Here is a 115003-nt window from a genome sequence, read left to right as displayed (position 1 = left end):
AATAAACAAAGGTCAAACGACCATTGATCATGCCGTAGCCAGTCACCACACCATCACCAGGCACAGATTCATTGGCCATACCAAAGTCTGTACAACGGTGTTCAACGAACATGTCCCATTCTTCAAAAGAACCTTCGTCCAATAACAACTCAATGCGCTCACGGGCCGTTAACTTGCCTTTACCGTGCTGTGCATTGATGCGCTTTTGACCGCCACCGAGGCGAGCCTGTTCGCGCTTTGCTTCAAGTTGTTTGATGATGTCGTGCATAAAATGCTCTCCCTTGTTTCTAAATCTTTATTTCATTAAATCTAATAATCTTCTGGCAGCCACTGATGCTGCCATAGTTCCCTGATTCACTGCTTCACTTAATTCTGGCAATAGTTTTTGTACTTGCGCATTGGCTTTGAAGTTTTGTCTTAAACCTGCTTCGATGCGTTCCCACATCCATGCTTGCGCTTGTTGTTTTCTTCTCAAAGCCAAATGACCATGCTTGGTCTGAATATCTTTGAAGGTATTGACCATGTCCCAAAATTCAGTAATGCCTTCAGACTTCAAAGCACTCATGCGCATCACCTTTGGATGCCAAAGAGTCTCATCATGGTGAGCATGTTCAGGATTGCCGTGCATGCTGAATAATCGCAATGAGCTCATGATTTGAACTTGCGCTCTGGTAGCAGCGTCTGGGTCTAAATCAACTTTGTTGATGACCACCAAATCAGCCAACTCCATCACGCCTTTTTTGATGGCTTGAAGATCATCGCCCGCATTCGGTAGTTGCAAGAGAACAAACATGTCTGTCATGTTGGCAACAGCTGTTTCGCTTTGACCAACACCAACTGTTTCAACAATCACGACATCATGGCCAGCTGCTTCAGCAACTAACATGGCTTCACGTGTTTTTTCCGCTACACCACCAAGATTGCCTGATGATGGTGTGGGTCTGATAAATGCTTTTTCATTGACTGATAAAAATTCCATGCGGGTTTTATCACCCAAGATAGAACCACCAGAAACCGTGGACGATGGGTCAATCGCTAAAACAGCCACGCGATGACCTTTGCTGATCAGATACAGACCAAGCGCTTCAATGAAAGTAGATTTACCAACACCCGGAACACCAGAAATACCTAATCTAAAAGAATGACCGCTCTTTGGCAGAATGGCATTGAGCAAATCATCAGCTCTTAAACGATGATCGGGTCTGGTTGACTCCAACAAGGTGATGGCTTTAGCCATGGCTCGGCGTTGTGCCGATCCAGGTTTGGCATCAGCACCACAGATGGCATCAACGAGTATTTGATCTTCTGTTTGCACGCTGGTCTTTTTAGCTGTTTATTCGCTGATCAATGATTGGCTTATTTTTGAGCCAAACGAATTTGCTCTAAAACATCCTTGGCCGATGCTGGAATCGGTGTACCAGGGCCGTAGATGCCCTTAACACCGGATTCGTACAAGAACTCATAGTCTTGACGTGGGATCACACCGCCCACAAAGACGATGATGTCATCAGCACCCTGCTTTTTCAGTTCCTGAATGATGGCTGGTACCAAAGTTTTATGTCCTGCTGCCAAAGTAGAAATGCCCACCGCATGCACATCGTTCTCGATGGCTTGGCGCGCACACTCTTCTGGCGTTTGGAACAAAGGTCCCATATCAACGTCAAAGCCCAAATCTGCAAAAGCTGTGGCCACCACTTTGGCACCACGGTCATGACCGTCTTGACCTAATTTGGCAATCATCACTCGTGGGTGACGACCCTGATCTTTGGCAAATTCAGCGATTTCTGTTTTTAATTTTTCCCAGCCTTCTGCTGAGTCATAAGCAGCTGCATACACACCAGTCACCTTTTGAGTATCGGCGCGATGGCGCCCGTAAACTTTTTCCAATGCATCAGAAACTTCACCCACGGTTGCGCGCAAACGAATGGCATCGATTGCAAGAGCCAATAAGTTGCCTGTGTTGTTTTCTGCTGCGGCTGTCAGCGCATCCAAGGCTGCCTGAACTTTTTTACTGTCACGCTTTGCTCTAACGTCTTTTAAACGAGCAATTTGTGAATCACGAACCTTGTTGTTGTCGATATCCAAAATATCAATTGGATCTTCTTTGCCCAACTTGTATTTGTTAACACCAACAATCACATCTTTGCCAGAATCGATACAAGCTTGCTTTTCAGCAGCAGCTGCTTCAATTTTGAGTTTGGCCCAACCACTTTCAACCGCTTTGGTCATGCCACCCATGCCTTCAACTTCTTGAATGATGTCCCACGCCTTATCTGCCATGTCTTGCGTGAGCTTTTCCATCATGTAAGAACCAGCCCAAGGATCAATCACATTGGTGATGTGAGTTTCTTCTTGAATGATCAACTGGGTATTGCGGGCAATGCGAGATGAGAATTCTGTTGGCAAAGCAATCGCTTCATCAAATGAATTGGTGTGCAATGACTGTGTGCCGCCGAATACGGCTGCCATCGCTTCAATCGTGGTTCTGACCACGTTGTTATATGGATCTTGCTCTGTGAGTGACCAGCCGGATGTTTGGCAGTGTGTTCTTAGCATCAATGACTTAGGATTCTTTGGATTGAACTCCTTCATCACGCGCCACCACAACAAACGAGCCGCTCTTAATTTCGCTACTTCTAAATAGAAGTTCATGCCGATGGCAAAGAAAAAAGATAGACGACCAGCAAAGCCATCCACATCCAAGCCTTTGCTCAAGGCAGTTTTTACGTACTCTTTACCATCAGCGATCGTGAAAGCCAATTCCAATGCTTGGTTCGCACCCGCCTCTTGAATGTGATATCCAGAAATAGAGATCGAATTGAACTTCGGCATCTTTTGAGAGGTGTACTCAATGATGTCGCCAATGATGCGCATTGATGGCTCTGGTGGGTAGATGTACGTATTACGCACCATGAACTCTTTCAAAATATCATTTTGAATAGTTCCTGATAACTGATCCTGGCTCACGCCTTGTTCTTCTGCAGCGACCACATAGCCAGCCAAAATTGGCAATACGGCACCGTTCATGGTCATCGATACAGATACTTTGTCCAATGGAATCTCATTGAACAAAATCTTCATGTCTTCAACTGAATCAATCGCTACACCCGCTTTACCCACATCACCCGTCACACGAGGATGGTCAGAGTCGTAGCCACGATGAGTTGCTAAGTCAAAAGCAACTGAAACACCTTGACCACCTGCGGCCAAAGCTTTGCGATAAAACGCGTTGGATTCTTCTGCGGTCGAGAAACCGGCGTATTGACGAATCGTCCAAGGGCGAACGGAGTACATCGTTGCCTGAGGGCCACGAACAAATGGCTCAAATCCAGGCAAGGTATTAGCGAACGGTAAACCTTCGGTGTCGGCTGCTGTGTAAAGCGCCTTTAATTTGATGTCATCGGGAGTATCCCAACCTAAAGCATCCACATTGCCGTTGGGGGCAGATTTGGCTGCTGATTTTTCCCAAGCTTCAAGACTAGGGTTAGAAAACTCGGGCCATGGGCTCTTTGTGGTTTTACTCATTATTTCTCCACCGATACATTTAACAGATTAATGATATTGAACCTCTTGGGCTTGACATATACCTGACAAAAGTGATTAAATGAATTCATAATTATGAATGCAAAAATATCATTAGCACCAAGGCCATTGTACGAGGAAGTCGCCGAAAGGTTAAGAAATAGTATCTTCTCGCACGAATACGCCCCGGGAGCCTGGATCGACGAACAAGCGATTGCCGCTGAATACGGCATCAGTCGCACCCCCATGCGCGAAGCCATCAAGGTTTTGGCGGCCGAAGGCTTAATCACCATGAAAATGCGCCGTGGCGCCTATGTGACTGAAGTCAGCAAGTCTGACTTGAACCAAATTTTCACTGTTCTTGCCCTTCTTGAAGGTCAAGCCTGTCGCGAAGCAGCCACCAAAGCCACCGAAAAACAGCTGGAAGCCTTGGATTCCATCCACTTGAAGCTAGAAAGAGCTGCTGCAGACCGAGATTTGGATGAGTTTTTCGCCATCAATCAGTCTTTTCACGAAAAAATCCAAGAAATCTCCAGCAATCCTTGGATGAAGCGCACGATCGATGACCTCAAGAAGGTTCTTAAACTGCAACGCCGAGATTCTTTGAGTAAACGTGGCAGGATGGAAAGCTCCCTGTTAGAGCATCGCAAGATACTCTCCGCCCTATTGGCCAGAGATCCTGATTTATCCGAAAAGTTGATGAAAGAGCATTTTTTACAAGGTCAGTTGGCGGCCAAGTGATGTTGCTTCTGTTGGTGAACTTTACTTAGTTAGTTTTAACCATAAAAAAAGCCGCTTTGAAGCGGCTTTTTTGTTTTAGCTAATTTGCTCAGCTAATTGATTACTTCTTAACCACCAAGTTACCAGGCAAGCTAGCGATGTAAGCAGCCATGTCTTTTAGATCTCTGTCTGAAAACTGGGCTACTTGACCAGCCATGATCGCATTGCTACGGCCAATGTTTGGGTTGTTAGTGACTTTGTAGGCTTTCAAAGCGTAATAAAGATAATCAGCATGCTGACCAGCCAACTTAGGATACTCAGCCACCACTGGCTTGTTCATGCCTTCACCGTGACAAGCTGCACAGTTACCTTTGACCAATAGCTCTTGACCTTTTTTAAGATCAGCAGCTTGAGCAGATACTGCAGTCATTGCGATAGAGGCCGTTGCGATAGCAATCAAAATACGTTTCATGTCGACTTCTCCCGCTTATTTCAATTTATTGATGGTTGTTGCTGATGTCTGAGCAGCGTAGTAAACCGCTAGGTCAGCCATATCTTGATCTGTTAATGAACCAGCGATACCACGCATGGTTGGGTGCTTACGCTCACCTTTTTTGTATGCTTGCAAAGCAGCAACGATGTATTCAGGGTTCTGTCCACCAATCATAGGTACGGTGTAAATCTCAGGGAAACTTGAGCGGTAGCCAGGAATCGCATGGCAACCAATACACATCGCCACTTTAGATTCAGCAGCTTTAATATCGCCCTTAACACCTTGGGCATTCACAGTACCAGCCAAAGTCATGGCGGCAACGGCAACAGTTAGTAGTTTTTTCATAGTGACCAAATATTGAGTTAGATCAAAAATTTCTTCGATGCGAGTATAGCGGATGAGAGGGAAAAATGGGTTCAGAAATTGGAATTTTTAGAGTTTTTTCCCAACAAATCGTGCTTGAGAGCTCAAAATTCTTCAAATCAACTACAAACTTCATGAAATATTAGTTTTGCTAAGTCATGGTCTTGGCATCGCAATACAATGACGCATTATTTAGGAGAACCTTGATGTCGACAATCGCACAACGCTTAAAAGAACTTCAAATTGAACTGCCAACTGCTGGCGCTCCAGCTGCTGCTTATGTGATGTCAGCACAAACTGGTAACACCCTATTCCTCTCTGGTCACATTGCTAAAAAAGATGGCAAACCATTGGTTGGTAAATTAGGTTTGACCATGAACACTGAAGAAGGCAAATTGGCAGCGCGCAGTATTGCGATTGATTTGATGGCGACCATGCAAGCTCATCTTGGTAATTTGGATCGAGTGAAGCGCATCGTAAAAGTGATGAGCTTGGTTAATTCAACAGAAACATACACAGAGCATCATTTGGTAACGAATGGTTGTTCTGAATTATTGTTTGAAGTTTTTGGTGAAGCTGGCAAACATGCACGCAGCGCCTTTGGTGTGGCACAAATTCCTTTGGGCGCTTGCGTTGAAATCGAATTGATTGCTGAAGTTGAGTAAACCTGATCACTTAATTTTTTACTTCACAAAGTAACCAGCCATCCAAATGTAAGCCGGTATTCCCACGATGATGTTCAAGGGGAACGTGATGCCCAATGAAGTGCCCATGTACAACGCGGGATTCACTTCGGGCATCGCGTGACGCAAGACCGCTGGCACAGCAATGTATGAAGCACTCGCTGCGAGAATCATCAACAAGACTGTATCGCCCAAAGCCACGCCAAACATCAAACACAAAGCCAAGGCTGCCATTGCATGTACTGGTGGAGCTATGAAGCCATACAAAAAAGTGATGGGCGGCTTCCCTTTCAGCTCGCCAATACTTCTGGCAGCAACCAAGCCCATGTCGAGCAAGAAGAATGCCAACAATCCTTTGAACAAGTCGATTGAGAATGGCGCCATGACTTTGAGTCCAGCCTCACCAGAAATGATGCCAACCATCAATGATCCTAAAAGTAATAGCTGGCCACCATCCGTGAATGATTCATGAAGGATTTTTCCAATGGGTGTGTGCCCTGTTTTATCGCCAGAGCGCTGCAATCGAATTCTGTTGGCGAGCACAATCGCAATGATGATCGCCGGTGACTCCATCAAGGCCATCGCAGCAGCCATGTGCCCACCGTAAGTAATGCCATTTTGATCGAGGACTTGAGTGGCGGTGATGAAGGTCACCGCACTCACAGAACCATAAGCAGCTGCGATTGCGGCGGCGTCTAATTTATCTAATTTTTGCTTGAGTAAGTTGTAGCCGACCAATGGGACAAGAATCGCAAGACCGATTGCCAAGCCAAGACTGATTGCAATCTCTGGAGTGAAGCCAGATTGATTCAGGGCAAAGCCGCCCTTCAATCCCAATGCCATGAGCAAGTAAAGGGACAAGAAACGAGATATTTGCTGAGGAATCTCTAAATTGGAACGCACCAAGCCAGCGAAGATGCCAAAGATGAAAAATAGAATGGATGGATCAAGTAGATTGGTCATGATTGTTTCCTTTAGCCGCCATGATAAAAACGGTCATACATAAAGTAAAATCGTATTTATGATATAAATACATAGATAAAAGTCTATGACCAATATGATCACCATGACCACATTTGCGAGCCAAAACCCATGAATATCACCTTCAGACAATTGCGCCTTTTCTTAGCCCTTGCAGACACAGGCAGTGTCAGCGCTGCCGCCAGGGTTCTTCATGTCACCCAACCCACTGCTTCGATGCAGTTAAAAGAAATCACCGAAGCCGTTGGTTTACCTTTGTATGAAGTGGTCTCTAGAAAGGTCTATTTGACTGAAATGGGTCACGAGTTGGCCAGATCTGCCAGGGCGATTGTGAGCGAATGGGAAAACTTTGAACAGCAAGCCGATGGCTTAAAGGGTTTCACCAGAGGAAAGCTCAAGGTGGCCGTGGTCAGCACTGCCAAATATTTCATCCCAAGATTATTGGGAACGTTTTGTGCCAAATACCCAGATCTAGATATTTCTTTAGAAGTATTGAATCGTGATGGTGTTGTGAAGCGCCTAGAAGAAAACTTAGATGACCTTTACATCATGTCTCAACCACCGCTGAACTTGGATATTGAAGATGAAATCTTCATGCCCAATCCTTTGGTCTTAGTCGCTCCAAAAAATTCTCCAATGGCTAAGAAAAAGCTGATCGATATTGCCAGCTTAAAAGACGAGCAGTTTATTTTTAGAGAAAAAGGTTCTGGTACCAGAATGGCCATTGATGCTCACTTCAAAAAGTTGAAGTTCAAACCCGATGTGAGACTTGAGCTTGGCAGCAATGAGGCGATCAAAGAAGCTGTGATCGGTGGTTTGGGATTGGCAGTTTTATCAAAGTACTCATTGAGTGAAGCCAGCACTCAAAATGAAGTAGCGATTTTGAAATGCGCTGATTTTCCAATTGAAACAAGTTGGCACATCGTGAGACCTAAAGGCAAAAAGCTATCGCCAATCGCCAGCATCTTCAAAAAACATCTATCAGACCAAGCCAAGGCTTGGAGATAGTGAGAGTCCAGCGACTCTCACTTCTTATGACTCTCACCGATCAAATTTGAAACTCGCTGGTTTATTGCGCAGTCAGCTTGGCATCTTTGAGCTTAGGCTCTAATGCATGACCCTTGCGAGCACGATTGGCTGTGAATGACTTCAAAGTTTTCGCATCCAATGCAGCTTCCGTTGGCTTACCTGCTCTACCAAGACCAGAAATGACAGCGCCTGATGGGCCCACTGCAATCGCAGACTGAAGCCGCTCAGCTTTATCAAGATCCATCAAGATCACACCCTTGCCACCTGTTGGCAAACGCTTCAAATCATCCAATGAGAAGACCAAGAGTCGTCCATTCTCAGATAAGCAAGCCACTTGCTTCATGCCTTCTTGAACTTTGGCTGGGGCCAATGGCGCATCACCTGGAGCAAATTTAGCATCGACACCCACAAATGATTTACCCGCTTTGTTACGTGTTGTCATATCTGCCACGTTCGCCAAGAAACCATTGCCTGATTTCATCGACAACAAGAGCAAGTCGTCATTGTGTCCGGCGTAGTAAGCCACCATCTGAGTGCCTGCTGCCAAGTTAACAAAACCCGTCAACGGAGAACCATCACCTCTGGCTCCTGGCAAATCTGAAACAGGCACGGTGTAAACACGACCATTGCTACCAAAACCAAGAACCACGTCGGTGGTACGGCATTCAAAGGTGCCATACATACCATCGCCTGCCTTGAAGCTGAATTGCTGTGGATCATGCTCATGACCTTGACGAGCTCTGACCCAACCACGCTGAGAAACAATCACAGTGACTGGTTCATCGATGACTTTGGTTTCAGCAATTGCTTTCTTCTCTTCCTGAATCATGGTGCGACGCTCATCACCGAAGGTCTTCATGTCAGCTTCGATTTCTTTGACGATGCGTTTGCGCATATTGCTATCACTGCCCAAGATGCTCTCTAAATCTTCTTTTTCAGCATTGAGCTCTTTGAGCTCTTGTTCAATCTTGATGGCTTCTAGTCTTGCTAACTGACGCAAGCGAATCTCTAAGATATCTTCGGCTTGACGCTCAGAGAGCTTGAATGCGGTCATCAAATCAGCTTTAGGCTCATCACTGCCACGAATGATTTTGATGACTTTGTCGATATTGAGAAGAACTAATTGACGTCCTTCTAGGATATGAATGCGGTCATTGACTTTGCTCAAGCGATGCTTGGTTCTGCGCGTCACTGTTGCAACACGGAACTCGATCCATTCACTCAGAATCTCGCCAAGACCTTTTTGACGTGGGCGACCATCATTGCCAATCATCACCAAGTTGATCGGTGCATTGGACTCAAGTGAGGTATGTGCCAACAAGGTTGTGACGAATTCATTCACATCGATGTTTTTGGTCTTTGGCTCAAACACCAAACGAACTGCAGCGTCTTTGCTTGATTCATCACGCACCGAATCCAATAAGCTCAAGATGGTTTGCTTGAGATTGTTTTGTTCAGGCGTTAAGGTTTTCTTACCAACTTTGACTTTCGGGTTGGTCAGCTCTTCAATTTCTTGCAATACTTTTTGTGTTGAAGTGCCTGGTGGCATTTCTGTCACAACCAATTTCCATTGGCCGCGAGCCATATCTTCAATCACCCAACGGGCTCTGACTTTTAAGCTGCCACGACCTGTTTGATAGATTTGTGAAATTTCTGCATGAGAAGAAATGATCTGCGCACCACCCGGGAAATCTGGACCCGGTATGTATGACATCAATTCATCATGAGAGATTTTTGGATTCTTCATGAGTGCAATGGCTGCACTCGCCACTTCTTTTAAGTTGTGTGATGGCACTTCTGTGGCCATACCCACAGCAATACCTGAAGCACCATTCAAAAGAACAAACGGCAATCTTGCTGGTAGCAAGCGTGGCTCTTGCATCGAACCATCGTAGTTAGGGATGAAATCAACTGTGCCTTCATCGATTTCATCTAAGAGCAAACTAGCAATCTTGGTTAAGCGAGCTTCTGTGTAACGCATCGCCGCAGCACCATCGCCGTCTCGTGAACCAAAGTTACCTTGGCCATCAATCAATGGATAGCGTAATGAGAAATCTTGTGCCAAACGAACCAAAGCGTCATAAGCAGATTGGTCACCGTGCGGATGGAATTTACCCAACACGTCACCAACCACACGCGCACTTTTCACTGGTTTTGCATCAGCGCGCAGATTCATTTCATTCATCGCGAACAAAATGCGGCGTTGAACTGGTTTTTGACCATCAGCCACTTCAGGCAAAGCACGGCCCTTCACCACGCTGATGGCGTAGTCAAGATAAGCACGCTCGGCATACGTTGCCAGAGTCAATGAATCAACATCAGCAGTGTTCGGTACCACTCGTGGTGCCGTCGCTATAGGCTGGGAATCAGATTCATCGCCCATGTCAGCAAATAAATCTGGCTCTTGATTCGGATTGTTTTTCTTTTTACTCATTCGGTATTTTTCTTAATTCTTAAGACTTAAATGTCTGCTTCAACTTCATTGCCGCGTTCTTCAAGCCATGTTTTGCGAGCACCTGATTCAGATTTGCCCATCAACATGTCCATGGTTTTAACTGTTTCAACTTCACCCAAGGCACCCTCAGTGACTGGCAATAAACGACGTGTATCAGGATTGAGTGTTGTGTCCCAAAGCTGTTCAGCGTTCATCTCACCCAAACCTTTGAAGCGGCTGATTTGCCAACTGCCCTCACGCAAACCTTCTTTGCGCAATTTATCTTCAATCGCTTTTAACTCGCCCTCATCCAAAGCGTATAGTTTTTGTGCAGGTTTTTTTCCGCGCGCCGGAGCATCCACACGGAACAATGGTGGGCGTGCAATGTACACATGACCACGTTCCATGAGTTTCGGGAAGTGTTTGTAGAACAAGGTGAGCAGCAATACTTGAATGTGTGCACCATCCACGTCCGCATCTGACAAGATACAAATCTTGCCGTAACGTAAATTGCTCATGTCTGGCTCATCATTGCTGCCGTGCGGATCCACACCAATGGCCACAGCAATGTCATGAACTTCGTTGTTGGCAAATAAGCGATCACGCTCTGCTTCCCAAGTGTTCAAAACTTTACCGCGCAAAGGCAGAATCGCTTGGTATTCTTTATTACGGCCCATCTTGGCTGAACCACCGGCAGAATCGCCCTCAACCAAGAAGATTTCGTTCATCGCGATGTCTTCGCTCTCGCAGTCAGTCAATTTACCTGGCAGAACTGCAACACCTGATGATTTTTTCTTTTCAACTTTTTGACCAGCGCGCGTTCTTGCTTGAGCTTGTTTGATCACAAGCTCAGCTAATTTTCTGCCGTAATCCACATGTTGGTTCAACCAAAGATCTAATGCAGATTTAACAAATCCAGACACCAAACGCACAGCATCACGAGAATTCAAACGCTCTTTAATCTGTCCTTGGAACTGCGGATCCAATACTTTGGCTGACAAAACAAAAGAAGCGCGTGCAAAGACGTCTTCAGGCATCAATTTCACGCCCTTTGGTTGCAAAGCATGAATATCAATGAAGCTTTTCACGGCATTGAATAAGCCATCACGCAAACCACTTTCGTGCGTTCCGCCAGCAGGTGTTGGAATCAAGTTCACATAGCTTTCGCGAACCGGTGCACCTTCTTCGGTCCAAGCCACCACCCAACTAGCACCCTCACCTTCAGCAAATGAATCTTCACCTGCACGATTAGGGTCTGCAAAGTGTTCACCATCAAACGCTGGAATAACCACTGGACTGTGGCCACTTTGTGCCATGGCTTCATCCAAGTAGCCTTTTAATCCTTGGGTGTACAACCAAGTTTGTGGCTCGCCACCCTTCTCTTGAATGAGAGTGACTTTAACGCCTGGCAATAGCACTGCTTTGGAGCGCAACAATCGTTGCAACTCAGCCATTGGAATCTGTGCGCTGTCAAAGTATTTACCGTCTGGCCATGCTCTGACACGAGTACCGTTGGGGCGATCGCCCATCGGTGCAATTTTTGTTTTGAGTGGCTCAACCACAAAGCCATGTTCAAAAGCCAAGGTTGAGATTTGTTTGTCACGCCAAACAGTCACTTCCATGCGCTTTGATAGAGCGTTGGTGACAGAAACACCCACACCGTGCAAACCGCCTGAGAAAGCGTAGGCTCCACCAGAGCCTTTTTCAAATTTACCGCCCGCGTGAAGCTGTGTGAATACCAATTCCACAACGGGACGCTTTTCTTCTGGGTGCATGCCCACTGGAATGCCTCGACCATCATCTTCAACACTCACACTGCCATCGGTGTGCATGGTGACCACGATGTGATGACCATGACCGCCCAGGGCTTCATCCGAGGCGTTATCAATCACCTCTTGGATCATGTGCAATGGATTATCAGTCCGGGTGTACATACCTGGACGCTGTTTGACCGGTTCAAGTCCCTTTAGAACTTTGATCGACGATTCGCTGTATTGATCTGTTTTTTTAGTTGCCATGGCGAAGAATTGTATCCACATGCGAAAATGAGTTCCATGGGAGCACTTAATCACCTTCGCGTTTTAGACCTCAGTCGAGTCCTGGCAGGCCCCTGGTGTGGGCAGAACCTGGCAGACCTGGGAGCCGATGTAATCAAGGTTGAGAGGCCAAAAGCAGGAGACGATACCCGTCAATGGGGCCCTCCTTTTTTGAAAGATTCTAAGGGTCAAGATACTTCAGAAGCAGCCTATTATTTGGCCATTAATCGCAATAAAAGATCGATTACTTTGGATATTTCGACCCCAGAAGGTCAAGAAATCATCAAAAAACTGGTTTTAGAGACCGATGTGGTGATTGAGAACTACAAAGTGGGCCAATTAAAGAAATATGGCCTGGATTATGAGAGCCTCAAAAGCCTTAAAAAAGATCTAATTTATTGTTCTATAACGGGTTTTGGTCAAACAGGCCCTTATGCTCACCGTGCTGGCTATGACTTCATCGTGCAAGGCATGGGTGGTTTTATGAGCGTCACTGGTGAAAAAGAAGATTTGCCTGGTGGCGGCCCTCAAAAGGCTGGCGTGGCCATCGCGGATATTTTTACAGGGATGTATGCCACCTCTGCCATTTTGGCCGCTGTGGTGCATCGAGATCGCACGGGCGTGGGTCAATACATTGATTTGGCCTTACTGGATGTTCAAGTGGCAACCATGGCCAATGTGGCGAGTAATTATTTGGCCAGTGGCGTCGCTCCTAAGAGCTGGGGCAATGCCAGCCCGAATATCGTGCCCTATCAAACCTTCAAGGCATCCGATGGTTGGATCATTGTGGCTTGCGGTAATGATGGTCAGTACCGTCATTTTGTAAAGGCTGGTGGCCAAGAAGAACTGGCAGATGATCCGCGTTTTACGACCAATCCAGAACGCGTCCGTCATCGCGATACTTTGGTACCAATCTTGACTGCGATGGTGGCCAAGAAAACCAAAAAAGAATGGATTGATGCTCTAGAACAAGCAGGAGTTCCTTGCGGACCAATCAATAACTTCCAAGAAGTGTTTGAGAACGAGCAAGTGATTGCAAGGGGCATCAAGATGGAAATGCCTCATGCCAAGGCTGGCAAAGTTCCTTTGGTGCGCAGCCCAATGCGCATGAGTGAAACCCCAGTGGTTGAAAATCGACCACCACCTTTATTGGGTGAGCACACCGAAGAAATTTTGCAAGAACGTTTGCAAATGAGTGCTGAACAAATGAAAGCTCTCAAAGATAAAGGCGTTATTTGATTAACACTTGATTTGAAGTATTAATCAAAGTGTTAAGCTAGCGCCCTATTCAAAAAGCTCGCCATAGTACAGTGGATAGTACAACTGCCTCCTAAGCGGTAGACACAGGTTCGATTCCTGTTGGCGGGACCAATCAAGTTGTTTGCGTCAATCTATCCTTGACCATCTGCAAGTACATGCGTAATTCATAAACTTTCACAGCATATTTCTTGGGAACTCTCATGACCAATGCCTGCATTTGTAGGGCCTGCCACTCTTCTTGCCATGGCTTCTGCGGGTTTGCTGACACTGCTAATTCAAGGACTCTCAATTTTTTATAAACCGCAGAGGTCTTAGCATCCACTCCCATGGCAATCAGCTTGGGTAAAAAATTAAACAATGGGATCAAGATGGCTAACAAAGGCAAGATGATGCGAATCGCTCTCTCAACCCAAACCACACTCCAAAATGGTAAGTGACGGTGTAAGAAAGATGCGCCATTTTTTAGGAAGTGTTTGGCGTCATCGTTGTGCGGCCAAGCAAAACCATTTTCTGAGGGGTAGTCATTTTCTTTTTGCAAAAGACCTAACTGACTGATGCTTGAATCCATGGCCCTCATCAAAGGCGTGATCAAGGCAGGATGAATGTCTTCACTGACAGCCAGAGCTGCTGGCGCAGCCAGAATCGAAATATCTTTTTTAGGAAGGTCTTCAGCTAAGTTGATCACACCACGTGGAACCGTGACCTTTTTCAAGAATGGCAGGCGCACGGTATAAGCATCGGCTTGCTCAAAGCTCATCACAGCCAAGTTGGGGTTACGCAGATATTCCAAAATAATCGGGGCCTGCGGACCACTGACCAACATCACCGCATCCAGATCATTGGCATTCAATGCCTTGAGACTTTGTGAGGCCGTGAACTCTTTGAGCTTGATGGTCGGCTTCTCTGACTTCACATCCATTTGATTGAGTTCCAGTAGCTTCAACCCTAAGTCACGTGTGCCACTTCCTGGCATTCCAATTGAAAGTGATTTATTTTCCAGTTGTGTGATTTTTGTCAGGGGTTCTTTAAAAGCAGTCTTGCGGTAAAAGATCCAAACTTGCTCATCAAAAACCGATGCTAAAGCTGAGATGTTTGGGTTCTCAGAGACTTGACCAACGCCCCCTTGCAAAATTCCGACATGAATTTTTGAGTTGGGCTGATTCAAACGTTCAATGTTTTCTAAACTGCCGGCAGATGGCAACACTTCAAGTGTGATTTTTTCTTTAGCAAGCTCTTTGGCTAATTGTTGACCAAAGCGGTAATACAGACCGTTTTCAGCCCCCGTTGTCATCACGATTTTTTTAGGTGGCGTTGGCACCAAAAACCAAATCAAAAAACCCAAGAAAAGAATGATCAAGAACGGCAATACATAAAGCATCGGTGGTTCAATCAAGCGCTGGGTGATTTGTTGGAATTGTTTTTTCATGAGAAATAATGTGTTGGATGTTATTTAGTGATCAAAGAGATGCCCATCGGAATGCCTGAATCTTCAGCCTTCACTTCCTGAACTTTACCAATCCTGACTCGGTCTTTCATCTCTGATGAGTTTTTCAAGAAAGCATCTTTCGCATTGTTTGCACGAGCATTCGCCAAAGCTGTCAAACGGGCTTCATTGATGTTTTGCGCTTGAATCAATTCTTTGCGCAAGGTTTCCCAGCGTTCCGGTGTGTTTGGCAATCTAATTAATTGCTGAGCCAGTTTGATGCGCCCCACTTGAGATCCATACGCAGACTTGAGACCACTTTGAATGCGAGGATCCGACAAACTTGGATTAGGTAAAGGCTCGGTGTCTTTTAACTTGAACCCAGCTGCCAATAAGATGGCACGATCGGCATTGACCCTGGCCAATTCTTGACGATCGATTTGTGGATCATAAGTGCCATAGAACTCGACAACCGCATTGGCTTTTTTCTCAAGCAGTTTGGCTACTTTTTCTAATTTTTCTTGCTCCGGAGGCGTGATCACACTTTCACCAGGAGCGGTGTAAATGCCATCCAAGCCCTCTTCGCCCAGCAATGAAGCCAACGCTCTGAATGGAGCGGTGACGATACTGGATAGGACATTGCGCAGAGCCTGCCAAAATAAATGCCCCATGCTGAATTCTGGTGAATCGACACTGCCTCTGATCGGAATATTCACATCAATCATGCCATCTGAGTCTTCTAAGACCGCAATGGCCAAACCAATCGGTAATTTCACACCTTTGAAATCAGGGACCTCTTCACCCAATTTAATTTTGCGAATCACAAAACGGTTTTTACCCAGCAGTTGACCTTCTTTAGCGGTATAGCGCAAATCCACATCGATGCGACCCTCATCAATTTGATAGCCAGCAAAGCTCATCGCATAAGGATTGATGCTATGAAGTGGGACGTTCTTAAAGCTCAAAGAGACATCTGAGTTTCTTCTTGGATCTTCAAAGGCGGCCTGTCCTCTGGCACGCAAGCTACCGCTTTTATCAACAGCGCCATCTAAAGCAATGGTGGCATATTGCCCAGGCACATTGCTGACACCCAATAATGAGCCATTGAGATTATTGATATTTGTCTTAAAGCCAGATTTGATGGATGCATCCGAGAAATACATCCTGCCTTGATTGACTTTGACGGCCTTGATGTCAACTTCAAAGGCTGGCTTGCCCGAAGGCTTGCCAACTGGCGATGTCTTTGGCGTCTTTGTTACAGGCGCCACGGCTTGATGTTTCATGAACAAGCGGCGGAAGTTACTGAAATTATCCTCGCCAATCGAGAACCTGGCCAATGGCTGAGTTAAGACCAATTCTTGGATGCTGAACTTTTTTTGCTCTTTCTCTAGAAAATCAAGTTCAAATTTTGAGAAATACGCTTTTTTCCAGCTGAGCAATGGGTCTTTTTCTTTGGTTTCATAGATCGCCAACTCTGCAAAATCCAAATCACCCAAAATCGCCCAACCGCGAGGGTTGGTTTTAAGTTTTAGTTCTGCACTGACCGATCCTTTTTGCGTGACCAACTTTTCATTGGCTGGTAGCAAGGCAACAAAGGGAGCCAAAGGAAGATCTTTGAATGAAATACTGCCATCAAGATCTGCTTTTTTTAAGTCATAGCTGAGATGACTGGTCAGCGTTGAATCTTCAATACTCAATTTGATTTTTAGATCAATTTTTTCTTGAGCAACCATGTCGAAATGCCCTCCAACTCCCAGACTTGAAAGTTTGAGGCGATTAGCTGAACCTGGTATGGCCAGATCCACATTCTTTAAGTTCAAAAGGTAGTCGCTTTGAACACCCCGCACACCGCTTGGCGCGTAGTTGGCAAATTCTTTGGCTTGGAATTGAACATCCTTCAAGACATAGTCTGTATTTTTGATGCTGTCTTTGATGGCCATTTGACTATTGTTGAGCGCAAACTGGTCAATCTCAATTTTTAAAGTAGATGGCTTGGCATCCGGCTTCTTTAGTGCCTGAATGAATTCAAGAAAATTCCATTGCGCCACACCCTGTTTGTTCAAAGAACGGTGTAGATATATTTGAGCTCCATCAATCTTGACCTCTGATAGGTGCACACGAGCAATCAAGAGATGAATCAGTTCAGCATTGACAGTCAAATGCTGAATTTTGAGTAGTGGATTTTTATCTTCTGAGTCTTTAGAGAGCTTTAGACCATGAATATCAACTTTGAGATTCCATGGTGAAACATCAATGCCTTCGTAGCTGATGTGATGACCAATGCTTTGGCCATAGTTATGAACAGCTTTTTTTACCAGTCCAGGTAAAAAAACTGCTAAGCCAATCCAGAAAGCCACCATCGAGGCAATGACAATTGCCCCAATCCGGATAAGTAACTTTTGATGTTTCATTACCCAATAATAAATTGACTTAGCGTCTTTGGGATGAATGTTTTGAAACTTCTGCCTTATTTAGTGACTGGAGGAATCACCGTACTCCTAGGAGCTACTGTCAACATCACATTGGCTTTTCCACCAAAGCCGCCTTCTTCGATTTCAATGGTGGCAGTTCTGTCTTTTTTGATGAATACCAAGATACTGCTTTTAGATTTGGTTGAAGAAACCAAGGTCCAGCCTGATTTTTGGAATTGATCTCTAAAGAATGTGAAGGTTTCATTGGCATTTTGCGCTGAGATGATCGCTACTCGGCCAGCCCAACCATCGCCGCTACCCAGAATCAATGAGTTTTCGTTGTTGATGCGTGCGCCACCCGGCATAGGCATGTCGCCAAGTAATTTTGACTGAATATCCTGAACTGATTCACCATCAGCATTCTGTAGCTGGGTGGTGCTACATGCACTCAAGCCCAAAGTAATGGTGATGATGGAGCTGATGAGTAGTTTATTCATGGCAAGCCTTCTTCAATTTCATAATTTTCTGCAATTAGGATAAGGATACACCCAGTCACTGAAATATTTGATTGATTTAATCGTGACATTTCATAACAGCAATTTTTACTGATTGAATCTTTGAAATACTTGAAGGAAATTGAAAGTGTGCTAGCTGAATTTCTCTTGAGTACCGCAAATCCGACTCATCAATTATTTATTTCAAAATTTCACTGAAAAAATAATTTCTTCTTTGATGTCAATAGGTGAAAAAATTTATTTTTCAAAAAATTTTTCACAACTTATCCACAGTTTGTGTGGACTACTTGTTCGCAAAATTCAAAAAGTCCTTATTTGATAATGGTTGAGCTGGGCTGCTTAAAAATTAGGCAGCAATGAATATGCTCAAGCTTGATTAATACTTTTTGTAATGAGACTGTAATAAATAGTTTTCTTAATTCGCTTGACAAAGATAAATCTCGCCAGCCTTCTCTTCAATTTGCAATTTAATCAAACGTGATCCATGCGGACATGGCCCAGAAATACATTCACCAGTATCGGGTAAATATTGAGCATCATGCGATGCACAAATGATGGCTGTTTTGTCATTGGTGAAGAATTGTCCTGGTTGCCAATCGAGTTCCATGGCCACATGAGCACAACGATTCAAATAAGCGTGTGCCTGACCATCAAAACGAATCACAAAAGCAGGCAAGGTTTCATCAACACGGTGGTCAATCGATCCAACCATGCCTGCAATGTCTGAAGTTCTGACCATGAAACGAAAGCCTTCTTCTTGATCTTGGATTCGATCACTGGAACAGATGCGATGACCTGCCTGAATCAGAGGTTCAAAGTCATCGTCAGGGGTGTTGGTCTGGTCGGATGAGGACATGTGCGGGCTTTCAGAAAATAGTCATTAATGATTGGTTAATTTCGGCTGGATGACGTGCTTTAGCAGATAATCTAATAATATTAAGAAATATTGTAGACATGTCACCAATTTCAGCAACTACCAAAGCAGCTTTAGAAGAGCTTTTAGAGACTGCACTAAGACCAGCGCCAGCTGATTGGCTTGGGATTCGTTTCCGTGGCCAAATGATTGGCTATATCCAGCCTGACTATATCGCCAGCATCAAGTCCTATATCGACAGTACCGAGACCCCTGCTTTGGCCCTTTTCGGCGAGCATTTGCATTTAGAGAATCTAACTCCTTATTTATTGAGTCAAGAACTTCAAGATTTGGCTGAGTTTTTAAAGAAACAAGGTTTGGCTCCTGGGTGGCGTGATGAATCCTTCTCTTGGTTAGATGATCATGGCCATGAGCGCTTCAGAATGGAACGTGCCATCTTTAGATCGCTAGGTTTTCATAGTCGGGCATGTCATATCAACGGTTACACCGCTCATCAAGAGATGTTTTTGGGCATGCGCAGCTCCAATAAGGCGACCGACCCCAATATGTTGGATAACTTGGCGGCTGGCGGCATCAGTGCCGATGAAACCTTGCAACAATGCGTGATCCGTGAGTTGTGGGAAGAAGCCGGTGTTCCAACTGAGATAGCTCGCTTAGCTGAACCAGTGGGTCACATTCATGTGCGTCGCGTGGTAGAACCCAAAGGCCTGCATGATGAGAGCCTGTATACCTATGACTTGTTATTGCCTGATGATTTTTCACCAAAGAATAATGATGGTGAAGTCTCAGGTTTTATCAAAGTTCCGTACGCACAAGCGGCAGATTTGATTTTAGAAGGTGCTTTAACGCCTGATGCTGCTGCCGTTGCTGCAGATTTCCTTTTAAGAAAATCCTAAGTCTTTAAGAAGCCATGGAGATCATTGCTTTCACGCTGTCTCTGATATGTGTGGCTCTCAATGCCTATGGCCATATTTTTACTTGGCCTTTGATGATTGCCAGTTCTGCTGCTTACGCCTGGGTGTTTCAAGACGCAAAACTGTTTGGTGATGCATGGTTACAGGGTGTTTTTATCCTTTTAGCGATTTATGCCTGGAAAACCTGGTCAAAAAGTACTCAGCCTGAAGGTACAAACAACAGTTCAAGTAGTTCATTTAAGAAAATGCCGCGCAGTTGGCCTTTGATTGGCAGTCTTTGCTGGTCGGGATTATTTTTGATCATTCATTACCTGTTGGTGAACCACACCAGCTCAGATGTGCCACTCATCGATGCATTTTTAACGGCCGGTAGTTTGTTGGCCACTTATATGAGCGCGCAAAAGTGGTTGGAGAATTGGTTGGTGTGGATTTTTGTGAACAGTCTTTATATTGCTTTGTACATTTATAAAGATTTGCATTTGACCGCCCTGCTGTATGGTCTTTTGATTGTCCTTGCAGTCCTTGGCTGGTTACAGTGGTCCAAGAAAATCAAGCAGAGTGAGCCAACAGCATGACAGATGTCTTAAGAATCGCCATCGTAGGTGCTGAGTGCAGCGGCAAAACAAGCCTGGCTCAAAGTTTGGCCAATGCTTTTTCCAAAGAATATCCCAGCGCCTATGTTCCAGAGTACTTAAGACTGTTTGTCGATCAAGAAAATAGAACCCCAAGACCAGATGAGCAAGTAGGTATTGCACAAGAGCAGCAATCTTTAGAGCGCACACTTGCCAATGACCTAATCAAGCAACACAACAACCCAGAGTTTGTTTTACTTTTTTGCGACACCACACCTTTGATGACTTGTATCTACAGTGAGGTGGTCTTTGGGGGTTCGAACCCGGACCTGTTTAAGATTGCTCAGGGTCATGACTATGATTTAACGATCTTTACTCAAATAGATTTTCCATGGCAAGAGGATGGCCTGCAAAGAGATGGGCCGGTAGCCCAGACCAAGGTTCATTTCAGGGTCAAAGCCCGCCTAGAAGAGCTGCAAATACCTTATGAATCAGCCTTTGGGCATCCAGAGCTACGATTAAAAAAGACCCAAGATAGTGTCAGGGCTTTATTAGCAAAGCGCAAAGCTCAAAAATCCATATAATCACAGTTATCTAGTTGTTTTAGATATTAGCTCGGGGTCCTGCATCTTTGATGTGGGTGAGAAATACCCGTTGAACCTGATCTCGATAATGCGAGCGCAGGGAAGCGTCCAAACCGCATCCCCAACTCGCCATCGTTTATATAAGGAGTACTGACGATGGCTTATACGCCAAAACTGAACCACATTGCAGGTGCATGTGCCCTGCTCTTTTGTATCAACTCACAAACATTTGCTCAATCTGAGACGCAGTTATCACCGGTGGTGGTGACTGGAGAAAAAGGCACTGGTTATGTTGCCAAAGGTGCCATGATTGGTGGACCTGGTGGAACTGAAGAAGTTGAATTAAAAGATGCGCCGGCGTCTATTTCAGTGATTAGCAGAGATTTGCTGGATGACCGACAAGTAAAACTTATTTCTGAAGCTGTTCGAACTGATGCGTCGGTTGGTGATTATTACGCCACCTTGGGTTATTACGAAAACTTATCCATCAGGGGATTCTCTCTAGATCCAGCTACCAGCTACCGCATGAACGGTATGTCACTGACCGGTGAACAAAACTTTGCCTTTGAAAATAAAGAACGTGTCGAAATCCTCAAAGGTGTGAGTGCCATGCAAGCTGGTGCTTCATCACCAGGCGGCATCATCAACTTCGTGACAAAAAGACCCAAAGATGTGATGTCTGCCACAGTTGGAACTGGTGAACGCGGCACAGAATATATGGCCGCAGACTTTGGTACATTTTTAAATAAAGAAAAATCATTGGGCATACGTATCAACGCAGCCCATGAAAATATGAAGCCATTTGTTAAGAATGCAAAAGGGAAACGTGAGTTTGTCAGCCTTGCTGTTGACGCCAAATTAAGTAATAAAACTTTGGCCCAATTCGATGTTGAATATCAAGACAGGAGCCAAATTGGCGTTTCTGGTTTGATGTTGTTGGGAAATGCAACAGATGGTAGCAATGCACGAGTACCAACAGGTATACCTGCAGATATTCAGTTAAACAGATATAGCTGGGTTTTACCGACTGAAATTAAGTCACTCAATACAGGCTTAAAGATAGATCATGAGTTAAATGACAACAATAGAATTTTCTTCCATTTGAGTCGCAGTGAAGTCAAGATCAATGACCGTCAAGCTTATCCACTGCCTTTGGCAGGTGGCACTTTTGGCCCCACTGGAGATTTTGTGGTGTCAGACTTTAGAAGCGAAAATGAACTGCGTAGAAATGATCAAGTGCAAATGGGTTTGAGCAGTAAATTCAATTCTGGCTCGATTGAACATAATTTGAAATATGGGGTTTCATTACTTCAACGAAGCATTTATCAAGGGCAAGCAAGATTTGATTACGACTATGCCAATTTGTTGCCCAGAGATAATATTTACTCATTAAATGCTTCTATTTCACCGGGATCAAGTGAGCTTGGTCCTCAGAAGAAGACGCTTGACCACCAACAAAATAGCTTTTTCATTCAAGATAATATGAAGTTGAATGAAAAAATTAATCTTTACCTAAGTACAAGATTTATTGAATTGAGCGATAAATCATTCTCAACTTCTGGTGCATCGCTTGGAGAATTTAAGAAGAACTATTTACTTCCAAGCATTGGCGCAACATACAAGTTAAATAGTAAAACAACTAACTACATAAGCTATAGCGAGGGTGTTGAATCAGGAACTAAACCGATTGAAACTAGTTTCGTAAACGCCAACCCACTTAAACCTAGAAAAACTGACCAAATTGAAATTGGAACAAGATTCAGCCCGACCAATGACTCTTTAATTTCTGCCACATTATTTAGAGCATCTAGACCCAATGAATATGCTGGCCAGTACATTAGTAGCGGAAGTAATGCGGGTAAATATGCTGAAATTAAACAAGATGGTGATGTAGTTCATACAGGCTTTGAGTTGTCCTATGCTCAAAAGTTAACTAAGCGCCTAAGTTTGACTTCGAGTGCCATGTATTTGGAAGCGAAACAGGAAGGCGCCAGCACCTCAAGCATGAACGGCTCACAAGCGGTTGGTATTCCAAACTGGCGCGCTGTGATGTTTGCAGATTACCAATTACCGCAAGTTGAAAACATGAGCGTTCAAGGTGGCTGGACTTATGTTTCCAGCAAACCAGTGACTCTCGATGACTCACTGAGCGTTCCTGGATATCATAAGTTTGATGCTGGCTTGAGATATGTAGATAAGGTTGGTAAATCAAAAGCTACTTACCGAGTATTTGTTGAAAATATCTTCGACAAGTTCTACTGGCGTGATGTGAGTCAGACTTATGGTTCAAATACTCTCTATCCAGGCATTCCTAGAATCTTTAGAGCAACCGCTACTTTTGACTTTTAATCTCTAGCAGTTTTAGAGGATGAGCCGCATTTCTACGTGAGGGATGCCGGCCTCATCGAAGATGGGGCCGTGAGGCTCAAAGTCTTCTTTGGCGTAGAAAGCAATCGCATGAACTTGGGCGTGCAAGAGACATTCTTGTGCGCCCTTTTCTTTTGCGGTTTGGATCAACTCATTCAAGATACTTTTACCTATGCCCTGGTTTCTTCTCGATGACTGAACAGCCATGCGTCCTATTTTGGCAATTCGGTCATGCATGATTAATCGCCCTGTTCCAATCGTTTGATTATCTGCAGTGACAATCGCATGCCAAGCAATCTCATCAAACTCATCCCACTCCATGTCCTCAGGAACTTTTTGCTCGATCACAAAGACTTGGTAACGCAAAGGTTTCACCAAACTTTGCGCCTCAGCCCAACTTGTTATCGATAATTCAATCATCAGTTTAGAAAATAAATAAGTTAATCATATACATAGGATAAAGCCCCGGAAGCAATATGTTTCAAGGCATATTAGACCAAAGCCATGACGAATTTGGCATCTAATAAAAATCAGGCTATAATCTTGGTCTATTCCTCGATAGCTCAGTCGGTAGAGCGCCGGACTGTTAATCCGTAGGTCCCTGGTTCGAGCCCAGGTCGAGGAGCCAAATAAGAAAGCCTCTGAATTTTTGATTCAGAGGCTTTTTTCTTACCATCACCTCTAACATTCAATAGCCATAGAGCTCATTCATAAAGAGGGTTTAAGGTGTTACATTTGAAGAACATTTCAAATAAATCTCTTAGGAAGCTCCATGACCGCACAAAAAATCAGCTTAAGCCTATTAACAGCTTCTCTTCTTGGCCTTTCTTCAATCGCCATGGCTCAATATGACTACCCAGCAGATCCTGTGGTCGCAGGAGCAATTGCCGGAGAACGCGGTCAAATTTATAGCGGCATCGTGACAAAGATTGATACGAAAAATCGTGTTGTGACGTTCAAAAGCAAAGAAGGTGAATTAGACATCGTTGCAGGCCCAGAGGTGAAGAATTTCGCCCAGATCAAAGTTGGCGATCGTCTAGATGTTCAATATGCATTGGCTGTGGCGATTGAGTTAGTTAAAACGAAGAATAATGATGTGCGCGGTCGTGAAGTGATATCAGATACTCAGACAGCGCCAGCCGGTAATAAGCCTGGTATGGTCAAAACCAATATTGTTAAAACAACAGCCAGCGTTGTAGCGATTGATCAAAAGAAACAGATCGTGTCACTCAAAGGTCCTAAAGGCAATGTGGTGAATGTGAAGGTTCAGAACCCAGCCCTCTTAAAAGGCATCACCACCAATGATCAAGTGTATGTAACTTATGCTGAAGCAGTGGCCGCAGTGGTGAGTACCCCTAAGAAGTAACTCAAAGAGCTCCAGAAACTCTTTCTGAGCTTTCTACTGTTGTAATGAAAAATGCCTCTGAATCTCAGAGGCATTTTTTCTTGTGATTTTCTCTTTTTTACTTATCTTGTTCAGCTTGTTTTTTACTTACCCAAAAAGATGTCTTTGAACTCTTTTTCACCCACGGCTTTTTGAACCGTGAAGTAGGTCAAGTAGTGAACGATGATCAACCAGTAAATGAAGGCAATCATGATCAGGTTTTTGGGCTTGGCATGACCAAACTCTAAAACGCCTTCTAGGAATGGCTTGCCATGCAGCAAGTAACCTTCGATACCAAGAGCATTGGCATGGAGAATCATGACTAAGACCACATAGATCAAAGAATGGCCGATCAAAGCCCAGAAAATCGGCTTGGCCTTATGAACTTTAATCGGCAATATCATTTCAACAGTGATCAAGAATTTACCCACAAACGCTGCTTTGATGAGAGCCACTGTGATCGAGAACATGCTGTCCGCACCATCAACCCCAAAGTGCAACATTTGCGATTGGTTATACAAGCCAATGGCATAGAACCAAATGGTGAAGTAGCCTGTGGCAATAAGAAACTTCTTAGTTTCATGAAGCAAGCCATGTTTCATTTTTTCCCAACGGGACATTGTTTCTATTGATGGTGTACTCACGTTTGACTCCTAAATCTAATAATTACTGGTGGCTTTTAAATGGCTGGGCCACCCAAAGATAAATATAAATTAATTCGTTGCATTAAAACTTCTAACTGACCTTGCTGCTCATTAGATTGAGCAGTGTTGGTTCGTATTTTTTGTTGCAGAACTTGACGTTGATCGATGCGACCAATGACAAATTCAGCATCTGTGCTTTTTTGAATGTTTTGCTGCAATTGATAAATCTGATTTAGTTCTGCATAGCGTGCACGCCAAGATTGCTCACCTGATAAAGCAGACTCAACTTCTCTGAAGGCATTTAGTCCAACTTTGGCATAGGTGGCAAAAGCTTGTTCAAGCTCAGCTTGTTTTGATTCAACTCTTGCTGCCAATGCACCGCCAGTGAAAATCGGTAAAGTAACTCCAACTCCAGTGCTGGGGTTTGATGAATCTGTTTTAAGCACAAATACTTCACTGCTGATTCTGCCAAAGCCGGCAGTCAAACTGATTTTAGGCAAGCGCGTGGCTTCTGCTTCTTTGACATTGAATCTTGCTGCATCAACTCTGGCAGCTGCGGCCACAATATCAGGACGTCTTTCTAATAGATCTGAAGGCACACCCGTGTTGATGGCAGATGGGCTTTGAGGCAAGCTTTGATTTTTGAGTGGCGTGCCAACGGGGTAACGACCCACCAAGACATCCAGGGTTTTTAGATTTTGTTGACTGGCGTTCTTTAAATTGAAAGCCAACTCTTTGGCTTGAGCAAGATTGATTTCTGCATTAAGGATGTCTTGCTTGGAAGCAGCGCCAATTTTTTCGCGTTGCTTCACATGCTCCAAGATTTTTTCTTGATGCTGAGCTGATTCATTAGCAATTTGGGCTTGCATGTTAAGTACTCGAGCAGACCACAATGTTTTGGCTAAATTAGCCATGAACGATAACTTGGCTGATTCTTGATCTGCGGCAATGGCTCTGGCATTTTGTTCGGCATTGGCATAGCTTGCTCTAACGCGACCCCAGAGATCAATCTCCCAGTTGGCTCCAACGTAATAACCAGATGTGCCGGTTCCATCCAAACCCATTTTTGAACCTGTTTTAGCTTGCACACCAACATTCGGGTAAAAAGATCCGCCCACAGCCTTCATCATTGCTTCTGCTTGATCCAGTCGTGCAGCGTAAATTCTGAAATCAGGAGCTGACTGAATCGCAAGCTTTGCCAGTTCTGATAATTCAGCGTCATTGAATGAGTCTACCCACGCAATACTTTGAAGTGAAGCTTGCTGATTCGCTGCTTGATTCATTACCTGATTACCGGCTTTATATTGTGCAGGCAGCTGTTGGCCAGGCAATGCACGCTCTAATAGCTCAGATTTTTTGATGGGCTCACCAATGGAACAAGCGCTCAAAGCAAACACGAGGCCAAGAGACAGGTACTTGCTCATAGAGATTTTCTCAAGCGATCTCATCAATGCAATTTCGGAACGATGTAGTTGAGCTTGCTGTAAACGCGCAACATGACTTTTCTAACAAAATGTAAAAAGCTCATATTGTCTGTGTAGATGGCACCATGACCAATGGCACCAGCAGCGATCAATTCTGTATGACTACCCTCTTCAAGGATCAACTTCACAGGGAAACGATTAGGAACAGCTGGTCTCATACCTGTTTGAGGTAAATCGCCATTGGCATTCACTTGACCCTGACGTTGAGCCCAAATCACGCTTTCAACTTTGGCTTTGTAAATTTGGCCAGGATTGGTTGGCACATAAAACTCTGCTTCATGTCCTGGCTTGATTTGATGAAGTTCATTTTGATGGAACAACATGAATACTTGTGGGTCATCTTCAAGAAAGCTCATCGCAGCACGCAATGGTGTTGGCACCAAGAAAACTCCTGGACGCAGTTGAGCATTAATCACTGTGCCGTTGTTCGGTGCACGGACAATCGTTTGCTCAAGCTCCCAATAAGAGTTGTCAGCCTTTTCTTTTAATTCATCGTAATCAGCTTCTGCTTTTTCAAGATCAAAGCGATTGCCAGAGCCTGTTTTGACCAAAGCACGGTTTTCTTCCACGCGTTTTTTCGCCAGCTTGAGTCTGGCATTCAACGCATTGACTGAAGCTTGATAAGGCTCAGGGTCGATCTTGAATAAAACATCACCCTTTTTGACGCGTTGATTATCAGTCACACCCACTTCAATCACACGTCCTTTGACTTGAGGAATGATGGGGATCTCATGACGAGTCACCCTGACATCAGAGCTGCTTGGGGCAAAGATGTTCATGAGCAAAATCATGATTAATACAAATACAACAGGCGTCACAAACACAATGATCTTGGCGCGCTTGTTCCATGGGTAGAGTTTGCGTTTGAAAAATACCCACCAAACAACCAAGGCATAAACAACGATGATGATTTCTAACATGTCTATTCCTTAGCGCCGTTTGAGAGAGATTTCTTTTCTGCTTCTGCAAGCGACTGCACTTGCTCTTTTGATAAAGGCACAATGGTTGGCTTCAGGTGAGCCCAGACAAATGCGATTGGCCAAAACAATCCACCTGAAAAACGTGACACCATGCACATCGCATGAATCGCTTCTTTTTGGGGATGCTGACGTTTTTCAGCAATCTTGCTTGGTAAATAATGAATCTGCCAGTAGGCGATGCCAAGAACGATTGGAATGATGATGATCGCTATCCAAGAGAAGATATCCGCCAAGGTGTCGACAAAACCAGCGGCACAAGCATGTCCAGAAATGACACCCATCACTCCAAATAGAGCAATTTTTGAGACATTTTTAATTGGTGCTGACGGTGTAGGCATACAAAACTCTCGGACTCAATGAACAGTCAATAATTCTAAAAATATCAGAATTAACAGATAGTTATCTAAATTCGTATGATAGAAATATATCAGGCAATCGCACATTAGCCCTATAGCTAATGCTCTATTTATATGACCTAACGGGAAATCACCACCCGGGCTTTAAATTTACGAAAATTTCAAGTAGAATGATGGGCTTAGCTGAAGTGTGATGAGAGCTTTCTCATGCGCCTAAGCCATGCCCTGGTGGTGGAATGGTAGACACGCCGGTCTTAGAAGCCGGTGCCGAGAGGCGTGAGAGTTCGAGTCTCTCCTGGGGCACCAAATCAAAAAGCTTGTTTCTTTGTAAAGAGAAACAAGCTTTTTTCATTTTGAGTTGCTTTTATCGGCAGATGTCTTCAATGTCCTTCTGAATGATCTTCAGCCCTGCTTTGAGAATCGTGTCGTAACGATTGCGCTCCACCTTGATGGTCTCTGGCGTCCAAGAATAAAAACCTTGTGAGGTCTTCATACCGTAATGATTGTTTTTGACCCTGTCCGTCAAACACTTGGCCGGCGTTGCATCATTGCACAAGGATGGGTAAATGCTGGCGCCTGCTGCCGTATGGATCTCAACACCGGCATGATCACGTTGCATCACAGGGCCTGCTGCTAAATACCTGAACCCAAAGCCAAATCGAACGGCGTTATCAATGTCTTCTGGAGTGGCAATGCCTTGATCAATCATCGAGAAAGCTTCGCGAGACATGGCATGCTGCAATCGATTGGCCAAGAAACCCGGCAAGTCTTTATTGACTCTTACCGGCACCATCAAACAACGCGTCATGATCTGGAATAAATCATCCATCACTGCTTGACTGGTTTTCTCACCTTTGATGACTTCAACACAAGGAACCAAATGAGCTGGCATGAAGAAATGCAAACCAATCATGCGGCTGGTGGTTGATAAGCCTTCTGCAATTTGGCTGATCGGAAAGCTGGAACTGTTGCTTGCCAAGATAGTATGAGCTGGTGCCAATTGATCTAACTGCTTAAAAAGCTCTTGTTTGAGCGGTAATTTCTCCGGGATACATTCCACCACCAAATCAACACTTGGCCATGCGACATCACTCAGACCGGCATGAACTGTCACCGGTTGATTTGGTTTGGCATATCCGAGTTCTTTGATTTGAAATTCAAGGTACTGAGGTAAAAAAGCTCGGCGCTCTGCACCAGCCTCAATAATTTCTACAGAATATCCGCCTCTTAAAAAAACAAGAGCCACATCGGCACCCATGGTGCCGCCACCCACGATCACTACTTTTTTACTTGTTGTCATGTTTGCCTCGGTTGATATTTTTTTATTTAATTCTTTTGTATAACTACTTATGAATTTTGCATCTGAAATGTAAACCAGTTTGAAGCATTTTTCAGAGATATTTATGACCGAGAACTTGCTCTCAAATAGTGCATTTTCTTATTTAAAAGCAATTGACTAGTGATAACCCTAGGTAATCCCAAAAACATGGAGCAAAAAGAAAAAAATAGTGCTAAATTTTCAGAACGGTATTAAATACTTTTTGAATAACAAACCGGAGACAAGAATGAAAATTGCAAAACTATTGGCTGTACTTCTATTCAGCTCGGCCGGCATTGCGAGCGCACAAAATATTTCTGTTGGTACTGGCGGTACAGGTGGCGTTTACTACCCAATGGGTGGCGGTTTAGCTTCTGTACTTTCTAAGCATGTACCTGGTATGCAAGCAACAGCAGAAGTGACTGGTGGTTCAGTTGATAACATCAACTTGATCGGCACTGGCAAACCATACGTTGGCTTCTCAATGGCTGATGCTGCTAAGGATGCTCTTGAAGGTAAAGACAAGTTCGTCAACAAAAAAGTTGAACTTCGCACTTTATTGGTTCTCTATCCTAATCGCATGCACGTTGTGACCACTGAAGCAACTGGCATCAAATCAATGAAAGACCTCAAAGGCAAGCGCATCAGCACAGGTTCACCTGGTAGCGCCACTGAAGTGATGGCTTTCCGCTTGATCGAAGCTGCTGGCATGGACAAAGACAAAGATGTGAAGCGTGAGCGTTTAAGCGCTGCTGAATCAGTGAATGCCATGAAAGACCGCAAGATTGATGCGTTCTTCTGGGTAGGTGGTTTACCAACAGCTGCGGTTACTGACTTGGCCAATACTCCAGGCACAAAGATTGTGATGATTGATAACGCTGCTGAAGTAGCTGCCATGAATAAAAAATATGGCAACCTTTACTATGCAGACACAATCGCTAAGAGCGTTTATGCAGGTATGGCCAAAGACAATCAAGTATCAGCTGTAGCGAATATTTTGGTTGCAAGTGCTTCAATGCCTGATGAACAGGCTTACAAGATTGTGAAAGCTATCTTTGATCATCAAAAAGAGTTGATCGCTACTCATACTGAATATTCAAGCATCACCATTGGTGCTCAGAAGCCAGGCAATAGCTCTGTACCGTTCCACCCAGGTGCGATCAAGTACTTGAAAGAACGCGGCGCAAAGTTCTAAAAAATATTAGAAAAATAATACAAACTACCCAAGCACCCCTTGGGTAGTTTTACATTGAGCGAGACAACCATGATCCAAGATCAAACCCCTGCATTGGACGACAAAACCCAACAGGAAGTAGAAGCACTCATTCGTCAAGAAGAAGGTGATTCTCATCAGTACAAAGGCTTTTTGGCCATTTTCTTGACATTGGCAGCTGTGGCCATGTCACTGTTCCATCTGTACGCAGCGTATTCAATCGTCCCAACATTGCAACTGCGCGTGGTGCACGTAGGTTTTGTTTTGGCTATTTTATTTTTGTCATTTCCGATAGCAGCGAAATTTAAAAATAGGCTGATGCTTTGGGACATCGTTTTGGCAGGCCTCGCGGTTGCCACGGCTTTCTATATTTTGCAAGGCGGCGATGATTTAGCGGATAGAAATACAGCCCCTCTTCAGCTCGACATTATTTTTGGCATCATTTTCATTCTCCTGATTCTTGAAGGTGTGCGTCGTACCAACGGCTTGATTTTGCTGTCGGTCACTTTGTTATTTTTAGCCTATGCTTTATTTGGTAATCATTTACCAGCGCCTTGGACACACAAAGGTTATGAGATCTCTCGTTTGGTAGGTTATATGTATATGACCTTAGAGGGTGTGTTTGGAACTGCGGTGGACGTTTCAGCAACCTTGATCATCCTCTTCACTATTTTTGGTGCCTTTTTGCAGTTCACCAATGCCGGTAAATTCTTCATCGACTTTGCTTTCAGCGCCATGGGTGGTAAGTCATCTGGTGTGGGCAAAACAATTGTTCTCTCTTCATTCTTATTAGGTGGTCCATCAGGCTCTGGCGTTGCCACAACCGTCACCGTTGGCACAGTGGCTGCGCCGATGTTGGACAAGGTTGGTTACGACAAAAATGCTGCAGGTGGTCTTTTGGCAGCGGGTGGTTTAGGCGCCATCATCTCCCCTCCAGTCTTGGGTGCTGCGGCATTTTTGATTGCTGACTTTTTAAAGATTTCTTATTTAGATGTTTTGTTGATGGCGTGTATTCCAACCATCCTTTTCTATCTTGGCTTATTCGTCATGGTTGAAATTGATGTCAAAAAATACAATATGTCTGCCATCAAAATTGACAAAGTAGACACCGCTTGGAATTTGGCCAAGAAGTATTGGTTCCACTTCTTCTCCTTGATTTCAATCGTGGTGTTCATGATGATGGGCTTCTCACCCGTGATGTCAGTATTCTGGGCCACAGTGCTGTCAGCTTTGAGCAGCATGCTAAGAGCTGATACAGCGATCTTGCCTTGGGATCTTTTCAGTGGCAAACAGTCAGTCATCAAGTCCTTTTATGAATCGAATCTGATCAAGGCTTTGGCCAATGGTTCCTCTGGTGTGATCAGCATTGCTGCAACTTGTATCGGCGCTGGTTTGATTGTTGGTACTGTGACTTTGACAGGCTTAGGTCTTAAATTCAGCTCCATCATCATTCAGTTAGCTGATGGTTCATTGCTGTTGACCGCCATTTATACAGCCATGATTGTTTGGGTCGTGGGTCTTGCGGTTCCTGTGACAGCGTCTTACATCATTTGCGCCGTGATCACAGCCCCTGCCCTGATTAATTTGGGCGTGCCTGCTTTCGCAGCTCACATGTTCATCTTCTACTACGCTGTTTTATCTGAGGTATCTCCTCCAACAGCGCTTTCACCATTTGCTGCTGCTGCGATTTGTAAAGGTAATCCTTATAAGACCACCTTGCAAAGTTGGAAGTACGTGGCCCCTGCAATTTTGGTGCCGTTCATGTTCGTTTTAGATAAGTCTGGCAGCGCCCTCTTATTGATGGGTTCAACCAAGGCTTTGGCTAATGCAGATTGGCTACAAATTGCTTGGGTGAGTTTCACAGCGGTTGCCGGTGTGATTGCTTTGGCAGGTGGTTTACAAGGATGGTTCTTGGCTAAGACCAATTTGTTTGAGCGTTGGATTTTGATTTTGTCTGGCGTTGCATTGGCGTATCCATCTAATTACTCAGACATTGCTGGCTTTGTGGGCTTTGCTTTGGTCGTGGTGATGCAAATCATCAGAAATAAAAAATCTGCTGGAGCACCAGCATGAGCCAATTCAATCGCAACAGTCGTGGCGTTTATTTAATTGCCGTGACACCATTTAAAGAGAATGGCGCTCTTGATTTAGAGAGCACCGATTCTATGGTGGATTTTTATTTGGATTGCGGTGTCACGGGTCTAACGATTCTTGGCATCATGGGTGAAGCCACCAAGTTGACTGCTGAAGAATCAAAGACTTTTGTGGCGCGGGTATTAAAGCGTGTGAATGGTCGAGTTCCGGTGGTGGTCGGCGCATCAGCCCCTGGCTTTGCCCCCATGAAAGAATTGACCACCTCAGTGATGGACATGGGTGCCGCAGGTGTGATGGTGGCTCCTCCATCAACGCTGCGCACCGATGATCAAATCACCGCTTACTTTGACATGGTCAACGAAACATTGGGACCTGATGTGCCATGGTGCCTGCAAGATCATCCAGTTTCAACGGGTGTGCAGATGTCAACGCCTGTGATTCTGAAGATCTTAAAGAACTCACCTAACTGCGTGATGCTCAAGCATGAAGATTCACCGGGATTGAACAAGCTGTCTGGAATCATTGCTTCAATTGCCAAAAAAGAGATTGAGCGAGTCTCGATCCTGACTGGTAATGGTGGCGGTCTCTTCTTGACCGAAGAAATGATTCGTGGCGCGGATGGTGCCATGACCGGTTTTGCTTACCCAGAAATGATGGTGCGAGTTTGTGAGTTGTTTGCAAAAGGCAATATAGAAAAAGCCTGTGATGTCTATGATGCTTATTTGCCTTTGGCTAAATATGAACAACAAGCCAATATCGGTCTAGCAGTTCGCAAACACATCTTGGCTGAACGTGGTGTGATTGCTTCATCTGCAGTTCGCAAGCCAGGCCCGAAATTATCACCAGCAGATATCAAAGACATTGAACGATTAACAATTAGACAAACAAAACGATTAAAGGAAATTGAATAATGGATTTAGGCATTAAGAACAAAACCGCCTTGGTGTTTGGTGCAGGTAGTGGCTTGGGTCGCGCCATGGCTGTGTCATTGGGCAAAGAAGGTGCCAAAGTAGCTTTAGCGGGCAGAAACGTTGCTAACTTAGAAGAAACCGCAAAATTAATTAAAGCTGCAGGTGGTCAAGCCTATTGCATCGCTTGGGATTTAGCGAATTTGAGCGCGATTGATAGTTTGTTCACACAAGTGGAAAAAGATCTTGGTCCTGTTGATATTTTGGTCAACAACACGGGTGGCCCTCCTCCAACCACTGCTGCTGGTCAATCAACAGCGCTTTGGATTGAAAAGTTTCAAGAGATGGTTCTTTCAGTGATTGCCATCACTGATCGCGCCATACCTGGCATGAAACAACGTGGCTGGGGTCGCATCATCACCAGCACATCATCAGGCGCCATCACACCGATTCCTAATTTGGCGATTTCTAATACCTTGAGAGCTTCTTTGCACGCTTGGTCAAAGACTTTGGCGCGCGAACTTGCCCCTCACGGCATCACTGCGAACATCATTGTTCCAGGCAGAATTGCCACTGATCGTATTCGCTTTTTGGATGAATCACGCGCTAAACGTGAAAGCAAATCTGTTGAAGATATTGAAGCAGATAGCTTGAAATCAATTCCTATTGCCCGCTTAGGTCGTCCCGAAGAGTACGGTGACACTGCAGCGTTTTTAGCCAGCCAGTCAGCTTCTTACATCACTGGTTCCGTGATCCGTGTGGATGGCGGAAACATTCCTAATATCTAAGAGTCTTTTATGAAAACACCAGTTCAAGCATTAGATCCGAAAGTGATTGAAGTACTTTCAAAGGTGACCACAGCCACGCTGACCACCATGTTGATCAAAAAAGGTTTGCGCAATGTGTGGTTGCGAGGCAGCATGCCTCTCAAACCAGGCCAAGGTCGAATCGTTGGTCGTGCCTTCACTTTGCGCTTTGTGCCGGCCAGAGAAGATCTGGCCACTCCAGCATCTTGGTCATCTCCAATCTCGACCAGAGCGGCGATTGAAGATATGCCAGCGGGTTGTATTGCTGTGGTTGATGCGATGGGCGTGACTGATGCTGGTATTTTTGGTGATATTTTGTGTCAACGCATGAAACAGCGTCAGGTCGCTGCTTTGGTCACTGATGGCGTGGTTCGTGATGTGGCTGGTGTCCTAGAAACAAAATTGCCTGTTTGGTGCAGTGGTGTTGCAGCCCCTCCTTCAGTCACCAGTTTGACCTTCGTGGCTTGGCAAGAACCGATTGGCTGTGGTGGCGTGGCTATTTTCCCGAATGATGTGATTGTGATTGATGATGACGGTGCGGTTTTGATACCGGCTGATCTTGTTGATGAGATGGTTGCAACAGCACCTGAGCAGGAGAATCTTGAGTCTTGGATCATGGAGCAAGTCAGAGGCGGCGCTGCCCTTCCTGGCTTATACCCACCGAATGAAGAAAACAAAGCGCGCTACGAACAATCTAAAAAGAAATAATCAACAAAACAGCTTGATACCTCTTTTTAGATTGTAGAAACGCCCAAGCTTTGCGCACATTCATTCAATGCTGCGCGCAATTCAGGAGCCAAAGGAATACCATCTTGGCTTCTTTTTTCTTCCGTGGCTTTCGCACCCTCACCAGGCACTCGAATACGATCAACGCCTGGCAAAGTTTTGGATGCATGTAACTCATCAACCACACGACCAACTTCACTTAAAAAGTAATCCTGTCCCATGAAGAAGTCAGGATTGATCGCAATCATGGTTTGACCTGTATTGGTCACAGTGCTACTGTCTTTGTTGAAGTCCACCACATTGCTGCCCATGGCTCCACCATTCATACAACCAGCCAACATGCCAATCATCAACGCCAAACCATAACCTTTGTGGTCTCCAATCGGTAACAAAGTACCTTCAGCAGCTTTTTTAGGATCGGTGATAGGTTGACCTTGTTGATCAATCATCCAACCTACTGGCATGGCTTCATTCTTTTGTGCTTTGACTTTGATTTTTCCAAAGGCCGTGACCGTGGTTGCCATATCTAAAATCACATGCGGTTTGCCATGACCTGCTGGCACACCAAAAGCGATTGGGTTGGTGGATAACAAACGACTGGAACCGCCCGTTGGCGCCATGTGATTGGCACTACCCACTGCCAAATAGATACCCACCAAGCCTTCATCAGCGATTCTGTTCACATAGTGTGCGCCAGCGCCTGAGTGGTTACCGTTATTCGATCCAACCCAGCCAATCCCGAACTCTTTGGCTTTTTTAATGGCCAATTCAGTTGAGTGAGACATGACCAAGTGACCCAAACCATTGTCACCATCAAGCAAGGCCATCGGACCACTGTCTTTGATGGTTTTGATATTGGCGTGAATGTTCATGCCGCCTTGTAAAAAGCGCTGCACATACTGAGGCATGCGAAACAAGCCATGACCATCAGCACCTACCAAATCAGCCCTGACAATGTATTCAGCGGCAATCAAGGTGTCTTCATGAGGCATGCCCAGTTTGGCAAACACCTCCTGAACGTATTGCTTGGCTCTGGCAGGACTTATTTGATTGTGGTCCATGTGTTTTTCCCAATCGCATATTTTTTCACTGCCTTCTCATCAAAGCCAAAACCAAGACCTGGCGTGGTGTGCAAGATCAAGTCGCCGTCTTTGAATTTCAATTGTTTGTTGATCAAACGTCTGAAATTCAAGACCTGATCATCCACGAAGAATTCAACAAAACGTGCATTGGGTGTTGCTGCTACCAATGGGGCATGCAAATCATGGAACCAATGTGGGCTCAAAGTAATGCCCTTCACATCAGCATAGGCAGCGATCTTGCGCCACTCTGAAATACCACCGCAAACTGCAGCGTCTGTTTGCAATATCTCTGCGCCGCCTTGCTCGACCAAGTCACGGTGGCGCCAACGCCCTACTTCAATCTCACCCGTAGCAATTGTGATGCTGGTGAGTTTTGCTAAGCGTGCATGAAGATCAATGGCATCGGGAGAAAAAGGTTCTTCCATCCAGTATGGGTTGTATTGCTCAAAGCGCTTCATGTATTCCATGGCAGTCGGAATATCACGCCAAGCATTATTGGCATCCATGGTCACGATGATGTCTGGTCCAACGGCTGATCGAACCGCCTTCAAGCGAGCCTCTTCTTCTTTAGGGCTCAAGCGACCTGTTTTCATTTTGACAGCTTTGAATCCCAACTTCACATAGCCTTCCATCTCTTTACCGAGCTTGGCAGGTGTTTTGCCATCCAAGTAATAACCACCACTGGCATAGGCTGGCACGCGATCATTCACAAACGAACCCAAGTAACGATGCAAGGGTAAATTGACTGAATGAGCATTCAAATCCCAAAGTGCAATGTCCAAAATAGAGATAGCGCGCATCACACTGCCAGAGCGACCTTGCAAGATCGACTCGGTGTACATTTCTTGCCAGATGCCTTCAGTACGATGACTGTCTTGACCAATCAATTTTGGTGCGAAGAGTTGCTCAACAGCTAGTTTGACTAATTCTCCTGCAGCACTACCAACGTAGCAAAAGCCGATGCCTTCGTGACCATCTTTGCTGCGGACTTTGACCAAACAATAATGTCTTTCAGAAACTGTTCTGGTAGAAAAGGATGTCACATGATCAAGTGGCACGCTAACGGCTGTGACTTCAACGGATTGAATAATGGGCATGTCTGTCTCTCTATTTTTTATATTTAATGGTGTTACTTGTGCTTCATATGGCACTTCAAATACTTAGAAAAATCTCATTAAATATAAAGACTTCCTGATTCGAAATGCAAGCTATATCCTAGTCCGATTAGGCCATAAAACAAAGCGGTTTTTGACCTCAAAGACTCAGTTAAAACCCTAATACAGCAGACCTTGTATGCCTTTTAGCTAACAACATCAAAGCGCTGATTTAGGTATGATGGAAGACATAAAAATAATGGAGACAAGCATGAAAAAAGTGGCTGTTTTAGGCACAGGCACGATGGCTGTGGGCATTGCCGCAGGTTTCATCAGCAGCGGCCATGGCGTGATTCTTTTGGGCAGGAATATTGAACGCACTCAAGCAGCTGTTCCCGAAATCATGGGCTTGGCCAAAGGTTTGAGTTCTGATTCTGGTACATCTGACATTTCAAATGAGCAAATTCAAACTGGCACCATCGAAGATTGGTCAGACTGGTCAGATGTGGCCTTGGTAATTGAGACTGTGACAGAAAACTTAGCGCTCAAACAAACCATCTTTGCTTCATTGGATAAAAGAGTTCCGACTCATATTCCGATTGGTAGCAATAGCTCAGGCTTCCCCATCAGTCAGATCAGTCAAAGTTTAAAAACAGCCCAGCGCATGTTCAACATGCATTACTTCATGCCTGCACACATCGTGCCATTGGTCGAGGTTGTTTTAGGTAAAGCATCTGATCCATCAATGGCAAAAAAGGTGTGCGAACTGTTTGAAGAAACAGGCAAGAAACCAGTGCTGGTCAATCAAGACATCCCGGGATTTTTAGCCAACCGTATTCAGCATGCTCTGATGCGTGAAGCCCTTGCTTTGGTCAATGATGGCATTGCAACACCCGAGGATGTTGATACAGCGGTGCGCTACAGCTTTGGCTTCCGTTATGCAGCAGTTGGCCCTATGACCCAAAAAGAGATTTCTGGATGGGAAGGCATGGCGATTGCTGCGAAAGAAATTTATCCAAGCTTATCCAACAATACTGAAATATCACCTTGTTTGAATAAGATCCTGAAAGAAAAAAAGTTCGGGATCAAATCAAAAGAAGGTTTTAGAACTTGGTCAGATGAAGAAGCTTCTGAGATGAAGCGTAAATATGAAAAACGTTTGAAAGCCGCTTTTGATGTGCTGCAAATTGAACCGGACTAAGTTTTAGAAATTTTCAATTTAGTTTGTTTCAGTAATTTGCAGAGCTGCTAATTCTGCATCCGTGAAACCAGCTGCTTTTCTAGCAGCGTAATTGAATGGCCCTCTGAGTTTTGGGGCATCGTATTTTTCAACCAATTCTGCATACGCCAAAATTGGATCCAAGCTTTGCTGTTGACACAGGTAATTGAACCAGCGATTACCAATTTCCACATGCCCAATTTCGTCATTCAAAATGATCTGTAGCAAAGCTACGGCCTCTTGGTCATGGGCTTGCGAGAGCTTTTCTTGTATCGGTGGCAAAGCATCTAAGCCGCGGCTTTCCATGGTTCTTGGCACCAAAGCCATTCTGGCCAGAATTGATCCAGTGGTTTTACTCACCATTTCCCATAAGCTGTTGTGAGCCGGAAAGTCTCCGTACTTAAAACCACTCTTTTGTAGATGGCGATTGAGTAAATCAAAATGATAGGCTTCTTCTGCAGCCACTTTTAGCCAATCTTCGTAATATTCTTTGGGCATGTTGGGGAAACGCCATACGGCATCCAAAGCCAAATTGATGGCATTGAACTCAATGTGAGCCAAAGCATGGATCAATACGGAGCGACCCTCTTCCGTCACCATCGAGCGACGCTTGACCAATCCAGGATTGACCAAAATGGGAGCTGCAGGTCTACCAGGAATATCAAAGTCCGCTTCAGTCAAACGTTCCTCGGCATTGATGGTGATGCCACCTTGCAGGTATTGCTCGCGCAAAGCAATCACCGCCGCACCTTTTTCAGATGGGTCGCAAAGGCTCAGCAGTTGAAGGGCTTGGGAGCGAAGTTCAGGCATGGACGAGATTCAAATAAATAGAATTCAATTATCCATGAATACCTATCTAGGGATAAAATCATTTCGACCATAACAATTAATCAACTGCCATTTTGACCACCTACTTAATGCTCTTAACTCAAGCACTGTCCCTTTTGGGATTTGCTTGTTATCCATCTGCCTTGACCATCATTCAGGCAGAGTGGAACTTGAGTAATTTTGAATCTGGGTTTTTAGCCAGCAGCTTTTTCCTTGGCTATGTGATGGTCGTGCCTATTGCCACCACCCTCACCGATCGCATCGATACCCGTCAAGTTTATTTGGCTGGCGGTCTCACGGCTGGATTAGGTTTGCTGGGTGTGGGATTTTTTGCTAATGGCTTTTACTCAGCCCTATTCTTTTTGATGATTCATGGCGCAGGTCTGTCCGCCATGTACATGCCTGGCTTAAAAATAATTTCTGATCGCGTGACCACTGGTGAAATCACCCGTCACATTTCTTTTTACACGGCATTTTTTGGACTTGGCACGGGAAGTTCTTATTTGTTATCTGGAGTGTTAATTCGAGAGTTTTCTTGGTCATTGGCATTCATCTTAATTGCCATCGGTCCAATTTGTGCCGGCACCCTCGCTTGGCTTGGCACTAAAGCACTTCCTGGCGAAAAAGGGATTTTTGATATTCAAATGAAGTTGAGTGATGCCTTCCCCGTGGCTCGCTGGAAAAAAGTATTGGCCATGAAAGAAGCGGTTGGCTATATGTTGGGTTACAGCGCCCACACGCTCGAGCTATTTGCGACACGTGCTTGGTTGGTGGCATTCTTTACTTACTGCGCATCGATTGCCGCTCCTGAGCAACCATTTTTGATCAGCGCTACGCTGATTGTGGCTTTGGTGAACATCATCAGCATTCCGGCCTCAATCCTCGGCAATGAAATGGCTCTCAGAGTAGGTCGTCATCGCTGGGTGTATTGGGTCATGATTGGCAGTGCTATCAGCGGTATTACTTTAGGTATGTCCGTGGATTCTCATTGGACAGTCATTGTTGCCCTAGCTTTTATTCACGGGATATTTGTGATGGCAGATTCTGCCACCCTAACTGCTGGCTTGGTCATCAGCGTTCCGCAAGAAATCAAAGGCACTGCGATGGGCTTGCATTCTTTGATGGGCTTTGGTGCAGGATTGGTGGGCCCTGCTCTATTCGGAGCAACTCTGGATATCAGTCGTTACTTTGGTTATGGCGGTTGGACAGCAGCTTATGCATCAATTGTTGTTTGGGGATTGATGTTTATTTTTTATACGCAGTTTTCACTTTGGAAAATTAAAAGAGTCACGCCATGATGAGAAAAACACACCCAAGCTTATTCCCCATCGGCAGTCAGTTACGCCATAAGAAAACGGGTGGATTTTATTTGGTGATTGGTTTAGCCAAGATTGAAGCCACTCTTGAGATGGCCTATGTCTATGAATCAATGCAGACCCATGATTATTGGGTTCGACCTCAAGCAGAAATGGAAGATGGTCGTTTTGAATTAATCAGTTGATGATTTCTTCAAAGAAGAAATCACAATACCCGCAACAATCATCAGAAATGCTACGCCGTGAAATAACTCAGGCGGCTCTCTGAGTAAAGCGGCTGACATCAAGGCAGTGAATAACGGAATCAAATTAGCAAAAAATGCTGCCATTGCAGGTCCTGCTGCTGTCACGCCCAAACCCCAACAACGGTAAGCAATCAGCGATGGTGCAATTGCCACGAAGATCAATAAGGCGATGGTGGATTGTGTGAATTCAAATACCACCGCATCAGCAGCCCATTCAACGCCCAAGAAAGCAGTTGACCAAAACACGCCGAAAAGAACTTGCGCCAACAGGAACTCAGCCCAAGGCCATTGGCGCTCAGTACTTTTACCTGGGCGACTCAACATCCAGCTATAAAAGCCCCACAAGATCGTGGCCAAGAGAATGTACAAATCACCAACCACGAGTTGAATATCCAAGATGCTGGATAAGTCACCACGGGTTAAAACAATCACAACCCCTAACAAAGAGATCAAAGCGCCCATCATTTGTTTGAATTGCACTGCCTGTTGATAGAACAATGCGCCAATGATGATCATCCACATCGGCATGCTGCCACCAATCAAAGTCACATTGATGGGTGTTGATGTTTCTAAAGAAAGGTATAGCAGTGCGTTGTATGAGCCAACGCCTAACAAACCAAGCCAAAAGAAACGAATCTTGTTTTGCCAAATAGGTCCGTCTGATTTGAGTAATCTCCAACCGATGGGCAACAAAATAAGCGCCGCCAATGACCAGCGCAAAGTATTGAGCATGATGGGAGATATTTCACCGACTGCCAAACGCCCCACAATGGCATTACCAGCCCAAAGGATCGTGGGTAATACCAAATAAAAGATAACGCGGGGCGTTAGTGGGTTCATTGAGTGTCTGCGACCATTGTCATGATGACTGAAGATGGCGATGCTAGCATGCCTTACTTCTGATTTAGCAGATTGCTCATTTTGCCGCTCTTCGGTATCCTCACCTTATTACCAGAAGGTCATCATGAATCAAGACGAACGCATCACCAACTTAGAAATCAAATTGAGCTTTTCTGAAGACTTGCTTGAAGAGTTAAATCAAACTGTCTTCAAGCAACAGCAACGCATTGAGTTATTGGTGAAAGAAATACAAGCGCTCAAATTGCAGATGGCGAGCAATATGCCCTCAGATGGCAACAGCCCTCGAGATGAGATACCGCCCCACTATTGATGCATGATCAAGGCTTGCGCCTGATCAAGACTTTTGTGCTAAACCTTCCATGGCCAAAGCGTAGCCTTGGATACCAAAGCCAACCACAATGCCGGCGGCCACTGGAGAGATGTAGGAATGATGTCTGAATGCTTCACGAGCATGCACATTCGAGATATGCACCTCAATCACAGGTAAACCACTCATCGCTGCAATCGCGTCATGCAAAGCCACTGATGTATGGGTGTAAGCACCCGGATTAAAAACAATGCCTTGAACCGTGCCTGCGCGGTGAGCCAAGCCAGCCTCTTGAATCTTGTCAATCAACGGACCTTCATGATTGCTCTGTAAAAACTCAACCTCAAAACCCAAGCGTTTAGCCGTGTCTTTACAAAGAGTTTCCACATCCGCCAAAGTACTTGAGCCATACTTTTCTGGCTCACGTGTACCCAAGAGGTTCAAATTAGGACCGTTAAGAACAATGATTTTTTTCATGATGATTGAAGTATAGCGCTGATAAATTGCTTATTCCAAGCACTTCTGATGGATTTTTTGAGTCTGATTTAAGACTATCCGAGCCTATTTCAAACGCTCGCAGGTCACTTCGATGGTGCCTTGATGGCTGCTCAGCATCAAATGGCCATCTTGAATGGTGGCCTGTATTTGCATGCTGCGCTCAGCCCAACGAGCCAATTCTTGAGAAATATCCGAAGGCACCCGGTACACCGATAGCTTGTCCATGCGCGTGAGTTTGTTCTGAATGCCCTTCCACCAAACTTCAGCCGCATGATGGTAGGCGTAGACCACGACCTTGTCTGATTTTGAGCAAGCGCGGCTCAAGGGCTTTTCTTCTGGCTGCCCTACTTCTAACCATAAGCGGGTTTGACCCGTGAAATCTTTTAACCAAACATCTGGTTCATCCGGGTCTGACAAGCCAGCTCCAAAAACCAGTTGACCATCGCCCTGACAAAGGTCATTCAATAGATGGGCATTGAACGACAAAGCCAATAAACGCATCATCATGCGCTCATCGGTTTCACTGGGATGCCTGGCCAAAGTTAAGCTGTGGTCAGCATAATAGGCGTGGTCAATATCAGCAACTGAGAGAGTGACTTTGAAGATGGTGGATTTAATGGCCATGAATGTTTCGGTTTTCTGTGCAATTTCACAGGAGTCTGCGAAAATACCATTATGAAGCAATCAAACACCCCTGAAGAGTATTTGGCTCCCGAAAAGCCGAGTAAATCTGAAATAAAGCGTCGTTTAGAGGCCAGACAGTATCTCGCTGAAGAAATCAGTCAGATGCCTGATAAATGGAAACAAATGCCAATACCCGAACGTCTCTTAGATGCTCTCAAAGAAACGCCCAATGTGAGAAGTCATGGTGGCATCAGACGTCACATTCAATATTTGGGCAAAATCATGGGTGCCATGAGCGAAGAAGAAGTTGATGGCATCAAGCAAGCCTTGATTGGCATCGTCGGCGCAAAAAAAGCCAGCAAGATGAAAATTTAATTTGTTGTCATTGATTGGGGAGCTTTATGAAAGTCACTAGTTCAAGTTTTCAAGATCAGTCTGTTATTCCAGGTCAGTTTGCTTTTGCGATCAAAGATCCAAGCACTCACATCACCTTATCAAGCAATCAAAATCCTCACTTGGCTTGGTCAGACTTTCCTAAGGACACCCAGTCATTTGCAGTGATTTGTCATGACCCTGATGTTCCAAGCAAAGGTGATGATGTGAACCAAGAAGGCAAAGTGGTGCCAGCCAGTTTGCCGCGAGTGGATTTTTATCATTGGGTCTTGGTGAACATTCCTAATTCAGTTCAAACGATTACAGCTGGTAGTCACAGCAACAACATCACAGCCAAAGGCAAATCAGCACAGCAGAGTCCGGTAGGTACACCAGGCATCAATGACTACACCGCTTGGTTCAAAGGCGACGCATCCATGGAAGGTCATTATTATGGTTATGATGGTCCCTGCCCGCCATGGAACGATGCGATCAAGCATCACTATGTTTTCACAGTCTATGCTCTGAATACTCCAAGCATTCCTCTCACTGGTCCATTCACAGGTGCAGAGGCATTGGCTGCAATCAAACCCCACATCATTGCTCAAGCAAGTATTACCGGCATTTACAGCTTGAACCCAAGTGTCGCGATTTAATTAAATAATTTTTAGTAAATTACTCAGCCTCGGCCAACTCAGGTCGAGGCTGATTTTTTTCAGTTTGCATGGTGGCAAGAATCGCCACTCCACAGAGCACTACTGCCATGCCTATGATTTGAATGATGGTGATTTTTTCACCCAAGAAGAACCAACCAAGAAATATCGTGGCGATTGGTCCCAACATACCCGCCTGTGCAGTCAAACCGGATCCAATTCGATTCACTGCGATCATCACCATCAGCATGGGCATGAAAGTACAAAACAAAGCATTGAAGAGACTCAATTGGTAAACCTCAGGAACTTGGGTCCATAAATGACTAGGGTTCAAGATCAATGCTTGAGCGGTACTGAAAAATGTGGACGATGCACTGGCATAAGCAACCAAACGAATGCTGCCGACCCGCCCCACAATCTCTCCGGCAAAGATCAAATAGACGGCATAAGAAATCGCGCTCAGAAATACCAACATGCCACCCCAGGCAATCGATGGACCCATGGTGTGAAGGTCATGTGAAAACACAATGATCACACCGGCATAAGCAAGAAGCAAAGCCAACCACTGCTGTGGTTGAATTTTCTTTTTCAGAAACAGCATTGAGATCAACAAGACGATTGTTGGGTTGAGATAAAGAATGATTCTTTCCAATCCAACCGTGATGTATTGCAATCCCAAGAAATCCAAATAGCTTGAAAGGTAATACCCAACAAAACCCAAAAAGATGATGCTCAAGATGTCACGCATGGCCATCGGGGATGGTTGATGATGGCGTGATGACCACCACACGGCCACCCAGAAAAATGGCAGAGAAAAGAGCATCCTCAAAGACAACACGGTGGCGGAATCAACCCCATATTGATAGCAAAGTTTGACAACAATCGCTTTAGCTGAGAACAAAATCGACCCTAATCCAGCAATCAGCAGTGAACTAAGGAGAAAGGATCTTTGCATGCGGTGGACTTTGTAGGGGCTTTATACGGTTTTGAAGCTTAAGTGACAAAAAGAGAGATATGAGGCCCTCAATTGTCATGAACAAACAGCCCATAGTTTAAACGAGCAAGAAGTGCTCAAAAAGCCTAAAATACAGCCCGTGAACGCACCTTTCAATCCCTCCCTGATACCTAGCTCGCCAAGATTAGATTCTTACCCTAAATACTGGGCTGAATGTTTTGGTGCAGCCCCCTTCTTGCCAATGAGTCGAGAAGAGATGGACAAGCTCGGTTGGGATAGCTGCGACATCATCATTGTGACTGGGGATGCTTATGTCGATCACCCAAGTTTTGGTATGGCCATCATTGGCCGCTTGCTTGAAGCACAAGGCTTCCGTGTCGGCATCATTTCTCAGCCGGACTGGCAATCAGCCGATCCGTTCAAGGCCCTAGGCCAACCGAATTTGTTTTATGGCGTCGCTGCTGGCAACATGGATTCCATGATCAACCGTTACACGGCTGATCGCAAAGTACGCAGTGATGATGCTTACACTGCCGGCGGCATGGGTGGCAAAAGACCAGATCGCTGTTCCTTGGTTTATGCCCAACGTTGCCGTGAAGCTTATGCCGATACCCCTATAGTAATGGGGGGTATTGAGGCCTCATTGCGTCGCATTGCTCACTACGACTACTGGCAGGACAAGGTACGCCGTTCTATTTTGATTGATGCGAAAGCCGATATTCTGCTTTATGGCAATGCTGAAAGAGCCGTGGTTGAAATTGCCCATCGCTTAGCCAAAGGTGAAAAGATCGGTGACATCAATGACATCCGTGGCACTGCTTTTGTCAGACGTCACCCTGCTCCAGGTTTCACAGAAATTGATTCAAGCACAGTAGATGTGCCAGGTGTGATTGATGCTCCAATCAATCCATACTTAACGCCTGATGAACAAGCCAAAGAGCAAGGCACAAGTTGTAAAAAGACCGATGGCACGCTTGAGCAAGAACCAGCTGTTCAAGCTATTACCGTTGTGCCGACTGCCAGAAAACGTTTAGAGCGTGACACAACCGTGATTCGTCTTCCAAGCTATGAAGCTGTGAAGCGTGATCCAGTGCTTTACGCACACGCCAGTCGCGTGCTTCATTTAGAAACCAATCCAGGCAATGCCCGTGCATTGGTTCAGCAACACGGTGAAGGCGCTTCTGTCAGAGATGTTTGGTTGAACGCTCCTGCTGTGCCACTGACCACCGAAGAGATGGATTCAGTGTTTGATTTACCTTATGCCAGAGCCCCGCACCCATCTTATGGCGATGCCAAGATTCCAGCGTGGGACATGATTCGTTTTTCAGTGAACATCATGCGCGGCTGTTTTGGTGGCTGTACATTCTGTTCAATCACCGAGCACGAAGGCCGAATCATTCAGAATCGTTCATCTAATTCAATCATCAAAGAGATTGAAGATATCCGTGATAAGGTCCCTGGGTTCACAGGTATCATTTCTGACTTGGGTGGCCCAACCGCCAACATGTACCGCATCGCTTGTAAATCTAAAGAGATTGAAGCGCACTGCCGTAAACCATCTTGCGTTTATCCAGATATCTGCCCGAATCTCAACACTGATCACACGCCATTGATTCAGTTATACCGTCGCGCCAGAGCATTACCTGGCATTAAAAAGATTTTGATTGGTTCAGGCGTTCGTTATGACCTCGCGGTTAAAGCGCCGGCGTACATCAAAGAGCTTGTGGCTCATCACGTGGGTGGCTACTTAAAGATTGCCCCTGAACACACCGAGCAAGGTCCTTTATCAAAAATGATGAAGCCTGGCATGGGCGCTTACGATAAGTTCAAAGAGTTGTTTGATAAATACTCTAAAGAAGCAGGCAAAGAACAGTATTTGATTCCTTACTTCATTGCAGCCCACCCAGGCACCAGCGATGAAGACATGATGCATTTGGCGATTTGGCTGAAGAAGAATGGTTTTAGAGCTGATCAAGTTCAAACCTTCTACCCTTCTCCAATGGCAACAGCAACAGCCATGTATCACACCAACAAAAATCCATTGCGCAAAGTCACGCGTGACAGTGAAACAGTGGACATTGTCAGAGGCGAAAAGCGTCGTCGTTTACACAAAGCATTCTTGCGTTACCACGATGCCAACAATTGGCCTTTGCTAAGAGAAGCCTTGAAAAAAATGGGTCGCGCTGATTTGATTGGTAATGGCAAGCATCATTTGATACCAAACTATCAACCAACCACGGATGGTAGTTACCAAAGTCCACGTCGCAAGAACTCTTCAATGGGGCTGGCTGGTGGTAAGCCATTTGGCAAACCTGCGGCTACAGCCGTTGCTCACAACCCAAGAGATTTTTCAGTTCCTCAAAAACCTGGTCGCGGCAAGATCATGACGCAACACACTGGTTTACCGCCACGTGCAACGGGTGTTAAGACTGGCGCCAAATCCATAGGCAACGCTTCTGGTCGCCCAGGCTCAGCCCGAGGCTTAAGCACTGGTTCAAAGCCTGGTGCAAGAGCGCCAATCAATAAAAAGAAGTAATCACACTGCTTTGAACTGAAGTTCAAAGATCAATATTTTGAGTGTCTTGTAGGTGTCGAGCCGAGCGGGCAGCAAATAAAAATATTGCCAAAGCATATAAAACAATAATCCCAACCGTTACATAAAAATAAGTATTTTTATCCATTTTTCTGTCCTTTCAATAAATAAGCTCCCAACAAGAAAAGTCCGATTGATAGAGTCAATAAAATTGATGCTTTCAAAGCATATTCAATGATTTCAGCTCCAGAAAACGGTAGTCCTGCTATTGATAACAATGCAGCCAGTGACAATGAGTGAAAATATCTTGAACAAGAATCAATTTGATCTTTGTTCCATCCATTCGTGACGTTCAATAAGTATTTGAATCTAGTCTCCCTTTAAAGAAGGAAGGATTGTAATTACTTATGTATTTTATAAATAATACCCCAGTACTTGCAAGGGGAAATATTTAGCTTAAAAGAATGGTCTTAATTTGCTCGGCCGTGATTCCTTGAACTCTTACTCTCTTGAGTCGACTTAAGTCACCCGCCAACAGTTCAATATTGGCTCGACGAATTTCAAGTGTTTTGGATAACCACTGAATCAATGCTTCATTGGCCTTCCCTTCAACGGGAGGTGCTGCTAATCTGAGCTTGAGTCTCCCATCATGTTCACCTTGGACCTCAGTCTTTTTAGCCCCTGGCTGACAATGCAAAGCAATGATGAAGCTATCGGCAGAATCGCCATCGATGCTTATCCACGCAGGTAATGAATTGTTCATAAGATGATTGAAGCACAAATGGTTGTTCAGATGTAAGATTTAGCCATGAAAAAACCATACCAACTTTCAGCCACTGAAGCTGCTAAAAAAATTCAGGCCAATCAATTAAGTTCTGAAGAACTACTTCGCTCTTGTATTGAAAGAATCGAAGACAAAGAATCTTCTACTCAAGCGTGGGTAGAAACAAATTTCAAAGCGGCTTTAGATAGAGCCCGCTATTTGGATCGTTCTGCGAATCAAGGCTTATTACACGGCTTGCCATTTGGCGCGAAAGATTTGTTTGACACCCACGACTTTCCAACGCGTTATGGCTCCCCTATTTACGAGAACAATCGCCCCAACAGTGATGCCGTACACATTTCATTGATGCGTCAAGCTGGTGGCATTTTGTTAGGTAAAACAGTTACTACTGAATTTGCCACCTTTAAAGGCGGCAAAACCAGAAATCCTCGCAACCCTGAATACACCCCAGGGGGTTCATCCAGTGGCTCTGCTGCTGCCGTAGCCGATGAGATGATTCCATTGGCCACTGGCAGTCAAACAGCTGCTTCAGTAATCAGACCAGCCGCTTTCTGTGGCGTGGTTGGATACAAGCCTACCTACGGCAAAATCAGTTTAGGTGGCGCCAAAAGCTTATCGCCCTCTTTAGATACTTTGGGTAGTTTCAGTAGAACTGTTGAAGATGCTGCTTTGTGTGTGGCTGTGATGTCTGGTGATACTGAATTAGCCAAGCTTGATAAGCTCAGCAAAAAACCTCGCATTGCCACTTGCCTGACCTACGATGGTCATTTGGCTTCAGCAGACACTGTGGCTGCCATCGCCCATGCTGCTCTTTTAGCCGAAGATCTATTCAAAGTTTCAGTTCCTGAAATCAAGCTGCCAACGATCTTTAAAAAGATGTCAGAGCTGCAAGGTAGAATCATGTGGTCAGAGAGTGCTCGCAGCTTTTCTTTTGAGCAAACCAATCATGCAGAAGAGTTGAGCCAACAGTTGCGCGGTTTGATCAAACAAGGTGCTGCCATTTCTTACGAGCAGTACAACGCGGATTTGATAGTGGCTGAACAGGCTCGCATGTCAATTGATCAATTATTGAGTCAAGAGATTGATGTGATCATTGCACCAAGTGCGATCGGCGAAGCACCTCATGGTCATACCTCAACCGGAGACCCCATCTTCTGTCGAGTTTGGACCTTGATGGGTTTGCCGTGCATTACCTTGCCATTATTCAAGGGACCTAATGGCATGCCAGTGGGCGTTCAATTAGTGGCTCGAAGAGGCAGAGACCGCCTCTTGCTATCAGTGGCGGATGCTTTATTAAAAGCTCAAATGTAATTTTTTAAAAGCGGTATGAGCAAGGCACCCAAGATGCCGTGTAGACCCATGGCCAAACTGGCATAGGTGCCAGCTTCTGGATGAACGGCAAAGGCTCTTGATGTGCCAATGCCATGCGCTGCCACACCAATGGCAAAACCTCTTTGCCACCACTGCTTCATGCCTAAGAGATTCAGAATATGGCTGCCCAGAATGGCACCAAGGATGCCAGTGATCACAGCAAATACAGCGGTCAGTGTTGGCGATACTCCTAAGCGCTCAGCCACACCCATCGCGATCGGTGCAGTCACTGATTTAGGATAGAAGGCACCGATGATGGCACTGTCAGCACCCAAGAATGTGGCCACACCAACAGCACTGACAATCGATACGACACCGCCACAGAGCAAGGCAATCAACAAAGGAAATACGCGAGCCTTGAGTGCTGCCACCCCACGGTAAATTGGAATGGCCAAAGATACCGTGGCTGTACCTAATAAGAAGTGCACAAACTGAGCGCCCTCAAAATACTTTTGATATGGCATATCCACCAAATACAAAGCGATGGCCACTAAAATCACAGCAATTGCTACGGGATTGGCCAAGGGATTGCGATCAGTCTTTTGATAAAAGAAGCTACCGACTTGATAAGCAGTCAACGTGAGGATCAAAGCAAATAAGGGACTACCAGAAAGATAGACCCAAATTTCTGCGATCTGCAAATCATTGGGATTCATGTGAATCCTTTTTTGAAATGAAACGCAGTACAACTGCGGTCACCACAATGGTCGCCACCACGCTCACCAACAGAGCAGAAATCACAGCAAGCGCATTGGCTTTTAGCTGAGGCAAAAATAAGATCACACCCACAGCGGCTGGAATGAACAAGACACCTAGGTGCTGACTGAAGGCATCAGAGACCAAGGCCAAAGATGAATTAACGTGCCCTTTGATGATCAAGAAAATCAACAAAAAAACCAAACCTATAACCGGCCCTGGAATGATGGGCAAGAAGAAATGAGAGATCAGCTCTCCCAAGCCTTGCCACAATAAGATTTGGACTAAGCCAGAAATCATCTGATGGATTTAAGATTTGCTTGGAAGTTCAACCAAGTGGGCTTTGAATAAGTTCTTTTTAGCCACATAATTTTCTGCGCTGGCTTTGAGACCGGCGATCGCTTCAGGCGTCAGTTCACGAACCACTTTGGCAGGTGAGCCTAGGATCAAAGAGTTGTCTGGGAATACTTTTCCTTCGGTCACCACTGAACCAGCACCGACCAAACAGTTCTTACCAATCACCGCACGATTGAGCACCACCGCTTGAATACCAATCAATGAGTTCTCTCCAATCGTGCAACCGTGCAACATCGCCTGATGGCCCACCGTCACATTTTCAGCCAAAGTCAAAGGACAGCCCATGTCCGTGTGCATCACTGTGCCTTCTTGGACATTGCTGCCCTTGCCCACTGTGATGGGCTCATTGTCACCACGAATCACCACACCAGGCCAGACACTCACATCTTCATTCAAAATCACATCACCAATCAATGTGGCTTCTTTAGCGACAAAAGCTGAATCATGAATTTTTGGAGCTTTGTCTTTGTATTGGTAGATGGTCATGGTGTCTTCTTTCTTTTTTGTCTTTATCTTTGTATTGATTTTTTTATTTATTGTTTATTTATTGTTTATTTGAATCTAGAAGTATGGATTAATTGTGTGGTTTCCAACGAATCGAATAAGAAGCGATCAGCACTTCAATCAAGAGAGAAATCAAAGCCAGAATGAATGAGCCGATACCAGCCACAAATGTATAGAGGACAAATGCTGACACCATCAGTTTTCCACCGCTTGTTTCAGCGAAAAATAATTCCAAGATGGTCAATCCAATCATGATGGCGCACAAGACCAAAAAGATCATTGAGACATTGATGAAGCGTCCGCGGGTAGCAATGTTCTTTAACTCTTGATCGTAAGATGCTCGGATTGAGGGCTTAAGATTCTCATCCATGAGTTCTTTATGAAGCACTCGAGCTCGGTCAATCACACGAGCCAAGCGCTGAGTCAAGGCGCCAATCATGCCAGCCACTGCTGTTAACAAGAAAACTGGCGCTACAGCCAATTGAATACTATCGCTCAAGGTACTGGGATTCATCATATAAGTGAATATACCGCAGGTCGGGCAATCTCACCAAATAGAAAGAAAATAAGCGACCCAGGTCGCTTATTTTCAGTGAATCTCAGCAAAGAACAGGCTATTTAGAAAGTACCTGGATACAAAATGTCTTTGGTGACGTTTTGAATATCTCTGTGTCCTGTGAAGGCCATGGTGATATCCAATTCTTTATGAATGATTTCAAGACACTTGGTCACACCAGCCTCACCCATGGCACCAAGACCATATAAGAAAGGACGACCAATCAAGGTACCTTTAGCGCCCAATGCCCAAGCTTTCAAAACATCTTGACCTGAACGAATGCCGCCGTCCATCCACACTTCAATGTCTTTACCAACCGCATCGACGATGCCAGGCAAGGCCTGAATACTAGAAACAGCGCCATCTAACTGACGGCCACCGTGATTAGAAACAATCAGAGCATCGGCGCCAGAGTTGGCCGCCAAACGTGCATCACCCTCATCCAAAATACCCTTGATGATGAGCTTGCCACCCCAACGGTTTTTAATCCATTCCACATCACCCCAATTCAAGCCTGGATCAAACTGCTCTGCTGTCCAAGATGATAAAGATGACATATTGCCCACACCTGTTGCGTGACCAACGATGTTTCTGAAGGTTCTACGTTGCGTGCCGAGCATGCCCATGCACCAACGTGGCTTGGTCATCATGTTGATGATGTTTGGAATCGTTAATTTCGGTGGCGCAGATAAACCGTTTTTAAGGTCTTTGTGACGCTGACCCAGAATTTGCAAATCAAGTGTGAGTACCAAAGCAGAACATTTGGCTGCTTTCGCACGATCAATCAAGCGCTCGATGAAGCCACGATCTTTCATGACATAAAGCTGGAACCAAAAAGGCTTGGTGGTGTGCTCTGCGACATCTTCAATAGAGCAAATACTCATGGTTGATAAACAGAATGGCACACCAAACTTTTCGGCAGCCTTGGCAGCCAAGATCTCGCCATCAGCATGCTGCATACCAGTTAAACCCGTTGGAGCCAATGCCACTGGCATCGCCACTTCTTGACCAATCATTTTTGTTTTGGTCGTTCTGTTTTCCATGTTCACAGCCACTTTTTGGCGCAGCTTGATCTTTTGAAAGTCAGATTCGTTTGAGCGATAAGTGGACTCAGTCCAAGAACCAGAATCTGCATAGTCATAGAACATCTTAGGTGTTCTTTTTTTATGCAAAATGCGCAAATCTTCAATATTGGTAATAACTGGCACTATCATCTCCTCAGGGATTCAGTATTTGAAGCAAGTAAGGCTGTAATATTTCGCTTTTCACCATTATAGATATTCTTTACTCAGCATGGCAAAACCCCTTTCTTTAGAAAAAATCCTTTTTAGCCAAGGGTTTGGAACGCGTCGCTACTGCAGCGACCTGGTTTATGCCGAGCTCGTCAAGGTCAATGGCATTTTGGCTGAAGACCCTGATGAAAGAATCCCGACCGAGAATTTACAGCTTGAGGTGGATGGGGAGTCATGGGAGTTTCATGAAAAAGCCTATGTAGCATTCCATAAGCCAGTCGGCTATGAATGCTCCCACAAAACCAGCCATCATCCAAGTATTTACGGCCTACTTCCGCAACCTTTGGTTGAGCGTGGCATTCAGTGTGTTGGACGCTTAGACCATGACACGACTGGTTTGATCTTGATGTCAGATGATGGTCAGTTCATTCACCGCATGACCACCCCTAAAAAGAACATTGGCAAGGTGTATCAAATCACCACTGCGGATGATTTAACTGAAGGACAAATTCAACACCTTTTGAAAGGGGTTGTTTTAGATGATGATCCCAAGCCGTGCTTTGCCAAAGCCTGTGTGCAGCGCTCCAGCAGAGTTTTAGAAATGACTATCGTTGAAGGCCGATATCACCAAGTCAAACGAATGATGGCAGCTGTTGGCAATCACGTGGCTCAATTACATCGACTATCGATTGGCGAATATCACTTACCAGCTGATTTGGCTGAAGGCGAATGGCGCTGGCTTTACCCTGATGACCTAAAGCAGCTTTCTGTCAGCTTGGCTGACAGCTAAACAAGTATTACTTGATGAGCGCCAAGCCTTCTTTGAACTGAGGATGCTCACAAGACTGCAAGAGCTCAAAGACCACCATCTCAGTTGTCACCAGCTCAGCACCGTTGGATGCCAAGCGATCAAAGGCAGCATCACGATTAGCTTCTGTGCGAGAACTGCAAGCATCGGTCACAACCCACACATCGAACTCTTCATCAAGCAAACCTAAAGCAGTTTGTAATAAACAAACATGGGTCTCACATCCTGCGATCAAAATGGTGTTTTTCTCACTTTGATCTTCTTGTTTGCGCTGGATGTGCTTGGGCAAACTTCTGGCATTACCCATGGGTTTTGGCGGAGCTCTTAACTCATCAACCAAACCATCCGCGCAAGCACCAAAATACATCTTGGTCAGAGTTTTCTGGCAAAGAGCTTTCAGCTGAGCATCATTAGGCCCTAGCTTGTCTGGGTTTTGCTCAGTGCCAATGATGGGCAACTGTAATAACTTGGCAATTTTTGCCAAGCGCACCGCATTGGCCAATACCTGCTCTGCCTGATGAATCACTGGCATTAATTTGCTTTGATAATCAACCAAAACCAATTGAGTTTCTTGTGCGTTTAAAAGTATAGACATAATGAGTAATGATTCTTTAAGATGAATACGTGGTATTTTCTTATAAAAAGAGACACAGGAGTAATAATTTGTTTGCCGCCTTCTTGATCATCATCCCTTTTGTTACTTTTGTTTTTTACATCAGGGCCATCAGCAAAACCATCAAGGCGATTGACCCTGAATACAGGACTCAATCACCGGGCATGGCTTGGTTGCTGCTCATCCCTGTTTTCAATGTGATTTGGTTCTTCTTTTTACTCAAATCGATCAAGACTGGCTTTCTTCGAATGTATGAAAGCCAGAGAGTCAGCCAGCCGATTGATACTGGTTATACCTATGGCATTGCCATGGGTTGTTGCTGGGCAGCAATCTTTATCCCTAAATTGATTTTTGTTGCCTTGATCCCGATGTTTGTATTTTCAATACTTCATTGGACTAAGTTAAATAATGCAAGGAAGCGCTTGAGCGAAGAGCTCAATCGAAATTGATCGAGTAAGTTTTTACTGAGCTTTCTTTAAATGAATTTGCGCGGTCATCTTGCCTGCAAAGATCATATCTAGTTGTACGCCATCAATGCCCTGTGCAATCTTCACCCCATCTTGTGCCACAGGGAATGTTTTTTCGAGCGTCAGCATATTTTTGGGCCAATCAACGCGCAAGACCGCACTCATCGGCAAATAGCCATCAAAGTAGCGACGCATCAAAGGACCAGCGTTCAACATGTATTGATCTTGCGACAACTTGTCTAAGGCCCTTGATTCCAAATCAATGCAAATGGAAGCTCCACGCTCGACATCGGTGAGAGTCACACGGCTGTCTTTAACTTCAGCTGAGTTCATTTTTTCCAAAGATTTGACTGAGATTTTTTTGATTCTATTCTCATTAAAAACAATCACCACTTTTCTGATGGGATCTAATTGACGATGACAGGTGGCAATGGTCACAATCCCAGAATCTAGACTTTGCGGACTGATCATCACCCTTGATTCATAGCTGTAGGCGCCTGGATCAGGACGGGTTTTTAAATATTTGATTTCGCCTTCATTGGCAATGTCAGAAAACTCCAAAGCTGCAATGGGATTAATTACGAGCAAAGTGGCTACGCAAACAGTCGACTGCAGGAGTCGCTTGATCATGGATGTTCCTTGGCTTGATACTGCTGAACTTTTTCCAACCAAATGCTCAGAGCATTGGCCAGGTCTTTTTTACTAAAGGAGCAACTTTCTTCAGTGAAGAGTGATGATGACTCCACCCTGGATAAAACATTCTCAAGAGCCACGCCGTATTTCTCGGGTAACTGACTGTCTTTACAAAAGAGTCGAAATGCCTGAATCAATTCAGTTGAAGGACCCGTGCCATCCAACCAAGCTTGCAATTGATGTTCAACCTGCTGAGGATTCTGAGTACTCATACTTACCTCCCTGCCGCTTGATATTCATTCAATAAGCTTGCCATCAATTCTGCAACTGACATGGCACGAGCTCTGGCATATTCAGTTCCAGCCCAAAGGCTTTGGTAATCGCCTTGATCATTTTGTGCTGCCCATTGCCTCATCGGAGCAGTCATATTGTTTTGCACAGGAAATGGTAAATATGTTTTACCTTCCATCAATGACATGTATTTATTTTTAACGCCTTGTGCAGGACGGCCCGAGAAGGCCCTAGTAAAAGCGGTGCCTAGTTCATGCTTGGTCAATACAAAACGACGATGAGCTGGGCTTGAGCCCGCCTCATTAGTCGCCAAGAATGCGGTGCCCATTTGCGCCGCTGATGCACCAGATTGAATGATGTTGCGAACATCTCGACCATCCATGAGTCCACCGGCCGCCACAATCGGTATTTGCAGATGCTTGTCCAGTTCTTGAACCAAATCTCTCACTGCCAGTTGTTGATCAACACCATGAGGATCAAAGATGCCCCGATGACCACCCGCTTCAATCCCTTGAGCCACGACAAAATCAACATCCGCCGATTGGATCATCAGAGCTTCTTCTAAAGAAGTGGCAGTGACACCTACGCTGATACCTAAAGAATGAGCTCTTTCAATCAGCTCTTGAGGTGGCAAACCAAAATGAAAGGTCAGTACTTCTGGTTGATGAACCCAAATCGGTTCAAGCATGCTTTGTAAATCTGGAATGTATGGTGACTTTGGAGTAGCCACAGTCACACCCAATGAATCCACCACATCTTTTAAGTCGCTCAATGCTTGTTGCTGCTCTTCTACAGCAGGCATCACTGGTTCTTTGAAAACAAAAAAATTGGCATTGATCCTGGTGTTCGGTACTTTTTTGATGAGTGCTTTGGTGGCTTTTAAATCAGCATCAATTTTTTCTGGACTCGAATAGGCAAAACCAAAACTACCCAAGCCCCCTGCATCAGAGACAGCTGATACCAATGCTGGCGTATTAACCCCACCTGCCATCGGCGCCTGTATCACTGGAATTGTTAAGTCAGAGAACTTGAACATGTCATGCATCAATTAATAAAGTATCACTAGCATACCCGTTCACGATGATTTTTTCAGCCAAGATGAAAAAAGGGGCTTTCCGAAGAAAGCCCCTTTTAATGTTGCTCTTAAGATCAATGTTTAAGCATCAACTGTTTTTGCTACATCACTGAAACCTTTGATTTGATCAAAGTTCATGTATTTGTAGATTTCAGCTCCGCTTGCATTGAGAACGCCCATGTCAGCCATGTACTCTTCTTTGGTCGGGATGCGACCCAATTTAGAGCAAATAGATGCCAACTCAGCTGAACCCAAGTAAACAAATGTATTTTTACCTAAACGATTCGGGAAGTTACGTGTTGATGTTGACATCACAGTAGCACCTTCGCGAACTTGCGCTTGGTTACCCATGCACAATGAACAACCTGGCATTTCCATGCGTGCACCTGCGCCACCTAAAACACCGTAGTGACCTTCTTCTGTTAACTGCTGTGCGTCCATCTTAGTTGGAGGAGCAACCCACAATTTCACAGGAATATCACGCTTGCCTTCAAGCAATTTAGAAGCAGCACGGAAGTGACCGATGTTGGTCATGCAAGAACCGATGAACACTTCATCAATTTTCGCGCCAGACACTTCAGACAATGTCTTCACATCATCAGGGTCGTTCGGGCATGCCACGATTGGCTCATGAACATCGGCCAAATCAATTTCAATCACTGCTGCGTATTCAGCATCAGCATCACCCTTGAGTAGTTCTGGTTTTGCCAACCATGCTTCCATCGCCTTGATACGACGACCCAATGTGCGTGCATCTGAGTAACCATTGGCAATCATCCACTTCATCAATGTGATGTTGCTGGTCATGTATTCAATGATTGGGTCTTTGTTCAAGTGAACTGTACAACCCGCTGCAGAACGCTCAGCAGATGCGTCTGACAATTCAAATGCTTGCTCAACTTTAAGATCAGGCAAACCTTCGATTTCTAGAATACGGCCAGAGAAAATGTTTTTCTTACCCTTTTTCTCAACCGTCAACAAACCTTGCTTGATCGCATACAAAGGAATCGCATTCACCAAGTCACGCAATGTGACGCCTGGCTGCATTTTGCCTTTGAAGCGAACCAACACAGACTCAGGCATATCCAAAGGCATCACACCAGTGGCTGCAGCAAACGCTACCAAACCTGAACCTGCTGGGAATGAAATACCGATTGGGAAACGTGTGTGAGAGTCACCACCTGTACCAACTGTGTCAGGCAATAACAAACGGTTTAACCAAGAGTGAATCACGCCATCACCCGGACGCAAAGCAACACCACCACGGGTGCTGATGAAGTCAGGCAACTCATGGTGCATCTTCACATCCACTGGTTTTGGATAAGCGGCTGTGTGGCAGAAAGATTGCATCACCATGTCTGATGAGAAACCTAAACATGCCAAATCTTTTAATTCGTCACGAGTCATTGGACCTGTGGTGTCTTGAGAACCCACAGTTGTCATCTTAGGCTCACAGTATGTGCCTGGACGAACGCCCTTGCCTTCAGGCAAGCCACATGCGCGACCAACCATCTTCTGTGCCAATGAGAAACCTTTTCCAGAATCTTGAGGATTGGTTGGCAAGCGGAACAATGTTGACACTGGTAAGCCCAAAGCTTCACGAGCTTTGGTCGTTAAACCACGACCAATGATCAATGGAATACGGCCACCGGCACGCACTTCATCAAATAGAACATCTGACTTCACCTTGAACTCAGCAATCACTTTGCCATCCTTGAGTGCTTTACCTTCATAAGGACGCAACTCAATCACATCACCCATGTTCATGTTGTTAACGTCTAGCTCAATCGGCAAGGCGCCAGCATCTTCCATGGTGTTGTAGAAAATCGGAGCAATCTTGGTGCCCAAACAAACACCACCAAAACGCTTGTTAGGCACGTAAGGAATGTCTTCACCTGTGAACCACAACACTGAGTTAGTAGCTGATTTACGTGATGAGCCTGTACCAACAACGTCACCAACATAGGCAACCAAGTTACCTTTGGCTTGTAAAGCAGCCAATTGCTTGATCGGGCCAACTTTGCCAGCTTCTTGAGGTTCGATGCCTTCACGTGGGTTTTTCAACATCGCTAATGCATGCAATGGGATGTCAGGACGGCTCCATGCGTCAGGTGCTGGAGATAAATCGTCAGTGTTGGTTTCGCCTGTCACTTTGAACACGGTCAAAGTCATGCTTTGTGGAACTTCAGGACGGCTTGTGAACCATTCAGCATCAGCCCAGCTTTGCAATACAGCCTTAGCGTTGGCATTACCTTTGTCAGCCTTTTCTTTAACGTCGTGGAATTGATCAAACATCAACAATGTTTTCTTCAATCCTTCAGCAGCGATACCGCCTACTGTGGCGTCATCCAATAAATCAATGAGTGGAGAGATGTTGTAACCACCAAGCATCGTGCCTAGCAACTGAGTCGCTGTTTCACGTGTGATCAATGGTGTTTTTTCTTTGCCAAAAGCAACTGCAGCCAAGTAAGAGGCTTTTACCTTGGCCGCATCATCAACACCAGCTGGAACGCGGTGAGTGATCAACTCAACCAAAGTTGCATCTTCACCTTTTGGTGGATTCTTTAGCAACTCAATCAACTCGCCAGTCTGCTGAGCTGACAATGGCAATGGTGGAATACCTAGAGCTGCGCGCTCGGCAACATGATCACGATAGGCTTTCAACATGGTGTTTCCCTCTCTTTTTAGGCAAATAACAAGCAATCTTCAAGACTTATATCTTATATAAGACTTAGGTTTCTGGCAAGAGATTGCACTTCATATAATGACAAAATAGCCTAAATTAGTTGCTAATACATCAATAGGCAGATTAAAATAAAAAAATCATATAAATCAATGATTTAATTAAATACCCCCATGAAGAAAACAGACCTTTATAAGAACGCGGGATTGGCCGTGGCCAACCAAATGAAGAATTCAGCCCCCAAGCCAAAGGGTGCGAATAAAAAGAATTCTGAGAAAAAACTCAACCCTCTCTTGGCTTCTCTTTTGAAGAAACCAGAGTAAACCGTCCAGGGTTGCTAATTTATTGAGTTTTTAGATAGCCAACTTGGCTTTTAATTCAGGCGGCCAAGAAGCCGCTTTTTGGGTCTTAAAGTCTACCCAAACAATCGTTGCACCTGATGTTGCTCGAACAGTATCAGGATCATTTGCTAAAGACATCACATTGAAGGTATCCAAACCTACCCGCGTTGGGTTGGCAATGTAAGTTTTGATCACAAGATCTGCTGGGTACTCCACGGGCTTCATGAAGTTACAAAAAGCATTCACCACCACAACGCCCTGCTGATCCTGCGCAAAGTTAAGCCCTAGGCTGTCCAACCAATTGATGCGGGCTTGTTCGATATAACGAAAGTACACGGCATTGTTCACATGACCAAAGGCATCCATGTCACCCCAACGAATGGGGATGATGGATTCATGAACGAATGTTTTTTCTTCAGGAATTGGAATACGCATGTGAATGAATCTTTATATCGCTAATGTATTTAGTTTGTATCTTAAGCCGTATTTTTATCAATTTTGAACCACGCAGCGTACATTGCTGGCAAGGCCAATAAAGTCAAAGCAGTTGCCACCATCAAGCCACCCATGATCGCAATCGCCATCGGACCCCAGAACACACTGCGGGACAAAGGAATCATCGCCAAGACTGCCGCGGCTGCGGTCAAGATGATTGGTCTGTAGCGTGTGACGCAAGCATGAATGATCGCTTCTCTTGCTGGCATGCCGGCAGCACGACCCTGCTCAATTTGATCAATCAAAATCACTGAGTTACGCATGATCATTCCAAGTAAAGCAATGAAACCTAACAATGCAACAAAGCCAAATGGCTTATTGAACAGAAGCAAGGTCAAAGCCACGCCTGAGATACCCAAGGGTGCTGTCAAGACCACCAAGAAGGCTCGTGAGCTGCTGCGCAACTGAATCACCAACAATGTGAATGTGATGAAAAGCATCACCGGTATACCGGCATTGATGGAATCTTGGCCGCGCGAACTTTCTTCTACAGAGCCACCAATGTCCACTTTGTAACCCGGTGGTAATTTGGCCATCAATGGTTTGAATTCTTTGTATAACTCTTCTGTTGCAGTGGGGCCTTGAACACCGGGGATCACATCTGCTTGAAGAGTGATGGCGTATTCGCGATTCTCACGCCAAATTGTGGCGGGTTCCCAGACCACGTTCACGTTTGCAATACGACCCAAGGGGATTGATTGACCGCTGACTGTGGTCAACATGGTTTCATTGAGATCACTGATCTGATTGCGCTCTGCACGAGGCAAACGCAAGACAATCGGTGCCAATAAATCACCCTCACGATATTGTCCAATCGTGACTCCACCAAAATGACTGGCCAATGTTTGTGCAATCACTTGAGGTGGCACACCTAACTCACGAGCTTTGGCTGCATCCACATCAATTTTGGCCACTGCTTGGTTTTCATTCCAGTTATCTTTTACGCCGTAGACAAGCGATGACTGACGCATGACATCGATAAAGCGATTTGCCTCAGTTCTTAACTTGATGGGGTCATCGCCCGTGACCCTGAACTCAACTGGATAAGTCACAGGTGGACCATTCGGTAGAAGCTTGACGCGCAGCCTTGCTTCAGGAGCAGCGTCTTCCAAGATGCGCGGTAAGACTTGATTGAGGCGATCACGATGACGTAAGTCAGCCACGATCACTGCTTGAGCCGCATTCGATCTTGGGAAAATAATATCTAACGGTAAAAAGAATCTTGGTGCTCCATTGCCAATCCACATCGTGACAGATTGCACCCCTTGCTGCTCCAAAATTTTTGCTTCGATTTTTTTGGCGACAGCTTCAGTGGCTTCAAAACTAGAACCTTCAGCCAAAAATATATCGACCAAAATTTCAGGGCGAGATGAATCCGGGAAAAACTGTTGTTGTACTTGACTCATGCCAACAATGCCAAGCACAAAAGTTGCAATCGTTGCCATGATGGCTTTTTTACGATGATCGATGCACCATGCAACAACCACTCTGAAACGTTCATAGAACGGTGTATCAAAATGTTCATGCTGGCCACCCTCAGGAGTGGCATGAGCTGGCTTCTTTAATAGCAAGAATCCCAAGTACGGCACAAACAAAACTGATACAAACCAAGAAATGATCAGAGCAGCAGCAGTGACCGCAAAAATGGCAAAGGTGTATTCACCAACGGCCGACTTGGCAATACCGATTGGTAGAAAGCCAACCGCTGTGATCAAAGTACCCGTCAACATCGGCATGGCAGTCAGCTCATAAGCAGCTGTCACCGCCTTCATGCGATCGTAGCCCTCTTCCATCTTACGCACCATCATTTCTACAACGATGATGGCATCATCAACCAAGAGCCCAAGAGCAATGATCAATGAACCCAAAGAAATCTTATGCAAACCCACACCGGCCAAATGCATGATTAAAAAAGTCACTGCCATCACCAAAGGAATACTGATGGCCACCACCAAACCAGGTCTTGGATCAATCCTCCAAGGATGTCGATGCAAACCAAGGGCCAACAAACTAACAGCCAACACAATGATCAATGCTTCTAGCAAAGTCATTAAAAATTCTTTAACTGAACTGGCCACCACTTTGGGCTGATCTTGAATCAAAGACAAGGTCACACCCGCAGGTAAGTCTTTTTCAATTAACTGACTGGCTTTGGTCAAAGTTTTGCCAAGCTCAACAATGTCTCCGCCCTTGGCCATTGATATACCCAAAGCCACCAGCTCTTCACCCTGAAAGCGAACTTTACTTTGAGCTGGATTGATCACATCACGACGAACCTCGGCAATGTCGCCTAAACGAATCGATGCACCTGATGGCGCACGCAATGGCATTGCTTTGATGTCTGCAACATTTTCAAAGGGTCCACCCACACGAATGGGCATTGAAAAAGAGCTTGATTCAATAATGCCACCAGTTTCAATGGCATTTTGTTGGTTCAATTGCTGCGCCACCACTGCTGGTGACAAACCATACTGAGCCATCTTTTTACGAGACAATTCAACGTACACCATTTCATCCTGTAAGCCATACACGTTCACTTTGCCAACGTCTTTGACTTGTAATAAACGTTGCCTGATTTGAGTTGTGAAGTCTCTCACTTCACGGGGTGTATATCCCTTCGCAGACATCGCATAGATAACACCGTAAGTGTCGCCAAAATCATCATCAAAATATGGGCCTTGTACGCCCATCGGTAAATAGGATTTTGAATCATTTACTTTTTTACGAACGGTGTAAAAAAGATTTGGTATCTCTTTGGCAGGCGTGCTGTCTTTGGCAAAAAATATGACCATTGATTCGCCAGGATGAGAAAAGCTTCTGATCTTGTCAATGCTTGGCACTTCTTGCAAAGTTCGTTCAATCTTATTGGTGACTTGATCAGATACTTGAATCGCAGTTGCTCCAGGCCAAAAAGTACGTATCACCATGGCTCTAAAAGCAAACGGTGGATCCTCGTCTTGGCCTAACTGGAAATAAGAACCGATGCCCAGCAAAACCAAGGCAATCATCAAGTAGCGCGTCAGCGCACTATTTTGAATCGCCCAGCGCGATAAATTGAAACGATCAGGGCTCATCACTGAGCCTTTTCAGTGATGGCGATTCTGACTTGTTGGCCTTCACTCAAGGCATGCCATCCAGTGGCAATCACAATATCACCCGCCACCAAGCCACTCACCAGTTCAGCAGATTGATCATCAATCTTGCCCAATACAAGCTTGACAGCACTGATCTTGCCGGTTGATTGAGAGCCTTGATCAAGTGTTAGCTTGAAAACACTCACGCCATCACTGTGAATGGCGGTTGTTGGAATCTTGAATGAAGATTTAGAAGTGGCATTGCCATTGTTATTATTTTCAATCTTCTTGCTTGTTTTATCTGTGCTGATTTTTCCGACCACATCTTGATTGCTGACCACCTGACCAACAGCGATGTTCATCTGAGAAACTTTGCCACCTTCCAAAGCTCTTAAAGTCACAAAGCCAATGTTCTCAATCGATTGTTCATATTTGGCGCGGGCTGATTCAATGGCCGCAACACGACGATCAAACTCAGAGGCTGAGATGAAGTTTTTATTTTTTAAATCAGCGTATCTTTTAAAGTCAGCCTCTGCTGATTGGAGCTCTGCTTTTGCAGCGCGATAACTGATCATCACAGAGGATTCAGAAGATACGCTGTTAGGAATGATGCGAGCCAGCGATTGACCAGGTAAAACTGAATCACCGGATTTAGCAAGAACCTCCATCACTTTGCCGCTGGCATCAAAGCGCAGAACACCTGGGTCTTTGATTACTCCAACTTCAGTAACCGCATCACTGGCCTGCCCCAAGACCACTACTTTCACTAATCTAGGAAGGGGTGCCTGATCAGGGCCTTTGCCACACGCCGAAAGAATAAGTATCGATGTGATGAGTGCAAGTGATTTAAAGAGCGGTCGGTTCATCCCACCATTTTAATGCAAGCAAAGCTTCAGTGCCTGCCTGATTTCTTTGGCTAAATCATGCCTTTTTTCAGCCAAAATGAATTGACCAATCGATATGGTTTGTGCACCACTTTCCAAAATGACCAAATCCTTTTTTCGGTCATGCAAGGACTCAGGGTCTTTGACTCTCACCCACGGGGCATTCCATTGTGTCAGGGATTTCTTGTACCCCAAATTCAATTCAATGATTAGTTCTGAATTCTGTAATGTGATTTTTTCGTAATCCCTGGCATGCCTGGCATAAATCAACAATGCAATGCCTAAGACTGATAACTCAATCAAAGTGAATGGCACGACCATCCAAGCACCTATCCACCAAAAATAAGTGGTGATCAGGCCTGAAAAACACACCATGGATAAATAGAAAATACCGACTTGCTTGGGCGTAAAGGAACAGTTGCGCCTCATCAACCAAACGGTTTTGGCTTGAGAAGCTTCGGTGTTCATTTAGAAAGTTAATTTGATCAGCATCGTCATAGCAATCAAGATAGCAAAGATTGCAAAAGCTTGCTGAACCCTAGGCCCAGAAATGCTCTTGACCAGCTGTCGACCAATCAGCAGCCCCAATATGGATCCTACGGAAAATGGCCAAGCCAAAGACCAATTCATCGCACCATAAAAGTTAGAAAACAGCACACCACCCGTTGAAATGATCGTGAGAACACCCAAAGAAGTTGCTACGATTGATTTAATGGGCAGATCTGTGAATTTCCTCAAGGCAGGAACAATGATGAAACCCCCGCCCACCCCTAGCAAACCAGAGAAAAATCCAGCAAGAGCTCCTGAACTAAAAAGGGCTCTGGCACAAGGCAATGTCCAGGTGAGCTTACCGATGGTTTGATCGAGTTGGCATGGTGGACCAAGCGCCTCTTCAATACCGGCCAATTCTCTTTTGGCCTGAGTCCACATGTTCTTAGCGACCAGCAAAAGAATCATGGCAAAAATCAAAACCAAGGGCCAGTTGGGTAATTGGTGTGCCAACCAAATTCCGATGGGTGACAAAATCAAGCCCGCGCAAGCAATTAACAGCGCGGCTTTGTACCTGAGTATTTTTGCGGTGAAGCCCAGGTAAGCACCCAAGCCAGAAGACAAAGCCACCGCCATTAATCCGATGGGGGCGGCTTGAGCAACCTCCAGATGCATGAAGAATCCCAAGAGTGGCACAGACAAAATAGCACCACCCGCACCTGTCAAACCTAAGATCACTCCAACAAAAATGCCAAGAGCGATCCCTATGAGAGTTAACTCCAACTAATCAACCGACCTGCTGAGCCAACATGAACAAATTAGTTGATCTGGCACCTGAGCGACAGAAGGCCAAAACAGGACCGGGCATGGTCTCTAGCAAGCGAGCCATTTCTTGGGCTTGCTCTAAAGTGATTTGACCGCTGACCACTGGCAAGTAAGCGTAATTGAGGCCAAGTGCTTTTGCTGCCATTTCAATTTCAGCACTCACAGGTTGCTGCGGACCGGCCTCGCCATCTGGGCGATTATTGATGATTGATTTGTAACCTTGGCGAGCGATTTCAGCAACATCATGCGCAGTGATTTGTCCCAAAGTACCAAATTGATCTGTATGACAAGCGATTTGAAGTGGCATGCCACATCCTCCAGTGTTTGAATGTTGATTTGTGTGATTACTGCCTAAAACTGGTTCGCAAGGTGGTGGAAGCATTCTCAATTGCAAATACTTCATGGCCAATGTGGCACCCACAATAAACCCTGCAATGGCAATGAATGAACTGATGGCCAATGTTGAAATACCGGTCAAGCCCTGACCAATCGTGCAACCAAAGGCAGTCACACCACCGACACCCATCAAGACGCCGCCAAGCAAATGATTGCCGGTGTCTTCTGCATCTCTAAAAGTTTCCCAATGGAATGTTTTGGTCACGATTGAGTAGATGAATGAACCAACAACCAAGCCAAAGACTGAAGTAATACCTAAAGTTATTTTTCTGCTTGCATCGCTGAAGAATGTCAGCCACTCAATCACGTAGGCGTAAGGCGCAACATACGTTAAGCTTTCCATCCGACCACTGTTGGTTGCAATGAAAACCTCTTCCAAAGTATTTGGGTCTTCGGCCACATAACCCAAGACTCCTGAAATCCACCAAACCAACAGGACGGCAGCACCAACCCCGAAGCCAGCCAAGAGATTATTGAAGCTCCAGAATTCTTTTTTGATCAGTGCAAATAAAATCAATGCACCGCCCATGACGAGCGCCAAGCTGATTTGCAAAGTGTCCTTGGCCATACCCATCGAAGCCGCAAGCACGCTTGGCAAATCCTGTTGTGTTGATAAGGTGATGAACACAGTATCAGTGGTATTGACTCTGAAAACGCCAAACACTCCTCTTAAGGTCATGTATGACGATAGTGCCAAAGTCAAAAAGACCACCAAAGACTTTAGATTGCCTGAACCAATGCGCAATAGAGTTTTGCTACCGCAGCCTGAAGCCAAAACCATACCAAAACCAAACATCACTGAACCCACGATGGTGGATAACCAGGTCAAGCGTGAACCGGTATAGATTGATTTGCTGGTGTCAATCATGCCCATCGAGGTCATGACACCCACACCAATGATTGCCACTCCCATGGCTAAAAGCCATTGACGCATGCGAGTCCACTCGCCCATGATGGCAATATCAGTGATGGCACCCATGGTGCAAAACCGTGTTTTCTGTAAAACGATGCCCAAAAGGACAGTCGCCACAAATGTGGCCCAGAGAACGGTGCTAGCTATGGAATTTAAGTTAATTTCAGGCATAAATAGAGGTTTGACCTTTTAAGCCTGACATTTTATGGCATTTTTGGCGATTAGCCCTAAGCCTGGGCTTTTTGTCGAGACTTTTAAGTACTTTTGAAATTACTTCTAATAATGAAAAAAGACCAGCCATTAAATGAATCGCTGGTCTTATTCATGAATCTCATGGTTTTATGCAGCGAAACCAGGATTACCTTTGGCGCCTTCAATGATCGGCATATTGAGCTGCTTGGCTTTAACCGTCTTAATATCGCGAAGGTATTTAGCCATCACATCCCAAATTGGCTCGCCACCAGCAGCTTTTGCTTCTTCTGCCACTGGAGCCCAACCTGCCACTTTGTAGGTCTTGTTCGGATCGATCAACTTGCCATTGAGCGTCATATTGCTGATGCGCTTATTGGCTTCGCCACTTGGATTGATCGTGTACTGCAAGCCACCCACACGCACCATGTCACCACCTTGTTGGTAGTATGGATCAGGGTTGAACAAGTTATCTGCAATATCTTCAAGAACTGTTTTGATCATGTCGCCCTTCATCATGGTCACAGTCGTCCATGGATAAGTAATCGCCGTCTGATCAAGCACGTGCTCCATGGTGATTGCTTGACCTGGTAACAATGATGTACCCCAGCGGAAACCTGGTGAGAATGCAATTTCAGCATTTTTCACAGCCATCAAACCATCCAAAATCAATTGGTCGAAGCTACCGTTAAAGTTACCACGGCGGTACAAAGTACCTTCAGTCACTGCAAGCTTCTCACCCAACTTAGTTTCGTAAGGAGCGCGGATCTTATTAATCAATTTGTTCATTGCTGTATCAGCAGGAATCATGTCTGAAAATACTGGCAATAGTTTGTAACGGAAATCAGCAATCTTGCCACCGTTCACTTTGAAATCTAATACACCCAAGTATTTACCGTTTGAACCAGCGTTCGTCACCAATGTAACGCCACCTGAGTTTTTCACTTTCACTGGGGTTGGTACGCCATCATGCGTGTGACCACCCATGATTGCATCGATACCAGTCACACGACTGGCCATCTTCAAGTCCACGTCCATACCGTTGTGAGATAAAACAATCACAACTTTTGCACCCTTGGCACGAACTTCATTGACCATCTTCTGCATGTTGTCATCTTGAATGCCGAAGGTCCAGTTCGCCACCATGTAACGTGGATTGGCAATTGGGGTGTAAGGGAAAGCCTGACCGATCACAGCCACTTTCACACCATTCATTTCACGAATCACATACGGATCAAATACCTGGTCGCCGAAGTCATTGGTTTTGATGTTTTGCGCCAAGAATGAAATCTTGCCTTTGAAATCTTTTTCAACAATCTCTTTCACGCGATCTTCACCAAGAGTCATCTCCCAGTGTGGCGTCATGATGTCTACACCCAAGGCCAAACATGCATCCACCATGTCTTGTCCATTGGTCCACAAAGCAGTACCTGAACCTTGCCATGTATCGCCGCCGTCTAATAGCAATGCGCCCGGACGGTTACTCTTCATTTTCTTGACCAATGTGGCCAAGTGAGCAAAACCACCAACCTTGCCGTAAGTCGCAGCTGCTTTTTCAAAGTTCAAATAAGTGAAAGCATGAGCTTCCAATGTATTTGGTTTGATGTTGTGAGCCTTCAAGAGATGCTCACCCACCAAGTGAGGTGTTTTACCAAACTGATCACCGAAGCCTAAGTTCACATCAGGCTCGCGGAAGTAGATTGGCTTTAATTGTGCGTGACAGTCAGTGAAGTGTAGAAAGTGCACATTACCAAAACGAGGCAAATCATAAAACTTGTTAGCCGCTGATTGAGCTTGCGCGTAATCAGTATTGAGGGCCATACCACCCGCTGAGGCAACTGCTAATACTTGTAAAAACTCTCTACGATTCATTGACATAAAAAACCTTATTTAAAAATAAAAAGGCCGCTAGACGCGATGGCATAGCGGCCTGATTTGATACAAATTACTGATTAACTGGTGACGCTGGATCCAACAAAAGAGCCATCACGTGACGCATTTGTTCTTCTGTTAACAACTTGTAGTGGCCCATGCGAGGCATGTTGCTGCATGCGTTGTAGGCCTTGGAGTTATAAATCTTGCCCCATGTGTACTGAACCACTGCATCAGAGTTACCACGAACCTTGCCGTAGTTCCACAATGAAGGGCCAATGTTGCCGTGAGAAATTTCTTTCTTATTGATCTGGTGACAGTTATAGCAACCACCACCGTTTGGTGTGCCTGCTTTATCTGTCCAAGTAGCACCACGACCGCTTTGAGCAATTCTCTCGCCCTCTTTCCAATCGCCTAAGTATTTGCCATCAGAAGGTTGCTTGATGGTGGCCATATTGGCTTTCTCAATTGCTTCACGCTTCTTAGGATCACCCTTGCCTGCAAGAGCAGCAGGATCAGAGCAAAACTTTTGCGTGTCATCACGCTCCAAACGATCCATGCCAGCTTGACCATTGGCCTTGAAACTGGCTGTATGATCTTTTTCAAATTTACTTTGAGCCATCACGGATGTTGAGGCTGCCACCACTAGTGCAGCTGAAATCATTAAATGTAATTTTTTCATTATTTATCTCCCGCGACTTAGCGCTTCAATCCTGGTGTATTAATCACGCCATCTTTGGCTTTTGCGCCCATATAAACAGACAAGGCAATGGTCACGTCTGATGTGTAAATTGGCTCAGGGAAACGCTGTTGACGGTAGCAGTCATTCAAACGACGCTGCATGGTCCAAAAGTTTCCGCTCGATACGCGATAAGCAGGCCAGTAACCAAAACCTAAGGCAGCGCCTTTTTGATCAGTGATGTTAGGCAAGTCTTGCAAACGAATGCGCTTCCCATCTTCAGAATGGCAAGATGCGCATGAGAAGTCCATTGGACCACCTTGGAAGAAGAAAGCCTTCTCACCCATGGCGTACATTTCTTTTTCTTTTGGATGCTTCACAGGCACATTGATTTTCATGCCTTTAGATGCAGTCACAACGTAAGCAACAACGGCTTCAACATCTTTGCGCTTACCTTTTTCAAAGCCAGCATTGATGATTTCTTTGGCATCATAACCTTGTAGCTTTTCCATACAAGTGATGATGCGTGACTCCAAGTCTTGCACTTTATTAGTATCTTTAAAGTAACGTGGCAACTGAGCTGATGCACCTTTTACAACGCCTGGACCCTTTCCAAGATCACACTTTTCTAAACTGACGTTCTTAGGTCCCATTGGTTTTGACCAAATGTCTTCACCAGCTGCCTCATACAATTCAGAAGGATTGCCATCAGCGATCATTTCACGATATTTAGCAATATCATCAGTCGCACTTTGAGCCATGGCAAGACCTGCCACCATGCTTAAAGAGACTAATAAAGCACTGTTCATAGCTTTTTTCATTACCTGCTCCTCATATTGACAAAAACCCGTCAATCTCTCAATTGACGGGTTTCTTATTTTTCTTATTAGCTTACTTTTGCTTTATCTGTGCGAGTGTCGTTCTTGTTATCAACCCAAGTTACGCTAACCTCATCACCCTTAGCGCCGCCCTTGAACTTGAAGTTCAAGAATGGATCTTTTGATACAGCTGGGCCAAACTCACCCTGAAACACTTGCTTACCTTTGCAAGTAGCTGTGATCGTTGTGATGTGGTGTGCTGGAATAGTTTTTCCAGATGAATCTTTACGTTGACCTGTTTCCATGTCGTGTTTCATCAACACTTTAACGTCAACAATACCGCCAGTCTCTTGGGCGCGTACGCGCATTGGATCTGCCATTTTTATTTCCTTTCAGTACAAATATGATTAGTTAAATGAATTGTGTGTGGGGGAATTAACCGCCGCAACCACCCAAAGTCACCTTAACTTCTTTAGTCGATACAAACCACTTGCCATCAGCCTTCACCAAAGCGTGAACGTTTGATGTTTGACCCATCTTCACACGTGAAGCCACGAATGGCTCTGTGTCAGCAGTCATGATGAATTGAGCAGCCAATGCGCTTGGGTTCTTCTCAACCAAAATAGCGATTTGTTGTGTTTTTGCCATTGTTGTAGTCACGCCCACAGGCACAACTGCACCGTTTTCAGCAATATCAGGAGCGTTGATTGTGATTGCGCCAGACTTGTCAGCTGAAGAACCACCTAGTGCCTTAAGCACGTCATCCAATGTTTTGCCTTCAAAAGCAGCTTTATTCCATGCTGCAGCTTCTGCTTGAGAAATGAGGCCTGTTGCAGCCATCAAACCGATTACCGCTGTCAATCGCAGTGCTTCACGACGTTTATGGTTCATACGAACTCCTTCATAAAAAACTAACTATCAAAAATTACAATTTCTAACTAGGCAATATTACCTGTTTATTTACCAGTAAGCATCCATTTTACGAGCACATCAATGTCACCATCCGAGACGTGGGCATGGGGTGGCATGGGAATTGAACCCCAAACACCAGCACCACCCACCTTCACTTTTGTATGCAGTTTCTTGATAGCATCAGCTTGGCCTTTGTATTTGGCAGCCACTTCAGAAATAGCAGGTCCAATCGCACGGCTGGCTGGGGCATGGCAAGTGGCACAGTTGTGCTTCTTGAACAAGCCTTCAGGCGTGATTGAGTCGGCGGCAGTCATACTCACAGCCATCAAACCTTTGCCTGGCAGCTTGCTGACTGGAGGCTTGGTTGTATCAACGCCACGGTAAGGACCGTATGGTCTATTTTGCAGTGCAAGATTTTCATGGGCATTGCGGGCATAGTCAGGCAATGTAGAACCAATCGTAATATGCTTAGAGCAATTAGTCATACATGCCGTTGCTTTAACGTCTGGTGTACCACCTTCATTCCACATACCGTGAGCCTTGGTCATACCGTTGCGATTAGGCATCAACTTTTGCACATCGGCGATGTTTTTATCACTCAAGGTGAAATCATCAGGAACAATCTCAGCCATCGCCAAGATGTAACCCAAAACAGCGTAGGTATCGTCCGGTGTCAAAGTTCTTGGGGCATTCCATGGCATAGCACGGTAGATGTAATCCCAAAGCGTTGAAATCGTCGCAACCTTCATCAAGGTTGTCCGCTGTGGTTGTTTGTCGCTCAACAATGAAGCCACACGACCGGTTTTGATGTCTTCTTTGGTGGTTCCACCAACGATCGGTGTGAACACTTCATTAGATTCACCAAAAGTACCGTGACAAGATGCGCAACGACCTTCCCATACTTCTTGACCACGCAAAGTATTGCCAGATCCAGCTGGTAAACCTTTGAAGTCTGGACGCACGTCGATGTCCCAAGCAGCAACTTCTGCCTTGGTCGCTTCACGACCAATGCCTGTGTACTTAGATTGAGCAATACCTTCGGCAGTCAGGCCTAATGCCAAACCTGCCAAAACCAAAGTTTTAGTTAAATTAGCCAACTTGAACATTGCTCAACTCCCCGTTCGTATCAAGCTTCCATGCTTGGATTGCATTGTTGTGATAGATGGAACGTGTACCACGCACTTCTCTTAATTGTTTGATCATTGGCTGAACATAGCCAGTTTCATCCGTGGCACGTGACATCAAGATGCCAGGTGAACCATCCCAAACCCAGTCAAGGTTAAAGCGAGTGATCGCTTTAGAAAGCACCGGAGTTTCAAGACGAGCTCTGCGCCAGTTATTACCGCCATCAACAGATACGTCCACATGTTTGATCTTGCCGCGACCAGACCATGCCATACCGCTGATGTTGTAGAAACCTTTGTCTAGCAATTGCTGACCACCAGATGGTGTCGTGATCACAGACTTACATTCTTGGATGGTGGTGTACTGACGGTGTAAACCACTTGGCATCAAATCGATGTAGTGAACTGCTTCATCTTTGGTCGCATAAGGCATGTCACCCACTTCAATGCGACGCAACCACTTCACAGAACTCACACCTTGAACACCAGGAACTAATAAGCGCAATGGGTAACCGTTTTCAGGGCGCAACATTTCGCCGTTCATGCCCCACACCACCAATACGTCCTTAAGCGCTGCGTCCATCGGAATAGTTCTGGTCATACCTGAACCATCGCCACCTTCAGCCAAGATGTATTTACCCTTCTTAAGATCAGCACCGCACATATCGAGCAATACTGAAAGAGGCACACCTGTGAATTCGCAGCAAGACAACATACCGTGGGTGTACTGTACGCTTGGCACAGCCACATTGCCCCACTCTAAACCTGTATTCGCACCGCACTCAATGAAGTGAATGCGTGACACGCTAGGTAAACGCATCAAGTCGTCCATGGTGAACACTTTCTGCTGTTTGACCATACCGTTCACCATCAAACGATGTTGTGCTGGATCGATGTCATACCAACCTTGGTGATGACGCTCGAAGTGCAAACCGTTGGGAGTGATGATGCCGAAGAAACCTTGCAATGGTGCAAACGCCACAGACGCTGCAGAGACTCGCGTCAAACCTGGAGACTCGCGACGCTGAAGAGCAGCTTCCCACTGTGATGGCATACCATAAGGGCGAGCCGCTACTGGCTGACCCAAGGTTGTTTGCCATTGCTGCTTCTCTAAAATAACTTTCTCACCATCGGCTGCGATTGCTGAACCAGCAGCTGTTGCACCCAATGCTGTCACAAAACTTTTGCGCAAGAAACCACGACGAGTTTCATTCAGACCATGCTCATAAACTTCATCAGCAAATTGCTGAGTCACGAAGTTTTCTGGCGCACGACGAAGCCTGCCGATTGGCGTTGATTTATTCTTAACTGTCACGAGGACCCCCCAAGATTCATGCAAAATAAAATACTTACTTCTCACCGTTGAATATCTTTTCAACTCAGTTGTGTCATTATTCACTTTTATAGATTGTTTTGGAATATGTAAATAATGAAAGTGTTGGTATTTTTTTCGATATAAAGGGTATTTACTAACAAAAAAACACTGACACTTAGAGCATCTATCTAACTGTTCCTCACTTCTCCCAAACACTTATTTTTTATAGCTAACTATGACGATTGATACGCAAGCACTGATACTGACTCTGAAGCTTGCATTGTTTACTTTGCTTTTTTTAATTCCATTTGGAATATGGGTTGCTTATCGCTTGGCGAGCATGCAAAAAGGCAAGTCATTTTTAGAAGCCACACTTGCCCTGCCTTTGGTTTTACCACCCACTGTTTTAGGTTATTACTTGTTGGTGAGTTTTAGCAATGTCACGCTTTTTAATGAACCATTAACTTTCACATTCACTGGCCTGGTGATTGCTTCGATTATTTTTAATTTGCCATTTGCGATCCAACCGATTCAACGCGCGTTCGAAGCGATTCCACAAGACATACGTGAAGCCGCGCAATGCAGTGGCTTGAGCCCCTGGAAAGCCTTCAAGTTAATTGAGCTACCACTGGCTTGGCGCGGCATCGTGAGTGCTGCAGTGATTACTTTTGCACACACCTTGGGTGAGTTTGGTGTGATCTTGATGATCGGTGGCTCCATCCCAGGAGAAACTAAAACGATTGCTATCTCAATTTATGACAGCGTGCAGAACATGGATCATGCCAGTGCCAGTGGCATGTCACTAATGCTGCTGATCATTTCATTGTTAGCCATTACTTGGAGCTATCAATTGACTGCCAAGAAGCGAGCCGCGTGATGTTAAAAGTTCAATTACAACGCAGCACTGGCTTTCCAATGCACATTGACTTTGAATGTGCTCCTGGGGAACTTCACATCTTGGTGGGTCCCTCAGGCAGCGGCAAAACAACGACCCTGCGCAGCATTGCTGGACTGTCTGATGTATCAGGTTTGATTCAATGCAAAGATCAGGTGTGGCTTGATAGCTCGCGAAATATTTTTATTCCAACCTATCAGCGCTCGATTGGGTTCCTATTCCAAAACTACGCCCTCTTTCCACACCTGACAGTTTTAGAGAATGTTTCGATTCCTCTCATTGGTCGCAAACAATCTACTCGTGATGAAGCATTTCGTTGGTTAGAGAGATTACGCATTGCTGATTTAGCCAATCGCTTACCGCACCAAATTTCTGGCGGCCAACAACAACGTGTCGCCTTGGCTCGTGCATTGGCCAGAGATCCTCATGCCCTGCTTCTAGATGAGCCATTCTCGGCTGTTGATGCACCCACCCGCCAAAATCTTTATGAAGCTCTGTCTGAGCTACGCCAAGCAGTTTCATTGCCCATCATTCTCGTGACACATGACTTGAATGAAGCGATTCGTTTGGGTGATCGAGTCACTGTGATTGATCATGGCAAGAGCTTGCAAACTTCGGACCCTCGCCATCTGATTGACAAACCTCGCAATGCTCGCGTTGCTGAATTAGTTGGTAGCCCGAATTTATTTGAAGGTCTTTATGACCAAGGTCGCTTATCTTGGGGTAAGCGTGGCTTGAATTTATTGGTCAAAGATAAGGGCAAGATTAAAAAGCCAATTGAAGTGGCCTGGGTGATTCCAAGCCACAGCATTGAAATTGTTGATTCTGAAGAACAAGCCAATAGTTACAAAATTAATCTAATTGACTGTGAAGTCTCAAGAGTCAGACAATTGGGACAGATTGCTGTGGTGTATTGGCAAGTCAAAGATTGTGACGATCACATTGTTTGGCAAGCATCATCCAGTGAATTAAGAAGATTGGGCATTGAAGTGGGCGCGCAGAAAAAGATTTATCTAGACCCTGAGCAAATTCACATCATGCCCATCAAGTTTCACCTAAAAAATACATAAGCGAGGTTGTATGACCAGTCATGACCGCAGAAGTGTTCTAAAAATTTCTTTAGGCGCTGTGGGCCTCTTAGCTTTACCTCAACTCACCCAATTTGCCAGAGCAGCTGAAGATTTTATTCGCGGACCTCGCATCAAAGATCACCCAATCAAACAGCTCAGCAAACATGTCTGGATGATTTACTCACCAGACGGTTTTCCAACGCCTGAAAATCAAGGCATGATGGCCAACATCACTTTTGTTGACACAGCCAAAGGCATCGTTGTGATTGATACAGGTGCATCTGTGCAGATTGGCGAAATGGCCATCAGGATGATGAAGACCTTCACCAAAAAACCGGTGATCGCCCTATTCAACTCTCACTATCACGGCGATCACTTCCTAGGCAATCAAGCCTTTGTTGAAGCTTATGGTCCTATGCCTATTTATGCGCACCCGTATAGTATGAAAGAAATCAAAGGCGTGGAAGGCAATGCTTGGAAGAATCTCATGGAGCGCTGGACCAATCAAGCAACAGCCGGAACCAAAGTCATTCCTCCGACGCATGTCGCAAATCATGGCGATCTATTCAAATACGGTGATGTCACCATCAAGATTCATCACTATGGTGTTGCGCACACCCCAGGTGATATTTGCATGGAGATTGTTGAAGATAAGGTCACGCATGTTGGCGATGTCGCAATGGATGATCGCATTGCTAATATGGATGATGGCTCATATGTTGGCACCTTCAAAACATACAAAGCCTTGACTCAAGCTGCCGGCGCGCAACTTTGGATACCAGGACATGGCAATGCTAAAAAAGAATTGCTCACAGAGTATGGTGAGTTCATGTCAGGCATTTATGAAACTTGCGTCAAAGCGGTTCAAGATGGTCTTGACCCAAGCACTGCTAAAAATTTAGTCCTCAAAGATCCTCGCGTAATGAAGTACGCTAAACGCACCAAAGGCTTTGACGGAAATATCGGCAAGTACACAAGTCTTGCCTACCTAGAAGCAGAAAAGGAAGCTTTTTAAGCTTCCTTTTTTGTCTTTAAGTCTTTTAGACTGTTTTTATATTTTTTACTTGATGACTTATTTGCCTAGACCAGGCAGCAAGTCATTTTTAATGTCTTCGATATTTTCCAAGCCAACAGCAATCCTCACCAAACTATCGGTGATACCCGCTGCCGCACGTGCTTCTGGTGTGACACGCACATGCGTGGTTGTTGCAGGATGAGTGATGGTGGTTCTTGTGTCACCCAAATTAGCGGTGATTGATAAGAGCTTGGTGCCATCAATGACTTTCCAAGCAGCTTCTTTGCCGCCCTTCAGCACAAATGACAAAATAGGTCCGCCCATTCTTTGTTGTTTCTTGGCCAACTCATACTGTGGGTGTGAAGCTAAGCCCGGGTGATACACACGCTCAACCGCAGGATGCTCCTCCAACCAAGTGGCTAATTCAAGCGCTGATTGACTTTGCTTTTCCAATCTCAAGTTCAGAGTCTCTAAGCCCTTCAATAAAACCCAAGCATTGAATGCAGACAGTGTTGGTCCAGCTGTTCTGACATACGGAAACACCTTGCCCAAAATAAATTCTTCAGTGCCCACAATGGCGCCACCCAAAACACGACCCTGACCATCCAAGTACTTGGTGGCCGAATGAATGATTACATCAGCGCCTAACTCCAATGGCTTTTGTAGTGCTGGTGTGCAAAAACAGTTATCCACCACGTAAAGTGCCTTGGCAGCTTTAGCGATTTTTGCAATAGCCGCAATATCACCTACCTCGGTTAAAGGATTGGATGGCGTCTCTAAATAAAATAGTTTGGTGTTGGGTTTGACAGCGGCTTTCCAAGAATCGAGGTTGGCCATGTCCACGTAAGTTGTTTCAATACCAAACTTACTCAAAATACTATTGAACAGTTGAATCGTGGCACCAAATACTGAGCGTGAACAGATCACATGATCGCCCGCTTGTAAATGTGACATCGCCACCGTCATGATCGCTGACATACCAGAAGACGTCGCAATACATGCCTCACCACCCTCTAGCGCTGCCAAGCGATCTTGGAACATCGCAACTGTTGGGTTGGTGAAACGAGAATAAATAAACCCTTTTTCCGCGTTTGCAAAACCATGGGCAGCATCAGCTGCACTGTCAAAGCAAAAACTGGAGGTTAAAAACATCGCCTCAGAGTGTTCATTGAACTCGGTACGACGCACGCCCGCACGCACACCCAAAGTGTCGGTGTGCAGGTTTTTAATGTCCAAAGGTGGCCGTTTTTTATCGCTCATGACTCAATACTACTCTTGAGAGGCCAAATGTAAATGTAATTGTGAACGAGCCAAGTCTGTGCCATCACCCTGCTGACGATCTGCCAAGGCTTTAGGTGTGTTTCTAGAAGCCTCTAGCGCATCCAAATAAGACTCGGTGATGTCGCCTGTGATGTACTTGCCATCAAAGCAAGAGGCATCAAAGTTGGTGATCGCAGGATTGATGTCTCTGACCGCTTTTTTGAGATCTTCAACATCTTGATAAATAAGCTCATCCGCACCAATCAACTTGGTGATTTCCTCGTGGGTTCGACCATAAGCGACTAATTCACTGCGGGTTGGCATGTCGATGCCATACACGTTTGGAAAGCGCACAGGAGGTGCAGCCGAAGCAAAGATCACTTTCTTAGCACCTGCATCACGCGCCATTTGCACGATCTCATAAGAGGTTGTGCCACGCACGATGGAGTCGTCCACAATCAATACGTTTTTGTCTTTGAACTCTAAGCGCATCGCATTGAGTTTTTGACGGACTGATTTTTTGCGCATCGCTTGACCAGGCATGATGAAAGTACGACCCACATAGCGATTCTTGAAGAAACCTTCGCGGTATGGCACGCCTAATAACTTGGCCACCTGCATGGCTGCTGGGCGGCTTGAATCAGGGATTGGCATCACCACATCAATTTGTGAGACATCAGTTTCTCGGGCAATTTTTTCTGCCAAGTAATTACCCATCAATAAGCGCACGTCATAAACGGTCACGCCATCAATGCATGAATCAGGTCTTGCTAAATAAACGTATTCAAAAATACATGGGTTGAGCGTGGCGTTCTCTGAACAAAGCTTGCTTTGGAATTGACCATCAAGACCAATAAAGATCGCCTCACCTGGTGCCACGTCTCTGACGAACTTGAAACCCAAACCTTCCAAAGTCACAGACTCAGAAGCAATCAACCACTCAGGGCCATTCGGTGTGTCCATGCGACCAATGCACAAAGGACGAATGCCGAATGGATCACGGAATGCCAATAAACCATAACCAGCGATCAAAGCGACCACTGCGTAAGAACCCTTTAAACGCTTTTGTACTTTTGTCACTGCGGCAAATGCTGAGGCAGCATCCAAGGCAATGCTGTCTGTGGCACGCTGCAACTCATCAGCCAAGACGTTCAATAAAACTTCAGTGTCTGAATTCGTATTGATGTGGCGACGATCTCGGTAGAACATCTCATCGCGCAAAGCAGGAGCATTGGTGAGATTGCCGTTGTGAGCCAAGATCAAACCAAATGGAGCATTCACATAAAACGGCTGAGCTTCTTCTTCACTGCTTGCCGATCCAGCTGTGGGATAACGAACCTGACCAATACCAGCATTACCTGGCAAGCTGCGCATATTGCGTGTTCTGAAAACATCACGCACCATGCCGTTGGCTTTATGCATGCTAAATGAACTGCCGTTCATGGTAGCTATACCAGCAGCATCCTGACCGCGATGTTGCAAAAGCAACAATGCGTCATAGAGCAACTGATTCACTGGACTATTGCCAACCGCCCCGACAATTCCACACATAAAGACCTCTATCTTTTTAAAACTACTTCTTTAACTGCCCAGACACCTGAGCAGCCCATTCATCTGGTAACCAAGCTTGAGCCATGCCGGTGAGCAATTCAATTGCTGGCAAAGTCCAAGCTTTACGCCATTCGTTTGTTTGCGTCGCCCCAGTCAATGACAAGAGGCTGCTCAACACAACGATGACCAACAAACCTCTTAGGAGACCAAAAGCAAAACCTAAAAAACGATCCATCGGACTCAGTCCAGCTTGCTGCATGATTTTGGCCAAAAAACGTCCAATCAATGCGCAAACGATCATCGTCACAATGAACAAAATCACAAAGCCAAGGGCCAACTGAGTCATCTCGCCACCTGGCACACCACTCAACCACTCCTTGGCCAACCAAGTCGCATAGTGATAAGCAACCCAAGAAGCGGCCACCCAAGCAATCAAAGCAAAAACTTCTCTGATCAAACCACGCCAAATACCCAAGAGCGCTGAAATTGCGAGTACTGCAAAAAATGCTATATCAACGACAGTGAAGTGAAGGTTCATGGCTGTTCAGATCCTGTGATCACTGTGGCTTTTGCTCAATAATTTTCGGACTTAAACCAACATACTTGATTTTTTTCTCAGCAGCTTCAGCAGTGGCTTTATCTTGATAGGGGCCAGATCTCAAGTGATGAAGCTTGACGCCCTCTTTATTTGGTTTGATTTCGATATAGCTGCTGACTTTTTGTTCTGTTAATTTCTTCTGCCAATTCTTCGCTCGTTCTTCTGATGAGAAAGCGCCGATTTGAACAATGAATTTGCCATTGGGACTAACTCCCAAATTTGGAGCAGCAGGAGTTGCTGGCGTGCGATTCTCAAGAATGGATAAAACCTCTTCACCTTTATCCAATGATTTAGCAACCGGTGTGGTCTTATCAGTCTTGATGTCTTCTTTTTTTGCTTCTTTAGATTCTTTGGTGTCTTTATTTTCTGCTGATGTCACAGGTGCAGATGGTGTGGCTGAATCAGTGGCCTTGGTCTCTTTAGGCTCTTCAACTTTTTTCTCGTCTTTTGATCCAGGCTGAATGATCTGGATTGCAATGTCGTTGCTATGCTGTTTTGGCTTAGAGTCAAAAATAATCGGTAGACCAGCGACAGCAACTGTTACCAAAAAGACTGCGCCAATTAAACGATGTCTGGCTTTTTGACGCTCTGGGTCTTCTGTTAGACCATCCTCAACGGGCGTGTTGTTTTTGCTACTTGAGCGATTAAGGAAAGGTAGGCGCATCAGCTAAGTTTTAGGTTCAAAGTAGTGTCATGGTTAATGAGCTTTTGCATTTCGGTAGGCTATCACACCAGCAACGGTGTAAAAGGATCCGAATACCGATATTCTATCACCCTCACCCGCCTTTTTTAAGGCTGATTCATAGGCCAAAGCAGGACTTGAGAAAACCTCGATCCCAGAGTCAGCCCCCTCTTTAAAGCCCAGGGATCTTAAGCGTGTCGCCAGGGATTCTGCAGAGGCCGCACGAGCGGTCGGGAGATCGCAAAAATACCAAAAATCAATCTTATCCATCATGGGTTTCAAGACCCCATCAATGTCTTTGTCCGCCATCGCACCAAAAACTGCAATCGTATAGGGGTGGTAGGCCATATTTTCGAGGTTTTGCGCAAGAGCGGCGCTGGCATGGGGGTTGTGAGCCACATCCAAAATGATGGTGGGCTGCCCAGGTAGAACCTGAAAACGCCCCGGCAGCTCAACCCAAGCCATGCCGTTTCTGATTTCTTGGGCCCCAACCGGTAATCGGTCTCTGACAGCGATCAAAGCCGCTATCACGGCGCTCGCATTGAGCAATTGATTGGCGCCCCGCAAGGCTGGATAACCCAAGCCTGAAAAACGTTTACCGCGCCCTGCCCAACCCCACTGTTGTTTATCACCCTGAAAGTTATAGTCTTTGCCGAGTAACCACAAATCAGCACCAATCGATGTTGCATGATCAATCAAGGATTGTGGTGGCACAGGGTCTGCACAGATGGCAGGTTTGTTGGCACGGAAAATACCCGCTTTTTCAAAAGCAATTTTTTCTCGGGTATCCCCAAGGTATTCCATGTGATCCAAATCGATGCTGGTGACAATCGCACAATCCGTGTCAATCATGTTCACTGCATCTAAGCGACCACCCAAACCAACTTCCAAAATGACCGCATCCAAATCAGCCGTTGCAAATAAATGCATGATGGCCAAGGTAGTGAACTCAAAATAAGTCAGCGTTGGTGGATTGGGTAAAGATGCTCTGGCTAATTCGACTGCTTTGAAGTGTTCAAGCAAGAGTTCATCACTCACGTTTTCGCCGTTCACGCGGGCGCGTTCATTGAATGACAGTAAATGCGGAGAGGTATGGCAACCGACTTTGTACGATGCTGCCAATAAGACGCTTTCAAGCAAAGCGCAGGTCGAACCTTTGCCGTTGGTACCACCAACAGTAAAAACCACTGCTTGGAAATTTAGTTGAAGAGCCTCTTTAACGCGTGTGATGCGCTCCAAGCCCATATCAATCCCAATGGGGTGTGCTGTCTCTAGGTGCTGGAGCCAATCATCTAAATTGTCAAACGTGTCAGGCAATTGAGACTGGGGTCTTAAACAACAGAATCTGTTGGTAACTTCAACAACAGCGCCAATAGATCGGCAATCTCTTTGCGCATTTGGCGACGATCAACAATCATGTCAATACCACCCTTTTGCATCAAGAACTCTGAACGCTGGAAGCCCTCAGGTAATTTTTCGCGAACGGTTTGTTCAATCACGCGCGGACCAGCAAAACCAATCAATGCTTTTGGCTCTGCCATCACCACATCACCCATGAAAGCGAAACTAGCGGAGATACCGCCCATGGTTGGATCGGTGAGAACGCTGATGTAAGGAAGTTTGGCATGAGCGAGCTTCACCAACATCGCATTGGTTTTAGCCATTTGCATCAATGACAATAAACTCTCTTGCATACGAGCACCACCCGTGGCGCTGATACAAATGAACGGTACTTTCTGTTCCAAGGCCATTTGGGCACCACGCACGAAACGCTCACCCACCACAGAGCCCATTGAACCGCCCATGAATTCAAATTCAAAACAGGCCACCACCACAGGAATGGTGTGAATCGAACCAGCCATGACCACCATGGCATCAGTTTCACCCGTTGAATCCATCGCATCTTTGATACGGTCTGGGTATTTCTTAGTGTCTTTGAATTTCAGGGCATCAATTGGCAATACTTCTTGGCCAATTTCATGACGACCTTCTAAATCTAATAATTTGTCTAAACGCTCACGTGCATTGATGCGCATGTGATGATCACATTTAGGGCAGACATGCATGTTTGACTCTAGGTCATTGCGATATAAAACAGCTTCGCATGACGGGCATTTGATCCACAAACCCTCAGGAACGCTTTTGCGCTGAGCAGGGTCAGTGTGTTGAATACTTGGGGGGAGAAGTTTATCAATCCAGCTCATATTTATTGATCCAAAGCCTTACGGATATCCTTTAGAAAGTCTTCTAGTGATTGTACTCTCTGTGCCGGTGCCGCCTCTTCTAAAAGCTGAACGATGCGACTACCAATCACGACCGCATCAGCCGTCTTCCCAATGGCCACCGCCGACTGGGCATCCCTGATACCAAAACCAACTGCGATTGGTACGGTTGATGCAGCTCTGATTTGCGGAATAATGCCTGCCACTGCCTGAGTGTCCAAGTTGGCAGCGCCCGTGACACCCTTGAGAGACACGTAATAAATATAACCAGCTGCGACTTTACCGACTTGATCAATGCGCGCTTGCGATGAAGTTGGAGCCAATAAGAAAATCGGATCGATGCCAGCTGCTTTACATTGATTGGCGAAGTCTTCACATTCTTCTGGTGGATAGTCCACCACCAAAATTCCATCAACCCCTGCATCTTTGGCAGTTCTAACAAATGTTTCAGTGCCCATGTGCTCAATCGGGTTGGCATACCCCATCAAGACCACTGGGGTGTGATCATTGGTTTGGCGAAATTGTTTGACCAATTCGATGCAATGCTTGAGTGTGGTGCCGTGAGACAAAGCTCTTTCTGAAGCTCTCTGAATCACAGGACCATCAGCCATTGGGTCTGAGAAAGGCACTCCCAACTCAATGACATCCGCGCCACCACGCACCAAGGCATGCATTAAATCAAGGGTGATACCTGGCTCAGGATCACCGGCAGTGATAAAGGGCACAAGACCTTTGCGGCCCTGTGCTTTTAAATCAGCAAATACTTTTGCAATCTTTGACATCTATATTCCTAAAACTTCAAACCTGATTCTTGAGCAACGGTGTGCATGTCTTTGTCCCCTCTTCCCGATAGATTGATCAAGATCGATTTATCTTTCGGTAAGGTTGGGGCCAATTTACAAGCGTAAGCGATGGCATGACTGCTTTCTAAAGCAGGAATGATGCCTTCAATTTGACAGCAATCATGGAAAGCCTTGAGTGCTTCGTCATCCGTCACAGCGACATATTCCGCACGCTTAGAGTCTTTTAACCATGCATGCTCAGGACCAACACCTGGATAGTCCATACCGGCTGATACTGAATGCGTCTCAGCAATTTGACCGTTTTCATCTTGCAACAAATAGGTGCGGTTGCCATGCAACACACCTGGAGTTCCAGCAACCAATGCAGCTGAATGCTCTTTGGTATTCAAACCATGACCGGCTGCTTCAACACCCACTAATTTCACATTCGGTACATCGATGTATGGATAGAAAATACCCATGGCGTTTGACCCACCACCTACGCAAGCCATCACGTAATCTGGTTGACGACCAATCATTTCTGGCATTTGTACTTTGCACTCTTCACCAATCACGCTTTGGAAATCTCTCACCATCATTGGGTATGGATGAGGACCTGCCACCGTACCGATGATGTAGAACGTGCTTTCCACATTGGTCACCCAATCGCGCATCGCTTCGTTCAAAGCATCTTTCAGGGTTTTGGTACCTGACTCTACTGGCACAACAGTTGCACCCAAGAGTTTCATGCGATAAACGTTTTGAGCTTGGCGAGCCACGTCGACAGAACCTTGGTAAACGATGCACTCTAATCCCATGCGAGCACAGATGGTAGCTGTTGCCACACCGTGCTGACCAGCACCTGTTTCAGCAATGATGCGTTTTTTACCCATGCGTTTGGCCAACATCGCTTGACCAATCACGTTGTTAATTTTGTGCGCACCTGTGTGGTTCAAATCTTCGCGCTTCAAATAAATTTGCGCTCCACCCAACATCTCACTCCAGCGTTTGGCGTGATAGACCGGTGAAGGACGACCCACAAAGTGTTTTAACTCTGAATGGAATTCAGCTAAAAATTCTGGGTCATGTTGATACTTCGCGTATGTCTCCTTGAGCTCAGTCAAGGCATACATCAAAGTTTCAGAAACGAAGACACCACCATAGGGGCCGAAGTGACCTCTGACGTCTGGAAAATCATACATAGTGTTACCTCTACACGAATGAGATGCCTTGATCGGCATCCCGGACTGCTTGAATAAACGCCTTCATTAGTTCAGGGCTTTTTTGACCTTTTGCCACTTCAATGCCACTCGACACATCCACAGCACAAGGTTTAAGGTGTGCAATACCCTCGCCCACGTTGTGCGTGTTCAATCCACCACTCAAAACGACCCGATGCGCGTTTTCTTTTGTCCATGTGTCCGGTATCAATGACCAATCAAATACATGCCCACCCCCACCGTAGCCCTCGACGAAGGCATCCAGTAAAAAGCCGGCTGCATCTGCGTATTGTAGAGAAAATTCAGATAAGTTGAAGCCCGCCTTGATTCTGGCGGCTTTCAGCCATGGCATGCCCTGAGCAATCTCCTTACAGCGTTCTGGGGTCTCATCCCCATGAAACTGCCATAAAGTCGTAGGAACACGCTCCTGGATCCTCAAAACCTCTTCATCCGTTGGGTTGACCACCAAAGCCACAGCATCCATCCCGCCAGGCATGCGGGCTATCAGGGCAGCCGCCATTTCAGGGCTGACATAGCGAGGGCTGGGCTCATAAAAGACGAATCCCAGGGCATCCACCCCCATAGAAACAGCCGCGTCCACATCGCTTGAACGAGTAAAACCACAGAATTTGATTCTGGTTTTATCAGCGGTTTGCTTTAGTAAGCCCATCAAGTGCCTGACTGTCCTAAAAGGTTGATTGGTAAAAAACTATTGGCCAAATTCGGCTCAGGAATATCGAACTGTTCTGGGTATCCTACCCTAAGAAGATAAAGTCCATCAGCCATGAAGGTGGCACCCGCCAATTGACGGTTTTTTGCTGCCAGCAAAGTACCCATCCAAGTGACTGCTTCTTTTCCAGTTCCAATCAGAAGCAAACTACCCACCAAATTACGCACCATGTGGTGAAGGAAAGCATTGCCCCTGAAAATAAAGTAAACCCATGGTCCATTTTCAATCACCGACACTTGATACAGAGTCTTGATGGGGGTTTTACTTTGGCATTCAGACGAGCGAAATGAACTGAAGTCGTGTTCACCCACCAATACCTGAGCAGCTTCATGCATGGCCGGCACATCCAAAGTCTTACCCTTGGGCAAACTTAAAAAGCCTGCTTTACCGTGCACGAGGGGTGAAGGTGTTGAACCAGTTAATAAGGCATAGCAATAGCTTCGCTCAAAAGCCATGTAGCGGGCATCAAAATGATCGGGGACTGGCTTGACCCACTGAGCTGTGACACTTGGCGGCAAAAAGGCATTGACCCCTTTGACCCAAGAAAGATCAGGTCTTACCACTTCAGTATCAAAATGAACCACCTGACCTAAAGCATGAACTCCCGTGTCGGTTCTTCCTGCTGTGATGGTTTTAACGGGCTCATTGTTTTCACCAATGAAGCGACTCAGAGCTGACTCTAGGTGGTCTTGAACTGTTTGGCCGTTGCTTTGGGTTTGCCAGCCAGAGAAAGCAGACCCGTCATACTGCAAACCCAAGGCAATGCGCATGCTATTTGGATGAGAGTTGATTGACTTCAGCCATCAATGATTTGGCTTGAATGGTTAGCTCAGGGTCAATCTGATTGCTCACCGCCAATACTTCCTGGATGGCTTCTCTAGCTGCAGCTAAATCTTCAATGGTGATGTAGGCTCTGATCAGATTCAGTTTGACACGCAGGCTTTCAGCACTCGGCAAATGATCGCCAGAGTTTTGAGAAGTTGTTGCAGCAGGCCCCAGATTTAAATCAAGCGATGCAAATAACTTGGCTGCTTGTTCAGGAACAGCATTTGGCTGGGTATTTAATTTATTAGAAGAACTATCAGACTGGCCAACCTTCTTCGCTTCACTCTTAGAAAGCTTTAACAAAACCAAAATGGCCAAGAATACAAAAATGGCAATAGCCAAAGGACCTGTTTGATTTTTCCAATCAATCGTTTCAGCGCTTGCTTGTCCTGAGCCTTGGTTTTGCATTAGCTTCTTCAGGTCAGCGATGTTTTTTTCTAATTCAACAATTCTTTGTTTGGCTTCTGACAAAGCTTTTTCTTGAACCAGCAATTCTTCCATGCGACGCTTGGCTTCACCTTCTAGGCCAGCAGCAGGACCAACCTTTAGTCGGTCACCAATAGCGGTTGATGCTTTGTCTTTACTTGAAGGTAATGCGCTTAAAGGTAAATCACCCTTGCCTGAGCGATAGGCTGCGTCTGCAGATTGAGCGATTTCTTTGGCCTCTTGCTTAGGCACACTTTTGACCATGGCTTGGCTAGGCATCTTTAATTCTGCACCTGCCATCAAGCGATGAATGCTGCCGCCTGCGAATGCTTGAGGATTTGCTCTGTACAAAGATATCAATGCCTGATCTAAGCTAGCCTCATCAAAGTTTGCCACAAGCTTGCTGGCGATTTCAGTCAGCGTGTCTCCAGCCTTTACTTCGACACTGGCTTGATCTGCCACCATCAAGGTGTAAACACGACGTACCAAGCCAGCGGACCAACGAACCTCTACCAAGGCATCCAAAAATATTTCATTCGCGGCTAACTTTAAGACCTCATCGGATGCAATCTTGATCGCTACCGGTTCTTCTTTTGAACCTTTTACTACTGTGACCTTTAATTGGGCTTGCGCTGCAGACGACGTGATGCCCAAACGTTGGTACATCTCAGGACTGGCCAAAGCCGCCTGGATATCTTTAATGTTTGAAAGCTCTGATGGATCAATTTGAATCGAGATTTGCGCTTGCAGCGGCTCGCCCACTTTTGATTGAATGCTCAAGTTGCCCAGATTCAAGGCGAGAGCTTGCCCAGCAAAAATCGCTGAGATCAAGCCAAGTGCTAGACGATGAAAACGTGGCAATTGCGCAATCAAGAAATTAACGCTCCAACAAAATGCGCAACATACGGCGCAATGGCTCAGCAGCGCCCCACAACAACTGGTCGCCCACTGTGAATGCGCCTAAATAATCAGGGCCCATGGCTAATTTATGCAAACGTCCTACTGGCACAGTCAAAGTACCAGTCACTGCCGCTGGAGTTAAGTCTCTCTCTGTGGTTTCGCGATCGTTAGGCACAACTTTGACCCAATCGTTAGCACCAGCCAAGATGCCTTCGATATCGCTCAAAGGAATGTCTTTTTTGAGCTTGATGGTCAAGCCCTGTGAGTGACAGCGCATGGCGCCAATGCGCACACACAAGCCATCAATTGGAATACTGCCAGCTGTTCTGAATGGTGGGTTACCTAGAATCTTGTTGCACTCTGAGCCACCCTTCCACTCTTCTTTGGTTTGACCATGCTCAACAGGCACATCAATCCATGGAATCAAACTACCAGCTAAGGCTGTGTTGCGGAAATTCTTTTTCGGGAAATTGGCTGAACGCATGGTTTCAGCAACTTTGCGATCAATGTCCAAAATGGCAGATGCAGGATCAGCCAATTCTGTTTTAACAGCATCGTGCAAAGCACCCATTTGAGACAACAACTCACGCATGTTCTGAGCACCTGCTCCAGAAGCTGCTTGGTAAGTCATGGCACTCACCCACTCAATAGCGCCTTCACGGAATAAACCGCCCATCGCCATCAACATCAAACTCACTGTGCAGTTACCACCCACCCATAAATTGCCACCTTTGCTAATAGCAGAATCGATCACTGGGCGGTTCACTGGATCCAAAACGATCACAGATTCATCAACCATGCGCAATGAGCTGGCTGCATCAATCCAATGACCTTTCCAACCAGCGGCACGAATCTTTGGGTAAATCTCTTTGGTGTAATCGCCACCTTGGCAAGTGATGATGATCTCGCAACGCTTCAATGCATCAATATCATCAGCTGAGTAAAGTTTTTTCTCATTCTTAGCCATCGCAGGTGCTGGACCACCAGCGTTGCTCGTGCTAAAAAAGACTGGCTCAATGAATGCGAAATCGCCTTCGTCTTGCATGCGCTGCATCAAGACACTGCCAACCATACCGCGCCAACCTACTAAACCAACCAATGGAGTTGCCATCACCACACCTATATTTTTAAAAAGTTTTTGTTAATTCTATTAATGAACCTGGGCTATCTATCTTACAGAGCTTTTAGAACTGCTTCGCCCATTTCTTTTGTGCCCACCAATTGGCAGCCAGCCGTCTTAATATCACCCGTTCGGTAACCCTGGGCCAAGACTTTTTGCACAGCAGCTTCAATGCGATCAGCTTGTTCAGCCTTACCCAATGAATAACGCAACATCATGGCTGCAGACAAAATGGTTGCCAAAGGATTGGCAATGCCTTTACCAGCGATGTCAGGTGCTGAACCATGACTTGGCTCATACAAACCTTTGTTATTTTTATCCAATGAAGCAGATGGCAACATACCGATTGAGCCAGTCAACATCGATGCCTCATCCGACAAAATATCGCCAAACAAATTACCAGTCACCACCACATCAAATGCTTTAGGTGCTTTGACCAACTGCATCGCAGCGTTATCCACATACATATGACTGAGTTCAACCTCAGGATACTCTTTAGCGATGCGCGTCATGACTTCTCTCCACAACTGTGAAGTCTCAAGGACGTTTGATTTATCAACGCTGCACACGCGCTTGTTGCGCTTTTGTGCCGCCTGAAATGCCACATGAGCAATCCGCTCCACTTCAGGCTCTGAATAACGCATGGTGTCAAAACCTTCACGCGTGCCAGGGAATAAACCATCTGTAGCAGTACGAATACCCTTTGGCATGCCAAAGTAGATATCACCATTCAACTCACGCACGATCAAAATGTTCAAACCAGCGATGATTTCTGGTTTCAAGCTAGATGCTTCAGTCAACTCCGGATAACAAATCGCTGGTCTTAAGTTGGCAAACAAACTGAGGTGTTTGCGCAAACCAAGAATCGCTTGCTCAGGACGCAGTTCACGGGCCAAGGTGTCGTACTTCCAGTCACCCACTGAACCAAACAAAATCGCATCAGCCTCTTTGGCCAACTTCAAAGTATCTTCAGGCAAAGGGTGGCCTTTGGCCTCGTAGCCAGCACCACCCACTGGAGCAGTTTCCATTTCAAAGGATTCGCCCAAGGCATTCAAGACCTTCACTGCTTCTGTAATGATTTCAGGACCAATGCCATCACCTGGCAATACTGCAATCTTCATGTCAAACCTTTAAACAGGAAAAAATTAAGGAAGCTTTGTCGCTAACCAAGGCATGCGCAGAACTCTCTCAGACTCATAAGTCTTGATTTTGTCTGCGTGTCGCAATGTCAAACCAATATCGTCCAGTCCATTGACCATGCAATATTTTCTGAATGCCGCGATATCAAAATCATACGTGCGGCCATCAGGCGCAATCACCTGTTGCTTCTCTAGATCAATGGTTAACTGGTAACCATTGAATGCGGCTGTTTCATTGAACAAGTGATCCACTTGCTGTGCAGTTAAAACGATTGGTAACAAACCATTTTTGTAACAGTTGTTAAAAAAGATATCTGCAAAGCTTGGCGCAATCACTGCTCTAAAACCATACTGCTCTAAAGCCCAAGGAGCATGCTCACGAGAACTGCCACAGCCAAAGTTTTGGCGAGCCAAAAGAATGCTGGCGCCTTTGTAGCGAGATTGGTTTAAAACAAAATCAGGATTGATTGGACGGTTAGTGCAATCTTGGCCAGGTTCACCATGATCTAAGTAACGCCACTCATCAAATAAGTTTTGTCCAAAACCAGTTCTTTTGATTGATTTCAAAAACTGTTTTGGAATGATGGCATCGGTATCCACGTTCTCGCGATCAAGCGGAACAACCAAGCCTTGGTGTACTGTGAACTTATTCATTATTTAACCGGAGTAACAACCACGCCAGAATTTGAAGCTTCATTGCCAGAATCAGATTTCTTAGGCATGTTTTTATCAACCACGGTTCCTAAGTTCTGAAGATCTTGACCAATACCAGAAATCGTATTGCAAGCCATCAATGAAGTTGCCATCAAACAAGCAAGTGCTAATTTTAAAGTTCTCATATTTATTGTCTCCGGGATTTACGCTATTTTACGAACATCAACAAAGTGACCTTCTAAAGCTGCAGCTGCAGCCATCGCAGGGCTCACCAAATGTGTTCTTCCGCCATTACCTTGGCGTCCCTCAAAATTACGGTTTGATGTTGAAGCGCAACGCTCACCTGGCTCTAAACGATCAGCATTCATGGCCAAACACATCGAGCAACCAGGCTCACGCCACTCAAAGCCAGCGGCCTTGAACACGCGATCCAAACCTTCGCGCTCAGCTTGCTCTTTCACTAAACCAGAACCAGGAACCACCATCGCCAACTTCACAGTTGGTGATACTTTCTTGGCGATGCGCTCAACCACGCGAGCAGCCGCGCGGATGTCTTCAATACGACTATTGGTGCAAGAACCAATGAATACTTTATCAACCATGATGGCTTCAATCGCTGTATTAGGCGTGAGTGCCATATAGCTCAAAGCTCTTTCCATTGCTTCACGCTTGACCGGATCTTTTTCTTTTTCAGGATCAGGTACTTTGTCTTCAATCGATAAAACCATTTCTGGCGAAGTACCCCAAGTCACTTGCGGCTTGATCTCTTCTGCGCGCAACTCGACCACTCGGTCAAATACTGCGCCTTCATCAGTGTGTAATTTTCTCCAGTACTGCAAAGCTTGACGCCAAGCTTCACCTTCTGCTGGAGCATAAGGACGACCCTTGACGTAGTTGATGGTTGTTTCATCAACACCCACAATACCTGCACGAGCACCTGCCTCAATCGCCATGTTGCAGATGGTCATGCGACCTTCCATGGATAAAGCACGGATTGCTTGACCGGCAAACTCAATCGTGTAACCCGTACCACCAGCAGTGCCAATCTTGCCAATAATGGCTAAAACAATATCTTTAGCAGAGCAACCCAAAGGCAGTTGACCTTCGACTCGCACCAACATGTTTTTGCTTTTCTTCATCAGCAAAGTTTGAGTGGCCAAGACATGCTCCACTTCTGATGTGCCAATACCAAACGCCAATGCACCAAAAGCACCGTGCGTACTTGTATGAGAGTCACCGCAAACCACTGTCATGCCAGGCAATGTAGCGCCCTGCTCTGGTCCAATCACGTGCACGATGCCTTGACGCTTATCGTGCATCTTGTATTGAGTGATACCAAATGCATCGCAGTTTTGATCCAAGGTGTCGATTTGTAAACGTGACACTGGATCTTTGATGCCTTCTGAACGATCAGTTGTAGGAACGTTGTGATCAGACACCGCCAAGTTCGCTGAATTTCTCCAAACTGGGCGCTGCGCTAAAGACAAACCCTCAAAGGCTTGAGGGCTGGTCACTTCATGCAATAACTGTCGATCAATGTAGAGGACAGTGGTACCGTCCTCTTCCATGTGAACAACATGGTCATCCCACAACTTGTCATACAAAGTACGAGCCATGAATCTTCCTAATTAACGCTTTGCGATTGGTTTAACAGCACGTGTTGGGCTACCAACAAACAACTGACGTGGACGGCCAATCTTGTACTCTGAATCAGTGATCATTTCTTCCCACTGTGAAATCCAACCCACTGTACGTGCAAGAGCAAAGATACAAGTGAACATTTCTGTTGGAATACCCAGTGCGCGCTGAACAATGCCTGAGTAGAAGTCAACGTTTGGATATAACTTACGGCTCACGAAGTACTCGTCTTCCAAAGCAATCTTCTCAAGTGTCATTGCCAACTTGAACAATGGATCATTCTCAAGACCTAATTCTTTTAGAACTTCATGACATGTTTCACGCATCAATTTAGCGCGCGGGTCAAAGTTTTTGTAAACACGGTGACCAAAGCCCATCAAACGAACACCAGAGTTCTTGTCTTTAACTTTAGCAATGAACTCATCAATCTTCTCAACACCACCGTTGGCTTGAATCTCTTCCAACATCTGCAAACAAGCTTCGTTAGCACCACCGTGAGCAGGACCCCACAAGCAAGCCACACCAGCAGCAATTGCAGCAAAAGGATTGGTGCCTGAAGAACCTGCCAAACGAACTGTTGAAGTTGAAGCGTTTTGTTCGTGGTCAGCATGCAAAATGAAGATGCGATCCAAAGCTCTGACCAATACTTCATTCACCTTGTACTCTTCACATGGCGTTGCAAACATCATTTGCATGAAGTTAGCTGTGTATGAAAGATTGTTCTTTGGGTAAATCATTGGTTGGCCAACTGAATACTTGTAAGCCATCGCAACCAATGTTGGCATTTTTGCGATCAAACGAATTTGTGACACTTCACGTTGATGAGCATCGTTGATGTCTAAACCATCGTGATAGAAAGCAGCCATACCGCCCACCAAGCCAGTCAATACAGCCATTGGGTGTGCGTCACGGCGGAAGCCGCGCAAGAAGAATTGCATTTGCTCGTGCACCATGGTGTGGTGCATGACCAAGTCATCAAATTCTTTCTTTTGAGCTGCATTTGGCAACTCGCCTTTTAATAATAAATAGCAAGACTCTAAGAAGTCACAGTTAGTGGCCAAATCCTGAATCTGGTAACCGCGATAAAGCAACTCACCTTTGTCACCATCGATATAAGTGATCTTTGAGTTACATGAAGCAGTAGACATAAAACCTGGGTCATAAGTGAACTTACCTGTCTGACCGTATAGTTTGCGAATATCAATCACGTCAGGGCCAACCACACCCTTGTAGATTGGTAACTCAATGGCGGGCGTGCCATCTGAGAACGATAACGTGGCTTTTTCATTTGTTGCGTTCATATTTCAATCCCTTATACGCGTTTTTGTTTTTAGCAAACTAACAAGTTTTATTCCTAGCAACTTCTTTTGTAGAAATGATTAATTTCTAACTGGGCGCAGCATGGCTAGAACACGATGCACACCTTCAGTCGCAAGTTCCCCCTCCGGTTCCTTGCGACGCAGCAACAAATCCATCAAGTCATTGTCACTTAAATCTAACAACGTATTGAGAGGCTCTAAGTCACTCTCTTCAATCCGATCATGAAAGCGTTCAAAGAAGCGCTCCATCATCAAATCATTTTCCAGCAAACCTCGTCGCGCACGCCAACGCAAGAGCGACAAGGTTTCAGATGGTATCGGCATTAAACAGCTCGTCGAACCATTAACTCTTTGATCTTACCAATCGCTTTTGTTGGGTTCAATCCTTTAGGACAAACATCCACACAGTTCATGATGGTGTGGCAACGGAACAAACGGTATGGATCTTCTAAGTTATCCAAACGCTCTGATGTCACTTGATCACGGCTGTCAGCGATGAAACGGTAAGCTTGTAACAAGCCAGCTGGACCCACAAACTTATCTGGGTTCCACCAGAATGATGGGCAAGATGTTGAGCATGAAGCACACAAGATGCACTCATACAAACCATCCAACTCTTCACGCTCTTCTGGACTTTGCAAACGCTCTTTCTCAGGCGGTGGCGTGTCGTTCACCAAATATGGGCGAATCGAGTGGTATTGCTTGAAGAACTGAGTCATGTCAACAATCAGGTCACGCACCACTGGCAAACCAGGCAATGGGCGCAAAGAAATTTTCTTTGGCAAAGTCAACATATTGGTCAAGCAAGCCAAGCCATTCTTACCATTGATGTTCATGGCATCAGATCCACAAACACCTTCGCGGCAAGAACGACGGAAAGACAAAGTCTCGTCCATCTTCTTTAGCTTCATCAACGCATCTAACAACATGCGCTCAGAACCATCCAACTCCACCTCATAACTTTGCATGCGTGGCGCTGCATCGACTTCTGGATCGTAACGGTAGACTTCAAATATACGTGTATCGCTCATGTTTCTTCCTTAATACTTTTAGAAAGTACGAACTTTTGGTGGAATAGATTCAACGGTTAGCGGAGTTAATTTCACAGGCTTGTAATCAAGCTTGTTACCTTCGCTGTACCAAAGTGTGTGTTTCATCCATTGCTGGTCATTACGCTCAGGGTGATCATCGTGCGCATGAGCGCCACGGCTTTCTTTACGAGCAGCAGCTGAAACCATTGTGGCATTCGCAGCCTCAACCAAGTTCTCTAATTCAAGAGCTTCGATGCGAGCTGTGTTGAACACTTTTGACTTGTCTTTCAAGTGAATGCTCTTAGCGCGCTCAGTGATGGCTGCCATTTTTGTAACGCCGCCATCCATGAGTTCCTGAGTACGGAATACGCCGCAATGTTTTTGCATCGTGCTACGAATGTCGTTGGCCACATCTTGTGTGTACTCACCAGATGTTGAGTTATCCAACTTCGCCAAACGTGCCAATGAGCTATCAGCAGCATCTGCTGGTAGTGGCTTGTGCTCTTTTTGTTTCAATGCTGTTTCCACAACGTGGTTACCAGCAGCACGGCCAAACACCAACAAGTCTAACAATGAGTTAGTACCTAAACGATTGGCACCGTGTACTGATACGCAAGAGCACTCGCCCATCGCGTAGAAGCCATTGATGATTTCATTCGGGTTGCCATTCTTAGGAGCGACCACTTGACCATGAATGTTGGTTGGAATACCACCCATCTGGTAGTGAATCGTTGGCACAACTGGAATTGGATTCTTCGTCACGTCCACGTTAGCGAAGTTGATACCAATCTCATAAACAGATGGCAAACGCTTGTGAATCGTATCGGCGCCCAAGTGAGTTAAGTCGAGCTCGATGTAGTCTTTATTTGGACCACAACCACGTCCCTCTTTGATCTCTTGGTCCATACAACGAGAAATGAAGTCTCTTGGCGCTAGGTCTTTAAGAGTTGGTGCATAACGCTCCATGAAACGCTCACCAGCGCTGTTCAATAGAATCGCACCTTCACCACGACAACCTTCTGTCAACAACACACCCGCACCAGCAACACCGGTTGGGTGGAATTGCCAGAATTCCATGTCTTCTAGTGGTACACCAGCGCGAGCTGCCATACCCATACCATCACCTGTGTTGATGAAAGCATTGGTTGAGGCTTGCCAAATACGGCCAGCACCACCAGTTGCAAACATTACGCACTTGGCCTGAAGAATATGAACCTCTCCAGTTTCCATTTCTAAAGCAGTCACACCAACCACATCACCTTCAGAGTCACGAATAACGTCTAGCGCCATCCATTCAACAAAGAAGTGTGTCTTGGCGCGCACGTTGCGCTGATAGAGTGTGTGCAATAAAGCGTGACCAGTACGGTCGGCTGCAGCACAAGCACGTTGCACAGCTTTTTCACCGTAGTTCGCAGTATGACCACCGAACGGGCGCTGATAAATAGTGCCGTCAGGGTTGCGGTCAAAAGGCATACCGTAATGCTCTAACTCGTAAACCACTTTTGGAGCTTCACGACACATGAACTCGATCGCATCTTGGTCACCCAACCAGTCAGAACCTTTGACTGTGTCAAAGAAGTGGTAGTGCCAATTGTCGTCACTCATGTTACCCAATGAAGCGCCTATACCACCCTGCGCTGCCACTGTGTGTGAACGTGTTGGGAAAACTTTTGAGAGAACTGCAACGTTTAAGCCAGCTTCAGCCAATTGCAATGAAGCTCGCATACCGGCACCGCCGGCACCAACGATAACAACGTCAAAACGACGTGTAGGTAATGCTGTCTTGATGGCAGCCATGCGTTACACCCTCCAAAGGATTTGAGCGGTATAGCCGAAACAAGCAATCAGCCATAACGCGGTTAATACGTGCAGTGTCAAACGAATGCTCACTGGTTTGATGTAATCCATCCAGATGTCGCGAACACCAATCCATGCGTGATACAACAAGCTCATGATGGCCAGTAATGTGATCAACTTCATGATTTGGTTGGCAAACAAACCAGACCAAGCTTCATAAGTTGCATCACCTAGCAAAAATGACACCAACAAAATTAATGTAAAGATAATCAGAATGACCGCTGTCACGCGTTGCAACAACCAGTCTTTGAGGCCGTAATGGGCACCAACTACGATGCGCTTTGGTCCGATATTGTTATTAGCCATGTGGATTCCTTAAAACAAACCAAATAGCTTGGCAGCACACACCGCTGTCAAACTCAAACTAACCACTAGAACACCAACTGCTGATTTAGCAGCTGAGTACTTATCAATACCTTTGTGAAGATCAAGCATCAAGAAACGAATGCCAGCACAGAAGTGATGAAGGTATGACCAAATCAAAGCTAGAACGATCAATTTGATGATCGGATGAGCCATCACCGATTTAAAAGTTTCGAAGCTGATCTCTGAAGTGATGCTTTTATCTAGAAGATAAAGCACAAATGGAATCAAAATGAACATCAATAAGCCGCTCACGCGATGCAAGATTGATACTTTGCCAGCCCATGGCAAACGATATTTCATTAAGTCAAAAACATGAATATTTCTAAATTCTGGCATTTCAAACCCCTAATTATTTTTTGCTGTGCTGCAAAACAAATGATTTTATCGCTTAATTAACTTTCTTAAGTCTGACTTTTCAAAAAAAACTGCTGCTAAATCCAAAAAATATTTAAAACTGCCTACATCGTTAATTTAATTCATTTAAATAATGATGGCTTGCCGTCAAATAAACGGCTTTACGAACCTCGACTGGACGCTCTCCGTAGGTGTATGAGACACGCTCCACAGCCAATAGTGGAGTATTTTGCTCAACTCCTAAGTGCTTGGCGGACAACTCATCGGCAGCAACGGCTCTTAAACGTTCAGTTGCACGCACCATGTGGGTGCCAAATTCAGTTTCAAACAAGGCGTACATCGGTCCACGCCAGTCAACTAGGCGCTCAACGCTCAAACCTTTAAAAGTTGTTCCTGGCAGCCAAATTTCTTCATAAACGGTTGCTTCTTCGGAGAAATACAGAATACGCTCAATCTGAATCACTGCATCGCCGGACTTCAGATCCAATAAACGGGCGATCTCAGCCGGCGCTCTTAAGCGCTTACAGTCCAAAATAGTACTTTTTGGGTAATGCGGCTCACCGTTATCTGGAACCAGTCTCAAAAACCTGAAATGAACCCGATCTTCATGGTGGGTAGCCACAAAAGTGCCCTTACCCTGCCTTCTGACCAAGAGATTTTCACTGGCCAACTCGTCAATCGCCTTGCGAACTGTGCCCTGGCTGACCTTGAACCTGGTGGCCAGGTCATTTTCACTAGGAATGGCTTCGCCAGGCTTCCACTCCCCAGCCTGCAAGCTTCCCAGTATTAGCGCCTTGATTTGTTGATAAAGCGGGCTAAAAGTTGCAATTGTTTCAGTCATGACCGTTATTTCATCACAACCAAGGGGTTTTAGTCTATAGACTTATGTCTTATATAAGACTATTTGACAGAAATAGTCATAAAGTCCTAAACTTTGTACGTTTAGCGTCAGAACCAAGGCGCAATATAACTTTTTTTAATTTAAGCTCGGAGCAAACTCATGGCAAAAGCACCTTTGCGCGTCGCAGTTACTGGCGCAGCCGGCCAAATTGGCTATTCATTACTATTCCGCATCGCTAATGGCGACATGTTGGGTAAAGACCAACCGGTGATTTTGCAGTTGTTAGAAATCCCTGATGAAAAAGCTCAAAAAGCCCTTTCAGGCGTGATGATGGAGATCGATGACTGCGCATTCCCATTGCTAGCAGGCATGACAGCTCATAGCGATCCAATGACAGCATTCAAAGATATTGACTACGCAGTTCTAGTAGGTGCCCGTCCTCGTGGTCCCGGTATGGAGCGTAAGGATCTTTTGTCAGCCAACGCACAAATTTTCACTGCTCAAGGTAAAGCCTTGAACGCAGTAGCTAAGCGCACTGTTAAAACATTGGTTGTTGGTAACCCAGCAAACACCAATGCTTATATCGCCATGAAATCTGCACCAGACCTACCAGCTAAGAACTTCACAGCGATGTTACGTTTGGACCACAACCGTGCTTTGTCACAATTAGCAGCTAAGACTGGTAAAGCAGTGGCTGATATTGAGAAATTGATCGTATGGGGCAACCACAGCCCAACGATGTACCCTGACTATCGTTTCGCAACGATTGGCGGTCAATCAGTGAAGCAAATGATCAATGACGAAGAGTGGAACAAGAACACATTCTTGCCAACAGTTGGTAAGCGTGGTGCAGCGATCATTGATGCACGCGGTTTGTCTTCAGCAGCTTCTGCGGCTAACGCAGCAATTGATCACATCCATGATTGGCACTGCGGCACAAATGGTAAGTGGGTCACAATGGGTATTCCATCAGATGGTTCATACGACATTCCTAAGGAAGTGATGTATGGCTTCCCAGTGACTTGCGAAAACGGCGAGTACAAAATTGTTCAAGGTTTAGAAGTTGATGCATTCTCACGTGAGCGCATGAATTTCACATTGAATGAATTGACTGAAGAGCAAGAAGGCGTGAAGCATTTGCTATAAGCAAACGCTCAACTCATGCAACCTAGTCAAGTGTTGTTCCAAGGTGAGGCCCTTCCGAGGGCCTTACCTGTTTGTGATCACTACGCAGGCACCGAAGTTCGCATGCGCAAGGCACTGGCTTTGCAAGCAGAACTGGGTCCAGTCTTTGATATCACGTTTGATTGTGAAGATGGCGCACCTGTTGGTAAAGAAGCAGAACATGCTCAACTGGTTGCCGACATCCTCTTAAGTTCAGATAATCGTTTCAATCGTGTTGGCGTCAGAATCCATGATCCGAGTCATCCTTCTTGGAAAGCGGATGTCGCCACTCTGATCAAGCAAGCTGGTAAAAAAATCGCCTTCGTGATGATTCCGAAAGTGGTTTCAGCCACACAAACTCAAAGCATCATTGATGAAATCAATCACGTCGCTAAAACTGCCAACATTGGCCGAGTGATTCCAATTCAAGTCTTGATTGAAACTCATGGCGCACTTCAAGATGTGCAAGGGATTGCTGCTTTAGAACAAGTGGAGTCTTTGAGTTTTGGTTTGATGGATTTTGTTTCAGCCCATCATGGTGCCATTCCTGGCAATGCGATGGACCGCGGTCAGTTCGATCATCCATTGGTCGCACGCGCGATGCTAGAGATTTCAGCAGCCTGCCACGCGCATGGCAAAGTGCCCTCTCACAATGTTTGCACGAATATCAATGATGTCGCCATCATTGAATCCGATACTCTGCGTGCCAAGAATGAATTTGGCTTCACACGCAAGTGGAGTATTCATCCGAATCAGATTCCTGTGATCGTGAAGACTTTGTCTCCAACACCGAATGAGATTGATGAGGCCTGCTCTATTCTCTTGGCAGCTCAAGAAGCTCAATGGGGACCAATCCAACATGAAGGCAAACTTCATGATCGAGCTAGTTACAGGTATTTCTGGACTATTTTGCAAAAAGCTCATTTAACTGGCCATGCTATTCCAGCCAAGGCTGAAAAGTTAATTTAAGTCATCAATAAAAATATAGTTGCAAGGTTTCAACCATAGGGTCTTGTTTTGCTTAGAATGTGTTTATGTCTAGTTATCGCCCTAAAAATTCCTCACGCATTTCACCTGAAGCAGAACGCTTGGTTTCTGATGCACTGTCATTGGCAGCATCGGGTAGTCGTGTAGAAGATATTTTTTGGGAAACCAAATTACTCGATCGTTTATTGCGCTTATTGCATGCGCAAAATCAAAATGCGATTGAGAGTGCATTAGATCAAACACTCAAGATCAATCCAATTGCTTTTGACTCATTGGCAGAAAACGCTGAGACCTTGGCAGAGTCGTTGACATTAGAACAAGACGGCAAGAGCTGGGATGTGGTGTTGATTGCGATTCCAATCATCGCAAGAACTCGTTACAGCATTCCTTCAGGCAAGCTCAGTTCTGAATCAATCGCCGCGACAGGTAATTTGTTGCACGACCAGATCATTGCGCAAGATGCTTTGATTGCATTGGTGCCTTGGCTCTACAGCATCGATCAAATGCCTCATTCACACTGTCAAACTCGCTTGTTACTTGAGAAGCTAGCCTCTGCAGCCGTGAATGCCGGAGAAATCAAATTAGAGTTGCGCGACATGCCTGAAACAATTCCTGTTTTGGCTGATCCTCGTTATATCGTTGGTGCAGTTGCAGCTCCTTCTGGTGGCCCGATTTTTAGATGGCAAGAAGATGCGCCTAGACGCCAAGAGCGCAGTGTTTGTTTGCAGAACTGGCAAACAGGTATGCAAGATACGATTGCAGCGATCATGCCAGGCTGCGAATTCGAACTATCTTTACCAGAGGCTTATTTCACCAACTGTCGTGAAGCAGATCGCAAGATCAGGCCTTTGAGTATTTTGGCAGCCGTCAATTATCTTGAGTCAATGTTAAGCGTTGAGCCTGCTGGCCTGTCTTGCATCATTGCTGGTTTCGGTGATGAGCAATGTGATGAGTACAGAATATCTTTTGCTCTAAAAGGTTCGAAAGAAATCCTCTATGGCGTGGTTTGGCCTTTGTACGACAGAGAAACTGTTGCCAATGATTCAATCAACGATATTTCGATTGAAGACAGCCCTATTCGAGAAATTTATGACACGATCAAAAACTCAGGGGTTGAAGATCAGTTCAGACACTCTGAGTTATTCAGCCTAGAAGTTTGTGAAGATTGTGGTGTACCGATGTTCGTTGATCGTGCCGGTGAAATCGTTCATGCTGAAATGCCTGATGACACACCAAGTCAGCAACCGTTATTTCATTAAACGCATTCATGAAGCATTCAAAAATCAGTATTTCAAATTTACGTAAGAACCTTAATGACATCATTGAAGAGTTAAGGTCTTCACCAATTGCCGTTTACAGCTCTAAAAAGCCTGTTGCGTATATTTTGTCGGCAAAATGTTATGAGGCACTCTTGGAGAGACTGGACGATGTCCATCTAACGGAGCTAGCTAAAAGCCGATTGCAGGGCAAAAGGGTTCAGGTTGATTTAAGCACTCTTTAAGCGTACCGAAACTTAGACAATTAGTCCAGCTTCATCCAAACTTCATTGCGGCGCCAAAATGGCAAAGTCCAAGGCGGGTTGTAGCGTGATAGCTGTGCTGAACCAGAAGACTTCAAACCATTCTTAGCCATCCACTCATTCAAACGAGTCGTTTGCGCTGCTAACTTCTCTTCATCCACCCAACCACTGAAAGTCACAACTGCTAGTTGCTGAGTTGGTATTTGTTTGATGGTGATGTTTGGATTTTTAGGCTTAGGCAGAGTCTCCATGGTGAACTTACTTGGCATCACAAAGGCCATTTTCCATGCACCACCACTGCCCTCCATGGTGACAGGCGCTGTCATAGCAATCTTTGATGATGTATCCGCTTCCATGGTCACGGGTGCCGTCATGGCAATTTTTTCTGACTGCTTCTTAATTGGATCTTCATTGTTGCCAAAGATAAAGTCAGCTATCTGACGAAATCCTTTGTTGGATGCTTCACTCAAAGCACCAGCAACCAACACCTCAGCAATGATCATTGGCTGATAACGGCGAACTTCAAAGTTCTCTTCTTTTTTGATGACTTCATAACGTGGCTCTTCATTCGCCATCGCGCCACCCATCAAGACAGATAGAGCTGCAAAGCCCAAGAATAACTTTGATGCTTGTTTTATCAACATTCAGATCACTGCTCTTTTCTTCGGAACACAGGTTTTGCATCAGTACTTTCTTTAGGAGCAAACTTATAACCTTCGTAGTCAAAGTCTTTTAAGTCAGCGGCTTTATCAATTTTGTTATCAATGATGAAACGAGTCATCAAACCTCTTGCACGCTTGGCATAGAAAGAAACAATCTTGTATTTGCCAGCCTTTTCATCCTGAAAGACAGGAGCGACGATTGGAAAACCTAATTTATCAGCTTTAACAGATTTGAAGTACTCATCTGAAGCCAAATTGATCAAGGTTTTAGATTTATGTTTTTCAAGCTCTTCCTTTAGAGCCAAAGTGATTTTGTCACCCCAAAAAGCATAGAGATCTTTACCAACTGTATTTTTGAATGAAGTACCCATTTCCAAACGGTATGGCTGCATTAAATCCAAAGGTTTTAAAACACCATAGAGGCCTGAAAGAACTCTGACATGCTCTTGGGTGTAATCCAAAGCCTTAGCGTTCAAAGATGGGGCATCAAGCCCTTCATAAACATCACCATTGAAAGCCAAAATAGCCTGTTTGCTATTTTTAGCAGTGAACTTTTTAGACCAATCGCCAAAACGTGCCACGTTCAAAGCAGCTAATTTGTCAGATAAATCCATCAATTCAGCGACTTCTTGTAAAGACAGTTTTTTTAAATCTGTCACCAACTTGGCAGATTCATTGATGAAAATAGGCAAGGTATGCTTATCCGTCGTGGGCGGATTTTCATAGTCCAAACTTTTTGCAGGCGAAAGTACGATCAACATGGCAGAATATTCAAATTAAATGAATCTAAATAATACTGCTTTGAGACAAATACCGCTTCCAACTCGCTTACCCAAAGTTGGCACCACGATTTTTACCGTGATGTCTGCCCTTGCCAATGAGCACAAAGCCATCAACTTGGGTCAAGGTTTTCCGGACTTTGATTGCGATCCTGCTTTACCAGAGGCTGTTTATAAAGCCATGCGTGATGGCCACAATCAATATCCACCTATGGCGGGTATTGCAACCTTGCGCGAGGCTGTCAGCCAAAAGATAAGCACCTTGTATGGTCATCATTACGATCCAGCCACAGAGATCACCATCACTGCTGGCGGCACTCAAGGAATTTTTACGGTGATTGCATGTGCCATCAATCCTGGCGATGAAGTGATTGTGATTGAGCCTGTCTACGACTCTTACATCCCATCCATTGATACAGTTGGAGGCACCGCTGTACCAGTTCAGTTGATTGTGAAGAGAAATGAAGCTGGTGACATCACTGGTTATGAAATCCCATGGGATGCCATGGCAAAAGCCATCACTCCCCGCACCAAAATGATCATGATCAACTCCCCTCACAATCCAACGGGGATGGTGTGGGAGTCTACTGACATTGATCGTCTGGCTGATTTGGTTCGAGACACGGATATTTTGATTTGCAGTGATGAGGTGTATGAGCACATGGTCTTTGATGGCAAAGACCATCAAAGCGTGGCGCGCCATCCTGAGTTAGCACAACGCAGTTTTGTTATTTCTAGCTTTGGCAAAACGTATCACGTCACTGGCTGGAAAGTTGGCTATGTGGCTGCCCCTGCTCACTTGAGCGCTGAATTTAGAAAAGTTCATCAGTTCAATGTCTTCACCATCAACACCCCAGTTCAGTATGGCTTGGCTGACTATTTAAAAAATCCTGATCCATATTTGAATTTGGCAGGTTTCTATCAGACCAAGAGAAATTACATGCGCCAAGGTTTAGAGCAAACTAAATTCAAGCTATTGCCTGCCCCTGGCACTTACTTCCAGTGCGTTGATTACACGCAACTGGGTATTCCACAATCTAAATTGAATAGCTCTGATTTTTGTCAGTGGCTAACAAAAGAAGTGGGCGTGGCGGCTATTCCGGTATCTGCTTTCTACAGCGACCCAGTTGAATCAGGTGTGATCAGGTTTTGCTTTGCCAAAAAAGAGAGTACTTTGGCTGAAGCACTGAAGAGACTTCAAAGTATTTAATGGCTGTTTGATTAGTTGCTTGGGTGTTTGATGATTTGAACATCCAAGTTTGTTACAAAAGGAAAAAATGATGACAAAGAAACAAGGCATGATTGATATTTACAGTTGGGCAACACCCAATGGCCACAAAGTGCACATCATGATGGAGGAATGCGGCTATCGCTTGGGTAAAGATTGGCTGGCTCATCCAATTGATATTGGTGCAGGCGATCAGTTCACCAAAGAGTTTTTAGCTATCAGCCCGAACAATAAGATTCCAGCCATGGTCGATCCTAATGGTCCAGACGGCAAACCAATCGCTCTCTTTGAATCTGGCGCTATTTTGTTGTACCTTGCTAGCAAGACAGGTCGCTTCCTGCCCAAAACAGATCGCGCCAAGTTTGAGGTGCTGCAGTGGTTGATGTTTCAAATGGGTGGCGTTGGTCCAATGCTTGGCCAAACTCATCACTTCAGAATCTACGCTCCAGAAAAAGTCGAATACGCCATCAATCGTTACACCAATGAAACCCGCAGACTTTATGGCGTGATGGACAGAGAACTTTCTAAAAAGCGTTTCATTGCTGGAAAAGACTACAGCATTGCAGACATTGCCATTTTCCCTTGGACTCGCTCATGGAAAAATCAAGGCATCACTCTCGAGGAGTTTCCAAACGTTTTGCGTTGGCATGAAGAAATTGCAGAGCGCCCTGCCGTCAAACGAGGTGTTGAAATTTTGACGTCACTCAGAAAACCGCTGAATGACGATAAGGCCAAGGAAATTTTGTACGGCAAAACGCAGTATCAAAAAAGATAATCAGCGCTTTAGCTTTTGAACCATGGCCTGCAGGAACACCCACAGTGCTGGCAAACCTGGGATGATGATCATCGCTAAAGCCACCATTGAGAAATTGGCTTTGACCCATGGGTGCTCTCCAATCATGTAACCCAAGGTCGTCAAACTTCCAACCCAAAGAATGCCACCACCCACGTTGTAGGTAGCGAATTTGGAATAAGACATCTGAGCTGCCCCCGCAATGAATGGGGCAAAGGTTCTAATGAACGGCATGAAGCGGCCAACGACAATGGTAATGGGCCCATGCTTTTCATAAAAAGCATGGGTTTTATCAAAAGCATCTTTATTGAACCAGCGAGAGTTTTCCCAACCAAACACTTTAGGCCCGAACCAGCGACCAATTGAATAATTGACTGCATCACCAGCAATCGCCGCAATGATCAACAAGATCAATAAAAGTGGTAGGCTCATACCACCCACTGCTGCAATGGCCCCAGCCACAAATAACAAAGAGTCACCGGGCAGAAATGGCATCACCACCACACCCGTTTCAATGAAAATGATGGCGAACAACAAGACATACACCCAAGGACCCCATTGATCAACAATGGTGACCAAGTGTTTGTCTAAATGTAAAAAGATATCAAGTAAAAGTGAAAAATCCATTACTGAAAGACCACCGTACTCTTTCCATTTAACAAGATACGATGCTCTGCGTGCCAACGAACGGCGCGAGATAAAGCCATACACTCCACATCTCGACCGACAGCAGCCAATTGATCGGGGTCCATGGCGTGATCAACACGCTCAACACCCTGCTCAATGATTGGACCTTCATCCAAATCAGTTGTGACGTAATGCGCAGTCGCACCAATCAACTTCACACCGCGCTGATGGGCTTGCCAATAAGGTTTAGCGCCTTTAAAGCTTGGCAAGAAAGAATGATGGATGTTGATGGCTTTGCCAGATAATTTTTGACATACCTTGGGCGATAAGATTTGCATGTATCTGGCAAGAACAACCAAATCAATTTTTTCTTGATCGATCAGCTTTAGTAACTGCTCTTCTTGATCATTTTTACGCTCATCACTGGCACTGCTGAGCGGCATGTAATGAAACGGTATTTTGTAACCGGCCGCTAGATTCTGAAAATCTTGATGATTAGAAACGATGCCAGCGATTTCAATCGGCAAATAGCCACTGTGAGTTCTGAACAAGAGATCATTCAAGCAATGGCCCAATTTAGAAACCATGATCAATACTTTTGGTTTGCTGGCCGCATCAAATAACTCCCAGTCCATTTGGAAGCCATCACCAATTTCTTTGAATAACTCTTGTAACTTTTGCAAATTAAGTTCTTTCGAAGTCTTTGCAAAATGCACCCGCATGAAAAAACGGCTCGTGAACGTGTCACTGAATTGTGCGGAATCTAAAATATTGGCCGTTTGATTGAACAAAAACTGACTGACAGCATGAACGATGCCTGGTCGGTCTGGGCAGGAGATTTTGAGGATGAAACCTTGTGTAGACATACCGACATTATCCATAAAGCCTGAGCGTTATTGAAAAATTTCTACTATTTTCCAGAGGAAGCTTAAACTTAGGCTTTTAGCACTTAATTACAAGGTCAAGAGATGGGTATTCAGTCTGTGGGCATTATTGGCGCTGGCACGATGGGCAATGGCATTGCTCAAGCCTGCGCTGTTTCCGGCTTGAACGTGGTCATGGTTGATATCAATGAGGCCGCTGTAGCAAAAGGACTCTCAACCATTGCCGGTAGCCTTGATCGTTTGATCAAAAAAGAGAAGATGACTGAAGCTGAAAAAGCATCTGCCTTGTCTCGCATCAAAACCAGCACCAATTACCAAGATTTCACAGGTTCACAAATGGTGATTGAGGCTGCAACTGAGAATTACGATCTCAAGATCAAGATCTTGAAACAATTGGATGGCATTGTTAGCAAAGACACCATCATTGCTTCAAACACCTCATCGATTTCAATCACGCAAATGGCGGCTGAAGTGAGCAACCCTCAGCGCTTTATCGGCATGCATTTTTTCAACCCTGTGCCGATGATGACTTTGGTTGAGATTATTCGTGGCCTACAAACTGATGACCAAACTCATGCTTTAGTTCAAGAGATGTCAAAAGTGTTGGGGAAAGAACCCATCACCGTTAAAAATGCACCTGGTTTTGTTGTGAACCGTATTTTGGTACCCATGATCAATGAGGCCTTCTTTGTGTTGGCTGAAGGCTTGGCCACTCCAGAAGATATTGATGCAGGTATGAAGCTTGGTTGTAACCACCCTATTGGACCGTTGGCATTGGCCGACATGATTGGCCTAGATACTTGCTTGGCCATCATGGAGGTTTACTTCAAGAACTTCAATGACTCGAAATATCGTCCTTGCCCATTGCTTCGCGAAATGGTCGCTGCTGGTTATCTTGGCAGAAAATCAGGCAAAGGCGTTTACAGCTACAACTGATCATGTTGACACCGATTACTAAATTTCTTGGTTATGCAGGGCTGATTCCCTTCATCCTTCTATCCGCCTTGGTTCAATTTGCAGAACCGCCACTGGATTTTTGGGCTGCGAACTCATTGCTCCTTTACGCTGCAACAATCGCTTCATTTGTAGGAGCACTGCATTGGGGTCCTTTATTGAACCCCCTCTCAAACCAAGAAGGTCATGGCTTTTGGAGAGCTAAAGGCGCCTGGATCTGGGGAGTGATCCCATCCTTGCTTGCATGGGTAGCACTTCACCTGCCCTTTTCTTCTGGTTATTTTTTGATTGCCGCAACACTTCTTCTTGCATTGCTCGTTGATCGCAAACAGTTTCGTCATTTGATTCATGACGAAGAGTATTTGGCAGAATTCTTAAAAATGAGAACCGTGTTGACGATGGTAGCAACTGCCAGCCTTGTTTTGGCTGGCATTGCTATCAGACAATTTTGATTAGTTGGTCTACTTAGTGAGACTTGGCTTTAGCCAATAGTGTTTCTGTGTAGGCAATCGCCAAAGCGGAAATCACAAACGTCAAGTGAATCAAGGTTTGCCACAACAAAGTTTTGTCATCCAAGTGTTCTGCATTGATGAAAGTCTTCAATAAGTGAATTGAAGAGATGCCGATGATGGCTGTTGCTAGCTTGACCTTCAAAACACCTGCATTCACATGAGACAACCATTCAGGCTGATCAGGATGATTCTTGAGCTCTAGACGAGAAACGAAGGTCTCCCAACCGCCCACGATGACCATCACCAAGAGATTTGAAATCATCACCACGTCAATCAAACCTAAAACAATCAACATGATTTCTGTTTCAGTCGTGCCGCCCTTGGTCATCATCATGCCAATGAGATGAACTAGTTCGCGCCAGAACTGAATCACATAAACAATTTGAGCAACAATCAAGCCCATGTACAAGGGAGCCTGTAACCAGCGGCTCATAAAAATCCAGCGTGGTAGCGGACGTAATTTATCTCTGATCTGATTTTGTGTATCTTGGTTCATGAGTTACTTTTTAATAATGATGAATTAGTTTTAAAAAACGATTTGGCATTCAGACAACATGCGACAATTTGCTTATTAAACCATGTCTTTATTACCAAACAACGAAAATTTTACCCCCCTCGCGGAAATGCTGCGTCCTCAACAAAAAGAGGACCTGGTCGGGCAAACTCACCTTTTCGGTCCAGGTAAACCACTTGATTTGGCGTTCCGCTCAGGTAAGCCTCATTCAATGCTTTTATGGGGTCCTCCTGGCGTAGGCAAAACCACCATTGCACGGCTCACTGCCAATACCTTTGACTGTGAATTCATTGCCATTTCTGCAGTTTTGGCTGGGGTCAAAGAAATAAGACAAGCCATTGAACAGGCAGAAAACAATCTGCAACAGTTTGGTAAAAAAACCATTTTGTTTGTGGATGAGATACATCGATTCAATAAATCTCAACAAGATGCTCTCCTCCCATTTGTTGAATCCGGTTTGGTGACATTTATTGGAGCCACCACTGAGAACCCATCCTTTGAAGTTAATTCAGCATTACTTTCAAGAGCTCAGGTATATGTTCTGAAGTCTCTGACAAACGATGAGCTTTTACAGCTATTGAATCGGGCCTTGGCTGCGCTGCCAGGCACCCTAGAGTTTGATCAAGCAGCCCAAGCCATGCTGCTTCACATGGCCGATGGTGACGCGAGACGTTTCCTTAATTTGATTGAGCAAACCTTCAATGCAGCCAAGACCAGTCAAATCACCAACATCACCGCGGAATTTCTAGAGCAATCCTTAGGTCACCTATCAAGACGATTTGATAAATCTGGCGATCATTTTTATGACCAGATTTCAGCCTTGCATAAATCTGTCAGAGGGTCCAATTCAGATGGCGCCTTGTATTGGTTTTGCCGCATGGTTGATGGTGGTGTTGATGTTAAATATTTATCGCGACGCATTATTCGCATGGCTTGGGAAGATATTGGATTAGCAGATCCACGCGCCATGCAATTAGCCAATGATGCTGCATTGACTTATGAGCGCTTGGGTAGTCCTGAGGGCGAACTGGCACTTGCTGAAGCCCTGATTTACTTGTGCACAGCTCCTAAAAGCAATGCGGCCTACAAAGCATTCAATCAAGCCAAAGACTTTGTGGCGAAAGATACCAGTCGCGACGTGCCGATGCATTTACGCAATGCCCCAACCAAACTGATGGATGAATTAGGCCACGGCAAGACTTATCGTTATGCGCACGATGAAGCTCATGGCTATGCGGCGGGAGAAAACTATCTACCTGAGGGCCTTAAAGAGGCTAATTGGTATCAACCAACCGATCGAGGCTTGGAAGCCAAAATCAAAGAGAAATTGGCTTTCTTAAAATCTTTGGATGAGGCCAGCAAAAATAAAAAGTGAGTGAAGAATTAAATAAAAATTTAATAATTGAGCAAATAAAAAAGTCTGCCGAAGCAGACTTTTTTATTTGGTAGCACTGAAAATGATTCAGTGGTTTAAACCAACATATCAGCCCAAATGTTTCTGGCCCATGCGTTTGCGTACTCACCCTCAAGAGGATTAGCAGCGGCAGACACACCACCAGAACCTGGCACTGTGACCATGGTTTTCTTAGCAGCGTCATAAGTATGAACGCTGGCAACGTGAACCACGTCTTGTGCAGAAACGAAGCTGTAGCAAGTGTTGTTGTAAACCGGTAACTGATTGATTTCAGCACCACTCAAAATTGCCACTACAGCTGCAGCACATGTCTTACCGTGTTGGTTGGCCATGTGACCAGACTTTGGCATACCTGGAGCTATTTGAATTGAGTCACCCAATACGTGAACGTTTGGTGCAACCTTAGATTCAAAGGTCAAGAAGTCAACTTCGCACCAACGTGCATTCATGTTGGCCAAACCTGTCTTCACAGCAATTGAACCAGCACGCATTGGAGGCAACACGTTCAATACATCAGCCTTGATGTCGTCGTTGAATTCAAACTTCAAAGTCTTACCTTTGACATCAACATCAGTTAGATTGTGTTTACCACGATACTCAACCATGCCAGCATAACGGCGTGACCATGCCAACTTGAACAAACCTGGTTTAGATGTCACATCATCGTTGGCATCCAAAATAAGTACTTTGCTCTTTGGCTTACTCTTTTGGAAATAGTCAGCGACTTGGCAAGCACGCTCGTATGGTCCTGGAGGGCAACGGTACGGAGCCAATGGAATTGAAATGGCGAATACACCACCGTTCTTCATGCTTTCCAATTGCTTTCTGAGACCAACGGTTTGCTCGCCGGCTTTCCATGCATGCAGAACTTCGTTCTGAGCATTTGGCTTGAGCATGCCTGGCAATTTGTCGTAAGTTAAATCAATACCTGGAGAAACGATCAAGCGATCGTAAAACAATGTTGAGCCACCAGCCAATTTAACTTGGCGTTTAGCAACGTCCACTGACACCACATAGTCTTTCACTAGTTTCACGCCATGATTCTTGCTCAAACCTGCGTATGAAACAGTGATGTCTTCCATCTTCTTGCTGCCACCAATCACCAAATTTGATAATGGGCAAGAAATGAAGTTTTGATTTGGTTCAATCAGCGTCACATCAGCTGTGTAATTTGAAAACTTGCGGACATACTTAGCAGCTGTTGCGCCACCATAACCGCCACCAATCACCAATACTTTGGCATTTTTAGCGTCAATTTGTGTTGAAGCACAACCAACCAGAGTTGTCGCAGCAGCACCCGCACCTACTAATTGTATAAATTCGCGTCTTTGCATGATCAACTCCCGATTATTTTGTTTTAGCTACTGGTTTTTCAGCAGGCAAAGAAGCGAAGTAAGCAGAGATTTGCTCGATCTGCTCATCCGTGTAACCTTTGCTCAACTGATGCATGATCGAAGCTGTGCGCTTACCAGTTTTGTATTCGTTCATCTTCTTGATCAATTCGGCTTTGTTTTGTCCCGCTAAGCTGGCCATGCCACCTTCAGAATAACCATCGGTACCGTGACAGGCTGAACATGAAGCAGCCCATTGTTTGATTTGCAAACTTTGGGCACTGGCCACAGAAGTTGCACCTAATAAGCCCACAAATAGGCTTGCCATCAATACTGATGGTTTACGAATGAATGATTGCATCATTTCTCCCCTTTAATAACCCTTCGATTCTAGTTCGATAAACCCTTTTTATATCTTGGGGTTTCACCTTACAGTTAATTGATTTAACTAACTAAAAGATTATTGAACGAGGTGATATTTAATACAAATTCATTCTTCTTATATGAATATGCCAAAAGTGCATGAAAGTCCTGGCCATGACTTTTTGACCTGAGCTTTCTTATTTTGAGGACTCTTTGCTGCTCACTTAGCAGGCTTTTCTGCTTTTGTGGCGTGTCTTGCCAAGTCAAAGAAATCCAGATCAACCATCAAACCGTAGTCTTTCTGAATCACTCGCCCTTGAGGGTCAACCACATAAAGTTCAGGCACCCCTCTTCTCTTCCCAATGGCCTTTGATAGCTCTGGTGTCATCATCACCACTGGAAAGCTGTATTGATTTTTTTCCATGTAGTCTTTAACAGACTCAGCCCGTCGATCAATTGAAATTGTGACAATGTTCAACTGCTGAGCAGGTACTTTTTGCCTTAGCTGTTGCATGTATTTATTTTGTGTTCGGCAATACGAGCACCAAGTCGCCCAAACTTGAACAATGGTGTTTCTTTTTGCCCAATTCTCAGGTGTGAATGTTTCACCTTGTATCGACTGAATCTGTCCCAAAGGCAAACGATCTCCAACTTCAATCGCACGTGCTTGCGATGACAGTAAAGTAAAGGCCATGCCTAAAAGCATGATTAACTTCACCGTATTAGAAGAAGATTTAAGTAGTCCTTGCATAGAATCAAGAATAAACGAAATAAAGAAAAAGGCCATTCACTTGAATGGCCTGTGTTGCATATTACTTTTAATGTTTTTAAAAGAATGCCTGGATATTGGTTTGAGCGCGACCCAAAATCAAAGCATGAATATCGTGCGTTCCCTCATAAGTGTTGACCACTTCTAAGTTCACCATGTGTCTTGCCACACCATATTCATCAGAAATACCATTGCCACCCATCATGTCTCTGGCCATTCTGGCAACAGCCAATGATTTGCCGCACGAGTTGCGCTTCAAGATTGATGTGATTTCAACAGCATCTGTGCCTTCATCTTTCATGCGACCCAAACGCAAGCAGGCCTGCAAACCTAAACTGATTTCAGTTTGCATATCAGCCAACTTCACTTGAATCAACTGATTGGCAGCCAATGGACGACCAAATTGTTGACGATTCATCACATAGTCACGTGCTCTGAACCAGCAATCTTCAGCGGCGCCCAAAGCACCCCAAGCAATGCCATAACGAGCACTGTTCAAACATGTGAAAGGCCCTTTAAGACCTTTGATATTTGGGAAGATGTTGTCTTTAGGCACAAAGACCTCATCCATCACGATCTCACCAGTCAATGAGGTTCTTAAACCAACTTTGCCGTGAATCGCAGGAGCTGTTAAACCCTTCCAACCTTTTTCCAAGATGAAACCGCGGATCTCATCTTTACCAGTCGCTTCGTCAATCAATTTTCCCCACACCACAAATACATCAGCGATGGGACTGTTGGTGATCCACATTTTCGAACCAGACAATGAGTAACCACCATCCACCGGTTTTGCACGAGTCACCATGCTGGCAGGATCAGAGCCATGGTCGGGCTCAGTCAAACCAAAACAACCAATCCATTCACCAGTGGCAAGTTTTGGCAGGTATTTCTTTTTTTGTTCTTCTGTGCCGAATTCATTGATAGGCACCATCACCAAAGAAGACTGAACGCTCAACATCGATCTGTAACCAGAATCAACTCGCTCAACCTCACGAGCAACCAGACCATAAGCCACATAGTTCAAACCAGCACCGCCGTATTGTTCAGGAATAGTCACACCCAACAAGCCCAAGTCGCCCATCTCTTTAAAAATAGCGATGTCTGTTTTTTCATGGCGGAATGCTTCAGTCACTCGCGGTAGTAGCTGACCCTGACAGTAGTCATGAGCAGCATCTTTAATCATGCGCTCCTCTTCAGTTAACTGATCATCCAAACGCAGTGGATCATTCCATTGAAAAGTCTGACTCATAAAGAATTACCTATAAAAATACTGAATAAACTTAGTTATAAAAATGCGTGAAGCTTTCCGCATTTTCGCGGTCGGTGATCAAAGTATTTTCAACCTTGCTTTGATCAGCGTATCCCAATGACATGCCACAAATCAACTGTTGCTCAGCATTGAGGTTCAAATGCTTTGCAATCACTCGATGAAATTGAGTGAAGGCCGCTTGCGGACAAGTATCAAGGCCACGTGCTTTGGCAGCCAACATCACGTTTTGTACAAACATACCGTAATCAAACCAGCTACCTTGCTGCATGACTCGATCAATTGTGAAGAAAACTCCCACAGGTGCATCGAAGAATTGATAGTTGCGGGCACCCTGAGCCTTCATCCTATCTTTATCTTCTTTGCCAATCCCCAATAAACCATATAAGTCAAAGCCAACCTTACGACGGCGAGCTAGATAAGGATCAACCCACTTTGATGGGTAGTAGTTATATTCTTCAGTGTGCTCTTTGAGCGCCTCAGGATCATTAAAAATACTCATGATTTCATCGGTGATCGCTTGCTTGGCAGCACCTTGAACAATGTGCACTTGCCAAGGTTGCGTGTTGGTACCTGATGGAGCGCGACCAGCGACATTCATGATGTCCAGAATGTCTTGTTTTTTTACTTCAGTTGGTAAAAAAGCACGAATAGAGCGTCTTGC

At 45.2% G+C, this 115003-nt stretch carries 119 protein-coding genes, 3 tRNA genes, 1 pseudogene and 1 riboswitch (2 of these 124 only partly in view); of the genes and pseudogenes, 40 read left to right on the top strand and 83 right to left on the bottom strand.

Annotated features, from left to right (window positions below; all coding sequences use genetic code 11):
- The 3 genes from ICE88_RS08190 to scpA form a co-directional block, all read right to left on the bottom strand.
- Positions 1-268, bottom strand: the start of a protein-coding gene (locus ICE88_RS08190; RefSeq protein ID WP_216251557.1) for an acyl-CoA carboxylase subunit beta. Its footprint begins 1265 nt before the window's first position; 268 of the gene's 1533 nt are visible here — the first part of the coding sequence; its start codon is at positions 266-268; the stop codon falls past the left edge of the window.
- 27 nt (positions 269-295) lie between these two features.
- A complete protein-coding gene (gene meaB / locus ICE88_RS08185; protein WP_216251988.1) occupies positions 296-1237 on the bottom strand; it encodes a methylmalonyl Co-A mutase-associated GTPase MeaB in 942 nt (313 codons plus the stop codon).
- Positions 1238-1356: 119 nt separating this feature from the next.
- Positions 1357-3525 carry a methylmalonyl-CoA mutase gene (scpA, locus tag ICE88_RS08180; RefSeq protein WP_216251554.1) on the bottom strand — a complete coding sequence of 723 codons (2169 nt, stop codon included), beginning with the start codon at positions 3523-3525 and terminating at the stop codon, positions 1357-1359.
- Between the two features lie 93 nt (positions 3526-3618).
- On the opposite strand from scpA, the gene ICE88_RS08175 reads away from it, so the two are divergent.
- Positions 3619-4263, top strand: coding sequence for a GntR family transcriptional regulator (locus ICE88_RS08175; RefSeq protein ID WP_216251553.1), 645 nt, complete (start codon positions 3619-3621; stop codon positions 4261-4263).
- A 100-nt stretch (positions 4264-4363) separates the two neighbouring features.
- On the opposite strand, the gene ICE88_RS08170 is transcribed toward ICE88_RS08175, so the two are convergent.
- Both ICE88_RS08170 and ICE88_RS08165 read right to left on the bottom strand, forming a co-directional pair.
- Positions 4364-4714: a cytochrome c gene (locus ICE88_RS08170; RefSeq protein WP_216251550.1), complete on the bottom strand. Its 351-nt coding sequence runs from the start codon at positions 4712-4714 to the stop codon at positions 4364-4366.
- Between the two features lie 15 nt (positions 4715-4729).
- Positions 4730-5080, bottom strand: coding sequence for a cytochrome c (locus tag ICE88_RS08165; RefSeq protein ID WP_216251548.1), 351 nt, complete (start codon positions 5078-5080; stop codon positions 4730-4732).
- A 224-nt stretch (positions 5081-5304) separates the two neighbouring features.
- Between ICE88_RS08165 and ICE88_RS08160 the strand changes: the two genes are divergently transcribed.
- Positions 5305-5763, top strand: coding sequence for a RidA family protein (locus ICE88_RS08160; protein ID WP_089515715.1), 459 nt, complete (start codon positions 5305-5307; stop codon positions 5761-5763).
- A gap of 18 nt (positions 5764-5781) precedes the next feature.
- Here ICE88_RS08160 and ICE88_RS08155 read toward each other — a convergent pair whose 3' ends face one another.
- Positions 5782-6744 carry a sodium-dependent bicarbonate transport family permease gene (locus tag ICE88_RS08155; protein WP_216251546.1) on the bottom strand — a complete coding sequence of 321 codons (963 nt, stop codon included), beginning with the start codon at positions 6742-6744 and terminating at the stop codon, positions 5782-5784.
- A 129-nt stretch (positions 6745-6873) separates the two neighbouring features.
- Between ICE88_RS08155 and ICE88_RS08150 the strand changes: the two genes are divergently transcribed.
- On the top strand, positions 6874-7770 hold the full coding sequence (locus ICE88_RS08150) for a LysR family transcriptional regulator (protein ID WP_216251543.1): 897 nt from the start codon (positions 6874-6876) through the stop codon (positions 7768-7770).
- A gap of 61 nt (positions 7771-7831) precedes the next feature.
- Here the strand turns inward: ICE88_RS08150 and parC are convergent, their stop codons facing one another.
- Both parC and ICE88_RS08140 read right to left on the bottom strand, forming a co-directional pair.
- Positions 7832-10174, bottom strand: coding sequence for a DNA topoisomerase IV subunit A (gene parC, locus ICE88_RS08145; RefSeq protein ID WP_216251985.1), 2343 nt, complete (start codon positions 10172-10174; stop codon positions 7832-7834).
- A gap of 77 nt (positions 10175-10251) precedes the next feature.
- Positions 10252-12243, bottom strand: a complete 1992-nt coding sequence (locus tag ICE88_RS08140; protein ID WP_216251539.1) for a DNA topoisomerase IV subunit B — start codon at positions 12241-12243, stop codon at positions 10252-10254.
- A gap of 36 nt (positions 12244-12279) precedes the next feature.
- Here ICE88_RS08140 and ICE88_RS08135 point away from each other — a divergent pair, with 36 nt between their 5' ends.
- Positions 12280-13500, top strand: a complete 1221-nt coding sequence (locus tag ICE88_RS08135; RefSeq protein WP_216251983.1) for a CaiB/BaiF CoA-transferase family protein — start codon at positions 12280-12282, stop codon at positions 13498-13500.
- Positions 13501-13557: 57 nt separating this feature from the next.
- A tRNA-Arg gene (locus ICE88_RS08130) sits at positions 13558-13632 on the top strand.
- Position 13633: 1 nt separating this feature from the next.
- Here ICE88_RS08130 and ICE88_RS08125 read toward each other — a convergent pair.
- From ICE88_RS08125 to ICE88_RS08110, 4 genes are all read right to left on the bottom strand, one after another.
- Positions 13634-14947, bottom strand: coding sequence for a TAXI family TRAP transporter solute-binding subunit (locus ICE88_RS08125; RefSeq protein ID WP_216251536.1), 1314 nt, complete (start codon positions 14945-14947; stop codon positions 13634-13636).
- Positions 14948-14967: 20 nt separating this feature from the next.
- The gene (locus ICE88_RS08120; RefSeq protein ID WP_216251533.1) at positions 14968-17355 is read right to left on the bottom strand and encodes a DUF748 domain-containing protein; all 2388 of its coding nucleotides are present in this window, start codon (positions 17353-17355) and stop codon (positions 14968-14970) included.
- 56 nt (positions 17356-17411) lie between these two features.
- Entirely contained in the window at positions 17412-17852 is a 441-nt protein-coding gene (locus tag ICE88_RS08115) for a hypothetical protein (RefSeq protein ID WP_216251528.1), read from the bottom strand.
- A 433-nt stretch (positions 17853-18285) separates the two neighbouring features.
- Positions 18286-18726: a Rieske 2Fe-2S domain-containing protein gene (locus tag ICE88_RS08110; protein WP_216251526.1), complete on the bottom strand. Its 441-nt coding sequence runs from the start codon at positions 18724-18726 to the stop codon at positions 18286-18288.
- Between the two features lie 98 nt (positions 18727-18824).
- On the opposite strand from ICE88_RS08110, the gene ICE88_RS08105 reads away from it, so the two are divergent.
- The 4 genes from ICE88_RS08105 to ICE88_RS08090 all read left to right on the top strand — a co-directional run bounded on the left by ICE88_RS08105 (position 18825) and on the right by ICE88_RS08090 (position 23163).
- Positions 18825-19640: an NUDIX domain-containing protein gene (locus tag ICE88_RS08105; protein ID WP_216251524.1), complete on the top strand. Its 816-nt coding sequence runs from the start codon at positions 18825-18827 to the stop codon at positions 19638-19640.
- Positions 19641-19654: 14 nt separating this feature from the next.
- Positions 19655-20233 (top strand): nicotinamide riboside transporter PnuC, encoded by a 579-nt coding sequence (gene pnuC, locus ICE88_RS08100; protein WP_216251522.1) that lies wholly within the window; start codon positions 19655-19657, stop codon positions 20231-20233.
- Positions 20230-20814 (top strand): AAA family ATPase, encoded by a 585-nt coding sequence (locus ICE88_RS08095; RefSeq protein WP_216251521.1) that lies wholly within the window; start codon positions 20230-20232, stop codon positions 20812-20814. Before pnuC ends, ICE88_RS08095 begins: the two co-directional genes overlap by 4 nt.
- Before the next feature lie 22 nt (positions 20815-20836).
- Positions 20837-20934, top strand: a riboswitch (TPP riboswitch).
- Positions 20935-20970: 36 nt separating this feature from the next.
- Complete coding sequence (locus tag ICE88_RS08090; protein WP_216251519.1) at positions 20971-23163, top strand: TonB-dependent siderophore receptor; 2193 nt, start codon at positions 20971-20973, stop codon at positions 23161-23163.
- A gap of 12 nt (positions 23164-23175) precedes the next feature.
- Here the strand turns inward: ICE88_RS08090 and ICE88_RS08085 are convergent, their stop codons facing one another.
- On the bottom strand, positions 23176-23601 hold the full coding sequence (locus ICE88_RS08085) for a GNAT family N-acetyltransferase (RefSeq protein WP_216251517.1): 426 nt from the start codon (positions 23599-23601) through the stop codon (positions 23176-23178).
- Between the two features lie 132 nt (positions 23602-23733).
- Here ICE88_RS08085 and ICE88_RS08080 point away from each other — a divergent pair.
- Both ICE88_RS08080 and ICE88_RS08075 read left to right on the top strand, forming a co-directional pair.
- Positions 23734-23809, top strand: a tRNA-Asn gene (locus ICE88_RS08080).
- A gap of 144 nt (positions 23810-23953) precedes the next feature.
- Positions 23954-24547 carry a hypothetical protein gene (locus ICE88_RS08075; RefSeq protein ID WP_216251514.1) on the top strand — a complete coding sequence of 198 codons (594 nt, stop codon included), beginning with the start codon at positions 23954-23956 and terminating at the stop codon, positions 24545-24547.
- Between the two features lie 122 nt (positions 24548-24669).
- Here the strand turns inward: ICE88_RS08075 and ICE88_RS08070 are convergent, their stop codons facing one another.
- From ICE88_RS08070 to ICE88_RS08055, 4 genes are read right to left on the bottom strand one after another with little or no spacing between them, the layout of a single operon-like run.
- Positions 24670-25209, bottom strand: a complete 540-nt coding sequence (locus ICE88_RS08070; RefSeq protein ID WP_216251510.1) for a hypothetical protein — start codon at positions 25207-25209, stop codon at positions 24670-24672.
- 35 nt (positions 25210-25244) lie between these two features.
- Positions 25245-26633 (bottom strand): efflux transporter outer membrane subunit, encoded by a 1389-nt coding sequence (locus tag ICE88_RS08065; RefSeq protein ID WP_216251507.1) that lies wholly within the window; start codon positions 26631-26633, stop codon positions 25245-25247.
- Between the two features lie 23 nt (positions 26634-26656).
- Complete coding sequence (locus tag ICE88_RS08060; protein WP_216251504.1) at positions 26657-27613, bottom strand: HlyD family secretion protein; 957 nt, start codon at positions 27611-27613, stop codon at positions 26657-26659.
- A gap of 2 nt (positions 27614-27615) precedes the next feature.
- On the bottom strand, positions 27616-28011 hold the full coding sequence (locus ICE88_RS08055) for a DUF3302 domain-containing protein (RefSeq protein ID WP_216251501.1): 396 nt from the start codon (positions 28009-28011) through the stop codon (positions 27616-27618).
- Positions 28012-28251: 240 nt separating this feature from the next.
- Between ICE88_RS08055 and ICE88_RS08050 the strand changes: the two genes are divergently transcribed.
- Positions 28252-28335: transfer RNA gene (locus ICE88_RS08050), tRNA-Leu, on the top strand.
- 58 nt (positions 28336-28393) lie between these two features.
- Here the strand turns inward: ICE88_RS08050 and ICE88_RS08045 are convergent.
- Entirely contained in the window at positions 28394-29329 is a 936-nt protein-coding gene (locus ICE88_RS08045; protein WP_216251498.1) for a 3-hydroxyacyl-CoA dehydrogenase family protein, read from the bottom strand.
- A gap of 265 nt (positions 29330-29594) precedes the next feature.
- Between ICE88_RS08045 and ICE88_RS08040 the strand changes: the two genes are divergently transcribed.
- The 5 genes from ICE88_RS08040 to ICE88_RS08020 all read left to right on the top strand — a co-directional run bounded on the left by ICE88_RS08040 (position 29595) and on the right by ICE88_RS08020 (position 35076).
- The gene (locus ICE88_RS08040) at positions 29595-30542 is read left to right on the top strand and encodes a TAXI family TRAP transporter solute-binding subunit (protein ID WP_216251495.1); all 948 of its coding nucleotides are present in this window, start codon (positions 29595-29597) and stop codon (positions 30540-30542) included.
- Between the two features lie 69 nt (positions 30543-30611).
- Positions 30612-32633, top strand: a complete 2022-nt coding sequence (locus ICE88_RS08035) for a TRAP transporter fused permease subunit (RefSeq protein WP_216251492.1) — start codon at positions 30612-30614, stop codon at positions 32631-32633.
- Complete coding sequence (locus ICE88_RS08030; RefSeq protein WP_216251489.1) at positions 32630-33565, top strand: dihydrodipicolinate synthase family protein; 936 nt, start codon at positions 32630-32632, stop codon at positions 33563-33565. Before ICE88_RS08035 ends, ICE88_RS08030 begins: the two co-directional genes overlap by 4 nt.
- Positions 33565-34350, top strand: a complete 786-nt coding sequence (locus ICE88_RS08025) for an SDR family oxidoreductase (RefSeq protein ID WP_216251486.1) — start codon at positions 33565-33567, stop codon at positions 34348-34350. The genes ICE88_RS08030 and ICE88_RS08025 overlap by 1 nt, the downstream gene beginning before the upstream one ends.
- 9 nt (positions 34351-34359) lie before the next feature.
- Positions 34360-35076 carry a ribonuclease activity regulator RraA gene (locus ICE88_RS08020; RefSeq protein ID WP_215289568.1) on the top strand — a complete coding sequence of 239 codons (717 nt, stop codon included), beginning with the start codon at positions 34360-34362 and terminating at the stop codon, positions 35074-35076.
- A 26-nt stretch (positions 35077-35102) separates the two neighbouring features.
- Here ICE88_RS08020 and ICE88_RS08015 read toward each other — a convergent pair whose 3' ends face one another.
- Together ICE88_RS08015 and ICE88_RS08010 are read right to left on the bottom strand one after the other, a co-directional pair.
- On the bottom strand, positions 35103-36155 hold the full coding sequence (locus ICE88_RS08015; protein ID WP_216251484.1) for an Ldh family oxidoreductase: 1053 nt from the start codon (positions 36153-36155) through the stop codon (positions 35103-35105).
- Positions 36137-37273 (bottom strand): mandelate racemase/muconate lactonizing enzyme family protein, encoded by a 1137-nt coding sequence (locus tag ICE88_RS08010; protein ID WP_216251481.1) that lies wholly within the window; start codon positions 37271-37273, stop codon positions 36137-36139. The genes ICE88_RS08015 and ICE88_RS08010 overlap by 19 nt, the downstream gene beginning before the upstream one ends.
- 268 nt (positions 37274-37541) lie before the next feature.
- Between ICE88_RS08010 and ICE88_RS08005 the strand changes: the two genes are divergently transcribed.
- Positions 37542-38471, top strand: a complete 930-nt coding sequence (locus ICE88_RS08005; protein ID WP_216251478.1) for a 3-hydroxyacyl-CoA dehydrogenase family protein — start codon at positions 37542-37544, stop codon at positions 38469-38471.
- A gap of 18 nt (positions 38472-38489) precedes the next feature.
- Here ICE88_RS08005 and ICE88_RS08000 read toward each other — a convergent pair whose 3' ends face one another.
- Complete coding sequence (locus ICE88_RS08000) at positions 38490-39299, bottom strand: ferritin-like domain-containing protein (protein WP_216251475.1); 810 nt, start codon at positions 39297-39299, stop codon at positions 38490-38492.
- Positions 39300-39391: 92 nt separating this feature from the next.
- On the opposite strand from ICE88_RS08000, the gene ICE88_RS07995 reads away from it, so the two are divergent.
- On the top strand, positions 39392-40615 hold the full coding sequence (locus ICE88_RS07995) for a nitrate/nitrite transporter (protein WP_255535271.1): 1224 nt from the start codon (positions 39392-39394) through the stop codon (positions 40613-40615).
- Complete coding sequence (locus tag ICE88_RS07990) at positions 40612-40818, top strand: DUF1653 domain-containing protein (protein WP_216251471.1); 207 nt, start codon at positions 40612-40614, stop codon at positions 40816-40818. The genes ICE88_RS07995 and ICE88_RS07990 overlap by 4 nt, the downstream gene beginning before the upstream one ends.
- Here ICE88_RS07990 and ICE88_RS07985 read toward each other — a convergent pair.
- Positions 40807-41718 carry a DMT family transporter gene (locus tag ICE88_RS07985; protein ID WP_216251467.1) on the bottom strand — a complete coding sequence of 304 codons (912 nt, stop codon included), beginning with the start codon at positions 41716-41718 and terminating at the stop codon, positions 40807-40809. The genes ICE88_RS07990 and ICE88_RS07985 overlap by 12 nt on opposite strands.
- A 124-nt stretch (positions 41719-41842) precedes the next feature.
- On the opposite strand from ICE88_RS07985, the gene ICE88_RS07980 reads away from it, so the two are divergent.
- Positions 41843-42049 carry a SlyX family protein gene (locus tag ICE88_RS07980; RefSeq protein ID WP_215289588.1) on the top strand — a complete coding sequence of 69 codons (207 nt, stop codon included), beginning with the start codon at positions 41843-41845 and terminating at the stop codon, positions 42047-42049.
- A 24-nt stretch (positions 42050-42073) separates the two neighbouring features.
- Here the strand turns inward: ICE88_RS07980 and aroQ are convergent, their stop codons facing one another.
- Both aroQ and ICE88_RS07970 read right to left on the bottom strand, forming a co-directional pair.
- Positions 42074-42523: a type II 3-dehydroquinate dehydratase gene (gene aroQ / locus ICE88_RS07975; RefSeq protein ID WP_216251465.1), complete on the bottom strand. Its 450-nt coding sequence runs from the start codon at positions 42521-42523 to the stop codon at positions 42074-42076.
- An 84-nt stretch (positions 42524-42607) separates the two neighbouring features.
- Positions 42608-43168 (bottom strand): YaeQ family protein, encoded by a 561-nt coding sequence (locus ICE88_RS07970; protein ID WP_216251463.1) that lies wholly within the window; start codon positions 43166-43168, stop codon positions 42608-42610.
- Positions 43169-43219: 51 nt separating this feature from the next.
- Here ICE88_RS07970 and ICE88_RS07965 point away from each other — a divergent pair, with 51 nt between their 5' ends.
- Both ICE88_RS07965 and ICE88_RS07960 read left to right on the top strand, forming a co-directional pair.
- On the top strand, positions 43220-43543 hold the full coding sequence (locus tag ICE88_RS07965; protein WP_216251461.1) for a DUF615 domain-containing protein: 324 nt from the start codon (positions 43220-43222) through the stop codon (positions 43541-43543).
- Positions 43544-43569: 26 nt separating this feature from the next.
- Positions 43570-44196 carry a YbhB/YbcL family Raf kinase inhibitor-like protein gene (locus tag ICE88_RS07960; protein ID WP_216251459.1) on the top strand — a complete coding sequence of 209 codons (627 nt, stop codon included), beginning with the start codon at positions 43570-43572 and terminating at the stop codon, positions 44194-44196.
- A gap of 19 nt (positions 44197-44215) precedes the next feature.
- Here ICE88_RS07960 and ICE88_RS07955 read toward each other — a convergent pair whose 3' ends face one another.
- Positions 44216-45148: a DMT family transporter gene (locus ICE88_RS07955; RefSeq protein WP_216251455.1), complete on the bottom strand. Its 933-nt coding sequence runs from the start codon at positions 45146-45148 to the stop codon at positions 44216-44218.
- A 139-nt stretch (positions 45149-45287) separates the two neighbouring features.
- On the opposite strand from ICE88_RS07955, the gene ICE88_RS07950 reads away from it, so the two are divergent.
- Positions 45288-47684, top strand: coding sequence for a YgiQ family radical SAM protein (locus tag ICE88_RS07950; protein ID WP_216251453.1), 2397 nt, complete (start codon positions 45288-45290; stop codon positions 47682-47684).
- Between the two features lie 448 nt (positions 47685-48132).
- On the opposite strand, the gene ICE88_RS07945 is transcribed toward ICE88_RS07950, so the two are convergent.
- The gene (locus ICE88_RS07945; RefSeq protein ID WP_216251451.1) at positions 48133-48444 is read right to left on the bottom strand and encodes a DUF167 domain-containing protein; all 312 of its coding nucleotides are present in this window, start codon (positions 48442-48444) and stop codon (positions 48133-48135) included.
- Positions 48445-48489: 45 nt separating this feature from the next.
- On the opposite strand from ICE88_RS07945, the gene ICE88_RS07940 reads away from it, so the two are divergent.
- Positions 48490-49776 (top strand): amidase, encoded by a 1287-nt coding sequence (locus ICE88_RS07940; RefSeq protein WP_216251449.1) that lies wholly within the window; start codon positions 48490-48492, stop codon positions 49774-49776.
- On the opposite strand, the gene ICE88_RS07935 is transcribed toward ICE88_RS07940, so the two are convergent.
- The 5 genes from ICE88_RS07935 to ICE88_RS07915 all read right to left on the bottom strand — a co-directional run bounded on the left by ICE88_RS07935 (position 49767) and on the right by ICE88_RS07915 (position 53157).
- Positions 49767-50492 carry an LrgB family protein gene (locus tag ICE88_RS07935; RefSeq protein WP_216251447.1) on the bottom strand — a complete coding sequence of 242 codons (726 nt, stop codon included), beginning with the start codon at positions 50490-50492 and terminating at the stop codon, positions 49767-49769. The two genes, ICE88_RS07940 and ICE88_RS07935, sit on opposite strands and share 10 nt — an antisense overlap.
- Positions 50479-50832: a CidA/LrgA family protein gene (locus ICE88_RS07930; protein ID WP_216251445.1), complete on the bottom strand. Its 354-nt coding sequence runs from the start codon at positions 50830-50832 to the stop codon at positions 50479-50481. The genes ICE88_RS07935 and ICE88_RS07930 overlap by 14 nt, the downstream gene beginning before the upstream one ends.
- A 9-nt stretch (positions 50833-50841) precedes the next feature.
- The gene (locus ICE88_RS07925; RefSeq protein ID WP_216251443.1) at positions 50842-51375 is read right to left on the bottom strand and encodes a gamma carbonic anhydrase family protein; all 534 of its coding nucleotides are present in this window, start codon (positions 51373-51375) and stop codon (positions 50842-50844) included.
- An 88-nt stretch (positions 51376-51463) separates the two neighbouring features.
- Positions 51464-51910, bottom strand: coding sequence for a DUF2721 domain-containing protein (locus ICE88_RS07920; protein WP_216251442.1), 447 nt, complete (start codon positions 51908-51910; stop codon positions 51464-51466).
- Positions 51911-52011: 101 nt separating this feature from the next.
- Entirely contained in the window at positions 52012-53157 is a 1146-nt protein-coding gene (locus ICE88_RS07915) for an L-lactate dehydrogenase (RefSeq protein ID WP_216251440.1), read from the bottom strand.
- A gap of 85 nt (positions 53158-53242) precedes the next feature.
- On the opposite strand from ICE88_RS07915, the gene ICE88_RS07910 reads away from it, so the two are divergent.
- Entirely contained in the window at positions 53243-53971 is a 729-nt protein-coding gene (locus tag ICE88_RS07910) for a pseudouridine synthase (protein ID WP_216251437.1), read from the top strand.
- Between the two features lie 7 nt (positions 53972-53978).
- Here the strand turns inward: ICE88_RS07910 and ICE88_RS07905 are convergent, their stop codons facing one another.
- Positions 53979-54578: an isochorismatase family protein gene (locus ICE88_RS07905; protein WP_216251976.1), complete on the bottom strand. Its 600-nt coding sequence runs from the start codon at positions 54576-54578 to the stop codon at positions 53979-53981.
- A gap of 74 nt (positions 54579-54652) precedes the next feature.
- On the opposite strand from ICE88_RS07905, the gene ICE88_RS07900 reads away from it, so the two are divergent.
- Complete coding sequence (locus ICE88_RS07900) at positions 54653-55051, top strand: hypothetical protein (RefSeq protein WP_216251435.1); 399 nt, start codon at positions 54653-54655, stop codon at positions 55049-55051.
- Positions 55052-55063: 12 nt separating this feature from the next.
- On the opposite strand, the gene ICE88_RS07895 is transcribed toward ICE88_RS07900, so the two are convergent.
- The 4 genes from ICE88_RS07895 to acnB all read right to left on the bottom strand — a co-directional run bounded on the left by ICE88_RS07895 (position 55064) and on the right by acnB (position 59735).
- The gene (locus tag ICE88_RS07895) at positions 55064-55699 is read right to left on the bottom strand and encodes a hypothetical protein (protein WP_216251431.1); all 636 of its coding nucleotides are present in this window, start codon (positions 55697-55699) and stop codon (positions 55064-55066) included.
- The gene (locus tag ICE88_RS07890; protein WP_216251429.1) at positions 55696-55974 is read right to left on the bottom strand and encodes a hypothetical protein; all 279 of its coding nucleotides are present in this window, start codon (positions 55972-55974) and stop codon (positions 55696-55698) included. Before ICE88_RS07890 ends, ICE88_RS07895 begins: the two co-directional genes overlap by 4 nt.
- A gap of 2 nt (positions 55975-55976) precedes the next feature.
- A complete protein-coding gene (locus ICE88_RS07885; protein WP_216251426.1) occupies positions 55977-57029 on the bottom strand; it encodes a nitronate monooxygenase family protein in 1053 nt (350 codons plus the stop codon).
- 120 nt (positions 57030-57149) lie between these two features.
- Complete coding sequence (gene acnB / locus ICE88_RS07880; protein WP_216251423.1) at positions 57150-59735, bottom strand: bifunctional aconitate hydratase 2/2-methylisocitrate dehydratase; 2586 nt, start codon at positions 59733-59735, stop codon at positions 57150-57152.
- 189 nt (positions 59736-59924) lie between these two features.
- Here acnB and ICE88_RS07875 point away from each other — a divergent pair, with 189 nt between their 5' ends.
- Positions 59925-60074, top strand: a complete 150-nt coding sequence (locus ICE88_RS07875; RefSeq protein ID WP_215289637.1) for a hypothetical protein — start codon at positions 59925-59927, stop codon at positions 60072-60074.
- A gap of 30 nt (positions 60075-60104) precedes the next feature.
- Here ICE88_RS07875 and ICE88_RS07870 read toward each other — a convergent pair whose 3' ends face one another.
- From ICE88_RS07870 to soxC, 14 genes and pseudogenes are all read right to left on the bottom strand, one after another.
- Positions 60105-60527, bottom strand: coding sequence for a thioesterase family protein (locus tag ICE88_RS07870; RefSeq protein ID WP_216251420.1), 423 nt, complete (start codon positions 60525-60527; stop codon positions 60105-60107).
- 41 nt (positions 60528-60568) lie between these two features.
- Positions 60569-63661, bottom strand: coding sequence for an efflux RND transporter permease subunit (locus tag ICE88_RS07865; protein WP_216251419.1), 3093 nt, complete (start codon positions 63659-63661; stop codon positions 60569-60571).
- The gene (locus tag ICE88_RS07860) at positions 63661-64527 is read right to left on the bottom strand and encodes an efflux RND transporter periplasmic adaptor subunit (RefSeq protein WP_216251415.1); all 867 of its coding nucleotides are present in this window, start codon (positions 64525-64527) and stop codon (positions 63661-63663) included. The genes ICE88_RS07865 and ICE88_RS07860 overlap by 1 nt, the downstream gene beginning before the upstream one ends.
- A gap of 9 nt (positions 64528-64536) precedes the next feature.
- Complete coding sequence (locus tag ICE88_RS07855) at positions 64537-65013, bottom strand: DUF2244 domain-containing protein (RefSeq protein ID WP_216251412.1); 477 nt, start codon at positions 65011-65013, stop codon at positions 64537-64539.
- Positions 65014-65817, bottom strand: coding sequence for a sulfite exporter TauE/SafE family protein (locus tag ICE88_RS07850; RefSeq protein WP_216251410.1), 804 nt, complete (start codon positions 65815-65817; stop codon positions 65014-65016). It lies immediately after the preceding gene.
- 4 nt (positions 65818-65821) lie between these two features.
- The gene (locus ICE88_RS07845) at positions 65822-66166 is read right to left on the bottom strand and encodes a TIGR01244 family sulfur transferase (protein WP_216251972.1); all 345 of its coding nucleotides are present in this window, start codon (positions 66164-66166) and stop codon (positions 65822-65824) included.
- An 87-nt stretch (positions 66167-66253) separates the two neighbouring features.
- A pseudogene (locus ICE88_RS07840) lies at positions 66254-67339 on the bottom strand (YeeE/YedE family protein); the annotation flags it as partial.
- A gap of 168 nt (positions 67340-67507) precedes the next feature.
- Positions 67508-69229 carry a thiosulfohydrolase SoxB gene (soxB, locus tag ICE88_RS07835; protein WP_216251970.1) on the bottom strand — a complete coding sequence of 574 codons (1722 nt, stop codon included), beginning with the start codon at positions 69227-69229 and terminating at the stop codon, positions 67508-67510.
- Positions 69230-69302: 73 nt separating this feature from the next.
- The gene (gene soxX, locus ICE88_RS07830; RefSeq protein WP_216251407.1) at positions 69303-69911 is read right to left on the bottom strand and encodes a sulfur oxidation c-type cytochrome SoxX; all 609 of its coding nucleotides are present in this window, start codon (positions 69909-69911) and stop codon (positions 69303-69305) included.
- A gap of 17 nt (positions 69912-69928) precedes the next feature.
- The gene (gene soxA, locus ICE88_RS07825) at positions 69929-70729 is read right to left on the bottom strand and encodes a sulfur oxidation c-type cytochrome SoxA (protein ID WP_216251405.1); all 801 of its coding nucleotides are present in this window, start codon (positions 70727-70729) and stop codon (positions 69929-69931) included.
- Between the two features lie 65 nt (positions 70730-70794).
- Positions 70795-71106 carry a thiosulfate oxidation carrier complex protein SoxZ gene (gene soxZ, locus ICE88_RS07820; RefSeq protein ID WP_089515824.1) on the bottom strand — a complete coding sequence of 104 codons (312 nt, stop codon included), beginning with the start codon at positions 71104-71106 and terminating at the stop codon, positions 70795-70797.
- Positions 71107-71161: 55 nt separating this feature from the next.
- Positions 71162-71617, bottom strand: coding sequence for a thiosulfate oxidation carrier protein SoxY (gene soxY / locus ICE88_RS07815; RefSeq protein WP_216251401.1), 456 nt, complete (start codon positions 71615-71617; stop codon positions 71162-71164).
- A gap of 65 nt (positions 71618-71682) precedes the next feature.
- The gene (locus tag ICE88_RS07810; protein WP_216251399.1) at positions 71683-72744 is read right to left on the bottom strand and encodes a c-type cytochrome; all 1062 of its coding nucleotides are present in this window, start codon (positions 72742-72744) and stop codon (positions 71683-71685) included.
- A complete protein-coding gene (gene soxC / locus ICE88_RS07805; protein ID WP_216251396.1) occupies positions 72728-74077 on the bottom strand; it encodes a sulfite dehydrogenase in 1350 nt (449 codons plus the stop codon). Before soxC ends, ICE88_RS07810 begins: the two co-directional genes overlap by 17 nt.
- A gap of 235 nt (positions 74078-74312) precedes the next feature.
- On the opposite strand from soxC, the gene modB reads away from it, so the two are divergent.
- Genes modB through ICE88_RS07790 form a run of 3 tightly spaced genes read left to right on the top strand, consistent with a single transcriptional unit; the run spans position 74313 to position 77057 of the window.
- Positions 74313-74954 carry a molybdate ABC transporter permease subunit gene (gene modB, locus ICE88_RS07800; RefSeq protein WP_216862214.1) on the top strand — a complete coding sequence of 214 codons (642 nt, stop codon included), beginning with the start codon at positions 74313-74315 and terminating at the stop codon, positions 74952-74954.
- Positions 74954-76042 carry an ABC transporter ATP-binding protein gene (locus ICE88_RS07795; RefSeq protein ID WP_216251392.1) on the top strand — a complete coding sequence of 363 codons (1089 nt, stop codon included), beginning with the start codon at positions 74954-74956 and terminating at the stop codon, positions 76040-76042. The genes modB and ICE88_RS07795 overlap by 1 nt, the downstream gene beginning before the upstream one ends.
- 10 nt (positions 76043-76052) lie before the next feature.
- Positions 76053-77057: an MBL fold metallo-hydrolase gene (locus ICE88_RS07790; RefSeq protein ID WP_216251389.1), complete on the top strand. Its 1005-nt coding sequence runs from the start codon at positions 76053-76055 to the stop codon at positions 77055-77057.
- A gap of 57 nt (positions 77058-77114) precedes the next feature.
- Here the strand turns inward: ICE88_RS07790 and ICE88_RS07785 are convergent, their stop codons facing one another.
- The 23 genes from ICE88_RS07785 to ICE88_RS07675 form a co-directional block, all read right to left on the bottom strand.
- Complete coding sequence (locus ICE88_RS07785) at positions 77115-78317, bottom strand: O-succinylhomoserine sulfhydrylase (RefSeq protein WP_370624438.1); 1203 nt, start codon at positions 78315-78317, stop codon at positions 77115-77117.
- Between the two features lie 9 nt (positions 78318-78326).
- The gene (gene purF / locus ICE88_RS07780) at positions 78327-79868 is read right to left on the bottom strand and encodes an amidophosphoribosyltransferase (protein WP_216251386.1); all 1542 of its coding nucleotides are present in this window, start codon (positions 79866-79868) and stop codon (positions 78327-78329) included.
- Between the two features lie 22 nt (positions 79869-79890).
- Positions 79891-80406, bottom strand: a complete 516-nt coding sequence (locus ICE88_RS07775) for a CvpA family protein (protein WP_216251383.1) — start codon at positions 80404-80406, stop codon at positions 79891-79893.
- 19 nt (positions 80407-80425) lie between these two features.
- Positions 80426-81130 carry an SPOR domain-containing protein gene (locus ICE88_RS07770; protein ID WP_216251379.1) on the bottom strand — a complete coding sequence of 235 codons (705 nt, stop codon included), beginning with the start codon at positions 81128-81130 and terminating at the stop codon, positions 80426-80428.
- 33 nt (positions 81131-81163) lie between these two features.
- Entirely contained in the window at positions 81164-82465 is a 1302-nt protein-coding gene (gene folC, locus ICE88_RS07765; protein WP_216251376.1) for a bifunctional tetrahydrofolate synthase/dihydrofolate synthase, read from the bottom strand.
- Positions 82466-82479: 14 nt separating this feature from the next.
- Positions 82480-83352 carry an acetyl-CoA carboxylase, carboxyltransferase subunit beta gene (gene accD / locus ICE88_RS07760; protein ID WP_216251373.1) on the bottom strand — a complete coding sequence of 291 codons (873 nt, stop codon included), beginning with the start codon at positions 83350-83352 and terminating at the stop codon, positions 82480-82482.
- A 2-nt stretch (positions 83353-83354) separates the two neighbouring features.
- Positions 83355-84152 carry a tryptophan synthase subunit alpha gene (trpA, locus tag ICE88_RS07755; protein WP_216251370.1) on the bottom strand — a complete coding sequence of 266 codons (798 nt, stop codon included), beginning with the start codon at positions 84150-84152 and terminating at the stop codon, positions 83355-83357.
- Between the two features lie 8 nt (positions 84153-84160).
- Complete coding sequence (gene trpB / locus ICE88_RS07750; RefSeq protein WP_089515845.1) at positions 84161-85354, bottom strand: tryptophan synthase subunit beta; 1194 nt, start codon at positions 85352-85354, stop codon at positions 84161-84163.
- Between the two features lie 10 nt (positions 85355-85364).
- Complete coding sequence (locus ICE88_RS07745; RefSeq protein ID WP_216251368.1) at positions 85365-86042, bottom strand: phosphoribosylanthranilate isomerase; 678 nt, start codon at positions 86040-86042, stop codon at positions 85365-85367.
- Complete coding sequence (gene truA / locus ICE88_RS07740; RefSeq protein ID WP_216251366.1) at positions 86042-86872, bottom strand: tRNA pseudouridine(38-40) synthase TruA; 831 nt, start codon at positions 86870-86872, stop codon at positions 86042-86044. Before truA ends, ICE88_RS07745 begins: the two co-directional genes overlap by 1 nt.
- Before the next feature lies 1 nt (position 86873).
- Positions 86874-88226 carry a FimV/HubP family polar landmark protein gene (locus tag ICE88_RS07735; protein ID WP_216251352.1) on the bottom strand — a complete coding sequence of 451 codons (1353 nt, stop codon included), beginning with the start codon at positions 88224-88226 and terminating at the stop codon, positions 86874-86876.
- Between the two features lie 4 nt (positions 88227-88230).
- Complete coding sequence (gene asd, locus ICE88_RS07730) at positions 88231-89364, bottom strand: aspartate-semialdehyde dehydrogenase (RefSeq protein ID WP_216251349.1); 1134 nt, start codon at positions 89362-89364, stop codon at positions 88231-88233.
- Positions 89365-89426: 62 nt separating this feature from the next.
- The gene (gene leuB, locus ICE88_RS07725; protein WP_216251346.1) at positions 89427-90494 is read right to left on the bottom strand and encodes a 3-isopropylmalate dehydrogenase; all 1068 of its coding nucleotides are present in this window, start codon (positions 90492-90494) and stop codon (positions 89427-89429) included.
- 24 nt (positions 90495-90518) lie between these two features.
- On the bottom strand, positions 90519-91166 hold the full coding sequence (gene leuD / locus ICE88_RS07720) for a 3-isopropylmalate dehydratase small subunit (RefSeq protein ID WP_216251343.1): 648 nt from the start codon (positions 91164-91166) through the stop codon (positions 90519-90521).
- On the bottom strand, positions 91166-91351 hold the full coding sequence (locus ICE88_RS08565) for a hypothetical protein (RefSeq protein WP_255535267.1): 186 nt from the start codon (positions 91349-91351) through the stop codon (positions 91166-91168). Before ICE88_RS08565 ends, leuD begins: the two co-directional genes overlap by 1 nt.
- A gap of 18 nt (positions 91352-91369) precedes the next feature.
- A complete protein-coding gene (leuC, locus tag ICE88_RS07710; protein ID WP_089515861.1) occupies positions 91370-92782 on the bottom strand; it encodes a 3-isopropylmalate dehydratase large subunit in 1413 nt (470 codons plus the stop codon).
- 12 nt (positions 92783-92794) lie between these two features.
- Positions 92795-94105 carry a citrate synthase gene (gltA, locus tag ICE88_RS07705; protein ID WP_216251341.1) on the bottom strand — a complete coding sequence of 437 codons (1311 nt, stop codon included), beginning with the start codon at positions 94103-94105 and terminating at the stop codon, positions 92795-92797.
- A gap of 78 nt (positions 94106-94183) precedes the next feature.
- Complete coding sequence (locus ICE88_RS07700; protein WP_216251338.1) at positions 94184-94447, bottom strand: succinate dehydrogenase assembly factor 2; 264 nt, start codon at positions 94445-94447, stop codon at positions 94184-94186.
- Positions 94447-95154: a succinate dehydrogenase iron-sulfur subunit gene (locus ICE88_RS07695; RefSeq protein WP_216251335.1), complete on the bottom strand. Its 708-nt coding sequence runs from the start codon at positions 95152-95154 to the stop codon at positions 94447-94449. Before ICE88_RS07695 ends, ICE88_RS07700 begins: the two co-directional genes overlap by 1 nt.
- 18 nt (positions 95155-95172) lie before the next feature.
- The gene (sdhA, locus tag ICE88_RS07690; RefSeq protein ID WP_216251332.1) at positions 95173-96951 is read right to left on the bottom strand and encodes a succinate dehydrogenase flavoprotein subunit; all 1779 of its coding nucleotides are present in this window, start codon (positions 96949-96951) and stop codon (positions 95173-95175) included.
- A gap of 3 nt (positions 96952-96954) precedes the next feature.
- Positions 96955-97317, bottom strand: coding sequence for a succinate dehydrogenase, hydrophobic membrane anchor protein (gene sdhD / locus ICE88_RS07685; protein ID WP_216251330.1), 363 nt, complete (start codon positions 97315-97317; stop codon positions 96955-96957).
- Positions 97318-97326: 9 nt separating this feature from the next.
- A complete protein-coding gene (gene sdhC / locus ICE88_RS07680; RefSeq protein WP_215289701.1) occupies positions 97327-97713 on the bottom strand; it encodes a succinate dehydrogenase, cytochrome b556 subunit in 387 nt (128 codons plus the stop codon).
- A 130-nt stretch (positions 97714-97843) separates the two neighbouring features.
- Positions 97844-98572 (bottom strand): GntR family transcriptional regulator, encoded by a 729-nt coding sequence (locus ICE88_RS07675; RefSeq protein WP_216251326.1) that lies wholly within the window; start codon positions 98570-98572, stop codon positions 97844-97846.
- A 159-nt stretch (positions 98573-98731) separates the two neighbouring features.
- On the opposite strand from ICE88_RS07675, the gene ICE88_RS07670 reads away from it, so the two are divergent.
- The 4 genes from ICE88_RS07670 (at position 98732) to ICE88_RS08655 (ending at position 102224) form a co-directional block, all read left to right on the top strand.
- Positions 98732-99718 (top strand): malate dehydrogenase, encoded by a 987-nt coding sequence (locus tag ICE88_RS07670; protein WP_216251323.1) that lies wholly within the window; start codon positions 98732-98734, stop codon positions 99716-99718.
- A gap of 15 nt (positions 99719-99733) precedes the next feature.
- Entirely contained in the window at positions 99734-100705 is a 972-nt protein-coding gene (locus tag ICE88_RS07665; RefSeq protein ID WP_216251320.1) for a CoA ester lyase, read from the top strand.
- 65 nt (positions 100706-100770) lie between these two features.
- Positions 100771-101982, top strand: a complete 1212-nt coding sequence (locus tag ICE88_RS07660; protein ID WP_216251318.1) for a DUF2863 family protein — start codon at positions 100771-100773, stop codon at positions 101980-101982.
- Between the two features lie 8 nt (positions 101983-101990).
- Positions 101991-102224: a type II toxin-antitoxin system Phd/YefM family antitoxin gene (locus ICE88_RS08655; protein ID WP_216251315.1), complete on the top strand. Its 234-nt coding sequence runs from the start codon at positions 101991-101993 to the stop codon at positions 102222-102224.
- A gap of 20 nt (positions 102225-102244) precedes the next feature.
- Here the strand turns inward: ICE88_RS08655 and ICE88_RS07650 are convergent, their stop codons facing one another.
- Both ICE88_RS07650 and yaaA read right to left on the bottom strand, forming a co-directional pair.
- Positions 102245-102886: a heme-binding protein gene (locus tag ICE88_RS07650; protein ID WP_255535266.1), complete on the bottom strand. Its 642-nt coding sequence runs from the start codon at positions 102884-102886 to the stop codon at positions 102245-102247.
- Positions 102887-102891: 5 nt separating this feature from the next.
- Positions 102892-103665: a peroxide stress protein YaaA gene (gene yaaA, locus ICE88_RS07645; RefSeq protein ID WP_216251309.1), complete on the bottom strand. Its 774-nt coding sequence runs from the start codon at positions 103663-103665 to the stop codon at positions 102892-102894.
- 19 nt (positions 103666-103684) lie between these two features.
- Between yaaA and ICE88_RS07640 the strand changes: the two genes are divergently transcribed.
- Positions 103685-104893, top strand: coding sequence for a pyridoxal phosphate-dependent aminotransferase (locus ICE88_RS07640; protein WP_216251305.1), 1209 nt, complete (start codon positions 103685-103687; stop codon positions 104891-104893).
- Between the two features lie 88 nt (positions 104894-104981).
- Positions 104982-105686, top strand: a complete 705-nt coding sequence (locus tag ICE88_RS07635; protein WP_216251959.1) for a glutathione binding-like protein — start codon at positions 104982-104984, stop codon at positions 105684-105686.
- Here ICE88_RS07635 and ICE88_RS07630 read toward each other — a convergent pair whose 3' ends face one another.
- Both ICE88_RS07630 and purU read right to left on the bottom strand, forming a co-directional pair.
- Positions 105687-106331 carry a VTT domain-containing protein gene (locus ICE88_RS07630; RefSeq protein ID WP_216251302.1) on the bottom strand — a complete coding sequence of 215 codons (645 nt, stop codon included), beginning with the start codon at positions 106329-106331 and terminating at the stop codon, positions 105687-105689.
- Positions 106331-107197 (bottom strand): formyltetrahydrofolate deformylase, encoded by an 867-nt coding sequence (gene purU, locus ICE88_RS07625; RefSeq protein ID WP_216251298.1) that lies wholly within the window; start codon positions 107195-107197, stop codon positions 106331-106333. Before purU ends, ICE88_RS07630 begins: the two co-directional genes overlap by 1 nt.
- Positions 107198-107299: 102 nt before the next feature.
- Between purU and ICE88_RS07620 the strand changes: the two genes are divergently transcribed.
- Entirely contained in the window at positions 107300-108151 is an 852-nt protein-coding gene (locus ICE88_RS07620; RefSeq protein WP_216251296.1) for a 3-hydroxybutyryl-CoA dehydrogenase, read from the top strand.
- Between the two features lie 2 nt (positions 108152-108153).
- Complete coding sequence (locus tag ICE88_RS07615; protein WP_216251295.1) at positions 108154-108621, top strand: DUF3429 domain-containing protein; 468 nt, start codon at positions 108154-108156, stop codon at positions 108619-108621.
- 13 nt (positions 108622-108634) lie between these two features.
- On the opposite strand, the gene ICE88_RS07610 is transcribed toward ICE88_RS07615, so the two are convergent.
- The gene (locus tag ICE88_RS07610) at positions 108635-109177 is read right to left on the bottom strand and encodes a TIGR00645 family protein (protein WP_215289722.1); all 543 of its coding nucleotides are present in this window, start codon (positions 109175-109177) and stop codon (positions 108635-108637) included.
- A gap of 82 nt (positions 109178-109259) precedes the next feature.
- On the opposite strand from ICE88_RS07610, the gene ICE88_RS07605 reads away from it, so the two are divergent.
- A complete protein-coding gene (locus ICE88_RS07605) occupies positions 109260-110570 on the top strand; it encodes a replication-associated recombination protein A (RefSeq protein WP_216251293.1) in 1311 nt (436 codons plus the stop codon).
- A 95-nt stretch (positions 110571-110665) separates the two neighbouring features.
- On the opposite strand, the gene ICE88_RS07600 is transcribed toward ICE88_RS07605, so the two are convergent.
- The 5 genes from ICE88_RS07600 to ICE88_RS07580 form a co-directional block, all read right to left on the bottom strand.
- Complete coding sequence (locus tag ICE88_RS07600; protein ID WP_216251290.1) at positions 110666-111943, bottom strand: FAD/NAD(P)-binding oxidoreductase; 1278 nt, start codon at positions 111941-111943, stop codon at positions 110666-110668.
- 13 nt (positions 111944-111956) lie between these two features.
- Positions 111957-112301, bottom strand: coding sequence for a c-type cytochrome (locus ICE88_RS07595; protein ID WP_255535265.1), 345 nt, complete (start codon positions 112299-112301; stop codon positions 111957-111959).
- A 222-nt stretch (positions 112302-112523) separates the two neighbouring features.
- Positions 112524-113054: a TlpA disulfide reductase family protein gene (locus ICE88_RS07590; RefSeq protein WP_216251288.1), complete on the bottom strand. Its 531-nt coding sequence runs from the start codon at positions 113052-113054 to the stop codon at positions 112524-112526.
- A 76-nt stretch (positions 113055-113130) separates the two neighbouring features.
- A complete protein-coding gene (locus tag ICE88_RS07585) occupies positions 113131-114321 on the bottom strand; it encodes an acyl-CoA dehydrogenase (protein ID WP_216251285.1) in 1191 nt (396 codons plus the stop codon).
- A gap of 31 nt (positions 114322-114352) precedes the next feature.
- Positions 114353-115003: the 3' portion of a nitroreductase gene (locus ICE88_RS07580; protein WP_216251282.1), read on the bottom strand. The gene runs 45 nt beyond the window's last position; only the last 651 of its 696 coding nucleotides appear in the window; the start codon falls outside the window, past its right edge; the stop codon is at positions 114353-114355.

Origin of the sequence: Polynucleobacter sp. AM-26B4, from assembly GCF_018882285.1 — a bacterium.
In the GTDB taxonomy this organism is placed as follows: Bacteria; Pseudomonadota; Gammaproteobacteria; order Burkholderiales; family Burkholderiaceae; genus Polynucleobacter.
The sequence above is the reverse complement of the archived record's forward strand: the minus strand, read 5'-3'. Positions and strand labels throughout refer to the sequence as shown.

Coding starts and splice junctions, on each gene's coding strand:
- ICE88_RS07775 (WP_216251383.1), bottom strand. CDS start 80,406: ATGAACCTTCACTTCACTGTCGTTGATATAGCATTTTTTGCAGTACTC.
- ICE88_RS07610 (WP_215289722.1), bottom strand. CDS start 109,177: ATGAACCAAGATACACAAAATCAGATCAGAGATAAATTACGTCCGCTA.
- ICE88_RS07660 (WP_216251318.1), top strand. CDS start 100,771: ATGTCTAGTTATCGCCCTAAAAATTCCTCACGCATTTCACCTGAAGCA.
- acnB (WP_216251423.1), bottom strand. CDS start 59,735: ATGTTGAAAGCCTATCGTGATCATGTTGCCGAGCGCGCAGCTCTAGGT.
- ICE88_RS08110 (WP_216251526.1), bottom strand. CDS start 18,726: ATGTCCTCATCCGACCAGACCAACACCCCTGACGATGACTTTGAACCT.
- trpA (WP_216251370.1), bottom strand. CDS start 84,152: ATGTCAAAGATTGCAAAAGTATTTGCTGATTTAAAAGCACAGGGCCGC.
- ICE88_RS08035 (WP_216251492.1), top strand. CDS start 30,612: ATGATCCAAGATCAAACCCCTGCATTGGACGACAAAACCCAACAGGAA.
- ICE88_RS08010 (WP_216251481.1), bottom strand. CDS start 37,273: ATGCCCATTATTCAATCCGTTGAAGTCACAGCCGTTAGCGTGCCACTT.
- soxB (WP_216251970.1), bottom strand. CDS start 69,229: ATGAATCGTAGAGAGTTTTTACAAGTATTAGCAGTTGCCTCAGCGGGT.
- ICE88_RS07920 (WP_216251442.1), bottom strand. CDS start 51,910: ATGATGAATCCCAGTACCTTGAGCGATAGTATTCAATTGGCTGTAGCG.
- ICE88_RS07925 (WP_216251443.1), bottom strand. CDS start 51,375: ATGACCATCTACCAATACAAAGACAAAGCTCCAAAAATTCATGATTCA.
- ICE88_RS08045 (WP_216251498.1), bottom strand. CDS start 29,329: ATGACAACAAGTAAAAAAGTAGTGATCGTGGGTGGCGGCACCATGGGT.
- purU (WP_216251298.1), bottom strand. CDS start 107,197: ATGTCTACACAAGGTTTCATCCTCAAAATCTCCTGCCCAGACCGACCA.
- leuC (WP_089515861.1), bottom strand. CDS start 92,782: ATGGCTCGTACTTTGTATGACAAGTTGTGGGATGACCATGTTGTTCAC.
- ICE88_RS07745 (WP_216251368.1), bottom strand. CDS start 86,042: ATGGGCTTACTAAAGCAAACCGCTGATAAAACCAGAATCAAATTCTGT.
- ICE88_RS07845 (WP_216251972.1), bottom strand. CDS start 66,166: ATGCCACTTCAAATCGCTTGTCATACAGATCAATTTGGTACTTTGGGA.
- ICE88_RS07795 (WP_216251392.1), top strand. CDS start 74,954: ATGTTAAAAGTTCAATTACAACGCAGCACTGGCTTTCCAATGCACATT.
- ICE88_RS07770 (WP_216251379.1), bottom strand. CDS start 81,130: ATGCGCCTACCTTTCCTTAATCGCTCAAGTAGCAAAAACAACACGCCC.
- soxA (WP_216251405.1), bottom strand. CDS start 70,729: ATGAAAAAAGCTATGAACAGTGCTTTATTAGTCTCTTTAAGCATGGTG.
- ICE88_RS08120 (WP_216251533.1), bottom strand. CDS start 17,355: ATGAAACATCAAAAGTTACTTATCCGGATTGGGGCAATTGTCATTGCC.
- ICE88_RS08175 (WP_216251553.1), top strand. CDS start 3,619: ATGAATGCAAAAATATCATTAGCACCAAGGCCATTGTACGAGGAAGTC.
- ICE88_RS08150 (WP_216251543.1), top strand. CDS start 6,874: ATGAATATCACCTTCAGACAATTGCGCCTTTTCTTAGCCCTTGCAGAC.
- ICE88_RS07605 (WP_216251293.1), top strand. CDS start 109,260: ATGTCTTTATTACCAAACAACGAAAATTTTACCCCCCTCGCGGAAATG.
- ICE88_RS08015 (WP_216251484.1), bottom strand. CDS start 36,155: ATGGACCACAATCAAATAAGTCCTGCCAGAGCCAAGCAATACGTTCAG.
- ICE88_RS08005 (WP_216251478.1), top strand. CDS start 37,542: ATGAAAAAAGTGGCTGTTTTAGGCACAGGCACGATGGCTGTGGGCATT.
- ICE88_RS08170 (WP_216251550.1), bottom strand. CDS start 4,714: ATGAAACGTATTTTGATTGCTATCGCAACGGCCTCTATCGCAATGACT.
- ICE88_RS07890 (WP_216251429.1), bottom strand. CDS start 55,974: ATGAGTACTCAGAATCCTCAGCAGGTTGAACATCAATTGCAAGCTTGG.
- soxX (WP_216251407.1), bottom strand. CDS start 69,911: ATGAAAAAATTACATTTAATGATTTCAGCTGCACTAGTGGTGGCAGCC.
- ICE88_RS08095 (WP_216251521.1), top strand. CDS start 20,230: ATGACAGATGTCTTAAGAATCGCCATCGTAGGTGCTGAGTGCAGCGGC.
- ICE88_RS07600 (WP_216251290.1), bottom strand. CDS start 111,943: ATGCAAAGACGCGAATTTATACAATTAGTAGGTGCGGGTGCTGCTGCG.
- ICE88_RS07985 (WP_216251467.1), bottom strand. CDS start 41,718: ATGAACCCACTAACGCCCCGCGTTATCTTTTATTTGGTATTACCCACG.
- ICE88_RS07980 (WP_215289588.1), top strand. CDS start 41,843: ATGAATCAAGACGAACGCATCACCAACTTAGAAATCAAATTGAGCTTT.
- ICE88_RS08065 (WP_216251507.1), bottom strand. CDS start 26,633: ATGAGCAAGTACCTGTCTCTTGGCCTCGTGTTTGCTTTGAGCGCTTGT.
- ICE88_RS08155 (WP_216251546.1), bottom strand. CDS start 6,744: ATGACCAATCTACTTGATCCATCCATTCTATTTTTCATCTTTGGCATC.
- ICE88_RS07665 (WP_216251320.1), top strand. CDS start 99,734: ATGCAACCTAGTCAAGTGTTGTTCCAAGGTGAGGCCCTTCCGAGGGCC.
- ICE88_RS08075 (WP_216251514.1), top strand. CDS start 23,954: ATGACCGCACAAAAAATCAGCTTAAGCCTATTAACAGCTTCTCTTCTT.
- ICE88_RS07595 (WP_255535265.1), bottom strand. CDS start 112,301: ATGCAATCATTCATTCGTAAACCATCAGTATTGATGGCAAGCCTATTT.
- ICE88_RS07635 (WP_216251959.1), top strand. CDS start 104,982: ATGATTGATATTTACAGTTGGGCAACACCCAATGGCCACAAAGTGCAC.
- pnuC (WP_216251522.1), top strand. CDS start 19,655: ATGGAGATCATTGCTTTCACGCTGTCTCTGATATGTGTGGCTCTCAAT.
- leuD (WP_216251343.1), bottom strand. CDS start 91,166: ATGAATAAGTTCACAGTACACCAAGGCTTGGTTGTTCCGCTTGATCGC.
- modB (WP_216862214.1), top strand. CDS start 74,313: ATGACGATTGATACGCAAGCACTGATACTGACTCTGAAGCTTGCATTG.
- ICE88_RS07960 (WP_216251459.1), top strand. CDS start 43,570: ATGAAAGTCACTAGTTCAAGTTTTCAAGATCAGTCTGTTATTCCAGGT.
- ICE88_RS07860 (WP_216251415.1), bottom strand. CDS start 64,527: ATGAACCGACCGCTCTTTAAATCACTTGCACTCATCACATCGATACTT.
- ICE88_RS07695 (WP_216251335.1), bottom strand. CDS start 95,154: ATGAGCGATACACGTATATTTGAAGTCTACCGTTACGATCCAGAAGTC.
- ICE88_RS07865 (WP_216251419.1), bottom strand. CDS start 63,661: ATGAGCCCTGATCGTTTCAATTTATCGCGCTGGGCGATTCAAAATAGT.
- aroQ (WP_216251465.1), bottom strand. CDS start 42,523: ATGAAAAAAATCATTGTTCTTAACGGTCCTAATTTGAACCTCTTGGGT.
- ICE88_RS08140 (WP_216251539.1), bottom strand. CDS start 12,243: ATGGCAACTAAAAAAACAGATCAATACAGCGAATCGTCGATCAAAGTT.
- ICE88_RS07965 (WP_216251461.1), top strand. CDS start 43,220: ATGAAGCAATCAAACACCCCTGAAGAGTATTTGGCTCCCGAAAAGCCG.
- ICE88_RS08055 (WP_216251501.1), bottom strand. CDS start 28,011: ATGCCTACACCGTCAGCACCAATTAAAAATGTCTCAAAAATTGCTCTA.
- ICE88_RS07910 (WP_216251437.1), top strand. CDS start 53,243: ATGGCAAAACCCCTTTCTTTAGAAAAAATCCTTTTTAGCCAAGGGTTT.
- truA (WP_216251366.1), bottom strand. CDS start 86,872: ATGCGCATTGCCTTGGGTTTGCAGTATGACGGGTCTGCTTTCTCTGGC.
- ICE88_RS08085 (WP_216251517.1), bottom strand. CDS start 23,601: ATGATTGAATTATCGATAACAAGTTGGGCTGAGGCGCAAAGTTTGGTG.
- soxZ (WP_089515824.1), bottom strand. CDS start 71,106: ATGGCAGATCCAATGCGCGTACGCGCCCAAGAGACTGGCGGTATTGTT.
- ICE88_RS08090 (WP_216251519.1), top strand. CDS start 20,971: ATGGCTTATACGCCAAAACTGAACCACATTGCAGGTGCATGTGCCCTG.
- ICE88_RS07640 (WP_216251305.1), top strand. CDS start 103,685: ATGAATCTAAATAATACTGCTTTGAGACAAATACCGCTTCCAACTCGC.
- scpA (WP_216251554.1), bottom strand. CDS start 3,525: ATGAGTAAAACCACAAAGAGCCCATGGCCCGAGTTTTCTAACCCTAGT.
- ICE88_RS07870 (WP_216251420.1), bottom strand. CDS start 60,527: ATGCGTATTCCAATTCCTGAAGAAAAAACATTCGTTCATGAATCCATC.
- ICE88_RS07675 (WP_216251326.1), bottom strand. CDS start 98,572: ATGACTGAAACAATTGCAACTTTTAGCCCGCTTTATCAACAAATCAAG.
- leuB (WP_216251346.1), bottom strand. CDS start 90,494: ATGAAGATTGCAGTATTGCCAGGTGATGGCATTGGTCCTGAAATCATT.
- sdhA (WP_216251332.1), bottom strand. CDS start 96,951: ATGGCTGCCATCAAGACAGCATTACCTACACGTCGTTTTGACGTTGTT.
- ICE88_RS07970 (WP_216251463.1), bottom strand. CDS start 43,168: ATGGCCATTAAATCCACCATCTTCAAAGTCACTCTCTCAGTTGCTGAT.
- ICE88_RS08030 (WP_216251489.1), top strand. CDS start 32,630: ATGAGCCAATTCAATCGCAACAGTCGTGGCGTTTATTTAATTGCCGTG.
- ICE88_RS07785 (WP_370624438.1), bottom strand. CDS start 78,317: ATGAGCGATAAAAAACGGCCACCTTTGGACATTAAAAACCTGCACACC.
- ICE88_RS08025 (WP_216251486.1), top strand. CDS start 33,565: ATGGATTTAGGCATTAAGAACAAAACCGCCTTGGTGTTTGGTGCAGGT.
- ICE88_RS08135 (WP_216251983.1), top strand. CDS start 12,280: ATGGGAGCACTTAATCACCTTCGCGTTTTAGACCTCAGTCGAGTCCTG.
- ICE88_RS08655 (WP_216251315.1), top strand. CDS start 101,991: ATGAAGCATTCAAAAATCAGTATTTCAAATTTACGTAAGAACCTTAAT.
- gltA (WP_216251341.1), bottom strand. CDS start 94,105: ATGAACGCAACAAATGAAAAAGCCACGTTATCGTTCTCAGATGGCACG.
- ICE88_RS07990 (WP_216251471.1), top strand. CDS start 40,612: ATGATGAGAAAAACACACCCAAGCTTATTCCCCATCGGCAGTCAGTTA.
- ICE88_RS08165 (WP_216251548.1), bottom strand. CDS start 5,080: ATGAAAAAACTACTAACTGTTGCCGTTGCCGCCATGACTTTGGCTGGT.
- ICE88_RS07945 (WP_216251451.1), bottom strand. CDS start 48,444: ATGAACAATTCATTACCTGCGTGGATAAGCATCGATGGCGATTCTGCC.
- ICE88_RS08160 (WP_089515715.1), top strand. CDS start 5,305: ATGTCGACAATCGCACAACGCTTAAAAGAACTTCAAATTGAACTGCCA.
- ICE88_RS07810 (WP_216251399.1), bottom strand. CDS start 72,744: ATGTTCAAGTTGGCTAATTTAACTAAAACTTTGGTTTTGGCAGGTTTG.
- yaaA (WP_216251309.1), bottom strand. CDS start 103,665: ATGTTGATCGTACTTTCGCCTGCAAAAAGTTTGGACTATGAAAATCCG.
- ICE88_RS07585 (WP_216251285.1), bottom strand. CDS start 114,321: ATGAGTCAGACTTTTCAATGGAATGATCCACTGCGTTTGGATGATCAG.
- ICE88_RS07615 (WP_216251295.1), top strand. CDS start 108,154: ATGTTGACACCGATTACTAAATTTCTTGGTTATGCAGGGCTGATTCCC.
- ICE88_RS08125 (WP_216251536.1), bottom strand. CDS start 14,947: ATGAAAAAACAATTCCAACAAATCACCCAGCGCTTGATTGAACCACCG.
- ICE88_RS07885 (WP_216251426.1), bottom strand. CDS start 57,029: ATGTTCAAGTTCTCTGACTTAACAATTCCAGTGATACAGGCGCCGATG.
- ICE88_RS07620 (WP_216251296.1), top strand. CDS start 107,300: ATGGGTATTCAGTCTGTGGGCATTATTGGCGCTGGCACGATGGGCAAT.
- accD (WP_216251373.1), bottom strand. CDS start 83,352: ATGAGCTGGATTGATAAACTTCTCCCCCCAAGTATTCAACACACTGAC.
- ICE88_RS08060 (WP_216251504.1), bottom strand. CDS start 27,613: ATGTTAGAAATCATCATCGTTGTTTATGCCTTGGTTGTTTGGTGGGTA.
- ICE88_RS07790 (WP_216251389.1), top strand. CDS start 76,053: ATGACCAGTCATGACCGCAGAAGTGTTCTAAAAATTTCTTTAGGCGCT.
- ICE88_RS07940 (WP_216251449.1), top strand. CDS start 48,490: ATGAAAAAACCATACCAACTTTCAGCCACTGAAGCTGCTAAAAAAATT.
- ICE88_RS08565 (WP_255535267.1), bottom strand. CDS start 91,351: ATGAGAACTTTAAAATTAGCACTTGCTTGTTTGATGGCAACTTCATTG.
- sdhD (WP_216251330.1), bottom strand. CDS start 97,317: ATGGCTAATAACAATATCGGACCAAAGCGCATCGTAGTTGGTGCCCAT.
- ICE88_RS07855 (WP_216251412.1), bottom strand. CDS start 65,013: ATGAACACCGAAGCTTCTCAAGCCAAAACCGTTTGGTTGATGAGGCGC.
- trpB (WP_089515845.1), bottom strand. CDS start 85,354: ATGTATGATTTTCCAGACGTCAGAGGTCACTTCGGCCCCTATGGTGGT.
- soxY (WP_216251401.1), bottom strand. CDS start 71,617: ATGAACCATAAACGTCGTGAAGCACTGCGATTGACAGCGGTAATCGGT.
- ICE88_RS08115 (WP_216251528.1), bottom strand. CDS start 17,852: ATGAATAAACTACTCATCAGCTCCATCATCACCATTACTTTGGGCTTG.
- ICE88_RS07930 (WP_216251445.1), bottom strand. CDS start 50,832: ATGATTTCTGGCTTAGTCCAAATCTTATTGTGGCAAGGCTTGGGAGAG.
- asd (WP_216251349.1), bottom strand. CDS start 89,364: ATGGCAACTCCATTGGTTGGTTTAGTAGGTTGGCGCGGTATGGTTGGC.
- purF (WP_216251386.1), bottom strand. CDS start 79,868: ATGTGTGGAATTGTCGGGGCGGTTGGCAATAGTCCAGTGAATCAGTTG.
- parC (WP_216251985.1), bottom strand. CDS start 10,174: ATGGGCGATGAATCTGATTCCCAGCCTATAGCGACGGCACCACGAGTG.
- ICE88_RS07895 (WP_216251431.1), bottom strand. CDS start 55,699: ATGATCAAGCGACTCCTGCAGTCGACTGTTTGCGTAGCCACTTTGCTC.
- ICE88_RS08020 (WP_215289568.1), top strand. CDS start 34,360: ATGAAAACACCAGTTCAAGCATTAGATCCGAAAGTGATTGAAGTACTT.
- ICE88_RS07875 (WP_215289637.1), top strand. CDS start 59,925: ATGAAGAAAACAGACCTTTATAAGAACGCGGGATTGGCCGTGGCCAAC.
- ICE88_RS07955 (WP_216251455.1), bottom strand. CDS start 45,148: ATGCAAAGATCCTTTCTCCTTAGTTCACTGCTGATTGCTGGATTAGGG.
- ICE88_RS07700 (WP_216251338.1), bottom strand. CDS start 94,447: ATGCCGATACCATCTGAAACCTTGTCGCTCTTGCGTTGGCGTGCGCGA.
- ICE88_RS07590 (WP_216251288.1), bottom strand. CDS start 113,054: ATGCAAGGACTACTTAAATCTTCTTCTAATACGGTGAAGTTAATCATG.
- ICE88_RS07630 (WP_216251302.1), bottom strand. CDS start 106,331: ATGGATTTTTCACTTTTACTTGATATCTTTTTACATTTAGACAAACAC.
- ICE88_RS07650 (WP_255535266.1), bottom strand. CDS start 102,886: ATGTTGATAAAACAAGCATCAAAGTTATTCTTGGGCTTTGCAGCTCTA.
- ICE88_RS07935 (WP_216251447.1), bottom strand. CDS start 50,492: ATGAATCCCAATGATTTGCAGATCGCAGAAATTTGGGTCTATCTTTCT.
- meaB (WP_216251988.1), bottom strand. CDS start 1,237: ATGGCTAAAGCCATCACCTTGTTGGAGTCAACCAGACCCGATCATCGT.
- ICE88_RS08000 (WP_216251475.1), bottom strand. CDS start 39,299: ATGCCTGAACTTCGCTCCCAAGCCCTTCAACTGCTGAGCCTTTGCGAC.
- ICE88_RS08105 (WP_216251524.1), top strand. CDS start 18,825: ATGTCACCAATTTCAGCAACTACCAAAGCAGCTTTAGAAGAGCTTTTA.
- ICE88_RS08040 (WP_216251495.1), top strand. CDS start 29,595: ATGAAAATTGCAAAACTATTGGCTGTACTTCTATTCAGCTCGGCCGGC.
- sdhC (WP_215289701.1), bottom strand. CDS start 97,713: ATGCCAGAATTTAGAAATATTCATGTTTTTGACTTAATGAAATATCGT.
- ICE88_RS07670 (WP_216251323.1), top strand. CDS start 98,732: ATGGCAAAAGCACCTTTGCGCGTCGCAGTTACTGGCGCAGCCGGCCAA.